Raw genomic sequence first — 115,343 nt, forward strand, 5'->3', positions numbered from 1 at the left:
TCATAAAGAAATTAAGCCTTATCTACGCACCACGCCACAACCGAATAAATAACTGTTTATGTTAAGACTGTTTATGTTAAGTTTAAAATCAAAAACCTAGTCGCTTGACTGGGTTTTTTTATGCCAACTCTCCCATTAAATATACTCAACTAAACTTAAAGGTACTGAACTAAATTTACAGAACGGATGCTGAGTAACCATAAATATTTGGCTAAACTTCAATTAATGGCGTAATAATGGATATAAAGAATGATAAACAATCAAGTTAAAGGTAGCTTTAAAACCAGCGCATTGCTCATGCTTGCCCTGACGGGTTGCCAAACGGTGAATACTAACCCATCAGCCCCTAGTGAAAGAGTGCCATACGTGCAGTTGCCCATCTTTATCGGCTCTACCCCCACCACTAATTCTTTACAGAGTTATGATTGGCAGCTTAACAATATCAATAGCACAGACCCGATTACGTGGAATGGTTCATACTTGCAAACACAGAATGGCAAAGTCACGCTAAACTTTAACCAAAATCACATAACCTATAATGTAGGCTGTAACCAACTATCAAATCAATATAGCCTAAGCAAAAATACCATGCAACCCATTGGGACAGGTATTAGTACTTTAATGGGTTGTGGTGAATTGCAAGCACGGGAACAATGGCTTGCTAAACAGATGCAAAGCCCAAGTGAGCTACAAATAATGGAAACTCAAGTAGATGCAGTATTGTCGCAAACCACGGCTGATGGTAGCTGGCTTCAGTGGGTAGGTAAATTAAAGCCTGAAGTAAAATACGGCAAAGGGGAAACCGTATTTTTGGAGGTCAAACCCAAATGGCAGTATTGCGACAACGTCACCGATAAAAAGTGCCTAGAAGTGCGCGACATCAATTATGACAATCAGGGACTAAAAACAGCGGTGGGTCAATGGTATCTTCTCGATGCGCCCATCATGGGTTATCGTCATGATGAAAGCGCACAGCGGGTTTTACGCTTGACTCGCTATCGCACCCCACCGACCGATACCAAAGGCTATGGCAACTTGTATGTATTAGATAGGATTATCGAAAGCAAAGCACTAGATAAATAATAAAGGTTTATCAACATAAAAAAGCGATGGCTAAACTTAATTAACCATCGCTTTTTATTACTAGTCATCTTTTTTATCGTAAATTATCAATTACTTATGACGAATTGCCCACGACTGGTGAATAGGGCGTTTACTATCAAAATCAAAGCCGATGGTTTGGCTGGTCATTTCTTCAACGTGATAACGGTTGTTGATTTCGTCATCGAGCACAAACTTGGTAAAATTGTTAGAAAAATACAGCACGCCTTCAGCGGATAAGCGATTCATGGCACGGTTGATGAGTGGTACATGGTCGCGCTGCACATCAAAGGTACCTTGAAATTTCTTGGAATTAGAAAAAGTCGGCGGATCGATAAAAATCACATCGTACTGCTCAGTATTGCTTTTAATCCATTCAAAAATATCTTGGGCAATAAACTGGTAGCTTGGCAAATCTGGCAAGCCGTTTAGGGCAAAATTTTTGCGTCCCCAATCCAGATAGTTTTGTGATAAATCCACCGATGTCACCGCTTTTGCCCCGCCCAATGCCGCATGAACGCTGGCAGTACAAGTATAAGCAAACAGATTAAGCACCGTTTTACCGCGTGAGTTTTCTGCAATAATTTTTCGGATGCTGCGATGGTCAAGGAATAACCCTGTATCCAAATAATCGCTAAAGTTCACCAAAAAATACGCCCGTTGGTTGTTGGCGGTTGGCTCGCTGACCACATGGAATTTACCCGAATTGGCTTTTTTCTCATACTGCTCATTGCCGGATTGGCGGGCGCGGGTTTTGATAAACACTTGCTCACGGTTTACTTGCAAGGCTTCACGCACGCCATGCAGCGCTAGATTAAAGCGCTTTTTGGCGGTCTCTAACGGGATTGATTTAGGGGCGGCATATTCTTGCACATGCACAAATTCGCCATATACATCCACTGCTACTTTAAAGTCGGGCAAATCGGCATCGTATACACGCAGATTGGTCACGGCTTGTTTATGAGCCAGCTTGCGCAGATTGGCAAGATTTTTTTGTAGTCGATTGATAAAATCTTGACCTTCTTCTACGGCGATTTCACGTTTTTCAAAGCGCGTAATCAGCGGTGTGTCTTTACTCTTTAACAGCTCACCATAACGAAAATAAACGGTGATAGCACCATTGTGACAGCGTAGGGTTTTTGGCTCGGCAAGGGGTAGTACGTCGGCTTGTTCAACTTTGGCAGCGAGGACACCCAAAGTCACTTTGGCAGGGCTATCTGCAAACAGGGCTTGTAGTTTTTTACCCAGACCTTGATACAAGGGTTTAATCAATTCTTGTTCACCCAGACGCTCACCATACGGTGGGTTGGTGATAAACAGGGGATTGACCCAGCCATTGACTTGTTTTTCTAGTGCCAAATTAAGGGTCGCCAGTGAGCGCTGCTGCAAGGTAATACGGTTGATGATAGGCGTCAAACCTGCGGCGATTAAATTTTTATGCGTGGCTCGAACCGCGCCTGCGTCCATATCAAAAGCAAATACCGCGGGCATCTCGCCATTTGCCATGGCATTTAGGCGATGATGAAAACGGGTTTGCGCGTCTTGCACCATACGCTCCCAAAGGTCAGTATCATGATGTTGCCATGCATAAAACCCAAATTGGCTATCGGCTTTATCCAGTCCTACAGCATAATCCGCGCTCATCAGCAAGGCTTCAATAATCAGCGTGCCTGAGCCACACATCGGGTCGACGATACTGTCAAATTGGGTGGTGTGAAAATTCACGCTATAGAGCAGGGCAGCCGCCAAGTTTTCTTTGAGTGGTGCTTCAGTCATCGCAGCACGATAACCACGGCGGTGCAAACTGGTACCTGATAAGTCTAAATACAATTCAGCTTGTTTGTCACCCACCGTAGCGACAATGCCAAAATCGGGGTTTTTATCGACATTGGGGCGACGACCGAACTGCTCGTTAAATTGGTCGGCAATCGCATCTTTAACGCGCAGCATGGTGAATTGCTGGTTGGCTTGTACGCGCTTATCTAGGGTCAAACGAATCGCAAAGGTTTGTTCCAAATCAAATAACTGGGTCCATTTGACCGTTTTGGCAAAGGTATAGAGCTGTTCTGCAATATCGTACTCGGGATTGATGTTCTTTTTGCCCAGTGGTAACAATACCCGCGATGCCACACGAGACCATAGACAAACTTGATAAATCTGCGCTAGCGTCAATGTCGCCATCAGCCGACCCGTGCGCTCAATTTGTGTATCTATACCAAAGCTTGCCAGCTCAGTTTGCAGGGGAATCTCTAGCCCATCGGCACAAGTGATGACAATGTGAAAAGTTTGCCCAACGGGCGTTGTATTGCTGTCTGTCATAAATACTGCCAAAAAAAGTCAAAGTTGATTAATGGCGTATTTTAGCATGATTAGCAAAGGACAAATGACAGAATGTCTGAAATTATGGAGAAGTTTTTACCGATGGGGCTGCTTCGCTTGGCATTGCGCTTGGCATTAAAAGCTGCATATGAGGGTAAGGTGTGGCAATGCCGGCATCATCGAGTGCTACTTTGATTTGTTCGCGTAGATTTTCTTTGATAAATGGCATTCGAGACACGTGTGGCGGATTGACCCAAAACCGCACGATAAAAAACACCCCAAAATCGCCAATTTTATCCACTGTCGCTGTGGGCGCAGGACGCTCTAATACCTCTTTGGTGTTGGCTAAAATATCAAGAATAATAGCGCGAGCGCTTTCAATATTAGCTTCCAACGCGATACGCACTTCAATATCAAAACGAATCAGATTTTTGGCAGTCAAATTAATGACTTCGGCTGAGGCAACGGTTGAATTGGGGAAAATCACGGTGATATTGTCACGGGTCAAAATTTGGGTAGTGCGCAAGGCGATTTGCACCACTTTGCCTTCTTTTTCATTAATGCTGACCCAATCACCGACTTGAAATGACTGCTCAATCAAAATGGTGATACCGGCAATAAAGTTGGCAAGTGTGGCTTGTGCCGCAAAACCCACTGCGATACCTGCAATTCCAAGACCTGCGACCACAGACACAATATCAAAACCAAACTGCGACATCACCGAGGCAATCCATAATACGATGATGAGCATGGACAACAAATTATGCAGTAATTGTTCAATCGACGCGTTTAGCCCATAATTTTTGAGCATTTTTTGCATCAAATAGCCGAGGTTGTACCACGCCATATAAAAAATCACTGACCAAATACCGGCTTTGGCAGTGGCTTTGACTGTTTCAGGTTCAAAATTAAGCTGACTCATCACCGCAAGCAAACTTGAAAATAACCACATCAACCGTGCGATGAGCCTTAACGATTGGCTGTATTTACTGTCTTTGGCGATAAAACGGGCAGAATTGATGAGCAACAAACTTAACCGATAGACCACGCCCAAAATAGCCAACAGTACCATAATTTTGATGCCTGTACTGGCAAGTTTGGAGAGATACAGCGGCCAATTAACCGCTTCATCTTCGAGCGAACCACCGACTGCTTTATAGACGTCATAATACAAGTCGTGATAGATATTTTTAAAAAATTGGTTCACGGACATACAATGAGTGATCTCGAGTCAAAAAATCAAAATAAAATAAGGTGTTTGGCTTAATTTGAGTTAAAGGGTGGGTAATATCGCAAGTAATTTATCAATATGCCCCTTGGCGCGGACATTACGCATCTCATAAACCAGTTTGCCGGCGTTGTCGAAAATTAAGGTTGAACGTACCACGCCAAGGCTGACTTTGCCGTACAGTTTTTTTTCGGCAATGATGCCAAAATATTGGCAAAGTTGTTCATCGGTATCACTCACCAGTGCAAAATTAATCTGTTGGTTGCTGATAAATTTTTCATGGCTTTTGACACTATCTCTTGATACGCCAATGACTTGATAGCCAAGCTGCTGCAGTTGAGTCAAATGCTGGCTAAAATCTTGCGCTTGTACACTACAGCCTGAGGTGTTGTCTTTTGGATAAAAGTACAGAATCAAGCCTTTGTCTGCTTGTTTGGCATATGCTGGCAGGTTGATTTGACGCTGGATAAATTGCGGCTGCGCTGTAGCATGACGGCTGGTATCCGCTTCCACAATGGTGACCAAAAAATTGGGTAGTTGAGTCATGGGCATTTCCCAAGCAAAAATTGAATTAACAATATCAGAAAGCCAGATTGAGTACAAACTTCTTCATGCGACAAAACAAAAAAAGACCAGTAAACAACTGGTCTGGTGGCGCGGCTCTATCGATTATGGACTTGATTGTAGCCGATTAGGGACGGGCTTTATTAAATTTAACGCCGTTGCCACACGCTTTCATACGCGCACTGATGGTTTGGAAGGTTTTGTTTTGGCGAACATCTTTGCCACTTTTTACCCAGGTATCAAGCTCATTTTTTTGCGCTTGGGTGATTTTCGATTGTTCATCTACCACACAAGTACATACTTTTTTTGCAGAAGCGGCATCAGTGATGTGTTTATCGGTCATTTGGGTAGCGCAAGCATTGACGTATTGTGGGTTGGCGGCATGTGCGGCAAACGGCAAAACCATGCTAGCAAATAGGGTTGCGATGGCTGAATGTTTCATAGTTTATCCTCATAAAAGACAGCAGTATAGAACAGCAGGTGTTCAATCGTACAATGGCTAGCTTTACCGTTGACGCAATAAAGCTGGCAGGATTTGATGATGATAGATTACTGATAAATAGTTGGGTCATCTATTTCAGCTTGTAAAAAACCTTGCTGTCGTAAATAACAGCTATCGCAGTGCCCACAGGCTCGCCCTTCGCTATCTGCGCGGTAGCATGACACAGTCAATGCATAATCCACCCCCAGCGATACCCCCAACTTAATGATTTCTGCTTTACTTAAATGCAACAATGGCGTTGCAATGTGGAGATGATTGCCCATCACACCTGCTTTGGTAGCGAGATTTGCCATCTTTTCAAAGGCTTCAATATATTCAGGACGACAATCAGGATAGCCTGAGTAATCGACTGCATTGACGCCAATCACAATGGCATTGGACTGTGTCACCTCTGCCAATGCCAGCGCATACGACAAAAAGATGGTATTACGCGCGGGTACATAGGTGATTGGAATGCTGTCATTATGCTGATTATCGCTAAAATCTGTTTGTTTGGCATCGGGTACCACCAGCGAAGCATCGGTCAACGCCGAGCCACCTAACTGTGCCAAATCAATATGAATAATACGGTGGTTGACTTGGGCAGTCGCGGCAATTTTTTTGGCGGCATTAAGTTCGCTATTGTGGCGCTGACCGTAGTTAAAGCTTACCGCTGTGACGTTGGCATAATTGGCTTTTGCCCAGTAAAGGCAAGTCACGGAATCTAGCCCGCCCGAGAGTAAGACGACGGCGTTTTGTGGTGTGGTTGATGTACTCATAAAAATTTACTAACGACAAAAGGTGTATTTTATCAGAACTGAAGCAATTGTTGATGGGAAAATATGGGGATAAAAATAGTCAACGCAATATTAGCCAAAAAACATTTCAAAAAACTGCTATCACTACCAGTAAATATTTGCGTATTCCACTAAAAAAACTTATAAAATAACCAAGAAGTTTTAAACCGAGCTTTAAACTACGTTATCTGACACTTTAGCCCAAACCATACCATTGTCGTCATTGCATCATTTTTTATTTTTTCTTTGTTTAAGGTCACTCATGATAGTTCAAACCCATTTTGTTAGCCATACTGCCATCTTATCAGCCATAAGCGTTGGCTTGCTGTATTTGACAGGTTGTAGTGTTGCGCCCTCAACCGCCAAGCCCGATAGCAATACTATTAATACCCCTGCCACTATTCCTAACACCCAAGCGAACCCAGATACCCAAGCACTCACCACGCGTTCGCTAGACAAGGCGCTACAAAAATGCGCCAGCGAGTTTTTGGAGAAAACCCAGCCGACAATTACTGCTAAGCTATCGCAAAAAACCTACCCCCTGTGCTTTAATGGCTTCGCGGTGATGTATTCGGGTGTCACCAAAACCCCGATTTGGGTCGCTGAGCATTTGACGCGACAACGAATAACGGCTGCCAAAACCTTGGTCAGAGAGGATAACTTTCATGAAGAAACTCGCCTGCCAACCGAGGTGCGTAGCTTATTGAGCGATTATACCCGTACCGGATTTGACAGAGGGCATTTAGCGCCCAATGCTGATATGGCAAACCCGGACTCACAATTTGATAGCTTTAGTTTGGCCAATATTGCCCCACAAACACCTGACAACAACCGTAAAACTTGGGTAAAAATTGAAACACAAACTCGCAACCTGACCAACCAATACGGCTCAGCTTATGTGGTGACAGGGGTGGCATTTCTAACACCGGAAGTCAAACGGCTAAAAAATCGTGTGCTGGTGCCATCGCATTTTTTTAAAGCGGTATATTTGCCATCACAACATCAAGCGATGGCATTTTTTAGCCCGAATGATGATAGCGGAACCGTTGAAAAAATTAGCCTAAGCACCCTTAAAAAACGCACCGGGGTCAATGCATTTCCCAGTTTGCCGAGTAATGTAGCAACTATTTCACCATAACCATAAGTAGTAATTAGCAAGTCAAAAACTAGCAAATTAGCAACTAAACAAGGGAAAAAGATGAGTGCTTTTAAACCATTTCAAAATGATAGCCAAAGCGTTGGCTTAGGCGAATTTACCCTTGAGAATCAAGGAGAGCAAGTCAATCTCTATGGTAGTGCGACGTTTACGTTGGATAAACAAAGTTTAGCCACGGCAAAACAATTACAAGATGTATTGAGTCAAATCATTGCGTATTTAGAAGCCCATCAAGCGCAAACGGTGGAAAAATCTGCCACGCAACAACAGCAAGCGTCGCACGTGGACGAAGTAAATAATCCTTTCTTATAAATAAAAAAAGCGCAAATCAAACAATTTGCGCTTTTTATGGGCAAGCTATTTATGGGCAGGCTAGGCATCAAACTAGGCATTAAAACTGATAGTTAAAGCCAATTTTAGTTTTGCTGTCGACACGGTTATCAACCAGTGGGCTGTCTTTTTGCTCATCGCTCAAATACTCTAAATGCTGACTGATAAATGCACTCCAGCGTGGTGAAATGGCGTAACTGGCACTGACATTCACATAGGGGGTAACGCTACTATCAGCGTTATAAGCTTTTATCCCGGTGCGTAGCGATTCTTGCTCAGAAACACCAAAGTAGTAGTTGTTGTACTTGTCATTGTACCACTGCAGTCCTAACTCAGGATAAATGGTGATTTTATCATCCATTGCTTTAAATCTGCTCAAATGCGCCACTTTTGCGCTAGTACCATCACTGCGACCTAACGCATCAGTTTCCACTTGCGCTTTAAAGCCGCCATACGGGGTGATGCGCATATAGCTTGTACCTACCATAGCAGACCATTTACGCTCATCGAGTCCTTTTAACGCCGCTGTGCTCGCATCGTCTGGATCAAATGAACGGCTATCATAGCTTGCGGTCAATCGCCATTCGTTTTGTGCATCTTTGTAGGGATAATAGCCCGCTTCACTGCCTTCAATGTAGAGTCGATTGTTGTCATAAAATGCCTGTGGCATGACCGTAACATCATTGTCCTTGTCGTACGCATAATGATTGATTGACGCGTTTAACCCTAGTTTAAAGCGGGCATTGGTATCCACTGGCATAGAGGCTGCGTGGGCAAATGTTGTGCCCAACATACTGGCAAGTACCAGACAAGGCGCGAAAAATTGTTTCATAAAAACATCCTGTGAGAGTGGGTCATACAAAAAAGTGCTGACAGGCGTAAAGCGTAGAAAATAACAACCAATTTGCCTGTGAACCATACAGCAAGATGATAAATTTATTATGGCTTGACTTCCTCCCCTCCCTAAAGTGAGGGGATTCCTTCTACAAGACGGTTAAGCCCAACCGCAAGAATGTTCTTACTGGTGTTAATATCTCTATCATGCCGTGTGCCACACGTTGCACAAGTCCATTCTCTTATTCGCAAACCTGCTCTACCTTTCGGACTACTGGACATATCGCCACAGCACGAGCAAGTTTGGGTAGTGTATTTCTCATTCACGATTTCAAAACGGCAACCTGCGTTCTCGCATTTGTAGGTCAGTTGTCGCTTGAGTTCAAACCAACCTGCATCGTAAACCGATTTGGCTAGTTTGCCTTTTTTACTGTTAAATTGGGTAGTTCTAACGTCACCTACCACGATTAGGGCATTGTCTTTGACTAATTGGGTGGTGAATTTATGGATGAGGTCTTGGCGTGTGTTTTTGATTTTGGCATGGATCGCTTTGACACGTTGTTTGTTTTTAGCTCGTTGAGCAATGGCTAAATCTTTGGCATATTTGAGCGTTTGCTTGATGGTGAGTTTGTCACCGCTTGAGGTAGTGGCACTGTCTTTAAGCCCTAAGTCAATGCCTACGCTACCTGTTCCACAAGTAGTTTTAGGGTATTGTTTGACGGTAATACACGCATACCAACGGTTACGGCTGTCTTGGACAATTTCCAGCGTGTTGATTTGATATAGGCTAAGGTTGTAGCTGTCCCATAGATCAATGACTAGCTTTTGCCCTTTGGCTAAAGATAGTTGTAAGGTAGATTTTAAGCCCTTTTTACCAGTTTGGTGTGTGGCAATGTGCTTAATGGCGGATTGTTTGAATGGTAGCCAACCTAAGTTTTTACGCTTTGAATTTGGGTTGTTGGTTCGCCATGACAATTTAGCTTTTTTGAATTGTTTTCTAGCTTTGGCGTGGGTTTCATTGATGGCTTGAATGGTTTGCGAGTGTAAGCCAAGTAGTTCACCGCTACCTTTGGTGTAGTCGTTTAGGTCGTAAGCACTAAAGAATTTGCCAGTTTTTTGTAGGTGTCTATAACTCAAATCATTGACATAATTCCACACGAAATTAACCGAACCGCTTAGGCGGTTAAGCTTTGCTGTGTGTTTATCTCGTATGCGTAGCTTGAGTGTTTTCATGGGTTCAAGTATAATTAGATTTTTATATTTTACATTTGGTCTAATTATATGTCAAACGATTTAAGACTTGGTAGGCACGTTGTTTACAATCTTCATGTGCATTTGGTCTTTGTGGCTAAATACCGCAAAAAAGTATTCACTAAAGAGATTTTAGACGATATGCAGGTTATCTTTGAGAAAGTTTGTTCAAAGTTTGAGGCTCAACTAGTTGAGTTTGACGGTGAAAGTGACCATGTGCATTTATTGGTGGTTTATCCGCCCAAAGTGGCTATTTCTAGTTTGGTGAATAGCTTGAAAGGCGTGTCTAGTCGGTTATTGCGTAAAAAAGAATATCCGTCTCTTAAAGAGCAGTTATGGGGAGAAGCGTTGTGGTCGCCTAGTTATTTTGCAGGTAGTTGTGGTGGTCCTCCAGTTGAGATTATCCGCCAGTACATTGAACAGCAGAATACACCGCACTAAATACCATCTGTGTGTAAGCATGATTGCGGAGTTGCCTTATATCCACCGCCTGAAGTCGGTGGTTTTACGGCAACAGAGGATAAAAAGGTCAGCGCAAATAGTTGAATTTAAAGGTGCGATAGATGAAATCCAAGCCAGCATAAATTATTGAGCTACCTTGAGAACACTATTAAAATGTTATAATATAACATTTTTAATATTCTCGATACTTAATTGGGCAACCCAGCATGATAAACGCATTGATTAACAAATATGCTTTTTTTAGCCGACCTTTTTTGCTACTAATGCCACTAAAAATCCCCACAATTGCAGGGCTAACATTAACGATGAGCCTATTGGGGGGATTAACAGGCTGCCAAAAGCAAACTGACAATCCATCCACTTCAACGCAATCAGCCTCAAATCAATCCGCATCAAATAGCTCAGCTACAAACAATACCTCAGCAAAAAATAACGTCTCATCAAACATCGTTATTGATACCCAATTACCCACCGTATATGCGACCACCAATGTGTGGGGCTCGGTGGCTAAAGCGGTCGGGGGGGATAAAGTTAATGTGATTGTGGGGGTTGATGATTTATCACAAGATCCGCATGATTATCAAGCCACAGCGACCGACAAGCTTAATATCACTAAGTCCGCTATCATGCTGGTCAACGGTGGCGGGTATGATAATTGGGGTATGAGCTTAGCTGAGTCGGTGAGTCATAAACCTGTAGTGATTAATGCCGTAGCACTTTCACGACTGTCGCCTAACATAGACAATGCGGCAGATGAGCCTGCCAGTGAACAACACCAACACGAAATAAAGACCGCTGATCCGCAACCATCTGATCATCCTCACGTGCCCAGTGCAGGGCATAGCGAAGTACATAGTCACTCGCACGGTGACTTCAATGAGCACGTGTTTTTCTCCCTTGATACAGCAAAAAAAGTGGCTGAAGCGGTCAACAAGCAATTGGCTGCAACATCACCTGCCAATCAAGCAATTTATGCGAAAAATACCCAGCAATTCATCCAGCAAATTGATGCGCTTAAAGTCAAAGCCCAACAAATCGGACAGCGAAAAGCCATCACTGCCTTTGCTACTGAGCCCGTCATCGGGTATTTGCTAGCAGATATGGGCATCAAGGATGTGACGCCAAAAGCCTATGCTGTGCAATCAGAGACGGATGCGGGGGTATCGGTCAAAGTGCTCAATGACAGCAAAAGCCTGCTGAGCAATAAACAAGTGGGTTTGTTGGTTGTCAATGCCCAGACCGAGGATGCTACCTCAAAGCAACTAATCACATTGGCGAAGGCATCAACAGTACCGGTTGTGGCGGTCTATGAAACTCTGCCCGATGGCGTGACAAGCTATACGCAATTTATTGAAAAAACCCTGGATGATTTTGCGGCCGCGACGCGCTAATTTTAATTAGCCTAAAAATTTTAGATTACCCATTAGCGCATTTGGGGAAAAATTTGCGTTAATTGGTATAGTATTGGCTGGTTATCGCTTATAATGCTTAAATTTTTTAGCCCAGATTTTTTGCAATGTGATATTGCCAATCAACCATCCTCGCCTTTAGGATCTTGTCGTTAATCTTGCTGTTAGGATGAAGAAGTAGCCACCATGCCCATGTCAACCACCAAAATAGCCAATAGCGAGCGGCAGTTTGAGCAGGCTATTCATTGCCAATCGTTTGTCAAACCGCCCCATTCACAGCAAGTCGTTCTGCAAGTCAAAGATGGCAGTATGCACTTTGGACAACGTCTGCTCTGGCAGGATGTCAATTTTTCGATTTTATCGGGTGAATTTGTGGCACTGCTCGGCGCCAACGGTACAGGCAAGACCACACTGCTGCGAAGTTTACTCAAACTTGTGCCACTATCAAGTGGTTCAATCACGCTTGGCAAAGATATTCGAGTGGGCTATGTGCCTCAGCTCAAAGACTTTGCGCCAAAACTACCGATTCGGGGTAGGGACTTGGTGCAGCTAGGGCTGGATGGGGAAAATTATCTGTTTGGTGTATTTAGCCCGAAAAAAACCTTGGGCGGTTTTTGGCAGACAGCAAAACAAAAAAAATATTTGGTGGATAAAGCCATTGCGGAAGTCGGTGGTGAGTCATTTTGTGATGCGCCACTTACCATGCTGTCGGGTGGTGAGCAGCAGCGCATGCGTATCGCCCAAGCCTTGGTCGCTGAGCCTGATGTTTTGTTGATGGATGAGCCGCTGCTGAGCCTTGATGTGGCAAGCCAGTATGTGGTCAGTGATATTTTAGCCCATCGCAAACAAGCACATCATACCGCGATTTTGATGATTAGCCATGAACTCGAGCCGATTATACCTTTGGTAGATAAAGTGCTGTGCCTTGAAAATGCGACTGCCAAGCTCGGTGGTGTCGACTTAATCAATCGATTTCGCTAATTTATTTGCTTCAATCAAAAACAAGCCATCACATTCGATGGTTTTTTAACTTTTGGAATTTACATGCTGCTCACAACTTGGCTACATACCATCATCAATTTTGATAACTTTGCTGAGCTGTTGCCCTTGGTGTCGACGTCCATCGTGGCCGCGGTATTGTTGGGTGTGATGGCGGGATTCATGGGACCGATGGTTCAGGCACGGGACATGGCGTTTGCCGTGCATGGGACAGCCGAGCTGTCGTTTGCAGGGGCGGCGTGTGCCTTATGGTTAGGGTCTTCAGTGACGCTAGGTGCCGTCATTGGGGCGGTGACGGCTGGCATGGTGCTAGGGGTCATGGGGATTGATGGCAAAAACCGCAACTCAGTGGTGGGTATTTTGTTGCCATTCGGGCTTGGGCTGGGGGTGTTGTTTTTATCCTTGTATCAAGGGCGCTCCTCCAATAAATTTGGCTTATTAACCGGGCAAATTGTTGCAATCACGCCCGCTGAATTGCAGTCGATGTTAGTGGTTGCGGTGATTGTACTGTCAATCATCGCCATATTTGGTCAGCGCATGTTATTTGCCGCAGTCGATCCGCAAGTTGCCCAAGCGCAGCATTTGAATTTAACATTTTTATCTTTGCTGTTTATGTTTGCACTGAGTCTTGTGGTGGCGGTGAGTGTGCAGTTTGTCGGTGCATTGCTGCTATTATCGTTACTCATCACGCCTGCGGCAGCGGCGAGTCAAGTGACGGCTAGACCTATCTATGTCTATTTGTTGTCTATGCTGTTTGCCATTATCGCTGGAGTTGGCGGCATATTATTATCGTTAGGACCTGGACTGCCGATTTCACCTTATATCACCACCATTTCATTTGTGATTTATTTAAGCTGCTGGGGAATTGGCTACTTACGAAAAAAAGCGGGGTGGAACAAACGCTTAGCTGCAAACTTTTCTTAATCAACAGGGTATAAAAAAAGCGCAAATGGTATCAATTTGCGCTGTTTGTATATGGATGTGTATTTAAACTTTAAACTTCAGCCAGGCTAGTGGGGGCATCGATGGTTTGAATAACGCCACCGCCTAAACAGATGTCATCTCGATAAAACACACAAGACTGACCGGGTGTCACCGCGCGCTGTGGCTCGTCAAACACCACTTTTATGGTGTCACCCGTTTCATCAAGGGCAAAAACTGTACAGGCTTGATCGGGCTGACGATAGCGCGTTTTGGCGGTACAGCGATAACCTTGGGCAGTAAACAGTTGGGCGGGTGCATCAACCACCCAGTCAAGCTTATAGGCAGTCAATTCGGTGGATTGTAACATCGGATGGTCATGCCCTTGACCAACAATCAGGCGATTATTATCCAAGTCTTTGTGCAATACAAACCAAGGCGCCTCATCTCTATCTTTGACCCCACCAATACCAATACCCCCACGTTGACCGAGTGTGTAATACATTAAGCCATCGTGGGTGCCGATTTTTTTGCCATCATCGGTATAGATATCGCCTTTTTGAGCGGGCAAATACTGCTGTAAAAAGTCTTTAAAGCGTCGCTCGCCGATAAAGCAAATACCCGTAGAGTCTTTTTTCTTCGCAGTCGCTAAATCATACTGCTCAGCAATACGGCGTACTTCAGATTTTTCTAACTCACCCACAGGGAACAAGGTTTTGGCGATTTTATCGCCTGCCACCGCGTGCAGAAAATAGCTTTGGTCTTTATTGTTATCAAGTCCGCGCAGTAGTGGCGCTTTGCCATTTTCATCGCCAAAACCGCGGCGCGCATAGTGACCGGTGGCAATATAATCCGCCCCCAAAGTTAGCGCATAATCCAAAAAGGCTTTAAACTTGACTTCTTTGTTGCATAAAATATCAGGATTTGGGGTGCGACCGGCGCTATATTCTGCCAAAAAATGCTCAAATACGCGATCCCAATATTCCATGGCAAAGTTGGCGGTATGCAGTTTAATGCCGATTTTATCGGCGACCGCTTGCGCATCGGCAAGGTCAGTCATGGCGGTACAATACTCGGTACCGTCATCTTCTTCCCAGTTTTTCATAAACAAGCCTTCAACATCAAAGCCTGCTTGTTTGAGCAAAACGGCGGTGACAGAAGAATCAACTCCCCCTGACATCCCCACAATGACGCGGGTTTTGGCAGGGCTCGCAATATCAGATAAATTAACAGCAGTTGAATAAGTCATAATTTTTAAAAGTGCCAAAAGCGTTATTATAGCAAATTTATTGCTTGTTAAAAATTAATAAACCTGCCACAATACCGTTATCGGATGAGCCGATATCGAAAAAACCCAACTTATTCTCGTAAGTTGGGTTTTTTAATGCGCAAATTATATTAATTGATTTTTTCAAATTCACTGATTGGCTTTAATAGATAAAGCGACATTGTAAATTCACAAACATTCTTTATATAACCTTTACTTATGATAAAAAATTTGGGGCTGGTATGCGTTGGATATTTCTGACCGTCATTGTATTGTTGTTTGAATTGTTTACTTATGGCGCGGGGCGGGGGCTGCAGTGGTGGGCAGGGTCTTGGTTATCCGATCGCTCTTCTCGCTATTTGATGATTAGTCTATTTGTGATAAGTAATGCGTTATTGGTATTTGGCATCGCACGATTGACGAGCTTTGGGCTTAAGCTGTCTATGACTTGGCTGACTATTTTGTGGTTTGTCATCATGTCGATGGTGGCGGTGGGCATTATCAATTTGGTGTTGATGAAAGTTGCCCCGCAATTTTTTAATGCCGTGAGTTATCAAATTTACGGGGAACGCATTTTGTTGCCGCTGGTGTTTTTTGGCATGGTGTTGATGGGTATTTATAATGCTTATACACCCACCATTCGTCATATCACCTTGACTGCCAATCAGCCACTTGCTAAACCGATTCGGATTGGGATGGTTTCAGACCTGCATTTGGGTCTAATGGTCGGTGAGCGGCAAATTAACCGATTAACCGATATGGTAAAAGCACAGAACGTGCAACTGCTGCTCATGCCTGGCGATATCATGGATGATAATGTTGATTATTATACCTCGCAAAATATGCAGCCCGCGCTGCAACAACTAGCAAGAGCAGTGCCAATGGGCGCGTATGCCACACTAGGTAATCATGACATGTATGGGCATGAAGGCGAGATTCGCGATGCGATCCAAAAAGCCAATATTACCTTATTGGCAGATGACAAAGTGTTGGTTGATAATCAGTTTTGGTTGGTAGGACGACTGGATAATCATGCCAGTTATCGTAAAGCGACCAAGGACTTAATACCGTCAAATACGGATAAGCCGATAATTTTACTTGACCATGAGCCCAATGAGATTGAACAAAACGTACAATTACCGATTGATTTGCAAGTGTCTGGACATACCCATAATGGGCAAATATTTCCTGCCAATTTCATTGTCAAATTCTTAAATCGTTTGGGTTACGGCTATGAACGTATCAACAATACCGATGTGATTGTAAGCTCGGGTTATGGTTTTTGGGGTGTGCCATTTCGGCTGGGCTCGCAAGCGGAGCTTTGGGTGATTGATTTAGTCGGTAAAAAATCCTAAATAGGACTTTAGCGCTTAAAACTGGCTGTTAGTGAGCGTATCGAAGTTATTGTAAATTATGGCGATGACAGGTTATTGCCATGAAAGACTATTGTATAGACACTGTCTGCATCATCAGTTGTATGTTGCTACGAATATCCTCGAGTGATATGTGGTGGTCTTGCTGCAGACAGTAACTTAAATTATTTAATATAATCCCTGCATACGTATGCCCTTGAAACTCCAAGTCGCCTGGGCGTCCATGACGCTTAGCATGCTCAATATAATTTTGTTTGATTAACGCATACATATCATCATATAAATGGATATTTGGGGTTTTGATTTGCCAAAAAGCCAGTATGCGTTGTTTTTGCGCGTGAATAAACGCCCAAAATTGTTCCAAACACATCAGTAAATTTTCTTGACTGGCGACACTAAAGCGTTCAGTTAAAAACTTCTCATACACTTGGCGAAAATTACTCACCATTTTCTCCGCCAGCGCCTCTTTACTGGCATAATGACGATAAAAGGTTGAGCGATTAATCGCTGCAGTATCTAAAATATCTTGGACAGTGATGGCGCGGTAACGTTTCTGCTGCAGTAATGCCAGAAAAGCTTGCTCGATATGTTGTTCAGTCTTAATGACCCGTAAATCATTTTCGTTCATCGCTTTTTGGTACCCTTACGCGCTTTATCTTACGCTTTATGTCTTATGCTTTATGTCTTAGGCTTTAAATTTTAGCAATCGCATGAATTGCGCAAAATTTTTGCAATAAACAACATTATCTACCTAACTGTACCCTTATGCAACATTTATGTTTTATTTGATGCTTAAAAGCTGTTGAGGATGGTTTTATATTGCCACCCATTAAACGTATCAAATGACATAATCAAGCTATTTTCTATGATAAATCCGTCTGCCTGCCGTCGGATTTTTTAGATTTTGCCAATCAAGGTTTGCGATAAGCACAAAAAAATCGTTGAAACCACGCTGACAGTCGTTAAAAATATTCTGCTAATAGACGTAATATCTAGGCAAAGCAAACGCAGTTTAAATTCAACCTGCTAAAATGTTACTATCGTCAAGTACATAGATAACTTTGGTTACAAAATATAATTTAACCGCAATTTTATAATTCGACTTATAATAATCCATCTTATCAAATTGCGTCGTTAATTTATGAGTAAAGCACATGCTAAAACCTCGGTTCCTGCACTCACGTTAGGGGCAATCGGGGTCGTTTATGGCGATATCGGTACCAGTGTACTGTATTCAGTCAAAGAAGTTTTTAATTCTGGTCATGTCGCCTTTAACGTTGCCAATATCTATGGGGTGCTGTCATTATTTGTATGGACGATTACCATCATCGTCAGTCTCAAGTACATCTCGTTGGTGCTACGTGCCGACAATAAAGGGGAAGGCGGTCTGATTGCGATGCTCGCTTTGGCATCAAGCGCGGTGAAACATCGCCCAAAATTGCACGCAGTCATCATGACCATGGGGATATTTGGTACCTGCTTGTTTTATGGCGATGGGGTGATTACCCCATCCATCTCGGTGCTATCGGCAGTAGAAGGTTTGACGGTGGTATCGCCGCGGCTGCATAGTGTGGTAATTCCTGCCACGCTGACCATTTTGTTCCTGTTATTTTTTGTGCAAAAATTTGGTACCAAAGGTATTGGTAAACTGTTTGGACCTGTGATGGTGCTGTGGTTTTTGTTGATTGCTGGCATTGGGGTTTATCATATTCAGCACAATGTCGAAATCTTGCAAGCCATCAATCCTATTTATGCTTATCAGTTTGTGATGAACAATCCGACACTCGCCTTTATCATTTTGGGGGCAGTTGTGTTGTGCGTGACAGGCGGTGAAGCCTTGTATGCCGATATGGGGCATTTTGGCAAAAAACCGATTCGTATCGCTTGGTTTTCCATTGTCATGCCCGCCTTGTTGCTCAATTATTTTGGTCAAGGCGCATTTTTACTCGCCAACCCTGATGGCAAATCCAATCCCTTCTTTTTGATGATTCCAGATGCCATGCGTATTCCGATGGTGGTAATGGCAACTCTAGCGACGGTGATTGCGTCACAAGCGCTGATTTCTGGGGCGTTTAGTATCACCAAACAAGCGGTGCAACTTGGCTTTTTACCGCGTATGCGTATTGTGTATACCAATGTCAAAGAAGTGGGTCAGATTTATATTCCAGCGATTAACTGGGGCTTATTTATCGCAATTGCGTTTGCTGTGGTGATGTTCAAATCATCGGGTGCGTTAGCGGCCGCTTATGGTATTGCGGTTTGTACGGATATGCTGATTACCACGATATTGACCTTCTTTGTGATTCGCTATGCGTGGAAATATCCTTTGCTACTGTGTATTGCTGCGACCTCATTGTTCTTTGTGGTGGATTTCTTGTTTTGGGCGTCAAATCTGCTTAAGCTCCTCAAAGGCGGCTGGTTCCCATTGTTGTTAGGGGGCGTCATGTTTGTGCTCATGATGACTTGGCGAGATGGGCGTAACTTGGTGAGAATTGCCCATACCACAAGACAAATTAACTTAAAAAATTTCTTGGATGACTTGTTTGGTAGTTTTACCAATAAACGCTTACAAATAGCTTTGGAGTCGACGCAAGGCAAATTAGAAAAGCTGACCCAAGATATTGAAAACGCGCCACTTGAGAATATCCAAGAGCTGCAAAATCAGCAAGCGGTACTGCAAGAGAAAATCTTAATCAACCAGCGCTGCCAAGTGCTGTTTGAAAATATCAAAAAAATCAAAGGCATTGCTGTATTTATGGTCTCTGAAGTCGATATCGTACCCGTGGCGTTGAAACAAAACTTAAAGCACAATAAATGCTTGCATGAGTACAATATCTTTGTCACTGTGAATACCCTAGAAACCCCTTGGGTGGGTCTTAGCAAACGTAGTGAAGTGACCTATTTGGGACACAATTGCTGGAAGGTGGTGCTCAATTTTGGCTTTAAAAATGACCCTGATGTGCCAGACTCACTCAAACACATTCAGCAATTTAACTTTGATTTCGATCCTGCCAAGGTGAGTTATTTCTTATCCCATGAGGCGGTGGTGGCATCTGAGAGCATCAAAGGTATGGCGTTATGGCGTGAAAAATTGTTTGCCCATATGCACCGTAATGCCGGCACCGCGGCTGAGTTTCTAAAACTTCCTAGCAACAATGTGGTAGAAATGGGTGCCAAAGTAGAAATTTAAATGTCTAACATAAAAAAGCCATTCCTTCGATAGTGGCTTTTTTTTCTGCTTTTCTGCTTGATTGTGACTTAGTCTGTTTCAAATGCTTGATTCAGCGAGGCTTCGACGGCATCAATTCGCGCTTGGCATACTTTATAGGCGTCAATGGACTCCGCTACAATGGTCATCAGTGCGTCGATGTTGGGCTCTTGGCTATTTTGCAAGCGCTGTGCATTTGTTTTTAGCACCTCATAGGCGCTTTTAAAATCGGTTGGCTCGGTCATGGTTATTCCTGTTGATTGATAGGTCAGTTTTTTGGGTGTTTAGCATTGACGGTGGCTTGTAGATAGCCATCTTGTAGCTCAATGGTTATGGTTGTATTGGGTTCAACTTGGGCAATCGAAGTCATCACCGTATTTGATGTAGGATGCGAGGTTCTGATAATCGCATAGCCACGAGTTAATACAGTTGACGGATGCTGTAACAATGTCATCTCACGCAGTCGATCGGTCGATTGACGAGCCGTGGTGATTTGCTGATAGGCAAGTTGGCGAATCTGTACAAATTGGTTGTCCATGGCAAGTTTAGCGGCAGATAATTGTCGCTGCGCTGCCGATTGTATCTTGGTAAGTTGTTGTTCGCTATCACGCCGTGCCTGCAAGATGCTGGATTTAGCAATTTGCTCGATGGTTAAAAAATGTTGTTTGGCACCCTGGGTAATAGTGAGCAAATGATTGCGAATACCTGCGATAACTTTGGATGGGGTATCAAAACTTTGATGTGCGACTTCATCTAGCATGACGCGGTCGCGCTCATGACCAATGCCGACCCATACCGGTATCGGCTGCTCCGCTACCAGCGCGGCAAGTTCGTAATCATTGAGATACGCCAAATCGCCCACCGCGCCGCCACCCCGAATAATCACTATCAAATCTGCGGTAATATGCTGCTTGCTCAGATTTTTCATGCCTTTAATGATGGCTTGGCGGATGTCTTCAGGGGCGTGATTGCCTTGAAAAGTGGCGTGCTCATAATGAAAAATACAAGCCCCTGTGCTGGCGAGCCTATCGGCATCCGCGCGAAAATCGCCCAACCCTGCGGCTTTTTCAGGGGCGATGACGAGCACATGCTCAATATCAAACGGCATCGGGAGCGATTGATTGAGATCGAGCAGCCCTTCTTCATGCAGTCTGGTTAAAATCATTTGGTATTGCTTTGCCAAATCGCCCAGTGTGTAAGTGGGGTCGATATCGACGATGTTTAAAGAAAAGCCATATTGGGCATGGAACGTGGCTGAGACTTTGAGCAATACATTCAAGCCTCGCTCAAGGCTCATGCCAGTGTTTTTTTCAAACTTTGACAGTACTTTGGCTGCTTGACCGCGCCATAGCGTGCCGCGGCAGCTGGCGGTGACTTTGCCCTCCATATCTTTATCCGCCAATTCAAAATAATAGTGACCGCCTTTGGCTGACAGACTACGGATTTCAGCTTTCACCCAAACGGTATGGGCAAACGTTTCACTAATCACCAACTGCACAGCGGATAGATAATCACTTAGTGACAATATAGTATCGCTTAATGCCTGTTGCAGTTGGCTATCGCGGTCTTGAATGGCTAATTGTTCGCTAAAGTCATCATCGTTTAAGTTATCAACGCTTAAGTTATCAACACTGCCACGCTTTGCAGTTGCTTTATGATCAGGCTCACTATCGTCAAGCAGCGCCAAAAATACGTCATCAGCCTGGTTTAATGAGGTGGTTTGCAAATCCAGTCGTGCGAGCTGATCTTCAATTGATTTGATAACGGTTTTGGAAGCTTTTGCCATGGAGAATTCTTGTTAACTAAAAATAAAATTGTAGGGGAAAATGATAACGCTGACAACGTGACATTTGTGATTCAGGTTTGATAGAGCCTGTTAAGCTGTTAATTTTAAATATTACATTATATTTTATGATGTAATATTCAGAAGTGGAATATGAATAAAGAATAATATTGTTTTTTTTGTCGACGCTTTTTTTGTAAAATAGTATGAATTTAACATTATATATTGATTTTTATACATTGAGATGAGGGGTGACCATGATGACTGTTAATTTTCAAAAAAAAACTAAGGTCCAACACAAAACCGTAGCTGTGCTATCAAGTCTGGCGTTATTAGGCGTGAGCCTAGCGGGCTGTTCACGTGCGCCCACCCAGCAAGACCAACAAGCCGCTTCAGGTCAAGCCGCCACGCAATCAAATGCAGGTGCAAGCGATAAAGGTGGTATTAAACTGCTCAATGTCTCTTATGACGTCGCGCGTGACTTTTATAAAAGCTACAATCCCCTGTTTATCAAAGACTACGAAGCCAAAAATAGCGGCAAAACCGTTGATATCCAGCAATCGCATGGCGGCTCTAGTAAACAAGCGCTCGCAGTTGCCAATGGTCTGCAAGCAGACGTGGTCAGTATGAATCAAGGCTCAGATGTAGAGCTGTTAGTGAAAAAAGGCTTGGTGGCACAAGATTGGCAAAGCCAATTCCCAAACAAAGCAGTACCCTATACCAGTGCCATCGTGTTTTTGGTGCGTAAAGACAACCCAAAACAAATCAAAGACTGGTCTGATTTGGCAAAACCAGGCGTACAAATCGTACTTGCCAATCCAAAAACCACGGGTAATGGGCGTTATGCTTTCTTAGGTGCGTATGGCTACGGCTTACATAGTTTTAATAAAGATGAAAACAAAACCAAAAACTTTGTCAAAGAGTTGCTCAAAAACGTACCTGTGTATGAAAATGGTGGGCGTGCGGCGACTACCACGTTCTTACAACGTCAAATTGGCGATGTGTTAGTCACCTTTGAAAATGAAGCCAATCTCGCGGTTAAACAGTTTGGTAAAGGCGATGTGCAAATTGTTTATCCAAGCTACACCATATCAGCAGAAAACCCCGTGGCGATTGTCAAATCAGTGACCGATAAAAAAGGCACCAACGACGCAGCGAAAGCGTATCTTGATTATTTATGGAGCGAGCCTGCCCAGCAATTGGCGGCAGATTTATACCTGCGCCCAAGCGACACTGCGGTACTGGCTAAAAATCAAGATAAATTACCCGCGCTTACCACCTTTAGTCCTAATGCCGAATTTGGCAGCTGGACGGATATCATGACCAAATACTTCAAAGATGGGGGTGTCTTTGATCAGCTAGCCAGCCCAACGAGCACCATAGCATCGGCACCTGCTGCAAAATAGTTCGCTGTGTTAAGCTCACAAAACCAGAGTTCGGCTCTGGTTTTTTATTCTAGCTAAGAATATTTAAAGCGCATAAATATAGTTTGGAAAATCAAAGTGAGATGGTACTATAGCCGTGCTTAAGATTTTGGGTACAGAGCTTTTTGTATCTTTATTTTTGAATTTTTATTTTTGTATGTTTATTAGTTTAAATTCTGACGTTGCCTACCGATTATTAGTAAAGGAAGCCCTGCATGGCAAGCATCAATGCTAACCATCAAGCCGATTTAACATCAAACAATCAGCCTAAAACACCCAATTCACCCTTAAAACGCAATAAAAAGCGCCATATCATGCCGTTTTTTAATTTGAGTTTGGGCATCAGTGTGTTGGCGTTGTCGATTATTGTGCTATTGCCATTTGTGGCAATGGTAATGACGGCCGCCGATATTGGCGTGGCAGGATTTATCAAAACCATTGCCGAACCGCGCGTCAAGGCAGCGATTGAACTGTCGCTAAAAATGTCATTACTAGCGACATTGACCAATTTGGTGTTTGGTACGCTGATTGCATGGGTATTGGTGCGCTATGAGTTTTGGGGAAAGTCGATTTTAAATGCACTGGTCGATTTGCCCTTTGCTTTGCCAACGGCGGTAATGGGGATTTCGCTAGCAACCTTATATGCACCCAATGGTTTAATCGGGCAGTTTTTTGCGCCATTTGGCATTAAAATTGCTTTTACCCCCATTGGTATTTGGTTGGCGTTGATTGTGGTGAGTTTGCCGTTTATTGTGCGTGCGGTGCAACCTGTGCTAGCTGAGCTGTCGCCAGAATATGAAGAGGCGGCATCGGTGCTGGGCGCTGGTAGATTGACAACTTTTAGACGGGTCATATTACCAGAATTGTATCCTGCGTTGCTAATGGGCTCAGGCATGATGTTTGCGCGGGCGACGGGGGAGTATGGTTCGGTGATTTTTATTGCGGGTAATTTGCCGATGAAATCTGAGATTTTACCGTTAATCATTATTGGTAAGCTTGAAAGTTTTGATGTACAAGGGGCTGCTGCGGTTGCTTTATTTATGTTGATGATTTCGTTTGTGATTTTATTCGCCATTAATGCCTTGCAGTGGCTATTAACCAAACGTATGGGCGGGGCAAGTGTATGATAGATAGCAGCCAATATCCTTACCAAACCCAAGCCGCAACCCGTGAGCCAACATGGCTACGTTATACCTTAATTGGTATTGCGGTGGCGTTTATGACGCTCATGCTAGTGATTCCGCTGATATCGGTGTTTTACGAAGCCTTAAAATCTGGCTGGCAGTTGTATGTGGCTGCCTTGACCGATCACGAGGCGTTATCGGCTATCAAGCTTACCTTGATTACGGCGCTGATTGTGGTACCGATTAATACGGTGATTGGGATTGCATTAGCCTGGCTATTGACCCGATTTGATTTTAAAGGTAAGCAATTTCTCACCACGCTGCTTGATTTGCCATTTTCGGTGTCGCCGGTGGTCGCAGGCTTGATGTTTGTAGCGCTACTGGGCGCCAATACTTGGCTTGGCGGCTGGCTAGAATACTTTGGTTTTCAAGTGATTTTTGCCATTCCCGGTATCGTACTTGCCACCATGTTTGTGACTTTTCCATTCGTGGCGCGTGAAGTGATTCCGCTGATGCAGTCGCAGGGCAGCAGTGAAGAGCAAGCAGCGTTAACACTCGGTGCGTCAGGCTGGCAAATGTTTTGGCGGGTGACACTGCCCAATATCAAATGGGCATTGCTATACGGTATTATTTTGACCAATGCCCGTGCGATGGGTGAGTTTGGCGCGGTGAGTGTGGTCTCAGGTCATATCCGCGGTGAAACCAATACCATGCCGCTATTGGTTGAGATTGCCTACAATGAATACAACATGACGGCGGCGTTTGCGTTGTCGAGTTTGTTGGCGTTGTTGGCGCTCGTTACCTTAATCGTACAGCAGGCGTTGACTAAACGTCAGTCTGCCAATGATGAATAACATTGATGCAATTTAAAAAATAAAAAAGTTAAGAGAATACCATGAGTATTGAAATCCGTGATATCACCAAACAGTTTGGTCGCTTTACTGCACTACAACCGATTAATTTAACCGTACCGACGGGCAAATTAACTTCACTCTTGGGACCTTCAGGCTGTGGTAAGACTACCTTACTGCGCATCATCGCAGGGCTTGAGCTTGCCGATACGGGGCGTATTTTGTTTGATGGTGAAGATGTGACCGATGTGCCTGTGCAGCAGCGCCATATCGGCTTTATGTTCCAGCATTACGCGTTATTTCGCCATATGACCGTGTTTGATAACGTGGCGTTTGGCTTGACCGTCATGCCAAAAAACAAACGCTTAAGCAACGCGGAAATCAGCAAAAAGGTCAATTATCTGCTGGAGCTCGTGCAACTATCCCAAACCGCAAAAAAATACCCGCATCAACTCTCAGGCGGTCAGCGTCAGCGTATCGCATTGGCGCGTGCGTTAGCGGTAGAGCCGAAGCTGTTGTTACTCGATGAGCCATTTGGCGCACTCGATGCCAAGGTGCGTAAAGAATTACGTGCTTGGCTGCGCTCAATTCATCATGAGCTCGGTGTCACCAGTATTTTAGTGACCCATGACCAAGAAGAAGCGGCAGAATTATCCGATGAAATTGTGGTGATGAACCAAGGTCAAATCGTGCAAATTGGTGATTATGAGACGCTAGTCAATCATCCCTCGAGTCATTTTGTTGCCAATTTTCTGCAAGATTCGCATGTCGAATATGTGATTTAGCCTAGTTAAATTTAGCTTAGTTAAGCAATAAAAAAAGAAGCCGCGTGCTTCTTTTTTTTGCTAATTTTTTTGCTAAATATTGGATAAAAAAAAGGGTATTATCACATACCCTTTTTATCGATTGATAGATGAAACCCCACAATAATTATTTTGCAGAGTGACCTGTTAGCTCCACTTTATGTTTTTGATGATCTTCTAAGCCTTCATAGTAGTTACGAAGTACCGCTAACACTTCTGGACGGCTGAAGTTATCAGGCACGTCTTCGCCTTCAGATAAGGCTTTACGCAATTTGGTACCTGAGACTTTGACGTGATGGCTGGCATCGTGTGGGCAAGTTTTGGTCGATGCCATCGAGTCACAAGCGTCACACCAGAATGTCCAGTCAATTTTTAACGGTTGGGTGATTAAATCATTCGGTTTGAGCGTATCAAAAATATGCTGCGCATCAAACGCGCCATAGTAATCACCCACGCCTGCATGGTCACGCCCGACAATCAAATGGCTACAACCATAGTTTTGACGGAATAAGGCATGTAATAATGCTTCACGCGGACCTGCATAGCGCATATCCAGTGGATAGCCTGCTTGGATGACGGTGTCTTTACGGAAGTAATGGTCGATTAATGTAGCAATGGCTTCTTGGCGTACATCTGCAGGAATATCCCCAGGTTTTAATGCGCCAAGCAATGAATGAATGAGTACGCCATCACAGATTTCAATGGCGATTTTGGCAAGGTATTCATGTGAGCGGTGCATCGGGTTACGGGTTTGGAAAGCAGCGACGGTTTTCCAGCCATTTTGAGTAAAGATGTCACGGGTTTGTGCCGGAGTGAGGTAGATATCACCATATTTGCTCGGGAATTCGCCTTCGCTTAATACCACCACATCGCCGGCTAGATTAACATCACCTTGTGCCATTACCATGGCAACGCCGGGATGCTCAAGCTCTGTGGTGCCAAAGACGGTTTGGCATTCGTGCGCTTTATCAATGCGGTATTTTTCGCTTAAGGTCAAAATCCCCATGATTTCACCTTGGTATTCCAGCGCAATGTCATCACCTGGGTTTAGCGTATCGGCAGTGGCAGTATCGGTTGATAGGGTAATAGGAATGGGCCAAAACACGCCCGCATTGTCACCGCTGGTTAAATGCATGTTGTCACATACGCTTTGCCAGTCTGCTTGGTTCATAAAACCATCTAGCGGGGTAAAGCCACCAATACCGAGCATAATCAAATCACCGGCTTCACGGGAGCTGATTTGGATTTTTGGGAGATTTTTGGCTTTTTGCTGGGCGGCGGTTAGCGCATCGCCTTTAAGTAATTTTTCTTTTAATGTGTCACTGCCGTGCGGTGGTACTAGTTGGCTTAGAGAATGGAGAGTTGAAGTGGCGCTTTGGCTCATCGGATTTCCTATATTAGCGGGTCAAAATTAACGTGTCAAAAAAACAGACGGTTCAAAAAAATTAAGGTAGCGTATAATAGAATATTGCAGTTCGCAATAATAAATGCAGTAATTCGATATATTTATGTAAAAATGGAATTTACTAAAAACCCCTTGGGCATTTATGATAGGCAGGTTAAAATTTCACCCAGTTGAAATAGCTGCAAAAGCTAAAAGTTTTAAATTCACTTTGTAATTAGAATTTGTCTTAGTGACATAGGAATCCGCATGTATAAATACAACGCAATTGACCAACAATTGGTAGATGATCGGGTCGAGCAGTTTCGCGACCAAACCCGACGTTTTTTGGCTGGCGAGCTCAGTGAAGAAGCGTACTTGCCATTACGCCTGATGAACGGTCTATATATTCAGCGTCATGCGCCGATGCTTCGCGTGGCGATTCCTTATGGTCTGCTTGCGACGTATCAACTGCGTAAACTTGCCGACATCAGCGAAAAATACGACCGTGGCTATGGTCATATCACCACCCGTACCAATATGCAATTTAACTGGCCAAAATTAGAAGAAGTGCCCGATATTTTGGCAGAATTGGCATCGGTACAAATGCATGCGATTCAAACTTCAGGTAACTGTATCCGCAATACCACTACCGACCAGTTTGCCGGTGTGACGGCTGATGAAATTGCCGATCCGCGCCCGTATTGTGAAATCATTCGCCAATGGTCAACGTTTCACCCAGAATTTACCTATTTACCGCGTAAATTTAAAATTGCGGTCATCGGTACTCGCTCAGACCGTGCGGCGACCCAGCTGCATGACATTGGCCTGCATGTGGTCAAAAATGACGCAGGTGACATTGGCTTTGAAGTGATTGTGGGCGGTGGTCTAGGGCGCACCCCTGTGATTGGTAAAGTGATTCGTCCGTTTTTACCTGAACGCCATTTACTCTCTTATTTAGATGCCATCTTACGTATCTACAACCAATATGGTCGCCGTGACAACAAATACAAAGCCCGCATCAAGATTTTGGTAGAAAGTATGGGCGCCGAAGCGTTTTCACGAATCGTGGAAGAAGATTGGCAAAAACACAATAAAGACGGTGCGTTAACACTGACAGCTGAACAAATTGAACACGCCAAAACCTTCTTTCCACAGCCGGCGTATCAAACATTCAGCCAACAACAATTACAAGCTAGCCAAGACAAACTGGCTACCCAGTTTGAAGATAGCGAGTTTGTGCGTTGGTTTAATCAAAATACCCGCGAGCATAAAGTCAAAGGCTATCATGTGGTGATTATCTCACTCAAACATTTTATGCAAGACACGGGTGATATCACCGCCACCCAAATGCGCGTGGTGGCTGATTTGGCGGATAAATACAGCTTTGGTGAAGTGCGCGGCACCCATCATCAAAACTTGGTGCTCACAGACGTCAAACTTGAAGAAGTATATGACGTCTATCAGGTGCTCAAACAATACCACCTTGCCCGCCCAAATATTGGCTTATTGACGGATATTATCTCATGTCCAGGCTTTGACTATTGCTCATTGGCCAATGCCAGTACCTTAAATATCGTCAACCAAGTCAACCAATATTTCCAAGATGCAGACTTTGTCCATGATATTGGTGAGATTCGTCTAAATATGTCAGGCTGTATGAATGCCTGTGCGCATCACCATGTTGCAGATATCGGTATTTTGGGCGTAGATAAAAAAGGCGAGCATTGGTACCAAATCTCGCTCGGTGGTAGCTCGGGTCAAAACGCCAAATTAGGCGATATTTTGGGTAAATCCGTGCCTGTCGATGCGGTTGCGGCGACAGTGGATGATATCCTGCAAGTCTATCTTAAATACCGTCAAGCGGCGGATACCGACTTTGGTAGTGAAACGTTTGCCGAAGTTGTTGATCGTATCGGTATTGAGCCATTTAAAGAGTATGTATATCGTGACAAATCAGAACAGCCGGTGGAGGGATAAGCCATGGCACTCATTAACCAAAGCCAAGTGATTGATAATGTCAAGTCAGTGAGCGTGAGTATTCATGAGCAAAAAATCGAGCACATTGACCCATCCCAGTATGCCACAGATATCACCGAAATTTTGGTGGACTATCGCCCTGTCGAATTTAGCGAGAAAAATCCGCCAAAACCGCAGTTAGAAGCGGATGATTTGGTAGCATTGTCCCATCGGTTGGGCGATAAAAAACTGGGTATTATTTTATCGGGTGCTAGTGATTATCAGTTTTTGCACCAGGACTTTGTCAAAGTGATGCCGCTACTGTCGGTGATTGTGATTGATTTTCATGGTTTTCGTGATGGACGCGGTTATAGTTTGGCGCAAAAGATTCAGCAACACCCTAGTTATAACTCCGCTATTGTGTTGCGCGCTAGCGGTGATATCTTGCCAGATACGTTGCAGCTGCTCACCGAAGTAGGGTTTAGTGAGTTTGATATTGATGACAGCGATTTTAACCCCAGTTGGTTTGATTATTTTGTCGATATCAAACACCGTTATACAGGTCGCAGTGTGACGCAATTGCCGATTTTTGCTAATTAATTGTTGAATCATGCTAAGATTGAGCGAATCTAAGGGTTCGCTTTTTTAATGTTAGAAAGTTGTTACCTTATCCTTTTTAACTTCTGGTTTCTGCATTTCAAGTTAATTTGTTAATTCTAAATTTTCATAATAATATCATTAAAAATCATTTTTTAAACATCGCATAATTGATTAGCATAGCGTATCCCAATTTTTCACCATAAAACATTAGGAAATCCAATGAGCAATAAACTAAATATCGACCTAGACAAAGCCAACGCAGAATTAAATGGCAAAACTCCCGAGGAAATCATTGCTTGGGCACTGGCACAAGGTAGTAATCCTATCGTCACTACCAACTTTCGCCCTTATGAAGTGGTACTACTAGAGATGGTTGCCAAACAACGTCCTGATATCAAAGTATTGTTCGTGGATTCTGGCTATAACACTGAAGCGACTTACCGCCATGCCCAAGATTTGATTAAACGTCTAAACTTAAACGTGATTACCTATTTGCCACAACAAACCGCAGCTTGGCGTGATGTCGAGTTCAACGGCGTACCTAGCGTCAACAACCCAGCGCACGAAAAATTCACTGAGCAAGTGAAACTTGAGCCATTTGGACGTGCGTTAAAAGAAATTGCCCCTGACGTGTGGATTAATGCGATTCGTAAAGACCAAACGGAATTTCGCCAATCGCTTGACGTGTTGTCAGAAAGTAAAGACGGCGTGTTAAAAGTAGCGCCATTGTTCCATTGGTCAGAAGATGACCTAGAAGCTTACTTAAAAGAGCATGATTTGCCAAATGAACATGACTACTTTGACCCTACCAAAGTCGAAGAAAACCGTGAATGTGGTCTACACACACAATTATAATTTTTGATCGGCAGTATGTATGAAAATGTTAAGCTGAACTTCGGTTCGGCTTAATTGTTCTTGTCACTATCTAATGTTGAGAATGTCTATGAATACCTTACCGCTATTTTTTAAATTAGAAAATCGCCCCGTACTCGTGGTTGGCGGTGGGGAAGTGGCACTGCGTAAAGCAGATTTGCTTGACAAAGCGGGTGCTACTATCACCTTTGTCGCACCCAGCTATGAGGCGAGACTCATCGCGCAATTTAGCGATTCTCGTCATCAATTGATTAACGATGTTTATCAGCAAAAATATTTGGATAAACAAACCATTGTCATTGCTTGTACCGATGATGAAACGGTGAATGCACAGATTTTTCATGACTGTGAAGCCCGTTTTATCCCAGTCAATGTTGTCGATAATCCACCGCTATGTACCTTTATCTTTCCTGCCATCGTTGACCGCAATCCGATTACCATTGCGGTATCCAGTGCAGGCAAAGCCCCTGTGCTGGCAAGACTGCTGCGAGCCAAAATCGAAACAGTCGTGCCACCGCAATATGGTGAATTGGCAGGGTTGGCCGGTAGATTTCGCGATAAAGTGAAAGCTGCATTGCCCAATGTGACGGCTAGACGTAAGTTTTGGGAACAAGCCTTTGAAGGGCAAGTGGCGGAATCGGTATTTGAAGGCAATGAAAATAGCCTAAGCAAAGCTGAAAGCCAACTTGAAACTTTGCTACAGCAGCACGCTAACAACCAACCCACGGATAAAGCACAGCTTGGCAAAGTGTATATTGTGGGTGCAGGGGCAGGCGATCCTGATTTGCTAACCTTTAAAGCGCTACGATTGATGCAACAAGCGGATGTGGTGTTTTATGATAATTTGGTTTCAGCGCAGATTCTCGATCTATGCAGGCGTGATGCCACCAAAATCTACGTCGGCAAAAAAGCCAGTGATCATGCGATAAGGCAAGAAAAAATCAATGAGCTACTCGTGGAACAGGCGCAGCAAGGACAGCGCGTGTTACGTCTCAAAGGTGGTGACCCGTATGTATTTGGGCGGGGCGGCGAAGAAGCCGAGCAATTGGTTGCAGCTGGGATTGAGTTTGAAGTCGTGCCCGGCATTACCGCAGCCACTGCGGCGGCAAGCTGTGCCGGTATTCCATTGACTCACCGTGCGTATGCGCACTCTGTCAAGTTCGTCACTGCCTCTCTTAAGACGGATACCATCAATGAAGACTTTGCTAGCTGGCTTGATGATAACCAAACCGTGGTTTTTTATATGGGATTAAAGCAGCTGGATAAACTGACGAGTGGCTTGATTAATGCAGGAAAAAATCCTAGTACGCCGATTGCGATTGTGTCAAATGCCAGCTTGCCGCATCAGCAAGTTTTGACAGGCACGCTTGAGACCATCGTGGCAAAACAACGTGAGGCGAACTTGCCCGCCCCAGCGATTTTGATTATGGGCAATGTGGTTAAGCTACATCACAGACTTAATAAACTATCTTAATAAACTATAGCAATCTTTAATTGAAGGGCTATGGCAGTTAAAAAAGCTTACAGATTGTGGTAAATACTTATAACTTAAATATCCGTTAGAAAAATTAACGAATTGGTCAGATAACAAAAATGTTTTTGTCACAATTTAATATAACGTTTTTTGTGAAAGGATTTATGTATATTGTAGCAATACATATTATTTGTATCTGCTACAACATCAACTAGTACTTTAGAAGGATAGGGACATGCGACTAAAACCTAAATTGATTTTAACCAATCTGTCATTGGCTTTAATGTTGGTAATATCACCCATTGCCCAAAGCAAACTATTACCAAAACCCGCCACCAATGCTAGCCAGTTAGCGGCAAATCGCTACGATAGCAGTAATGCTATCTTTCATCCTGTCTATGGTAAAAATGGTATGGTGGCTTCCGAGCAAGGGTTAGCCACGCAAGTTGGTTTGGATATATTAAAACAAGGCGGGAATGCTATCGATGCGGCGGTCGCGGTTGGATTTGCCTTAGCAGTCGTCTTGCCAAATGCAGGCAACATTGGTGGTGGTGGTTTTATGGTGTTGCATGATGATAAAACTGGCAAAGATGTTGCCATTGATTTTCGCGAAATTGCGCCAGCCAAAGCCAGCCGTGATATGTACCTTGATAATCAAGGTAATGTTATTGATGGAAAATCATTGTTCACGCATGACGCTTCAGGTGTGCCTGGTACAGTAGCTGGGATGGAATACGCGCTAAAAAAATGGGGTACAATGCCATTATCTAAAGTGCTTGAGCCTGCAATTAAGCTTGCAGACAAAGGGTTTATTGTCAGTGATGTATTGGCACAGACGTTAAAAGAAGAAAAATCAACACTGGGTAAATGGGCAGCTAGCAAAGCGATTTTTTTCAAAAACGGTGAACCGCTGAAATCTGGTGATTTGTTGGTACAAAAAGACTTGGCGAAATCATTGCGTTTGATTGCCAAACAAGGGGCGAAAGCATTTTATCAAGGTGAAATCGCCACAAAAATTGCGAAAGAAATGCAATCACATGGCGGCACAATGGCACTTGAAGATTTAAAAGCCTATAAAGTTGTTGAGCGCCAGCCAATTATTGGTGATTATCGAGGCTATAAAGTTGTTACCATGCCACCCCCAAGTTCGGGTGGTGTACACTTGATTGAGATATTAAATATGCTTGAGCATTACCCTATTAAAGAAGATGGGGTAAATAGTGCCAAAAATATTCACCACATGGCTGAGAGTATGAAATTAGCCTATGCTGACCGCTCAGAATATTTGGGTGACCCGGATTTTGTCAAAATCCCTGTCACAGGTTTAACATCGAAAGCCTATGCGAATGAACGGGTCAAAACGATTGATGATAATAAAGCAAGACTTTCATCAACCATTAAACCTGGTAAACCACAACCTTATGAAAGTGACCAGACTACGCATTTTTCAGTCATGGATAAAGCGGGCAATGCCGCTGCTGTCACCTATACATTAAATCTTAACTTTGGTAGTGGCATTGTTGTAGAAGGCACAGGGATTTTACTCAATAATGAAATGGATGACTTCTCAGTGAAACCCGGTGTGCCAAATGCGTTTGGTCTAGTGGGTGGTACTGCCAATGCGATTGAAGCAAAAAAACGTCCACTGTCTTCAATGACACCAACGATTGTCATGAAGAATAATAAACCTTGGCTGGTGACAGGTAGTCCAGGTGGGGCTCGTATCATCACGACTGTATTGCAAAGTGTGGTTAATACGATTGACCATGAAATGAATCCCGCAGAAGCGATAATTACACCACGCGTTCATCACCAATGGTTACCCGATGAGCTTAGAGTTGAAGAAGGCATTAGTCCTGATACGATAAAATTGTTGCAAGACAAAGGTCATAAAGTGGTTACTAAAGCACCCATGGGACGTATTCAAATTATTCAAGCTGATGATTCTGGGTTTTATGGCTATTCTGACCCAAGAAATCCTGATGGCAAAACATTAGGTTTCTAAACTGTGCAGTAAACAAGACGTGAGTGATGCTACTCACGTTTTTTTTGCTAACAAAATATATCAAGATTATTTTTGCAATTAGTAGCCCAGTAAATCTTGAATAATTTTATCTACTGTACCACTTTTCGCCAATCTTGCATTTTGCCCTGCCCACAGTGAGCTAAACTCATCACTTCCCATACTTTCGGCTTTGGCTTTAATGGGGTTACTGACAAACGATGCATGGGGAAATGGCGGTGCAGACTTGCTAATATACCCCGTTTCTTGCATAAAGCGATTGACAATCCCGCGTGCTAAGCCGCCACTAAATAGATTGGTTAAAGCCGTGTGTTCGGCTCGCTCACTTTGCAGTGCCTTGCGGTGAAAGTCTTTGGTATCACACTCATCTGCCAGCAAAAATGCAGTACCCACCTGTACCGCGCTAGCGCCCATGGCAAAAGCTGCTTGTGCGGTAGCGTTGTCGCTGATGCCGCCTGCCGCAATCACCGGCAAACTGACAGAGCGGATGATATTGGGCAGTAGGCTAAAAGTGCCCGCTTGCAGCGTGACATCTTGGCTTAAAAACATACCCCGATGCCCGCCTGCTTCCAATCCCTGCGCGATAATCATATCCGCCCCATTGGCTTGCAACCAGCGCGCTTCCGCAGGCGTGGTGGCGGACGATATCACAATCGCCCCGGATTTTTTGACGATATTTAACAAAGCTTTGTCCGGTAGCCCAAAATGAAAACTCACCACAGGGACTTTTAAATCCGCCAATAGCGCTGCTTGTTCATGGGTAAATGGCTGACGTCCACCGGTCGTAGCTATCTCATCTTGGGTCAAACCCAATTGTTGATAATAAGTTTGTAGGGTATTCAACCATTTTTCTTGCATCGCTTGGGTATAGTCAGGTTGTTGATGGGCAAAAAAATTGACATTAAAGGGGGCGTCAGTCGCTTGACGGATACTCGCAATTTCACTTTCGATTTTTTGTAGGCTGAGCAGGGCGCCGGGGAGTGAGCCAAGTCCGCCTGCTTGGCAGACAGCGATAGCAAGTTTGCTGTCTTGGACACCTGCCATAGGCGCTTGGATGATCGGTAATTGAACTTTAACGTAGTCAAGAAAGCTGTTAATTGCCTTGGTATGATGGGTCATTTTATGTTCCTTGTTATTGTTTTAATGTGTTTGTCTTTATGTTATGGGCTCACAGGGCAAAAATCGAAAACCATGTTAGTGTATCGCCAATAGCTGATATTGAAAAGTACTATATGCCCGTTATAAATCGGCTGAATACAAAAGCCCCAGTAATGTTACTGGGGCTTATTTGACTAGTTATTTAGGTATTATTTAGACACTAGGCGCTTGGGATCGCCATTAACAGCGCTTGTCTTGCCTCGGTATTGTGTTTGAATTCTCCCAGGAGTGACATACTGCGGGTATCGGATTTTTGTTTCATCACCCCACGCATCATCATGCACATATGCGCGGCATCCATCACCACCGCTGCGCCTTTTGCCCCTGTCATATCCATCACCGCTTGCGCGATTTGGCGGGTTAGGTTTTCTTGAATTTGCAAACGTCGGGCGTACATATCCACGATGCGTGCCATCTTTGACAGTCCAATCACTTTGCCATCGGGCAGATACGCCACATGGGCCACGCCATAAAAAGGCAACATGTGATGCTCACACATCGAATAAAACTCGATATTTTTTACCATGACCAATTCATTATTGTCAGTTGGAAAAATCGCGTTGTTGGTAATTTCGACCAAATCTTGATGGTAGCCTTGGGTCAAAAAACTAAAGGCTTTAGCGGCACGTTCAGGGGTATTAAGCAGTCCCTCACGTGTTAAGTCTTCCCCTGTTGATGCAATGAGGGTGCGGTAGGCATCACTGTTTTGTTGGATAATCTCGTCAAAATTTGCAGGCATAGTCATGATAACATTTAAGTTTAAAAAAATAGGCATAGCTTAACGCTTTACCACTATTTGTAAAGTGATTTTTGTCACAAACGCTATGAAAATCACTAAATTTGCTTTGTTTGGGTTTTTTGCTAGAATTAATCCCTAATTTTGAGCTATTATAGTGCATATTCGTTCACTGAAAAATAAGGAAAAACCATGCTATTAACAGGGAAGCGTTTCGTTGTTACCGGTATCGCCAGTAAATTATCGATTGCTTGGGGTATCGCAGAAGCGTTACATCGTGAAGGCGCGAGTTTAATTTTGACCTATCCGAATGAAAAAATGAAAAAACGCGTGGATATGGCAGCCGAAACTTTTGGTGCAGAGAAGGTATTGGCGTGTGATGTGGCGTTAGATAGCGAAATCGAAGCGTGTTTTGCCCAAGTTGCTGCACACTGGCCAGAGGGCATTGATGGGGTCGTACATGCCATTGGTTTTGCCCCTGCCGATCAGCTAGATGGTGATTTTACTCAAGTGACCACCCGTGAGGGCTTTGCTATTGCCCATGATATTAGTAGCTACAGTTTTGTGGCGCTTGCTAAAGCCAGCCGTGAGTTACTGGCAAAACGCCAAGGCTCGCTGTTAACCTTGACGTATGAAGGCAGTATCCATGTGTTGCCAAACTACAATGTCATGGGTCTAGCCAAGGCCAGTCTGGAAGCGAGCATTCGCTACCTTGCCAGCTCAATGGGTAGCGATGGTATCCGTGTCAATGGGATTTCTGCAGGTCCAATTCGTACCTTGGCGGCAAGCGGTATCAAATCATTTCGTAAAATGCTCGACACCAACGCCAAAATTTCACCGCTACAGCGCAATGTCAATATTGAAGAAGTCGGCAATGCCGCGATGTTCTTGTTATCGCCTTGGGCGTCTGGTATCACCGGCGAGATTTTATTTGTCGATGCTGGGTTTAATACCGTGGCACTCTCTGAACAAGTGATGATGCAGGTAGAAGACTAATTTTTAGGCGAGTAGTGGATAAGAGAGCGACTATGGTTGCTCTTTTTTTGCTTGCTTTTTTTGATTGATGTTTGGATGGGGATTGCAAAGCCGTCTGGTTAAGCTTACCATTTTTTGTCAGGCTTAACATGTTGGGCAAATCAGCTAAAGACTGATAAATGGCGGTATATAATGATTAATAAATTACCCAAGTGGATTTTATGGGGTGGCTGCGTGCTGGCGTTTAATGCAGGCTGTATCAATAGCACCGCATTAGTCGGCTTCACGCACTTATCTGCTTCGCATGTAACGGGCAATGTGACGCTATTTGCTACAGCATTGGCCAAACAGCATTACCAGCAGATGGCAATGGTTTGTATCGTGCTGTTATCGTTTTTATCTGGGGCAGTTATCAGTGGCTTTGTGGTGGGTAGTACGGCATTAAAAGAAGGTAAGCGCTATGGCAACGCTTTGTTAATTGAAGCAAGTTTATTAATCATCAGTTTGATTTTATTTAGCTACCAGTCATTTTGGGGGCAGGTGTTTGCCGCCATGGCTTGCGGCTTGCAAAATTCGATGGTCGCGACCTATAGCGGTGCCGTGATTCGCACCACCCATTTGACAGGATTGACCTCAGATATGGGCTCAGCCTTGGGTAATTGGCTGGCTGGCAGACCGATTGATAAGAAAATGTTCGTGTTTCAAGCGATGATATGGTATAGCTTTTGCGGGGGCGGGGTATTAGGTGCTTTGGGCTATATCCACTACAAATACATGACGCTGATGTTACCCATTGTGATTGTGTTATCGTCAGCGTTGGCTTATCAAACATATTTATTAACCCGTAAAAAAACGGCTAAGTAGCGACCTTAACCGTTTGATTGTATCTTATTCTTCATCTTCGAATTTTTTCGCCTCATGTAACATATCAAGTAGCGATTCATCAGAACCCTTAGAGGTAGAAGTACTCGCATTATCTTGGTTGATGTCGGTACGATTGATGCCTTCCATCGCTTCATTGGCAACATCAGATTGGGCGTTGTCTAATTGAGATTTGTCGGTAGGGTTAGCGTTAGTATTGTCAGTCACGGTCGTCTCCTTATTGTTTTCTCTTATACAGTTGTTTTCTTTTATATGTGTTTTCTTTTATACGTTAGACCTAATAAGCTTTATATTATAAGTAAACCAAATGGCTTACAACACCTAAAGATGAAACGTAACCAAAAATATACTCATGAGTGACGTAGGGATAAGTTTATCACTTTGTTGCGGTGTATTGCATGCTTTGGATTGTATAACTGTTAAGTAAGTTAGGGGGATTGACAAAATGCTAGCGACACTGGCTGTCGCGACTGTGGTAATTCGGGCGTTTTTTTCATTGAGCGGTGAGGGTGGTGTATCTTTTTTGCTGTATAATTTTTTGGGCGACTCACTTACTATCTATAAAAATTCTTGAGTATTTACTGCATGCTAACGATTATACAAAGCAATAAAGTCGATAAGCTATTTGACCATTTGTTAAAGGCCTACAAAAATCCCAGTTATCAAAGCTCAATTTTTGAGCCATTTCAGGTGATTGTGCCATCTAAAGTCATGGGGGAGTGGTTAAAAAAACAAGTCGCAGATAAGGCAGGCATCAGCACCTTGGTAACCACCGAATTTTGGGGTCGCTATTTTTTGGGACTGATGCAGCGGGTGTTAAGAACGTATGCGCGCATCTCGGAGGACGACGATATATTAGACGTGCCAGAAGTGGCAATGCTATCCAAAAACGTCATGCAGTGGCAAATATTTGGCTATTTAACCCACTATCGACAAGCCATTGTGGAGCAGCCGCAACATCCGCTTTATCCATTTTTATCGCCGTTGGTTGAAGATAAAGAAGCAGATAGCGCAAATGCGACTGGTTTTGCATTTGATACACCAACCACCATTGACAGTTTGAGCTGGGCGAATAACCAATCGCTACTGTCTAATGACGTGATTAGCCAATCTGCTGAATTACAAACCCAAGATCAACGCATCTGGCAGCTAGCCAGTGATATGGCAAATATGCTCAATCGCTACATGACTTATCGCCCGCAGTGGCTCAGTAATTGGGGGCAAGACAAGCCTGTGGCGGTGAGTGACATGATTGCCAAAAAAGATGCGCTGCATAACCGCTTAAACGGGCGGGATGCGTCCAACGCCATTGACACACCAGACTGGCTTGTTGAACACTACGAACAGTTAGAAGCCGCGCAGCGATTTTTATGGCGACAGCTGTTTGATGATGACTACCAGTTTCGCGAGCAGTTGCATCAGCAGTTTTGGCAGGCATTAAACCATTCAGAGACCCGTATCCGCAACATCAGTCGTAGCAAGTTACCAAAACACGTGTTTTTATTTACTTTGCAGCAGTTACCGCCGACAGAGTTACTGGACTTACAACGCTTAGGGGTATTAACCGACGTCACGATTTTACACTTTAACCCGTCAGAGCAATTTTGGGCAGATATCGTCGATAAAAACTGGCTCATGCAGATGCAAATGGAAGACGATGCCAGCAAGCATGACGCTTGGTATCTAAAAGATTATGGTCATACCTTGTTGTCACGGTTTGGCAAACAATCGCGTGAAGTGTTTGCCATGCTCGCAAGCTTATCGGGTAATGAATATGAGCATGTGCTATGGCAAGATGATTTTGATAACACACCGCCCAATACGTTACTCGAATTTATCCAACATGACATCTTGATGCTAGAAGAAGTCGCGACGACCGCCAAAATCAATGACATGCTTAAACTGGTGAAAGGCGATGAAACAAAAGCAGCAAAGGCAGCAAAAGCAGCGAATGAAGATAGCCGCCAAAACCTCGCGCAGCAAACCCAGCTTTTGCAGCAGCAGCTTGCCAATATTCAAAGTAATGGGCTGAAAGATATTGAATCCACGCTTGGTCTATACAAAGCCATTAAAGACAAACTCAAGCAAGAATCCAATAAGCAACTTGAAAACGTGGAAAAATGGCGACCCAAATCACTTGATACCAGTATCGCCATTCATGTCTGTCATAGCATGGTGCGCCAGCTTGAAGTGCTACGCAGTATGATTATCGGGTGGCTAAATTATAGCGACATGCAAGCCACGCCAGCGCAGATTCCCACCGATCCTTGGGATAGACGGGCGTTATCAGATATTTTGGTATTATTGCCCGATATCGAAACGCACCAAAACATCATCGAAGCCACGTTCCCCAAACATGTGGGCGGTGATGGCTATCAGTTGCCCGCCAAAGTGACAGGCGTGGTGGCAAAAGATATCAACCTGCTTTGGCAAGCGATTACAGGGTACTACACGCTGCTCAATCGTGCGGGCGCTCGGTTTCAGCGTAGCGAAGTATTTGATTGGTTGATGCTAGCGCCGCTATATGAAAGCTTTGGGCTTAATTTGGAGCAGATGACCCGTGCTTGTGATTTGCTGACTCAGGCAGGATTTATTCGCGGGTTTGACGAGCTGCATTTGCAGCAAACCTTAAGTGCCGCCGATGATGACTATCGATACACCTTTGCTTATGCGCTTGAGCGCTTGGTCGCTGGCGTGATGATGCCCAAAGCCACGGTGGTCAGTTTTGGCGAGTATACCAATAGCTTTGGCGTGGTAGAGAAGTTTGTACCACTGACAAACTTGACCATGGCAGATGCCGACATCGTCGCTGTGCTGTGTGATATTTATCAAACGTTGGATGACAATCGTCACCTAGGTACTGACGTTAAAACCTTGCCTGACTGGCTAAGCCAAATAGAAAAGCTCATTCAACAAAAATTTAGCCTATTTAATCAAACCAATGCGTGGCGCGCGATTTTTGCCGCACAAAATGACCTAAAAGAAAATATCGAAGCCAATAGCAAATACCTCGCTACGGTAACAAGCAAAACCGCAAAAAACTCCAACCCACCTACCGAGTCCGTGCAACAAATTGACACCGAGAATTTGCCACTTAAACTCACTTTTGTACTTGAAAACATCGCCCAATCGATTATCAATCAGCAAGTGAGTGCCGAGCCGTCTGGCGTGATTACTTTTGCCCGTATCGGTTCAGTGCGTAGCCTGCCGTATAAATTAGTGGTGATGCTCAATTTAAATTTATCTGAGTTTCCAAAGCAAGAGCAGCAAAACCGTTATAACTTGATGCAGGCAGGATTGCCCATTCGCGGTGACAGATTTCGTGAAGATGACGATTTAGGCGCGTTTTTGGACGCGTTGCTGTGCGCCAAGCAAGCGTGCTGGATATTTTATAATGGTAAAAGTACCACAGATACCCACGAGCATTTACCTGCCAGTCCCGTACAGGAATTACTCGACTTTTTGCAAAACCGAATGGCGAGTGATGACGTAATCATTGACCCCAATAACGACCAAAATAGCCTAAGCAACAATTCTCAAAATCCCCCAAATCCCCAGTCAACCAACTTTGAACAATGGGTAAAAGCGTATTTGGTCACCCATCATGCCGCCTTGCCATTTGATAAAAGTTATTTTGAATTGGCGCAAGCTGAGCAAAAAAACGAGCAAAAAAGCGAGCATAAAGGTAAAAGCATTCAAAGTCCCGAGCAAATTAATGACGATAGGGTATCCGCTGATTTACAACAAACCACAGCCAGCTTAGACCAGCAAATCAAGCTGTCAAAAACCGCCCTGTACCCACCTGCCAAAATTTGGCACAATCTTTATACAGCGCTGCAAGATAAAGACGCTACGTCCACTCAGCCAATCGTGCAAGTCTGGGATACAAAGCAACTAACTGACTGGCTATCGCAGTGGCAACAACTAAAACAGCAGCTGTCCGACATGCCTGAACAGTCGCAGCAGCATTATGTCAATTTAAGCAAAATCGTTGGCAACCTAGCCGATCCTGCCAAAGCCTTTGTCAAAGCACAAAACATTGCTATTTCTGTCCAAGGTGACAACGATAGTGGTGGCAATGATAGAAATGACAATGATAACGAGTTTGAATCGTTAACCTTGGATGCGTTAGATGGTTGGTTGTTGCGTAAATCTTTGTTAGATGCTTTTTTTGCCCAAGCCTTGTCCGATAAGGGCGATAATAACCATAATATTCATAAAAATGAGATGAAACTGGCAGTAAACGCTCAACAATCAATCAACGTTGCTATTAATGAGTTATTACCAGCCGGGGTGAACCGTTACCAATCGTTGCAGCAAAATCAGCAACAACTCAAAAAAGATTTACAGGATTTTGTTCATCACTTAAAAACCATCAGTCAACAGCTTGATGCTACTGAGGCAAAGTTGTTAGGAAATTTTTATTCAGAAAAATTTGGGGCGTTAGATATACAAAACACCGATGAAGTCATCCAATGGGTGGCAACGGCGTTAACCCCCTGTGAAGAGCAGCGAATCGCCATCAGTGCCTTGGCGCTGGATAAACAAGCAGGACTGATGGACAGTAAAGAAAGCTGGGTCATCACTGCCAACTTGCCATTATATAAACCGTATCAATCAATTGAAGATAAGGTTGCCGCAGCTGACAATCCCAGCTATTGGTTAAATTACTTGCCAACCTCTGGCAAAGAAAAATACCTGTTGCAATTTTGGTTGCATCATTTATGTTGGCAAGTGCTTCGCCGCACCACGGCTCAACAAGCACAGCTGAATGATGGCTTTTCACTGTGGCAGTTTAGCAATAAAAAAACCGTGTATCTACCTGCCATCCCTTGTGAGCAAGCCTGTGGTTATTTGCAGGATATTGTGATGGTGTATCAACTCATTGATAGCGTTGTAACTATTGTACCGCCCGCTTTTTGCCTGTCATTTTTACAAAAACAACAAAAGCAGCCAGAGGCACCAGCCAGCCAGCATCTAGGTGATTGGTTAAAAGACAGTAATTTTAATTTTGTGGATGTGAACCAGTTTGACTACCCGATTTGGCAGCATTTAATCGGCGATTATAAACCATCGGTGGTTATTGGGTTTGCACAGACGTTGGGCGCGCTGATTTATGAGCCTATGTTATCTATGGTCAAAGAATTGCACCAACTCATTGAAGCATGACACGCATTTTTATCAAAGAAATCTTATGAAACACGATATTCATTCCCCAAACATTAACGCAAGCACCGAAACAAATATCGAGGCAAACATCGAAACAAACACTCAAACAAACATCGACGAAGCACGCATTAAAGAAGACGCTGAGTCTTTACTACCTCCTGCAGTCACTTTGCCATTGACCGGGCGTCATTTGATTGAAGCGTCAGCAGGCACAGGCAAAACATGGACGCTGACGGGCGTGATGTTGCGACTAATCGTGCAAGCGGGGCAGCCGTGTGAAAAAATTATCGCCACGACCTTTACGCGAAGTGCCGCTGCCGAAATGCGCCAGCGGATTCGTGAGCGTTTGCAAGATTTTTATCAATTGCTGCAAATGATTAATCATTCTACATTTACACCGTTAAATGACAGTGAGTTGGATAGCAACAAAGCTATCGCCGTGCAAAAATATGCACATTTTATTGCGCAGGTACAAGCGCTTGCGGCACAAAAAAATTTACTGGGTAAGTACCAAGACCCTATCAATAAACACTTAATCGAGTGGGTCGCCAAACAAATCTTTGGTTTGCCGGCAGATATAACCGCTGCAGCAAGTCCGAAAGAAAGCCTAAGCACCTCAAAGCCAACCGCCGAGGATAGTGAAAACAGCACCCATAAACCTGCCAAAAACACCGTCAATTTTCGTATAGCACTGCAGCGCGCCACATTGGCACTCAACCAGCTTGATCGCCTATTTGTTAGTACCCTTGATAGTTTGTGTCAAAAGTGGCTAAGAGAATACAGTAGCGAAACGGGGTTTTCTGCAGAGGTACAAATCAGTAATGATGTCAGTGGCATCATCAAGGGTATGATTCACGACCAACTTAGGGCATTTATGGCGCAGGTCAATGCCAATATGCCTGAATTGTACCCGATGATGTTTGACAATAACGTGTTTTTACCGGTTGATGATTACTATGAGGCGGTCAATCGCGCGCTGAATTTTTATACCGCTGATATCGATACGGTAACATTGACAACGTTTGATACTACTGCTATCAAGGCGCTGATACAGTCGATTGCAGATGATAATGATAGTGGGTTTGAGGCATATTTTGATAGTGACTTTCGTAAAGCGCAAGGGTTTAGTGCTGGCAATAAACTTCATAAACACTTTAATGAAATTAAAAATCTGCAAAATTTACTCAGCACGGGTGACATTACCAATGTTTTTGCTATGTACAAAGTTGGCAATATAGCTAAGGTACTAGATGGCATTGAAGATTTATACGCCAACGATAAAGGCTTTAATAGCAAAAAAGAACAGCAAAGCGCTACATTCAAATCCTTTGATATCGTGGACAACATTTGGCAGCTTATCCAACAAACGCAAGCCTTGCAAGACTACTTTAAACAAGTAAATTTTTACTTTATCCAGTTTATCAGCCGTTATGTGCGTACCCACCTACCAAAACGCCTTGAATCACAGCGGCTAACTACCTTTGCCTTACAATTGGCGCGCTTAAACGATGCGTTATCCGGCAAAAAAGGTCAGTCGTTAGCGCGTTATATTCGCCATCAGTATCCCATCGCCTTAATTGATGAATCGCAGGATATCAACACCGAACAAGCGTTACTGATTCAAAGGGTTTATTTACAAGACTTTGAGTCAGATACAGCAGATAAAGCAGAAAAATCAAATGCTAAAAGATATCACACTCCTTCGCAGTTTTTGCTGTTGGTAGGGGATCCTAAACAGGCAATCTATGGATTTCGCGGCGGGGACGTACAAAACTATACCACGCTAAAAAAATTATTTCCGGAACAGCCCAAGTCACTCAACCAAAACCATCGTTCATCAGCCGCGCTGATTGATAGCCTCAATCACTGGTATGGCGTTGGCGAGCAAGATATTGATCCAAACGAAGCCGATCAGCTGCCCAATATCAGCCAACAGCCGTATTTTATGGGGCGTGAAATTTATTATCGCAAAATCTCTGCGACGCGCCAAACCGCTGAGCTAGTTATCGGCAATGCGCTAGACAATGAAGCGGCCAGTTTACCTGCGTTCAATCATATTACTATCGAATATAAAGCGCCCTATAGTCAGCAAGTGGTGGCAGTAGCCGAGAGTGACGGCATATCAAGTGATACTAATGAAAACACTTTATCAAGTGATGAAAGAACGGTGGATTATGCCGATGCGATTGCCGCGCAAATTTTTGATTTATTTGATGATGGCAAGCCATTAAGCTACCAAACTCGTGGCTTGACGCTGAGTGATATTTGTGTGTTGGCAGTCAAAAACAGTGAACTTCATACCATCGAGAAACGCTTACATCATCATGGGATTGCGACGGTCAGAGGTGGTAGTCAAAGTGTCTTTGGCGACAGTATGAGTGTTGATTTTATGACTTTGCAAAGCGTGCTATTAACGCCATTTAGCGAATCAAAATTAAAATCCTTGATGTTGTCTAGTTTTTTTCAGCTGACCCTTGAACAAATCAACCAGTTATATGATGCGCTTAATCAAACTAACACCCAAGAGGCGCAAGGACAAGCTCATCCTCATCAAGCATCAATACACACCAGTTTGGCTGAGATTCAGCAGTTGGTATTGACCGCCAGCGAGTTGTGGCAAAAACACAGTTTTTTGGTCGCTATACAGTGGCTGCTCAATCAACCCCTTACTTTACCCAACCAAATCACACTCAATTTTTGGCAGCGCCTCGCCAAACATCCAAATGGCGAGCGATTGCTCATCGATTTGCGCCAGTTGTTAGATATTATCAGCGACCAGTTCAATGGACAGGTAGGTGAGCATCAACTGTTTGAGTGGTTCTGTGCCCAAGTGCAACAGCAGCCTAAAGAAGATTGGTCAACGCAGCAGCGCTTGCCATCTGATGAAGGGGTGCAACTGATGACGGTTCACGCGTCTAAAGGCTTGGAGTTTCCTATAGTGTTTGTGGTTGGATTTACAGGGGAGAGTAAAGCCAAGTTTTATGGTGCGCCGTTATATCTGTATGGTATACAAGCCACCCATCAAGTAACGCCCCAATTCACTCAAAAATTAACTCAAAACAATGATAACCCGCTATTAAGCCGCCGATTAACCGCGTTGCCCAGCCAAATAGCCGATAACAATCCAATCAATTCAATCAATTATGTCGCCATTGAAGACCAATCTGCCTACGAGGAACGATTGCGATTATTGTACGTTGCCCTTACCCGTGCAAAAGAACAAGTGTATCTTGTGACTGTCGCCAAAAAATCTGCAGTGAAAAATTCTGCTTTGGCGCCTTTTATGGACGATTTGGCAAAATTTGCTGTCAAAGAAAGCTTGACTGAAACAACCCATACCATAGATTCAAATAGCCTAAGCAAATACTATGACTCAAAACTAAAATTCACAGCCAAAACAAATGAGCAAAACGCTACGGTCGCTAAGATTGATTACGATGAAATCATCAAAGTCATCACCATCGATACCTTTAAGGGATGGGCGAATACCAGTTTTACCGCATTGTCTCGTTATATTGACCATGCCAGCGTTGACACAGTGGTCAATGCCGAAGACAGGCAAGATGATGATATTTTGTCAGCGGCGCAAACTAACGTATTGACTATCGCCAATAACAGGCTATCGGGGGAGCCAAGTAACGAGGTCAACTCAATTAGATTTAACTTTGAAAAAGGCACAAACCCAGGGACTTTTTTACATAGTATCTTAGAAGACATCGCCAATAACTACAATGAAACCCCTGAGTTGGCGGTGCCACAGCAAGATGCCAGAGCAGACAAGTTAAAACGCTGGTCAGTCATGGTGGATCGCACATTAAGACGCTACCAAATGCCGAGCAATTATTTTTCTACAAAAGCCAGTAGTGCAGGGCAGTATGGCAACTGGCATGATATCAACATTGATGCTTTGCAGCCTGATTATATCGCGTTGGTGGATTGGCTAGATGACATCATCCATACGCCGTTAGCCGCTTCAACAGTGCCGCTGGTAAATATCAAATACAACCAAAAAGTTGCTGAATTAGGGTTTAATTTACGCTTAAACCAGCATTTGTCATTTAGCGACTTAAACGCGTTGTTTCATCAATTTGATATCCCACTGCAATTGCAGAGCCAAGAAGTCAACACCATGGTTTGGCAGTATCTTAAAGGGGAGATTGACTTGGTGTATCAGCACGGCACACAGTTTTTTATCGTCGATTATAAAAGCAATTATCTTGGCAGTGATTTCGACAATTATAACCCAGCGGCATTATATGACGCGATGACCACGCATAGTTATTGGCTGCAAGCAAGCATCTACCAAGTGGCGCTGCATCGCTATCTCAAGCTGCGACTACCCAATTATGACATTAATACCCATTTGGGTGCGGTCGAGTATGCTTTTTTACGCGGTATGTCACCCGAGCATGATACCTGTGGGAAACTAATAAAACAGTTTGATAGTGCCTTTATCTTGGCACTCGATGATATGTTCGGCTATCCCAATGGCAATTAAAATTAACCATCACGCATAAAGAATTTATTATGAAAACAAACACGACTGAGCCAACCGCTACAATTGAAGAAACTGCTAAATTAACCCAATTAGCCAGTTTTATTCAATACCGCAAGCAGCAAAAATCACAGCTAATCAATACAGAGATCAATAAAAATAGCCTAAGCAAAGAAAATGAAAATAACGACCAAAAAACAAAAGAAAAACCGAAAATCCTACAAATTTTTGATGAGCTCAATAACCAACTATCAGAAGGTCATACTGTATATGAAATGACGGTCAACAATGAAGATGAAAAACCACTCATTGCAGAGTTGACGGACGATAACTGGGCAAGCGTAATAGGGGCGGATGATGAATTACGCAACCATGATACCAATGCGCCTATCATTCTTCAAAAGCTCGCCCAAGCAGTTGATGAAGTTGTTGAAACGCAAGTTAGCTACATTGTTTGGCTACATCGGCAATGGTATGCAGAACAATCGTTAGCCAAGCAGTTGATGAAAATCGCCCATAGAAAAGTGGCGGCGTTTAATGGTATATCTTCATCAAGAGAAGTCGATAACGGTTTGGCGCCCAAACCCAATACGATGCAGCAGCTCGCCATAGAAAAATCAAGCCAACACGCATTGAGTATCATTATCGGTGGCCCTGGTACAGGCAAAACTTTTACTGTGGCGAAGCTGGTAACCACTCTGCAAAAGGGGCACGAGCATAAAAGAAAACAGGACCCTAACTTACCACCTTTATCTATCACCTTGACTGCACCGACAGGGAAAGCGGCGCAGCGCATGCAAGAGTCATTACGTATAAGCTTGCAAAAAAGCTTGCAAGATGAAGAAATCACTTTGGACAATGCAAAAACATTACATCGGCTGTTGGGTATTGGTAGTGATGGCGTACCACGCTATCATGCCAAAAATCCATTACCCGATGATTTGATTATCGTCGATGAAGCGTCCATGCTAGGGCTTGAGCTTGCCAGTCAGTTGGTTGATGCTATCAAACCCACGGGTCGGCTGATTTTGTTGGGTGATGCAAACCAGCTGGCTGCGGTAGACGCGGGGTCGGTTCTATCAGATTTGTGCGCGGTAACGCGTTTGCAGCCTTATATTACGGAATTGACCGAGTCAAAACGCTTTGATTCAAATTCAGTTGTCGGTCAGTTTGCTCTCGCTATTCAGCAAAATTTGCCTGCCGCTAAAAAAGTAAAGCTCATCCATCAATTATTGCAACCCATTGATTTACAATCACTTAAGCCATCTCAAAGTGATAACCCACCAGAGTTGGCTAGTGAAACACAGCAAACAGCCAATATTCCTTTTTACCCAATTGATGCGTCTTCGAGTTTGCCTGCTGTTTTCAGCCAATTAGCGAAACCTTACCATCCATTTTTTGCGCTTATGCAGCAATGGTACAGCCAGCCCGTTAATATTTTTGAAGCGAATAATCGAAAAAGGTTATTTGAGGTATTTGATAGGTATCGCATTCTGTGTGCAGGTCATCAAGGACAATTGGGCACCCAATCAATCAACCAAAAGATGAGCCTAGCTTTTACCGAATTTTCCAAAATCACTCGAACCAAAGCTTACTTTTATCACGGTTTACCGATTATCATCCAAAACAATGACTATCAGTTGGGGTTATTTAATGGCGATATTGCGATTTGTCTGTTGTATCAAGGGCAGCTATACGCGTGTTTTGCAGAAAAAGTGATACCTATTCAGCGGTTAAGCCGTGAAAGTTGCGACTATGCCTATGCGATGACCATTCATAAGTCACAAGGCTCAGAGTTTCATACGGTCGCCATTTGTATTGATAAAGCGCATACAAGGCTACTAAGCCAAGCGCTGATTTATACAGCGGTGACGCGCAGTAAATCCGCTTTATCCATATATAGCGCTAAAGAGAATTTTGAGTTAGCTGTGACACAAAAAGCCGTGCGACAAACTGGTTTGCAATTACAATTTGATCATCTCAACAACACGCCATAAAAGATAGGTCATAGAAAGAGACATCATAAAAAGATATATTCTAAAAAAATACGCCATAAAAAAAGGTATCCAACGATACCTTTTTATTTATGACAAGCAGTTTTACACATTTTTTAACGCATAAATTCCTGGCATATGGCGTAGATACCCGTGATAGTCCATACCGCAGCCATATACATAGCGATCTGCCACATCGAGACCCACAAAATCGACTTTAAACTCTTGCACTTTTCGGTCATGGAGTTTATTGAGTAGCACACAGGTGCGGATAGATTTTGGATTTTCTTTTGCCAGCTCGTCCACCACCGCTTTTAGGGTAATGCCTTCATCAAAAATATCATCAATCAATAAAATATCTTCACCCGCCAAATCAATATCAGGTTTGAATTTCCATTCAAGTTCATTGGTGCCTTGGTTGTTGCGATAGCGGGTAGCATGGAGATAGTACATACGATGGTAGAAGGTAAACTGGGTAAGCAGTTGACCTGCTGGAATCAACCCGCCATTCATCACCACCATCACAATGGGATTTTGACCTGCATAGTGCAGGTTGACACTGGCTGCCAAACGCTCATAAGCACTACTCACTTCAAAGCTACTGATAAGACATTCAGAATTGCGTAGCGCTTCTTCGATTTGCTGATTGCTAAGTTGATTCATGGTGGACCTATTAATTTAAAAAAATAAGTGGGCTATTGTAACGCAGTCTTAGCTAATTGAATAATAACGGTTAGCAATAACTAATCGTTAAATATTAACGCTTGGTAATGTTTGGTAAAACGCTCAAGCGATTCTTGTGGCATTTGGGGGATTAAACGGCGTAGCGCGATATCAATTACTTTGACGATGATGCCATCGGTCACTGGAATCGCCGCGCGTTTGAGCATATTTAAATTGAGCGTTTTGGTAAAGTCGACCAAAAAATGCTGCAAACAGGCTTTGGTCAGCTCGCTAAATAACCGAATTAAATTTTGCTGCTCTTCAAGCCCGTTACCTGCTTGGACGTTTTGTATGGTAGTCAGTAAACTCTTTGCCAGCTCGTCAGTGAGCGGCACTGAGATACGACGTTCACCCGATTGGGTATTTTTTAACACTTTTTGGTCAAAAAAATCAAAGCTAGGTAACACATCTTCATTTTTTGTAGGGCTTAATAGTGTGTTAATCAGTTTGTCGCTAGTCGCTTCAATGGTTTCTGCGGTTTTAATCAAATGCGCTTTTCGTTCTGAATCATCGGGTAGCGATTCGATTAATTTAAGCAGTAGCGCATCCATCAGCTCTTTACTGGTCAACTGGGTGATTTTATCGCGATAAACGTCATAACGTTCGCTACTTTTGCTAGCAATCAGCTCATACGCCTTATCAATGGTAGCGCTCAATTCTACGGAAGGGGTAAACCCAAAATAATAGCTCATAATATTTTTTCGTTATCCAATGATTTCTTCAGGGTAATCAATCACTACCCAGCCATTTTCTATCCAATCACAAATTATATCAGTTTCGACATTATCTGCTTGCAAAATTTGCTCATCGACGGATTCACCATTGGCAAGCCGAATGAGGAGTGATTGCGCGTTAGCGGGTATATCGTCCGCGTCAATAGCACAGCCATTGACATAAATTTTTGCTTGAGTTTTTGAATCCGCTTGGGTTTGGGTAAAGATAATACGGCTAGACATATCTTGCATGATGACTGCACCCGCTGCCAAGGCGCTTTGTATCTCATCAATATCGGCATACGCGTCAGGGAGCATCAGCTCATATTGACGTTTGCTTACCGTTTCGCTAATCGCTTGAGTGATTATTTCATCGCCAAGTTCAGAGTTTAGCAGCGCAATCAGCTGCGCTTTGATATCTTCAATGCTGGCTATTGACAGCTCGCCTGCAACTGCGGGAGGTTGGTTGATTTTGAGGGGAATGGCTAAATCATCAAAATGGGTAGCCACATCTGCCAAACTATCGAGCAGCTGTAATGGGGTAGGTCGCCTAAATCCAAACGAAAAAGTTAAACAATCCTCAACAGCCACCCCGTAGTGGGATAGATTGGTCGGTACATACAGCACATCGCCTGGCTCAAGCACCTCATCAAATATCAGCTCACCCATCTCATTCATCAAACGAATCGGTTGACCTGCTTCAAATTGGGTTGTTTGGTCGCAATACTTGCCCAATTGCCAATGGCGTTTGCCATAACCTTGCGCCAAAAATACATCGTAATTGTCATAATGCTTGCCAACGCTGCCACCTGATGGCGCATACGACACCATGATGTCATCACGTTGCCACTGTGGAATAAAATCAAACGCATGCCATAGGTTGCCAAGCGCTGGCGACCATTGTTCCATATTTTGCACCAGCACCGTCCAATGTTTTGGCAGTTTTTGAAAGTCTTTGGCGGTAAAAGGGCTGGTTTTAAGTGACCATTGCTGGTTATTTTCGCTGATAAGTCGGGCAGTGGCGTCTTCATCTTGGGCAAGCCCGATGATATCGTCTGGCTCAAACATACCAACCAATTGCGGCAAGCCCTGTTTGATTAGCAGTGGTTTTTTTTGCCAGTAATCGCTCAAAAATTGTTCGGGGCTGATATCGCTAGGCAAACAAAAGTGCTGGGTCATATTTTTTCGTTCAGTGGGGATATGTAACGCGCATTATAGCAAAGGCAGTATACCAAAATCCTATAATAAAATTTTTTTCACCAAAGTGTAAAAAAAGCGTAAAAATATGAAACATATTGAACTGGAAAGTTTCATATTTTTTGTTGTATTGGTTATAACGCTCGTATATAGTCAATATTCACAAGGAAGTAATCACAGCAAAGTTAGACGAGCAATATTTGATTGACTCGTTGTTTATACAACAACAGTTATACCACAACAAAGGAATGTTCTATGACAGCTATTTTAAATCAACACGAAAACTACCTACAAGCCGACCAAGCTTATGGTTTTCCCTTGCTTATCAAAAATTTATTGTCTCGCGCCAAAGTGGTTTCTGGTGACAAAAAAATCCATTACGCTGACAAAACCAGTTACACGTATCATGAGTTTTTCAAACGTGTCAATCGCTTAGCCAATGTCTTAAAAGGCTTAAATCTACAAAAAGGCGATGTGGTTGCGGTCATGGATTGGGATACACACCGTTATTTGGAATGTTATTTTGCCATCCCGATGTGTGGCTATATCTTGCAAACCGTCAATGTGCGTTTGTCAGAAGACAAAGTGCTATATACCATCAATCACGCCAAACCAAAAGCGCTACTGTTAAATTCAGAATTTTCACCGATGATCAAAAGCCACACCCAAGATGCGCCATCGGTCGAGCATGTGATTTGGTTGGATGATAACAACACGCCAATGGCTCCATATGCCCAAGGCGAATATGAAGCCATGCTAGCACAAGCCAGCGATGAGTACGAGTTTGAAGATTTTGATGAAAACACCATTGCCACAACCTTCTATACCAGCGGTACAACAGGCAATCCCAAAGGCGTATTTTTTAGCCATCGTCAAATCGTCATGCATACTCTCATCGTTGCAATTGCCAATGCACTTAATATTGAAGGTCAAGGGCTGCGCTACTCAGATGTCTATATGCCAATGACGCCTATGTTCCATGTTCATGCTTGGGGTTTCCCTTTTGTCGCAACCATGCTAGGACTGGAGCAAATCTATCCAGGTCGCTATGTGCCTTCCACCATGGTTGACTTGGTAAAAAAACACAATGTCACCACCACGCATGGCGTACCAACGATTTTGCAAATGCTACTGGGTGAAATCAACAGACGCCAAGAAAAATTCAACGGCTTAAAAATGGTCGTCGGCGGCTCTAAGCTTAATCAAGGACTTGCCAAAATGGCTGTAGCCAGCGGCATCGAAGTTTGCACGGGCTATGGCATGTCAGAGACTTGTCCTATTATCAGCATTGTCAGCTTTGATGAAACCTTCCAACACATGAGCGAAGAACAACAAATTGAGCATCGCTGCTTGTCTGGCTCGCCGGTGCCATTGGTCGATTTGCAAATCTGGCACAACGGCAAACGTATGCCAAACGATGGCACATCCACAGGCGAAATCGTGGTGCGTTCACCTTGGTTGACGCAGAGTTACTACAAAAATCAGGACGCAGGCAACGAGCTGTGGGAAGGTGGTTATCTGCACACCCAAGACATCGGTTGGATGGACGCAAAAGGCAATGTCAAAATCACCGACCGGCTAAAAGATGTCATCAAATCGGGGGGCGAATGGATATCTTCGCTTGAAATAGAAACCATCATGTCATTACATCCAAGCGTTGCCGATATTGCTGTGATTGCGATTCCTGATGCGCGCTGGGGTGAACGTCCGATGGCATTAATTGTGCTCAAACCCGATTATCAAGACACCAAAGCCGAAGACATCATCGCGATTGCTCAGCAAGCGTATGAGCGCGGCCATTTGCCAAAATATGGTATTCCGCAGGATGTGAAATTCATCGCTGAATTGCCAAAAACTAGCGTGGGTAAAATTGACAAAAAAGTCATCCGCGATCAATATGCCCAAGGGCTATTTGCTTAAACTGTTACTTAATCACAATAAATTAAAAAGCAAAGTAAAAAAGGTAGAATTGTTTCTACCTTTTTTATCAAGCCCGCAATCCATCAAACCAGTAAGCGCTGATTGACCTTTGCCATCGGTAACGGGTAATGTCGGGCTTTGGCAATATCGCGTGCGACTATATTGACCTCATTGACATCAATTTTGTGCCAGTTGGGACGCTTGCAAGCAGATTTTTCTATTAAATTAGCGTCAACTAGCGCATCCATGACTTTATCCGCCACATCTAGGGTAGAATTGGCTTTCACATTTTCTGCCACCGCATAACGCAGCTTGGCAAACACCTGCAAATCTGCGACGCGCACGGTAATATCATCACTCGGTACTTGCTGCCCACCATATAACGCATTATTTCCCGCTTGTGCAGTTCGAAAACTTGGCACAAATTCACTGACATAATCTATGGCGTTTTGGGTGCGCTGTTTTAGGGCGTTTGGCTCCCAGCCGTTTTCAATATAACTTAGGTATTGTGGATTAATGGGCGGTTGGCTGCTTTCTTGTGTGGCTTTGGTCAACCCATCATTAAATAAAGTGATGTTTTCGGTCATGCCATGTAACTGAAAAAACCCATCAGGATAAGGGGTGAACTGCGCCATGCCATTGGGCGTGCCACGCTCACCATGAAAAATAATCTCAGGCAAACGCCCCTTATAATCACGCCATTCACTGATATAAGAAGCTTTAAATTCAACCATGCGCTTGATATGCACGCCTGCTTTGTCATCAATGATACCGGTTCTAAACCCGCAAGCATTGACCACAAAATCAGCATAGATACGCTGTAGCTCACCATGTTCATCGGTAAATGACACTTGCCAGCCATCCATATGACGTTTTAAATCATCAACTTGGGCATTTAGATGTACTTGAGCGCTTTGTAGGCGCTGCAATTGTAAAAAAGCACTGGCAGAGAGTCTAAAAATATTCCAGCCAAATTCTTGCACCGCAATGATTGGGTATTGCAGTTTTTCTAAATCCATTACTCTAAGAGCTGCCACAACCCACTCATCCGTGGTGGTCGGAATGTCTTTAGCTTCTAAGTGAATTAGCTGTTGAATTCGCTGCTTGTCATACACTCGGTAATAATCTTGAACTTTGCCCAACACTTGGTTGCTAGGGTCAGCATCAACCAAGGATTGATAGTAAGCCGTTAACATATCAAGACGTGGCAGTAAGTCAGTGGCGGTATTGTTATCGCGTTTTGGCACTGTGATGAGGGTGGGGCGCACATCAATACTCTCTGGATATAACTTGGCAATATCAATACATTGGCGCATCAACATGCGGCAATCTTCATCACTGATTTCGCGGTACAAATTGCCACCTGCATGCAGATGACACATGGGCGGGGCGTTGATAAGGCTGGCATTTTTTTCAATCAAATGCACATGGATGCCCGCCATCGCCAGCCGTATAGCAATCGTAGAACCTGCTGAACCACCGCCAATCACTGCTACAGTCGGTGATTGCGTACTTGAATTAACGTACATAATTTTGCCCTTATGCGTTGCCCAAAGTTAAGAAATAAATTGTAGCGGAAAATAATCTAGTTACTGTGACATTTATGCAGTAATTGTCGCTTTTGTTGTTAATGAATTTTACCCAATAGTATATATTAAAATAAGTAGTATTTTTTATACTTTTTAGTATAAAAATATATTGAAAATTCTAATGTTATCAGTTAAAGTTAATTTAGCTTAAAAAGCTAACCTGTATTTTATCCAACAATCATAATTAAATAAGGAAAATAAGTATGTTAAAACAAGCCTTCCTAGCAGCGGCGATTTCTACCACATTATTAACCGGTTGTGCAACAACGCCAACCCATACCGCTCATGCACCGATGCACACGGCTAATATTGTTGATGTGGCAAAATCAAATCCAGATTTTTCAATATTGGTTGAAGCGGTGGTAGCCGCAGGTTTAGCCGACACCGTCGCGACCACTAAAAACATCACCGTATTTGCGCCGACCAATGCTGCCTTTGCCAATCTACTGGCTGAGCTCGGTATGACCAAAGCGCAATTGTTTGCAAACAAACCGTTACTGCAATCTGTGTTAACTTATCATGTGCTGCCAGCCACAGTGATGGCAAAAGATGTCAAGCCAGGTATGGTTAAAACCTTACAAGGTCAAAACGTCATGGTGACTTCAAATGGTAAATTACAAGACGCCAATGGACGTGTTGCCAACATTGTCACCACAGATATCAAAGCGAGCAATGGTGTGGTACATGTGATTGACCGTGTCATTTTGCCAAAAAGATAAGTTATCATAGATAAAGTTATCGGCCATAAATTGTTGTCTTTAAGCATAATTATCTTTAGCTATACTAGCCAACAATTTATTGGTCTGATGGCATAGCGGTGATACGAGTCATCGCTATTTTTTTAACTTTCAAAAATCGTATAGAGCGGGTAAAACTATGAAACGGATTGCCATTATCGGTGCAGGATTGGCAGGGTTAACTTGTGGTAAAGCGTTGCAACAAGCAGGGCACGACGTAGTGATTTTTGAAAAATCCCGTGGCATTGGTGGGCGACTGGCAACGCGTCGTGCTGAACCATTTTATTTTGATCATGGTGTTGCGGCATTTACTGCCAGTGACGAAGATTTTCAAGGTTTTGTCAATCAATTACTCGCTGAAGGGGTGGTTGCAGTATGGGCAGTTGACCAAGCTACCCCCGATAATTCCTTTGTATCTACCAAACCACATTCCATGCCCAGAGTGTCTGGCTGTTATTCTAAGTACTATGTCGGCATACCCGCCATGAATGCCATTGGTAAACGTCTCGCCAGTGGCTTAACTGTGCAGCGCAATACTAGAGTAGCCTCTATCATTGACCATCATCCGATTTTTAATAGTTGGGAGTTGTTAAGTGACAAGGGTGAAACATTGGGTCAGTTTGATTGGATTATTTCGGCAATGCCTGTAGAACAAGCAAAAAGCTTTGCTCAAACATCGCTACATACCAAAGTGTTGAATAAATATGCGCTCATGCCCTCTAGTGTGCTGATGCTGGGATTTGATACACCGCTGGCTTTAGACTATGAATATGCCAAAATCGAGGGTGAGGATATCGATAAAATCATCGTCAATAGTGCAAAACCCCATCGCGAAGGCGGTTATAGCCTTGTGATTCATAGTACCCCAGCATGGACCAATACACATATTGAGGAGGATAAAACTGCCTGTATCAACCATTTGACACAAGCGGCGAGTCAAGTATTGGGTATCGATTTATCGAATGCAGCACACAAAGACATACACCACTGGCGCTATGCCACAGGCGAAGCGGTTAACCTTCAATCAGGTAACCACCAGTTAGGCTATCTACTAGATAGCGACCAAAACATCGGTGTTTGTGGGGACTGGCTACTTAAGGGTGATGTCGAGTCTGCCTACTTAAGCGGTCAAAAACTGGCAAAAGCGATGATTGAATTACTAAAAAGCGAGTAGCGTATGCAACATATCGCCATATTTGGTGCTTCTGGCGCGATTGGAAAGGCATTTTGTGATTGTTTGGCTATCGCCTATCCAAATGCCACCATTCATGCCATTGCCAGAAAACCCCCGGCATTTAGCCACCCCCATATCGTCCCTCATCAGCTTGATTTTGATGATGAACTGGCTGTCGCCGCGCTTATCAAAGAGATAAGCAGCACTCAAGCGTTGGACAGTGTCATTGTGACGATTGGGTTATTACATGAGTCTAAAATCGACGCTCAACACATCGCGCCTGAAAAATCGCTGCGTGATATCACAGCCGATCAGCTGCATCAATATTTCCATGTCAATGCGGTATTACCAATGATGATTGCCAAATACGCCTTGCCCGCCTTAAACAAATCCTCACAGTCGCTATTTGCCGTATTGTCGGCACGGGTAGGGAGTATTTCAGATAATCGCTTGGGCGGGTGGTATGGTTATCGGATGGCAAAAGCAAGTTTACATATGGGCATTAAAAATTTAAGCATCGAACTGCAACGAAAAAACCCCAACGCGATTATTGTTGCTTTGCACCCTGGCACGGTAGACAGTGAGTTATCCAAACCATTTCAAAAAAATGTAGCAGAAGGCAAGTTATTTACCGCAGCGTTTTCCGCGCAAAGTTTACTTAAGGTTTTGCATCAGCTCACACCCAAAGATTCGGGGAAAATTTGGGCTTGGGACGGCAAAGAAATTTTGCCTTAAATCTGCCTTAAATCAGTCTTAAAATTGTGCCTTAGCCTTGTATTAGGGTGGTAGCTTCGTACCTAGCGTAAGCCTAATCCACCAACCAGTTTTTGTAGATGACGCCCACAATCACGCAAGTTAATCCTGTGACCAAGCCGCCCCAAATAAAATCAACCAGTGCCGCAGTTTTATCATAACCTTTAAGTAATGCTAAGCTTGTAAAATCATACGTTCCATATGCCATCAGCCCGATGACCACACCATATCCTGCCAATACTGCCAATGATGCGTGAGCTTTTAGCTGCGGGTAGATGACCACCACACAAAGGGCAAAAATATAAAATAGATAAAACACGCCTGCTGCGGTCATATTGGGTGATTCACTGAGTAAATGTCCAATGCGCGGTGCATAAAAGCGTTGGGTCATGGTTTTAAGCCATACGGCATCAATACCCAAAAATACCATGACGGCGATCAGATATACCCACAGATAGTTTAATGGTGCCATTGCTAAATCCTTGTGTCCTGTTATTAATTGTCCTGAACCCATTGTCCTGAACCCTTTGCCGCGCAAATTGGGTTAACGGTACTGGGCTTTTTCAAGGCGTACTTGCACCACGCCAATGGTTTTTTCCAAAAATCCTGCTTCACAGTACGCAAAATAAAAATGCCACAAACGCATAAACGCATCGTCATAGCCAAGTGCCTTGAGCTGCGGTAGCGCCTGCATAAAATTATAACGCCAATCAATCAAGGTACGCGCATAATCATAGCCATAATCAACCAATGACGTTACTTGCATATCGGTATGGTCACGCGCTTGGCTGAGAATTTCACTGTTAGGCAATAAACACCCGCCTGGGAAAACATGGGTTTGGATAAAATCCACAGCGTGCAAATATTTTTGATACCCCCGATCATTAAAGGTAATCGCTTGTAATACCATCAGCCCATTATCTTTGAGCAATCGATTACACTGGGCAAAAAAATCTGGCAGATATTCATGACCGACCGCTTCAATCATCTCAATACTGACCAGCTTGTCATACTTGCCGGTAAGCTCACGATAGTCTTGCTTTAGCAGGGTGATTTTGTCGGTTAGATTGGCAGCGGCAATGCGCCGTTTGGCTTCTTCATACTGCGCGTCTGAGATAGTTGTGGTGGTGACGCGGCAGCCATATTTGGTCGCGGCATAAATAGCAAACCCACCCCAGCCCGTGCCGATTTCAATGACATGGTCGTCAGCTGTTAACTCAGCCAATTCACAAATTTTTGCCAACTTGTGGGTTTGTGCTGCCGCCAAGCTTGATGAGGGTGTCGGATAAATTGCCGATGAATACATCATGCGCTCATCCAAAAATAATGCATACATCGCATTGCCAATATCATAATGGGCTAAAATATTGGATTTTGCGTTGCGTTTATCATTATGCCGATTGCGGTGTTGACGGTGCTCCCAGCGTTTGGTCAAATTGGCAAATTTGGCTTCTATGGTATTGATGAGGGTCAAATTGCGGGCAATCAAGCGTAAAAATGCTGTTAAATCATCGGCTTTCCACAAACCATCAATATAATCATCAGCAAAAGCAATCGAGCCGCCTGTTAATAGGTGTTGATACACCTGCGGTGAATGGATGGTGATTGTCACTGCCAAAGGATGATTGCCAATTTGTTCCCCTAGTGTTCGTTGTGTATCGGTCACTGGTGACTGTGTTAGAGGCTCAGTATCCATCACCCTAACACCAAAGGTTTTATGAGTCGCTGCCTTAGTCGCTACATTGTTAGACTGATGAAAGGTTTCAATCACGGTTAGATGACCCTGTTTAAGCTTTGATAGCAATAAAAATATTATTTGCCGTGCCGCTTTTGCCGCACTTTGTTGAACAGGCGTGAGCAGATGGTCAACAATTGGGTAGGGTAGATAATCCGTAAACGAGCGCCGCTTGGCTAAATCGGATTGACGGCGTTTCACCAAAGTCTCCTTACCTTTTGATAGGTGATTTGACGGGTGAGAGGTTGCAGTGTTTTTAGCCTCTAAAGAAGATGGTGTCATAGTCAATTCCCATAAAAAATTTCAGTTAACTATTGGGGTAAACGTTGGTTATAAGCTTGATAAGGTACACGTTTTAGCACGTATAATTTAAAAGCCTGCCAGTAAATTTGCAGTAATGATGTGGCACTCATCCAGGGTCGGCGCTTAATTGCCGTTATCACCGAAGCCTCGTCCAATTGAACGCCTTTTAGACTCACGCCTGCATTAAACACTTTGCCGCGGCTATCTGTCAGTCCAATATCAATCACAACATCAAAGCCATTTTGCTCGGGATTGTCATTTGCCGATGCATAGCGTTTAGGGTGAATCTCAACACGCCAATGATATTGCTGATTGATGGGATTAAAAGGCGATACATGAAAACCTTTGTCATGTTGGTACAAGGTCTTTTCACCTGTGAGTAAAAAACCATAGTAATGGCGTTTGTTCCAAGGGGTATTAGAGACTTCTGCCAAAAAATGGCTTGGCTGGTGGTTCTCATCAAAGCCAATATAAAAATTAACTGGGCTAAAATACCAACCCATATTACGTAACACGACCAAAGCCACCACCTCGCCAGTCGGCTGACTGCCAGTCAATTGCTGCCAAGTTTGTTGGGCTTTGACCAATAAACTAGCCGATGGCGCAGGTTGTCCTACTGAAGCGGTTAGACAGTTGTCCAAAGAGGGGTCTAATCGATTGATAGCAAAATAATCTTCTTGATGGAATTGATAAAGCGCCCAATGGTGCTGCGATAGCAGAGGGAGAGTCAATGATTGTTGCAGCGATTTTTTCAGCCATTTTTTTTTCAGCCATTGGGGCAACCATGTTGGCACATGACTGGCGCCTATATTGACCTTAGGTAATGGATTGTCCGCTAGCTGGGTTAAATTGACTGCCCAAAACCGATAGGGGTAATGAAATTCATGAGGGGTAGGGAGTTGTCTGGCATGCCAAGTCATACCTTGCAGGATTTGATGGGCAAATGTCATGATGATTTACCTTTGAGGGGTGTTGCACAAACCATCATGCGCTAGATTTTGGCAAAACGCATGGTTGGTCGTGGCGGTTACTTGCCGTCGCTGCAGCACCGAGCGTTTTTTGTTAGCGTCGCTCGGTAACTTTGATACGGTAAATTTTGCCGACGGTTTGCTGGGCTTATTGCTTAGCTTAGACAGCCGTTTGATTTGTGCAGCGGTTGAGGCAGCTGTGGTATTGGTAGTGACCAAAATGTCGATATCCACCCCCAAACTTTGGCATACCCGCAAGCCACTTTTTACCCCATCTTCATGAAACCCATTAAACCAATAAGCACCACAAAAATGGGTATGCCGCTTTGCTGAAATTTCATGCCAGCGTTTTTGGGCATCGGTCATTTTGTTGTCATACACAGGGTGGCGATAATCCACATGTTTGATGACATGCGCCTCATTAATCGGCGTATTAAGCGTCACCAAATAGTTATGTTTTGCCGTCAATCGTTCAAGGATATTCATGTGATACGTCAATATAGGTTTTTGGTCAGCCACGCGCGCGGTGGGTTTATCTATCGCGTAATTCCAACTTGCCCAAGCCAGCGGTTTTTTGGGTAGAACTTGGGTGTCAGTATGCAAAACCGCTTCGTTATCTGTATACTCAAAAGCCCCTAAAATAGCCGATTCAGTCTCAGTGATATCAGCTAGTAGACGTCTTGCTACATCGGCATGGCAAGCAAATACAACATCATCAAACACTTGGGTTTGACGCTTACCTTGATGAATAAATTCAATGCTAACGCCATCCTTGCCACGCGTCACCGATTGCACTGGGGTATTGATATACAGGGTTGTACCTGCTGCAGCGAGCCGAGTGATTAAGGCATTGACGTATTGCTTTGAGCCGCCCACTAGGGTAAACCACTGTGGGCGATTGACCACATCTAGCAGCCCATGATTATCAAAAAACTGGGCAAAAAAGAGTAGGGGAAAACGCTTGGCGTCGTCCATTCCCATCGACCAAATCGCAGATACCATCGGCACCAAGTAGTTGGTTTTAAACAACTCGCCATAGTCATGACTGTCTAAATAATCCCCGAGTGTTTGCTGGCTTAAAGTCGCTTGCTGCATTTTATCGGCTTGGCGAAAATTTGCTAATAGTGATTTGGTCTCGCGATTAAAGCGTAAAATCTGCTGAACAAATTGCCAAAATCGAGGGCTTAGCACATGGCGACGCTGAGAAAAAAGACTGTTTAAAGTGTGGCCATTGTATTCAAAATTAATATAAGTATTTTTAACCGAAAAACTCATTTCAGCTTTTTGAAATGGCACGTTGAGTTCATCAAGCAGGCGAATAAAATTGGGGTAAGTACGCTCATTAAATACAATAAAGCCTGTATCGATGGCGACTTTTTCCGTTGATGGTCTAAACGGGTTGTTAAAAAAAGGATTGTCAAAAAGTGAGCGCTCGGTAACAGTGACATCCAGCGTATTGACATGCCCGCCCAGATAATCATTGCTTTCAAACATCGTCACTGCATGACTGTCTTTGAGATAATACGCACACGTTAGCCCTGATACCCCACTGCCAATAATGGCAATCTTTGGTGTGCTACTATTTGGCTTAGTAGGCTTGGCTACTATAGAATTAGCCACTAAAGTCTTGGGGACTTTGTGATTAGAGTGCGGAGATTTTTTTGTAAACACTGCCATGTGCGGATATACCTTTAAAGCCAAGTCAAATGATTAAGTTGTATGAGAAAGTTTTGAACCCACAAAATGCCATACTGCATCAGGTAACTGCGCCAATAGCTTTAAGGGCTGTACCAATATCTGCGGAAATTCTATGACATTATCATCATTGGCAATCCCTTGTTGAATGGCTTGGCTGGCTTGCTGTACGGTTTGCAAAAAAGGCATTGGAAAGTCGTTCTGCAGCGTCATCGGTGTTTTGACAAAGCCCGGTACTACCAAAGCCACTTTCACCCCATACGGTTGCAGGCTCATTTGCAAGGTTTTGCTCAGATAATGGATTGCCGCTTTTGAGCTACCATACCCCTCTGCACGCACAAAGGGCACCAAAGCAGAAGCTGAGCCGACGGTGACAATTTTACCTTTAGTTGCCTTGAGGCTGGGTAACAGCGCTTCGATGGCATGCACTAACGAGCCGTAATTTGCGTTCATCACCCTCATGATAGACCGCGAATCAAAGTTTGGCATGTCAATGTATTCGCAAATACCCGCCGCAGCAATGAATAAATCCAGCGTTTTAATGTCGTTAAATGCTTGCATCACGGCATCATACTTGGTTAAGTCAAGCTGAATCGTTTTTGCTCCCATCGTTGCCAGTGTGTGCAAAACATCGCTGTTTCGCCCCACCGTATACACATCGTGCCCTTGGCTTAGATAATCCATCGCCAACTGTAAACCGATGCCTGAGGTTGCACCTGTAATGACGATGGATAAAGGCTTTGAGGAATTGGGGGTTGGCATCATAGCGACTCAATATAACAACTCAATACAAAATTTTGAAAACGACTTACCGCATACTATAAAAGAGTAGCGGATGGTTGGCAATAGGTTTTATACTATTTAGTATAAAAATATAATTATTAGTATATAATCAAATAATAAGTATCATAAAAACATTTGTAGTATAATATTAGCTAATTTTTAACCTCATAAATATTAGAAACCTGAACATTAGAAAATTGTGATGAAAAAGTTAACGTTTAAACAGCGAATGATGCTAGAGCGTGAGTCGCTGATTATTGAAACGGTCAATCATTTGTTAGCCACCAAAGGCTATGACGCGATGACCGTCGATGAGATTGCTGATACGGTAGGGATTGCCAAGGCGTCATTGTATCGACATTTTCCCAGTAAAGAAGCGTTAGGCATGGCAGCACTGGTTGATATCATGCACAAAGCGCTTGGGGTCATCAATCAGCTAAATGCGACCGACCAAACCGCCATCGATAAGCTCAAAGCGCTGACACAGTGGGCGATGCGACTAAAACTTGCGCAAAAAATGCCAAATCTGCCGAGTGAGAACTCCCAGCTGCGCGAGCTGCTAATCGCCAATGACGATTACACCAACAACTTGGTCATGTTGTCAGATAGCATCGGTGAATGGATTGAGCAAGCGCAAGCAGAGGGCAAGTTGCAAAGCAATATACCAGGACTGGCAATTTTATACACCTTGTATGCCAGAGCTTGTGACCCTGTACTGGGGTTTTTACGCTCATCTCAGCTGTATGACGATGATGAGATTATCACTATCGTGACCCGCACGTGTTTTGAAGGGTTAACCTAGATTAAGCTAATGCAGACCATTAAAAATAGACAGCTAAAAACCCAAGACAGCGTAGAAAAAAAGTAGAAAAGTATGAGTAATTTTGTGATTCATCGTGAGCATGGCATCAGTAAAGCGCAAGCCTTTGAGATAACCGAAGACTGGATTGTCTCAGCAGAAAAAGACTATAAAATGCATTGCGATGTAGTGCGCAGTGATGAGCAAATACGCGTCAACTTTTCTCGTGCCGGTGTGACAGGTACGTTAACAGTGGATGATAAAGTATTTGAGATGCAAGCAAAGCTTGGTTTTTTATTCAAAAGTTTTTTGCCGCTGATAGAAAAGACAGTGAACCAAAATCTTGATAACGCATTGCAAGCTGTAAAAGACCGTTAGCAGATACAGTGAGGTTTGAGTGGCAGTTAGCGTTTAGCTTGAATTATTTTATTTAACATAATATACATTATGCGAAATAAAAGCTATCGGCGTCAAAAATGGTATATATGGCACTGTGATTAATTTAATGATGAAATGACAATTAGCAGCAAAACCATTTGCATTTATCAATCAATAATGAGTAGTATGCTCACTCAATTATTTATTTATTTATTTATTTATTTATGGTTTGTTTGTTTATCATTAAAATCGCCAAGGATTTATCATGATTGGATTTATTGCCCGTCACAGTACGATTTTTATGCCATTGTTTGGTGTGATTGGATTTATATTTCCTGACTTGTCGCATTTTGTCCTTGGGCTTCTGCCGCAGATTTTATTTTTCTTGATGTTTTTTACCTTGTTGGGCATTGACCAAACCCAGCTGATTAGACGCATGACGACGCAATATGTTTGGGGGTTTGCTCTATTCCAAAGTGCGCTGATGAGCTTGGCGATTACCTTGATTGCTTATTTACTGGGTGTCCGTGGTGATTTGTTGTTGGCTATCGCGGGTCTGTCAGCCACCGCACCGCTATTTGGTACGGGCGCTATTGTGAATGCAGTTGGTTTTGATGCACTGCTAGCAATGGCAAAAACCATCACAGCCACGTTGGTCATGCCTGTTAGCTTACTGGTGATATTGTGGTTACTTGGCAGCAAGGACGCCCATTTAGACTTTGTCCTGTATATTAAGCGGTTGTTGATTTACATTATCGCCCCCATGATTTTGGCGGTTGCGGCACGGCAATATATTCCCCGTGATACGCTCAATACTTATTATCCAAAAATTGCCAAGTTTAACATTATTCTACTGATGATGTTTCCGCTTGGATTGATGTCGGGATTTAGACATACCTTTGACACCAATCCCATCCAGGCGTTAAGCTTGTTTGGTTTGGGCACTGCCTTGTCGTTAGTATTTTACTTTTCTGCCTATTTTTTATACCGCCGCTTTGGCTATGAAAACGCCATTATCTCTGCGCTGGCTTGCGGTGGTCGCAATGTGTTATTGGCGTACACCATCACCACGCCGTTTATGGGTGCGATGTTTTTACCGCTGATTGGCGCGTATCAGTTGCCTTCGTTTTGCTTGCCGTTATTGGGTAAAAAGATGGTCAAATGGCATACTATCGACAGCCAAACCAGCCTAAAATAATGCTGATGTTCAATGCGTTTGATTTATTCGTATGCTAACGTTTCAACTCAATCTACTGCCACAATTATCATCACAAGCCTTGTATGACATTTTTAGGGCGCGCTGTGAGGTGTTTGTTGTAGAGCAACATTGCGCTTATCCAGACATTGATGACACAGATTTGCTGTGTTGGCATTTACAGGGTTTTATTGATAATAGTCTGGCGTGTTATGCGCGGATTATCCCACCCGATTATCATTATTTGGGTTATGTCGCGATTGGTCGCGTGTTAACGGTTGGCGATTTTCGTGGTCATCATTATGGGCGTGATTTGATGCAAAAAGCCATTGAAATTTGCCAGCAATACTACCCTAGCCAGCCGATTTTTATCGCCGCTCAAACTTATCTGATCCACTTTTATCAAGCGCTCGGCTTTTGTATACAAGGTGACTGTTACCTTGAAGATGGCATTGAGCATGTCAATATGATATTGGAAGTCAAACATGATGCTTAACCGTGCTGATTATCAGCTGTATTTGGTCACAGATAGCAATTGCCTGCAACAGCAGACGCTTGAACAAGCCGTTGAACAAGCGATATTGGGCGGCGTGACATTGGTGCAGCTTCGAGAAAAATCGATTGCTAGCAAAGCGTTCTATGAGTGCGCACTGCGTATCAAAGCGATTTGCCACCACTATAACGTGCCATTACTGATTAATGACCGTGTCGATATCGCCCTCGCAGTTGAGGCAGATGGGGTGCATATCGGTCAAAGTGATTTGCCGTGTGGCGTGGTTCGGCAACTTTTAGGCAAAGATAAAATCATTGGGGTTTCCACGCGCACCGCCCAGCAAGCCATCCAAGCGCAAGCAGACGGCGCAGATTATTTGGGCGTTGGCGCGATGTTTGCCACATCCACCAAAGCCGATGCCCAAACAGTCAGCGTTGAGACCTTAAATGATATTCGACAATCGGTAACCCTTCCGATTGTCGCCATTGGTGGTATCAATCACACCACCCTGCCCGCCTTACAACAAGCGCTGCAATCTGCCGAAATGTCCACTGGTGGTGTGATTGACGGCGTGGCAGTCGTTTCTGCAATTTTGGGGCAAAAAGATGTCAAACTTGCCAGTGAACAGCTTAAAGAAATAATAAAAATTAAATAAATCAATCAGTTAGATTTTTTTATCAGTCGTAGCTGGCTATCAAAACGCCTTGCTTGCTGGGTGATAGGGTCAATAAACGCGATGGATTTTGCCAACAGTTGCAAAGGCTTTGTAAAATCGCTACTGCCTTGGGGCTTGACAGTATTAACAGTGGGATAAAAATTGTCATGTAACAGCGGCATACCTAAACTTGCCATATGCACTCGCAATTGGTGTTTTTTGCCTGTCACCGGGGTTAATCGGTATAAGCTAAACGCCCCGTTATTTTCAATCAATTCAATCATAGTGTGCGCATTGGGCTCACCTTGGGCCGTCTTGGTCAAAAAAAACGGCTCACCACGCTCAAGTCTGGAATGGATGTGAAAGGGATAACATAAATCGCTACGAGTCGGTGCTATGGCGTGGTAAGTTTTGTGTATGTGTCTATCGGCAAACAGCGCATGATAGTAAGCGCGGCTACTTGGATTGACCGATAATAACATCACGCCTGCCGTGTCCTTATCCAACCGATGCAAGGGTGAAATATCATTCACGGCTAACTGCTGTAAGTCTGGATGATTTCTTAATTTGGCTAGTAGGGTTTGGCTGACATAGTGACCTGACGGTGTGACGGGTAAAAAATGCGGTTTATCGACCACCAGCAGATGTTCATCCAAATGAAGAATATTGGGCTCAAATGGAATGATAGGCTCATTTTCAACCTGCCTATAGTACAAGATGGTTTGCCCTGCCAAATAGGGCGAATCGTGTTTGAGCGGCTCACCACGCTCAAGGCTAATTAAACCGCTGTCAAACCGTCGTTGCCAGTTTGCCAAACTAATATGAGAAAAATGCGCTGCCAAATAATCGATAAGCCGCCCACCCATAAACGACTTATCATGGGGTAAATATAACTTACTGGGTTTCATGCCACGCTGTATCATGTTAAATCTATCATGTTAAAAAACCACTTTATCACTTTTTTTATTTTACGCCCATTTATTGGGCTAACAATAACTGCACAGTTATCGCTTGATTAATGCTTAACACATCATTGGGCAGCAAAACATCATGTCGGTTGATGGGTTGACCGTTTCGGGTAATGTTGATATTGGGGTCAATCTCATCAATCAGCAGCTGTCCTTGAGATTCGACAATCGCAAAATACACGCCGCTGGCAAGCTTTAAGTCATTGGCTGCAAATAGACGTAAGGCATGCGCGATTTGCGCCTCGCGACTGGCAAACACAATCGGAAACTCGCGTACTTTTTGTTGGCGCTCCCCTAGCCCATCCACAGATTTTATGGTCAAAACAATCTGCTGTAGATTTTGGTTCAACTGTGGCAGTTTGCTTTGCGCTTGGCGTGGCGCAGTACTAGCAGTACTAAAGGGCGGGCTTGTTACGATATGATGATTTGAGTTTGGCTGATTCTGTGCCTGAGCCATGAATTTAACACCCAGTTTAATCTCATTGCTAAATACCTCACCTTTTTGCAAACGTGCGATATCAGTTGGCTTGGCTTGCACTTTGGCTTTTAACCCAAATTGCGCTTCGTCGGACAAAGTCACCCCAATTGTGGCAAGCTTGGGTTTTAATACTTCATAACCGTAAGATACCAAATCAATGGCATCATGCGGGGTATGGGTGGGTTCATGGGCATGATTAAAACTGCTAAATAACTGCTCCACCATCGCGGTTGTCAGCCCATCATTGGATTTTAAGGTGATTTGAGTAATCACTTGGGATTTATCCACCCATTGTTTCGCCGCTGTCATAATCGCATCGGTCAATAAATCTTGATACGGCTTGGCGGATTTTTGGATGTTTGGCAATACAGTTACCATCGGTTTGGGCGCAGCTGTTGGCGTTTGAATTGGCGCTTGCACCCTCGTAGGTTGTGGCTTATGTGGTGCAGGCTCAGTATTCACCATCGGCGGCTGCATCGGCGCAACTGCAGGCACCAGATTGGGGTTTGAAGGCGGTATGGCTGATTGCTGGTTCGGCATGGTAACCTGTTGCACAGGCGTTTGATACGCTTGAGCAGGCTGCGGTTGTGGCGAAACAGGTTGGGTTGGATGCTGCGGCGCTACCGGTATCGGGGCTGAAGGCGCTGGTTGCCCGATAGGCTCAGGCAAGGTGATTGGTGCGCGTTCAGGGTAGAATCCCACCTCGGATTTTTCTTCAGCAAAACGTGGAATCAGTCGCCCTAACACACTTCTATATAGACTGGGGTTTTCGTCTTCGTCATCTAGCGCATAGCCGTCAAGCCGTTGAATCAGCAAAATGACCGAATTATCTGCTTGGCTGGCTATGTCGTCGTCATCCGCTGTTTGGGCGGCATGGCTTTTAATCGGCAAGATATGAATATCAGGCATGGTGTATTTGAGCGATTGGGTAAATTGTCGGTAGCTTTCTGCCATTTTCTTATTGGCAGTGATATCAAAACTCGTCGGCACCGAGAGCTGAACGCTCACTCGCTGTAAGTCATCAATGGCGGTGGTGTATAGGCTAAAGAAATTTTCCATTTCATCAAACACATCGCTTGGGTGTTTGTCGTCAATGATAAACCGGTGATTGGTGGTGATGTAAGCCATAATTTACTCTTAATGGTGAAATTTTTTATTGATGGGTTTGTGTTTTTTTAACAGCTTGCGTAGTATCAGTCACTGGACTAGCCACTGAATCAGCCAGTGGGTTGGCGCTGGCAGGATGGCTAATCGCTGAGCTTTGATACATCTGTTTGGCTAATATCATGCCTGCCTGTACCGCTCGATTAATGCCATCACGGGGGTCATCGACCAAGCCATTTTTAGTCCAGTTACGCTCAACCAATACCGCTACCGCTTTATCCCATTTGCCATTTTTGTCTTTTAGCCCATAGACAAACCATTTATACGGACGAGCATAACACGCCACCGATGGCTGAGTTTTGCCTGCGCGAATGTCCGCATTGTTACACAGATTTGCCACCATACTGGCGGTGACATTGGGGGTATAAAAGCTGCGACCGTTTTGGCGGGTTGGATAGTTAAAGCCGGGCGTGCCTGTTTTGCCCACTATCACGCCCTGTGTCCATGCACAGCTACCAATCGCTTGGTTACAGGCAGCAAAAGCTGTGCCGTTGCCGCCGCCCAAACCTGTGCCTGCTAGCAGCGTACCTGATAATAAATTGAGCGCACCACGGGCGTCCGATTGGTTGATACCCAGTGGCATGGCGCCGAGTTGGCTGGTAGCTGTGGTCAATGTTTCTTGACTTTGGGCATCGCCTCGCCAGGCTTTAGGACGCAGCGGAATTTGATTGACGCCCCACAAATCCTCAATCAAATGCACGCCGCGACGCTGGGTCGCGCCATTATCGGCAATCAGCAGATTGGCAAACATATCCGACACACCCAGTACCGAGGTTTTGGCATTACCTGCGCCAAACACTTGGTTCATGCTGGCATTGAGCATATCGCCCCCTTGACGACACGCCCCGTTCATACGTCCACCATTGGCTTTGACACAGCTTGCCACTTGGCTTTCGGTAAATTGCAATTGTTTGGTGGTGTAATCTTGCTTGCCATCGGTTAGCAGTACACCTGAAAAATAGCGGCTTTGTAGCATCGGTTCGCTATTATAGGCTTTACCAAACAATAAATCTTTAAATCCGCAATTCACTCCCCCTTTATCCGCGCAATTCACACTCCAGCCCATGTCATCACTGGCTTTTTTAAAGGCGGGCATACCTTGGCAAACGCCTTGTCGGTCACGTTGCAATGACATCTCACTGGTCGTGCGTTGACAATATAAAAAATTCGCCACTTTTTCGGTAGATGAGCTTGCCATCACTTGTTTGAGATATTGCGCTTCAGGGGTTTGCATATTTTTAAACCGTGGATTGGCGCGTACCAGTGCCAATGCTTGTACGGTTTTAACGGTCGAACCTGGGTACACGGTTTGGTATAACGCATGGTTCATCAGGTTTTGCTTGCTCCAGTCTTTTTTCCACAGTATCGGGCAACCTGTGGGCTTAATCGTGGTATCGCCATTATCGGCACGGTAGCAGTTAGAGTCAGCGCTAGCAAGGGCAAGCACGCCTTGGGTTTTGACATCAATCACCGCGATACCGATACTGCGTACCAAGGCGTTCTCATACATGCCATCCGCGACGTTTTGCAACGCAGGCGACAGCACGCTATTACAGTCCGCGGCATTGGGGTTATTGGTGACACAATCCGCTACTTGCTGGGCGGTGGTCTGTACGGCGGGATCTAGGGTTAACGCCATGTTATAGCCGATTTTGATATCCGAGCCATCGACATTGATACTATTGATTGGCGGTGCCGTGAGTTTTTGCCACCAGCTGCGTTGATCATTTTTTTGTTGGTAGCTTTGATAAGCGTCCAATAACTGACGGTCAAAATGGCTGGCGTGAATGTTGGACAATTCGCTATACATCAACCCTAGATTGGTCGGTAAAGCAACCTCAGTTTTGCTGGTGGAGGCAATCCGTTTTTTCGGGTCTTGCGTGGGTTTGTCTTGGAGGGTTTGCAGCACGCCATTGGCTTGGTTTTGAATATCGTTTTTGGTTTTAGTAAACGCATTATTTGGGTCAGCCGCTTGGGCATTGGGTAAAGCCACCGCTCCTGTCAATGATTTAGCCAACAAGGATTTGACCGACACCGGAATCAATCTAGGGTTATTACAAAGCTGGGTTAATGGGTCAACGTCACCTGTGTCAGTCATGGTATTGCCACGATTATCGACATACAGGTAGCCTGTTTGATTGTCCGCCGTTTTGGCGGTTTTGATATACACACAGCCCGGTAGCCCATACCAAGGGTTGGTTTGGGTGAGCCAATTGATTGGCATATGGGCGACATTGGGGTCGTTTTGGTTGCGGCGATTGGGCTGTTGTTCTCGCCATTGTAGCTGCAACAATCGCTCAGGGCTGGCAAGCGTTCTTAGCGCAAAGGCTAACGCGTCTTCGTTGATATGTTGCTCACAGGCTTGTTGCCAAAGGCTGGCAGTTTGCAGTTGGTATTGGTTGGCTAGACGTTTTTGCTGATACAAGCTGAGCAGACTTTGATTGACTCGGTTGATACTGTCGGTAAAACGGGCTTGGTTTTTGGGCTGAGTTAAATCGCACGTTTTGGCAGGTGTGGCGTTGACCGAACTTGATAGATTAGCGTTTGCACTTTGGGTATTAGCAGTTTGGCTATTGGCTTGGCTGACCACGTCTGCCATACCCAGATTATCGACGACAAGTGACACGGCGTTTTCATTCGCCTCTGCATTGTACGTGGTATTTGAGGCGGTTAAGGGCGAGAGATACCACGCCAGCCAACCGATGAGACCGACAACAAATACCACCAAAATCACTTGTAAGTTGGTCAAAATGGTTTTGTAAAGCGCTTGAGAAACCCGAAAACTGGCAACTTTGCCATCGTTTTTGATTTTTTTGTTAGTATTTTTTGTTTCACTTGCTTGCGTATTGTCGGAGGCATTGGCAGGCGTGGTTATTTGTTCAACATCTACTGAATCAGCGACATTTTCGTCCTGTGACAGCGTGTCAGAACCTGTGTTGTTGACAGTTTCTAACTTGCCACTGTTCATAGTTTCTTGACTGTTTTCGTCTTTCGGGGTTTGGTTTTCGGTCATTTTGAACCTTTAATTTTTGCAAGCCTTACTAAAATTTGACGTTTCTACGTTTGATGTTTCTACGATTGGATAAGTTATTGAGCATACGGTTTATTGCCGTCCAACATCAACTTTGGCTGAAACAGCGCCAAACTGAGCATAATACTATTGAGCCATAAATTACTGGTGCCATAACTTAAAAAAGGCAACGTCACCCCCGTGAGCGGTAAAATTCCTAAATTCCCCGAAATGGTGACAAGTGCCTGAAACACTGTAATCACCACCCACAGCAAAATCACCCACGCCAGCAAAAAATAACCGCCCGACAACAGCCGTGATTTCATCTGCTCACTGGCAAACGCCATCTGCTGACGGGCAATGAGCGCAAGCCACGCAAAATACACCATCATCAGCACCACACTGGCCCCGATACCCACCACTGCCATCACGGAAGTAATGGTATAGTCACTTTGCATCTGTAGCGGCACGCCCTGACAGCCCGATAAATGGCTGTTTGTTAAGTGATAACCACACCACGGAATATCGCCAAACCCATAGCCAATCATCGGCACACTATCGCGAAACCAATGCAAAATCGCCATCTGATCGTTGCTCGCCACAAACGGATTGACCCACGCATTGACCCGCTCGGCAGTACGCGCATCAAACCCGCTTAAATTCACCAATACCATCATCAGCAAAAGCAAAATCGCGGTACTCGACAACACGCCCAAAATATAACCCCGACCGCCCATTTGGAAAATTTTGTTGGATAGCGCCACGCCCACCAAAAAGGTAAACAAAAACAAAAATACCAACATGGTGCCTTTTTCATTGGCAATACCCAGTGCAATAAACGGCAACACCACCGCGAAAGCAAGCAGCAGGGTCATTTTTTTGGAGCGAAAGAACAGATGATTAATCAAACCGCGTTGGTTAATCGCCAAAAACACGCCCAAAAACACCATCAGCCAAATTTTTGACAGTTCAGCGACTTTCGCACTGTCACTGTGAATCAACACTGCCAAGCCCAGATAGCCCACCGCAAAGGCAAGCAGCCAGACACGGGCTTTAGTCATTGCCGATTTAACATTGCCCCAACTGCTGTGTAGTAAGTTATTGGCGACCATCGTTTTAAGCCCCCAACTGAGCAAACTACTAATCGGGCGAGCCAGGCTAATAAACACAAAACACCAAAACAAATCTTTGAAATGATTGAGAAAAATATAACGCAGTGACAAATAACTACGGGTGCTTAAGTCAAATAAAATCATCAAGCCAAAGGTGGTAAAACCCACAAATAATGGATAAATCCATACTGATGACTGTATTTCCCGATTATCAGGGAATTTTTCCATCATCCGACGCATGGGTGAAAAAATCGTTAACACACTCAGTAGCACGCCGACGCAAAACAGTACGCCCCCCACCATCATCGGCAATATCACCGTATGGCTAACACCCGCAATGACCAATCCCCACACAGTGATGGCTATTGGCAGCACTTCCAGCCAATGCTTACGCCGCGACAGCCATAGCAAGCCCCATGTCACCCATGACCAAATAAACACTTGAGCGAGCATTCCCCAATGGGTGGGCGTGCCAATTAACGGCAGTAAATTGTTCGCTTGCAGGGCTTTTTGTTGGTTGTTATTGGCGTCATAGATACTGGCAACATCATTTGCTGATTGATTTAACAGTTTGGCAATAGCAGGCTGATTGCTAAACAAGCGATTGTAGGCAAAACGTCGATTGCCATCGGCGACTGCAAGCAATGACACCGCAAAATTGGCTTGGTCGGCAGGGGATAATTTATCGGTTTTTACCGCCATTAGGTTGTCTAAACTATCGAGTTGCCCACTAGCGTTAAGGTGTAGCCAATCTTGGCGATTGCTGAGTTTATCGCCACCCAAATTCACTTCGGTTTCATTCTCAACCAGCTCGGTTTGGCGTTGCTGTTTGCCTTGGACTTGCCATGCGGCCGCTAAGGCTTGTTGGGTTTTGGCAAAATGTTGCTTCGCCTCACTCATTAATTGTGTGGGCTGACTGGCTTGGGCACAGGCTTGAGTCATGCCATAATTGGGGTCATTACGGTTGTCATACAGATTAGTAATAACGTTGTCGCCACAATATTTGCTGAGCAGTTGCGGTTTGGCGATGCCTTCAGTATAGCTGGTGAGTTCAAGTTGATAACGCTGCAGTTTGGGCGAATGGGCGTAATCTGCCAGTAAAAACGCCCCAATTAACAGGAGCCATACCACCGCTAAAATCATGATTTCGCTCAACGTTTGCGCTTTGGCGTTGGGTTTTTTGCTGGCTTTTGTACGACTCACTATGTTTAGCATGGGGTTTTCCAAATTGATTAACTTTTTTTATTGCTATCCATGTTTAAAAATTAATTGGGGTCATACAACACCACCGTGCGTGCGATTAAATCATGCAGCGTTTGTTTACGGGCGGTAAACCACATCAAAAAACCAAATGGCAATAAGATAAGCTTTAAGGTTTCGCGGATTAACGCATGGAAAAAATTAACCCGTTGACCCTGCATACCAAACACCCACATACCCATAATCACCTTGCCCACCGTTGCTTGTCGTCCCAAACAGGTCAATAACGTCATATAAAACAAATAAAATCCATACGCTATCAAGGCAAGCGTTTGATCGGTAAACCCACGAATGCCAAGCTGCGGTAAAATCTGCGGCAACAATAATTGATAAGCCAATCCCAATAATAAACTGACTAACGCTAAATCAAACAGATAAGCCAATGCGCGGCGCACAAAACCTGCATACAGCATGGTATAAGCCGGCTTACGAGTCTGCAGCGCGGTCGAAGGCAGCTGATTGACTGCTGGCGTTGGGTATTGGCTAGGTTGCTGTGGCTGTACTGCGGGAGCGACATAAGGATTTGCATAGTCAGTGGGTTGTGCGGGTGGATTTGACAGCTGAGCAATATCAGGCTGTTCATAGTTAGGCTGTTCATAGTTAGGCTGTGCATAAATTGGTTGAGCAGGTTGCTGCATGGGTTGACTCGGCTGAGCAGCTGGCATATCGGTCGGTTGATAATTGCCTGCAGATGGATTTGGCGTATAACTTTGCCAAGTAGAATGTTCTGGCTGCGGCTGAGTATGATTATCAGATTGTTGCACAAACTCACGACTGCCACAATTTGGGCACATAACCGCAGTTTTTGGTAATTTTTGACCACATTGTTGGCAGACAATAATCATAGATGTTTACTACCCCATTTTCATATTTTCAATTTGATAAACTAATTTGACGATCCAACGACCCAGTTATATGGCGGCAAACACTCAGCGGGCACAGGATTGGCGCCGCTGCTGTTTTGCTGGTCGATAATGGCTAACACTTTCTCGGCGATGGGTACTAGTTCTGGATAGGTTTGCGGATAATTTAACATGTTTTGGCAACGTTTTTGTTGATCGTCCGTGGTATAAAACTGTGCCAATAACGACCCCACCGCGCCTTTGTCATCACTCGCTTGCAGTGCCATTGCCGCTGCCAATTCAATCATATAAGTATTGGGGTATTTGCTGCTATCACGCGGCGTTTGTAGCGCATAAAGCAAAAAAGATTTGCTATAAGGATAGTTATTTTTAAATAAATAATAAGCGAAATTGGCGGCATATTCGCCTTGGTTGGGATTGTATTTGACTGCTTGCGCTTGAAGATAAACGGCGGCTTTTGGGTCTTTTTTGCGCCAGTAATAGCTTTTTGCCGCTTCATTGAGTTGTTTGGCGAGCGTTTTATTCGTGGGCTGCTGTTTAAAATAGCCCATATCCGCGTTGCGAAAGGCTTCAAGCGAGTATTGCTTTGTCGCATTGATATCTTGGCTGTAACCAAGCTCTTGCAGCTGTTTGAGCGATGGCTCGGCAAACTCACCCACCTTGACTACGTTATCAAAAAACTCAGGGCTAATACCGAGCGTGTCTTGATACAGCTTGGCTACGCTAGTTTGCGACGAGGAAGAAAAAAACCCATTTTGCGCTTTAAGCGCTTGCGTCATAGTGGCTTTTGCTGTTGGCAGCGATTTGATGATGGTGCTGTAGCTATTTTGGCTTTTTGGTTTTTTTTGTGGATTATCATCGGTGCTTGCCGCTTGGGCATTATTGGACTGATTGTTAGTGGCTGATTGAGATGTTGTGGGTGTTGAGGCGGATTTTAACCTTGATACGCCATAGCCACCGATTGCCACTAGGGCAGCAATCATCGCTATCAGCCACCCTTTAGAGGGCTTTTTGACAGATACCTCACCGGTGGCAGTGGTATGCGGTGGCGAAGTGGGTGCTGTCATCGTATCTGCCATTGTGTCTGGCATCGCCATTGAATGAGTCGCCGTTGTTTGGGTCGCGTCATCGACTGCATTGACTACATTGATGGGCTGGATCGGTGTGCCCCTGTGACTGTTAGCCTGAGTATTGAGCGATTGCTCAAGCCGACGATTATTTGCCAATGTCTCATCATCCATCAAACCGGTCAAAGCCGCGCTTGGCCGATGATTTGGGGGATTTTCGGCAGTGGACGCTACAGAAGCACGGGTGGGCGTGGTCTGCCAGACGCTGGTAGTCGCTGCGGCGCTGATTGCGGATGCAGGCGTGACGGGCGTGGTTAACGGGTTATTGGGTACGGTTAAAAACAGACAGCGATGACAGGGTTTACCGACAAAATGAATGTGGCTGGCGTCATTGGGATAATTTTCACACACTTTAAACTGGCGGTGGTGAACCAATCCGCGTAGATGGTTTTCCCACTCGGCAGCGCTTGGGCGATCAGTTGGATGGATGGATAAAAACGCTTTATCAAACATCGCACGGGTTTGGTCATCCCAACACACATGAATGCTGTTTTTTAGCGGTGCAATCTCTGGCTGTGGCTGCAAGCCGTAAGCATATAGCCGCTCTTTGATAAATTGGTCGGTGTTGCGATGAGCAGCATTTTTTAATCGGTCTGACACAGGGATAAAATAAAATGGATGAATACCATTGTTTAAAATTTTAAACAGCTCAATCGCCAGTACAAAACGGTCGTGTTTTTCATCCAACAAACCAATATCTTTGTGTTCATGATATTCAGGACTGGTCATTTCAGGTGAGATTACAGGGCTTGGATAAACGCTGCCATCACTGGCAGTAATACGATAGCTATCACAGTCGATAAACCCAACGATAAAGCCTTTATAATCATCATCCATGCCCGTGCTTGGCTCTGGCATCAGGCGCATATTGGCTTCTTTAAAATCAATAAAGGCATGCCCATGACCATGTAAGTCCGCCATCAGGGCGCTAATATTGGCACACAGCTGTACACGATAATTGAGACTCTGCTGATACGCGGTCAGTTTTGCCGCCTCTCGTGGGTACATAAAAGGATTGAGCGATAACGACCTATCAAAATCCAGCTCTGGCATGGCATAGCCAATGAGCTCATCATGCTCGCCGACAATCAGATGTCTCACCCAAGCAAACTGGGTATACCCTACCCCATTAATCACTTCATAAATATGCTCAGGCGGGCGCGCCATCATGGCTTGTAGTTTGGCAAGGCTGGGGTTTTTGGGATCGGTGGGATTTTTAAAGATTTTTGCCACCAAATTGCCCGTGCCAAACAGATTACCAAGACGGTAGACAATGCCCATACCGCCCGAGCCGATCTCATGAGAGATAGGCAAATCAATGGTGATACGCTGATTGTTTGCAATTAAATACGGCATGGACTATCTCTTCAGATGGGCAGATGAGGTGGGTAAAGCGGCTAACTCAGTGCTAGCAGTAGCACTCATATGATTTACTGGCTCAGTAATACCCAAATAGTATAGCTGTATTTGCTGATTGCCGCTAGAATCGCTGACCGTGCTAGCAGGCAAACCCGTACCCGTAACCGATGAGGCGGTAGCTGCTGTATGGCTGGTAGAGCTAGTTAAAATTTCTGCTAACCCTTTATCGAGCGTCAGACTATCCAAGATTTCCGTATTTTTGCTTAACCCAGCTATTTGGCTTATCATCGATTTGATAGGCAAGCTAATTTGGCAGTTGTAGTAATTCATGGTGGGCTGGATGGTGACACCCAAACTTGTCAAATCATGGGTATCGGTAACTGGCAAGCAGCTTGCTTTAGCGGCAAGTTTGACAGCATGATTGTTAAATTGTGAGTCGCTCAAAGTAGCCGCCAAAGCAGCATCGGTATGTTGGTTTTGCAACGCTGTACTCGCTGCGCCACTGGCAACCGTTGCAGCCGATGGGTTTTTATTAGCGACCACCGTGGTAATAGTGGCGGATAACAATGGCTGATTCACACCATTTTTGTTTTCGTTTTTAGTGTCGTTTTTAGTTTTAGCGCTGCTTGTTCGTTTGGAGTTTTGCTCGATGACATCGATAGACTGACCTTGCGGGCTGGCTACTATCACCTTTAGGATGGGATCATCAATGGGATTGCCACTATCGGTAACCGCTGCGGCTTTGCTCAAGTCAATGGCATAGGAATCACCCAGTGCGTGCGCGGTCAGTGGGGGCGTTATAGCCGAGGTGGGCGTTGTGCTCGCCACCGATGCCGCAGTATTGGCATTGTTGACAGTTTGCGTGGGCAGCAATCGATCTTTATTTACCCAGCCCAATACACCGGTGCCAATGAGCATCGCTGCGCCAGCCATCATAGCGGTATTACGCCGCTGTCTGGTTGAGTCACTGACGGACTGTGAAGGGGGCAACACCTGCGACGTTGTAGCCGCTGGCGTTGCAGGAGCAGTATGTACACCACTGGCTTGCGGATTTGGGTTAGGCGCTATGTTATTGATGTTACTGGAGCTTATGTTATTAAAGGCTATATCATCTGGCGTGCTAGTGGCGCGGGTGTTTTTATGATTGACAGCATCGGTATGCCAAACCGTGGGGTTGTTTGGTGCAGTCGCTATAGTGTCATTTTCTAGGGATTCATTCGCTAGGGTTTCATTTTGCCCCTCAACCATCGGTTCAAGGTTTTGATAATGCTGTTGATTTTTTAATAACACCACCAAGGATTTATCATCACCGGTTAATCGATAGGTCGCAGGGTTGCCAAGCGCCTGTTCAATAATCGCGCTGCCCTGCTGTGAGCTTTGACTTTGGGTTAAATTAAACAGCAAGTTGCCAAAAAAAGGGCGGTAAATTTTGGGCGTAACACTTGCGCCTTCAAATACCAAGTCCGCACAGCCATCCGACATCAGTGCAAGGCAATCCACTTGCGATAAATCAATGGGCTCAACCCGTAAGAAGGATTGCCAATTGTCTTGGGTGATAAAATGCGTCTCATTGACGTATTCATTCTTGCTATCGTCCCCGTACACTTGCAAGTTGGTAAAATAATCAATGTGAGGATGGCGGACAACAAATTGGCTGGTGATGAGGGGACTATCGCCGATTTGCACCAATAGTGCTTGATGATTGGAATGGATGAGTAGCCCAGTAAAGGTAGTGTGATAATCTCTTAGGCTTGATTCAGCGGGCAGCTGCGACTGCAGGTCGAGGCGTATTTGTGATAATTGCTCGATAATTTGCTGTGTAAGTTGTCCTAAATCAAGCGCAATACCGCTGTGACTGACACTGCGACTAACATTGAGACTGAGCAGCATTTTTCCAATCGATTGACTAAAAAACGCTGCCCCCGCTTGGCTAAATTTTGCCGAGCCTGCCCCATCACATACCACAGCCGCTATACCGTCTTGGGTTTTTTGCAAATAGATACTGTCTTGATTGGGCAGGTTGCTGTCGATATGGGATTTACCAATACTGGATGCGCCATACACTTGCCAAGATGGTTGGACTGATGATTGCGCGAACAAATCCGTGGTTTGGTTCATCATTATCCCCAATTTTTTTTAGGTTTTTTATTATTATGAGCGTTGAAGGTGATTATCTTTGCCATCAACTTTGAATGGTCGCCCACGGTGAGATGCTCCCTAATTGCACGGTTTCCCCAGGCGCAGATTGTGACACGGTCTTAAGACTCGCGGACAACCACACAAAAAATTCGACAAATTTAACGGAGTTGAGATGCACGGGCGGGGTTAAAATCGACAGTTGCTTGAGCATCTTAACTTCTTGCACGCCTGCATCAATGGCAATCGGATAAATAATACATTGATTATTTTGCTCGGCTTGGTGACATTGATTGATAGCCGCCTGCCACACATCTTGGCTATCGGTGGGCAGACCATCCGTCATGGCAATAACCCAAGGACGGGTATAATTGATACCGTTGTCGCGTAGATTGATACGCTCTTGCTCAATCAAATTGAGCGCAAGTAACATACCTTGCCCGAGCGGCGTCATGCCATTTTCACGAAATTTAATCGGAAAAAAATCAATCGCATCCGTCCAGTCCATCATCAGCTCTGCGGTATCATTGACCCCGCCCACAATGACAATGGCTAAACGCACACGGTTGCGGGCTGTTTCATCTTTCATCAAATCATGATAAAACGCCTCAATCCCTTCATTAAGCATATCGATACGGCGTTTGTCGCCATTGCCTGAGCGTATCGCCATTGAGCCTGACAAATCCAACACCAAAACGCACAAGGTACGCTGGGCAACGTTATTGCCGTAATCGATTTCTCGAAACTGGGGGGTGAGGGCTTGCGGGATGGATGGCGGCGTAGAATCAGTTGCGGTTTGAAAATTGGGCATGGGATTGTGTGCGACCATAAAAGATATCCTATTTTTATTAAAATTATTGTAATCGGTATCTCAGCAAAAGCCGATACGAAAAGCAAGGTTTTTTGTGGGGATTTAATTAATAACAGTCAAAAATATTTCTACAATCTTACCAAAACGGGCTTAAATACTCCCCGCCCGGTTAATCATAAGTCATAAACCATCACTTATAAATCGTAAGCCATACGTCATAAAAAACCCCTAACACGCGGTTAAGGGTTTTGATTGTTTAATTATCTTAGTTTTTTAACAGGCTTATCTAATAAGCTTAGTCTTTTAACACTTCTGCCATGGCATTGGCTACATAGTCGATATTGCTAGCGTTTAGACCGGCAACCGAGATACGGCCATTAGCGACCATATAGATACCAAAATCTTTGATAATGCGCGCTACTTGCTCAGGAGTGAGACCGGTATAGCTAAACATACCGTTTTGCTTGGTGATATATTCAAAACTGCGACCGGGTAATTTGGCCTCTAAGCTGTCACGCAGTTTTTGGCGCATTTCTTTGATGCGATCGCGCATCACATACACTTCTTGTACCCATTCATTGAATAACGCTTCGTCATTCATCACGATATCAACCACGTGACCGCCATGCGAAGGTGGGCTTGAGTAAATGCGGCGGATATTGAACTGCAATTGACCTTGTACCGCTTTGGCTTGTGCTTCGTCTTTACACACCACAGATAAACCGCCAACGCGTTCACCATACAGTGATAGATTTTTTGAGAATGAGTTACTGACAAAGAACAACAAGCCCATGTCCACTGCTTTGCGAATCGCATAGACATCTGCATCCATGTCTTCACCAAAGCCTTGATAGGCAATATCCATAAAGGCAAGCAAGTTTTTCGCTTTTACCACTTCAAGCACTTTATCCCATTGCGCTTGGGTCAAGTCAACGCCCGTTGGGTTATGACAACAGGGATGCAGCAACACCACATCATGGGCTTGCAAGGTGTTTAAAAAGGCAATCAGTTCATCAAATTTGATGCCATTGGTCGCTGCATCATAGTAGGGATATTTGCCCACCGCAAAACCAGAACCTTCAAAGATACCAATATGGTTCGCCCACGTTGGGTCAGACACATAGCATTTGGCTTGTGGAAACCAAGCATGAATAAAATCAGCCCCGACTTTGAGCGCGCCTGAACCACCGATGGTTGCTGTGGTTGCCGCACGTTTGTCTTTTAATACTTGTGCGTCTTTACCAAACAATAGGTTTTGGCAAGCGGCGCGATAACCTGGCAGACCGTCCATTGGCAGATAGGGACGTGGTTTTGGTGGATTAGCGATTTGTGCTTCAGCTTTTTGCACACAGTTGAGGACGGGTAATTTACCGTCATTATCAAAATATACACCCACACCCAAATTAACTTTGTCGGCACGTGGGTCTTGTTTATGCTTGTCCATCAACCCCAAAATCGGGTCACCCGCATACGGTTCTACATGTGAAAACATGAATAGCTCCTACATTTAATTGATAAGTTTGACTGCTAAAAAATTTACGCTAACGTGGCATTGCCCAAATATTCAATGTCAACGGATAAGGATAAACCTTGTAACCCAATAAAACAACCGTCACGCCTATTTTTTTGCTTGTCTAAGCGCTTTACTTGACAAAGTTTTAAGCCTATCAAAGTATCCCATTTGATGAGTTAACCTACCCATGCAGTTACATTTTTTCACAGCAGCTATCGAATAAATTGCAAATTTTGCGTGTTATTTACATTTATAACTTATATTTCTATCAACAATATGCGCATAATAATTTTAACAATTCCGTGTGTATTTTTGAGGAAACACAACATGATGATGACTGCTATAAAAAAATCCCAAATCGTTGCCGCGACAGTTGCGTTGATTGCCATGAGTGCCGTGTCAACCCCCAGTAATGCGCGTACCGTTAAAGCCGCCGCTAAGAAAACGACAACGGTAACGACGACACGCATCGCACCAAAAACCACAACAATTGTCAATCAACATAGCGATGGCACTAGCGATACGGTGATGGTTCGCCCCAATGGATTTACCATCGTTGACGGTATGCCATTTTATCCAACACAAATTGTCACCACGCCGACTTATCGCACTGTCTCTACATCTACCTCTACGCCTGTCGTCACTACCACAGCCCCTGTATTAACAACAGCGCCTATTACCACACTGCCTAGCACGACTGTAGTGTCGACATCGAATGTCAATACTGCCACCCCAGTGACGGTACAAACTGGCTCAGGCGCGACAGTAACCGTGTCAAAACCTGCCACTGTTGTGTCTACTACCACGACAACCCCCGTATTGCTACCGGCATCATCGCCTGCGGTATCGACAATAACCACCGTGCCTGTGACGACCGCACCGGCTATTATCGTTAATCCGTAATTCGTAATTCGTAATTTGTAATTTGTAGTCACTAATTAGTTAATCTACCAAAAGCAAGACGTCACATGTTGTCGTCTTGCTTTTTTTTAACCGTATTTTTAGCCGCTGATAAGGTAAAATACTCATCTTAAGTTTAATTTTGCAACCTATTTTTTATGTTTTTATCCGCTGATATATGAGATATGCAAGGTTTACGCGATGAATTATGAAAGATTGCAAGACAAATTATCCATCTTAGCCGATGCTGCCAAATATGATGTTTCCTGTTCATCGAGTGGCAGTAAACGTGACAATCATAACAAAGGACTCGGCACGGCTAACTCAGGTATTTGTCATAGCTATACCGAAGATGGCCGCTGTGTTTCCCTTTTAAAAATATTGTTTACCAATCATTGTATCTACGATTGCGCGTATTGCACCTCAAGGCGCAGTCACGATACGCCGCGCGCAGCTTTTACTGTCGAAGAAGTGGTTGATTTGACCATGCAGTTTTATCGGCGCAACTATATTGAAGGCTTGTTTTTAAGCTCAGGGATTTTTAAATCGCCCGACTACACCATGGAGCGATTGGTTCGTGTCGCCAAAACCTTGCGCCTTGCGCACAAATTCAATGGCTATATTCATCTAAAAACCATTCCGGGTGCGTCTGCTGAGCTGATGCAGGAAGCAGGATTGTATGCCGATCGCTTAAGCGTCAATATGGAAATCCCCACCAAATCAGGCTTGGCATTGCTCGCACCTGAAAAAAACCATGACGATATGAAAGCCCCAATGAAAGTGGTGCAAGAACAAATCGTGGTGTTTAAAGACAGTAAAAAACAACACAAACATACCCCAAAATTTACCCCAGCAGGTCAAAGTACCCAGTTGATTGTGGGCGCAGCGCAAGAGACCGACTTACAAATCATCCGTTTATCGAGCCATTTTTATCAAGAATACGACCTAAAACGGGTGTACTATTCAGGGTATGTGCCTATGCTCAGTGACAATCGCTTGCCCGCTATGGGTACCCCTGTGCCGATGGTGCGAGAAAATCGCTTGTACCAAGCGGATTGGTTAATGCGTTTTTATGGATTTGAAGCAGAAGAAATTCTGCCCGATGACCATCCATTTTTGGATTTGGACTGTGACCCCAAATTGGCTTGGGCGATTCGTAATAAGTCACATTTCCCCGTCAATATCCAGACCGCGCCCTATAAAATGATTGTGCGTATTCCTGGTATTGGCACCCGAACCGCCAAAAAAATTGTTCAAGCACGAAAATTTTCGACTTTGACACTCGAACATCTCAAGCAAATGGGCGCTGCCGTGAACCGTGCCAAATACTTTATCGCACTCAAAGGTCGCAATGAGCATTTAAGTCATTTAACCCAGGATAACTTTCGCGATTATGTACTGGCGCAGACCCAAACCAAATTCAAAGCCGAACGGCATGGTCAATTGGCGTTGTTTTAGCATTATTATTTTAGAATTAATTTTTTAAAATCAATCTTTTAAAATTAAGGTTTTAAAGTCCACTGTGCAAAAGGTCAATCTTTTATGGATTTAGTGACGGCTGAGACCCCCATTTTAATCTTTGATGGCAGCTTTGAAGGCTGGCTCACGTGTGTGTTCACCATTTATGAGAACGGTTGGCAGCACACCCCGATTGTGACCATTCAAGCCGAGCATGAAGTGGTGCCCAATTTTTGGCAAGACACTGTCACCGTCGCGACCGATGAAGCCAAAACTTTACGGGTGAGTGATAAATTAGCGCGCGTCTTTGGCAAAAACGGTATGCGGCAACTGCTGTGGGGCTTTTTATCAGAATCGCCTACCGTGTATAGTCATCTGTTTGGGGTGGTACGGTTTCAACTGTCCAATCCCAACCTTGATGTGTGGGAGAATTATACCCATGCGGATGTGATGGCAGTGAGCAAGCTTATCAAAATGGTCGGGCGTGAGCGCCACCGTATGCAGGCGTTTGTGCGATTTGAACAAATGCAAATGCCAGACGCCGACAAATCGGTATACTTTGCGCGTGTTGAGCCTGATTTTAATGTATTACCCATTTTGCATCAGCATTTTAAAGAACGCTATGCCGATCAGACTTGGGCGATATATGATGTCAAACGCGGGTTTGGTATTTATTATGCTCACGATGATCCCAGCGAACAAGTCCATATCATCTGTGAGGTAGATGATGAAGCGCTACTGCATCCGCAGCAGTTTTATAGCGAGGCAGAACAACAATATCAAACGCTTTGGCAAAAATATTTTACCCACGTGACCATCAAGGAGCGGTTGAATCGCAAGCTGCATATTCAGTATTTGCCAAAACGCTATTGGAAATATTTAACGGAAAAAATGGTCTAATTTTGGCTTTTCTACAATAATTGAATACCAAAGTTGCTTAGTATTCTGGCCAATAACCAAAAGATCATAACCGTCACTACGATACAAATGCCCAAATCCGCCCAAAAACCAACTTTTGGCAGCAAATATGGAAAAATTAAAAACATCGGCAAGGTGGGTATCACATACCAAAATGTGTAATAGGCGTGATTGGCGATTTTTTCGGTGGATTGATGTTCAAGATACAGCCAAACCAAGGTCAAAATCGTCACCAATGGCAACGCGGCTATAAATCCTCCTAGCTTGTCACTGCGTTTTGCAAACTCTGAAACCAATACCACCATTAATGCAGTGATGGCATATTTAAACCAGATATTCATGTGATATATCTACCGTGTCTTTGTCTTTATATTGACTGTAAATGTTCAAGTAGCTGTTGCATATCATCGGGTAATGGCGCTTGCACTTTAATAGGCTCGCCTGTTTTTGGATGGATAAAGCCAAGCTCATACGCATGTAGCGCTTGGCGCTGGAACTGTTGTACGACATGTTTTTGGTCGTCATCCAAGGTTTTTAACAATATTGCATTTTTACGAGCAGCGCCATATAGCGGATCTCCGAGCAACGGAAAACCCAAATTTGATAAGTGCACACGGATTTGGTGGGTACGCCCTGTTTCCAGTCGCACGCTGACCAATGAGACAGCGTCGCTTATCGCCGTGATTTTCTCAAGATGGGTGACAGCGGGTTTGCCACTACCCACCACCGCCATTTTGGTGCGCTGGGTGGGATGTCGACCAATGGGGGCATCAATGGTGCGATGGCGGGCAAGCTCAGACGCGGACGCTAACACAATCGCTTGGTAAAGCCGGTACACGGATTTGTCTTTAAGCTGATTAATTAGATGCAGCTGGCTTTGACTGTCTTTTGCAATCACCATTAAGCCCGATGTTTCTTTATCGATGCGATGTACCAATCCTGCTCTAGGTAGCGTGCGGCTGTCAGGATAATGAAAAAGCAGCGCGTTGACTAGCGTACCCGACCCATTGCCTGCGCCAGGATGGACGACCAAACCTACGGGCTTATTGATGACTAGCACCGCCTCATCTTCATACAAGATATCAAGTGGGATATTCTCGGGCAAATCTTGCTGTTGAGCGGTCAAACTCGCTTTAAGCATCAGCACATCGTTGGGCTTAAGGCGATATTTGGGTTTTTGCGCTGCGCCGTTTACGGTTAGTTCGCCTGACTCAAGCCAGTTTTTGATTTGCTCACGCGAATAATCGCTAAACACCAAGGCAGCAATTTTATCAATGCGCTCCCCTATTTGCTCAGAGTTGACTGTATAATTTTGGACAATGTGATGACTGCCAGCGTCGTGGGTCTGCAGGTTTTGAGTACTTGGGTGTGGTTGTGACAGGCTTTCCCATTCTTCTTCGAGTTGATTGGTATTGTTTTGATTCATAGATTCAGTCATAGATTCAATGTTTGCGTCGATTGGATTTAAGTTGCTCGGATGTGAGGCGATTGGCGTGGTCATAAACAGTTCAGACTTAGGGTATAGGGGGTTTGCAAAATTAATATGCGCGGATAGGTCACAAAGTATAACGTTTCGTGATAGACTTAGTGAAATTTTTAATACAATATTTTGCATTCAGTTTTGAACAATAAGTATTATGATGGGCAAATATTTTTGCAATAGATTTGAGGTTCGTATGCATCATCTTTCCAAAGTTGTGGGTGTCACCGCAATTACTCTGGCTTTGACCACTTTATCTGGCTGTCAAACGCTGAAAAATTCAAAATTGTTTGGTGGCAAAGACGAAGTCGTCGCGACTAAAGCTGAAAAAAGCGAGCAAGGCTACTACCAAGCAGCGTCTGACAACATCAAAAAAGGCAACCTTGCTAAAGCGATTAGCCAGTTGAACGATTTGCGGACTTTCTATCCTGTGGGTGATTACAGCGAGCAAGCGTTACTTGACTTGATGTATGCGCAGTACCAACATGGTGACTATTTGGATGCGATTGCCAGTGCTGATCGTTTTATCCAGTCTTACCCATCCAACCCGCAAGTTGACTATGCTTACTATGTTCGCGGCATCTCAAATATGCAGGCAGCCTCAGGCGGCGTGATGAAGTACACCAAGCTTAATCCTGCACACCGTGATATGGGCTATTCGCGCATTGCGTTTAATAACTTTCAGCAACTGATTAATCGCTTCCCCAATAGTGCCTATGCCCCAGACGCTGCGCTACGTATGCGTTATATTTATAACCAATTGTCAGAAAGTGAGATGGATGTAGCGCGCTGGTATATTAAACGCAAAGCCTATGTGGCAGCCGCCAACCGTGCTAAATGGGTGTTTCAGTACTACCCACAAAGCGAAGCGATTCCAGAGTCTATTGCTACCATCGCCTATAGCTATGACAAACTGGGAATGACCGATACCGCCAATCAATATAAACAACTACTTCGTATCAACTATCCTGGTCTGATTGATGCGCGTGGCAACGTCAAACTTGATAATACCCGTACCGGTTCAAACTGGTTAAATAAAGCCACATTGGGCGTGCTCGGTCAAAGTTCACAAAATGCTGCTGTTCAAGGGCTAGCCCAGCAGTCGGGGCAATACTCAGGCAACACCAAGCCGCAAGTGATTCAGACCTCAATTCAGCAAGCTGCGGCAATGCGCCTGCCAAGTCCGGCTACCACGGCAAATGATGAAACACCGACAAGACCACGTGAGACTACAATTGGTTTGGGTCTGCCACCTGACAATACCAGTCAAGTCAAATAATCTATAAACCCTGTTAACATTAGCTAGGTTTATCCTAGCTATTTTTTTTCAATCAGCTAATTTTTAACTGGAAATGCGCTTTTTACCATGAGTAACAATGCCATCATTGATCAAATCATTGCTAATGCCGATATCGTCAAGATTATTGGCAAGCATGTGGAGCTCAAACGTTCGGGCAATGAATTCAAAGGCTGTTGCCCTTTTCATGGAGAAAAAACGCCCTCATTTTTTGTCAATCCGCAAAAGGGGCTATATAACTGTTTTGGCTGTGGTGTCGCCGGCAATGCGCTCACCTTTTTAAAAGAGTACGAAAACCTCACCGCGGGTGAAGCGCTCAAAGAATTGTCCCGTCAAACGGGGATTGAACTGCCCAAAGAACCTGTCAACAAATCACATACTTATAAAAAAACACCCGTTGCACCCAAACCTGCTGTATCGCAAGCAAGGGCATCCTCTCATCAAAATCTAGCTCAAAGTCCCGCTCAAGCCCTCTCTGACTCAGATGTTGCCGAGCGTCCGTCTATTGACGATGCAGAGGCTTTATGGATAGACGCTTTTGATGATTTTCAAACGTCTGATAACTTAGATACGAGCTTTATCCCTTTTGGCGAGTATGATGACGCAAGCGTTGGCGGATTTTCACCCTTTGATGACATGGGAAATAACAGCCCGCAGGATAGTTCATCAAGTTTATACGACTTACTCACCCAAATCTGCCAGTTTTATCAAAATCAATTACAGCAAAATAGCTTTGCCCAACATTATTTGCTCAAACGTGGACTGACGCCGCACACTATCGAAGAATTTGCCTTGGGTTTTGCCCCAAACGGTTGGCAACATCTTGAAGAAGCCTTCCCCCAAGACATCGAAGGTTTAAAAATCTTGGGATTGGTGCGCACTTCGCAAAATGGCCGTGATTTTGATTTGCTGCGCAATCGGGTGATTTTCCCCATCCGCGACCAACAAGGCCGGGTGATCGGCTTTGCCGGTCGCACCCTATCTGATGATGAGCAGCCCAAGTATATCAACTCTTCAGATTCACCTGTATTTCATAAACAAGCCGTGTTGTATGGTCTTTTTGAAGGGCGCAAGGCCAAAGCCAAAGACTGGCTGGTGGTTGAAGGTTATATGGATGTCATAAGCCTTCATCAAGCGGGCGTGTATGGTGCAGTTGCCTCTATGGGAACAGCATTGGCGCAATCACAAATCGAAAGATTACTGCAATTTAATCCCATACTTACTTTAAGTTTTGATGGTGATAGTGCAGGACAAAAAGCCGCTTGGCGTGCCATGGAAGTGGGATTGCCTGCGCTTACTGATGGCAAGGAATTACACTTTTTGACACTGCCAGATAATCATGATCCTGATAGTTATATCAAAGCGCATGGTTTGTTAGCGATGCAGCAACAAATCGCCCAAGCCGTTCCCCTATCAGCCTATTTGTACTCAAGTCTGACGCGTCAATATCCTACCAATACCCCTGAAAACCGCAGCAAGATTTTGCAGCAACTCTCTGCGCTGACCCAAAAACTGCCAAAAGGCAGTTATGGCTGGTTGCTGCGTGAAGACATCAAAAACAAAATGGGATTGGGGCGAAAAAACCAAGCACGGCAAGCGCAAGATGCCCTGCTCAATTTTGATAGCGAATTGACGGTACAACTGCATCTGCAGCTGTGTTTTTTGTTTCAACCAGAGCTGTTAGGCAGTCTGGAAGACAACCGCATTAGCCAATCTGTCATCCGCGATATTTATCAGCGCAGCGAAGCGGCTAATGTTTTTAAACCGAAACACCCATCTACCAAACCAACCGCCCCGATTCGATTGGACGAAAATTCAACTGGTGACACTGATGTTATCAATGGTGTTATCACGGATGTCCTCACGGATGTCCTCACGGATGCGATGAATGCGCCCTGCAAAAACTATGATGAAAGCTGCTGTCTAACTTGGCAAGCCATTGCTGATGAAGAATTATTGAAGTTGATTACTTGGATTCAAACCATTCAATCAAGATTGCAGGATTTTGATAACCCAAACTGGTCACCTTACGATCGAATCAATGCCAAAGCACATTTTATTCTGGCGGGCTTGACCTCAGAGCAGCAAAACAAACTTATCAAACATTGGGCACGGTTTTTTAAGGAACTTAGTCAGCGCAATATTGATGATATCTCGGACCTGGTGACAGAGTTGGTGGTTCAACTGATGTTAGAAAGCCTACAGCGCCAACAAAAAACCCTAAAAGCAGACTTAAAGGCGCTGAGCCTATGTATCAAACACCACCAAGCGATTTTAACTTGGCTTAGGACATGGCTACAGCGCAAAGAGGATTAATTCATCGCGTGTTTATGCCATTTTAATCCGCGCATCATGAAACATATCCATTTCAGGGGCAAGTACTTTCATAAAACGGTCAAAATATAACAGTTGCTTGGTCAGTAGCGCAAAATCTCTTGGGAAGTGAATACCATGGCGTTTACCGACTTCCACCATTTCAAGCAACATTTGATTGATTTCATCAGTATGATCTTTTAAGCGGTTTGGCATGGTTTGGTCAATGGTTTTTCCCATAAACAAACTATCTTCCGCCAAGATTTTTTTCATCACTGATTCAAGATCTTGGGCAAGGACATCGACATTGACTTGCTCTCGCGCATGGGTCATATCCATTTCAACCATATAATGCGCCATGCCCCGATAGTCTTCTTTAGCAAAACTATCCATCATGCCCATACTGGCTTGCCAGGCTTTGGGTTCAAGTTTGCCTACAATCCCAAAATCAATAAAGCCAATACGACCATCAGTCAACAACATCAAATTACCTGCGTGCAAATCAGCATGAAAACTATTGCACAGCATCAAGCTAGAAAACCACGTGTTTAAAGTATCTGTCATCACCTGTGCTGGGTACTTGCAATATTGACGCATGGCGGCATCGTCAATCATCGACACCCCAAAAAACCGGGTCATGACAAGTACTTTTTTGGTACTGATATCATGATAAACATCGGGCGCGACTACTTTATGATTGTCAGTTTTTTTCAAAAAATCTTGGAAATCATCAATGTTTTTGGCTTCTTGTAAGAAGTCCGTTTCTGCTGCCATGCGCAAACGGATTTCATCAATAATGGGTGAAATACTGGCAAATTTTAGTGACGGTGCAATACTGTCAATCAATTTAGTCACCCCAACCATCATGCCTAAATCGGTTTGAATAATGGTATCTACTTCAGGTTTTTGCACTTTTAACACCACATTATCGCCATTTTTTAAAATAGCACTGTGGACTTGGGCGATGGATGCAGAGGCTAGCGGTTTGACCTCAATACTTTGAAAAATATCTTCCAATGTCTGTCCATCTTTTTCCAGTTCCTCTCTTAAGACGCCTTCAATATAGCTATAAGGCATGGGCGTGGTTTGATCCAGACAGCCTTGAAATACTGTCACATATTCGCGGGGAAAGATGGACGGGGTACTGGCAATAAACTGACCGATTTTGATATAGGTAGTACCCAACTCTTCAAAGCTTTGGCGCAGCAGCGTTGGGGTCATTTTTTCGCCTTGGGCGATGCGCAGCCCTGCTTTGCCAGCCACAGTTGCCGTCTTCCCAACCCGCTGAATGACATTTAAGGATTTTTTCAAAAAGTGATTTTTTTGCATGATTAACTCTAGTTTACATTACGTCTGTGATAGCCGATGGTTGGCTACAAATCTCGCAGTTCGCGTCTTTACGATAGTGAAGTTTTTTAAGATTCATGGTTTTGCCGTTCCATAGCAATAACGTTTGCGCTATAGGATTGATACCGAGTCCCAAAAAACTTAAAGCCGCTTGGGCTTGAAGGTTGCCGATAATTTGGGTAGTACTGGCAAGCACGCCGCTAGTGGCACACGTTTGCTCATCATCTCCTGCCCCTTGAAATAAGCAATGATAGCAACCCTGCTGTGGCGTAAATAATGCCAGTTGCCCGGTTTGCGTAATGGCAGAGGCTGATAATAGTGACAAATTTGACTTGACAGCGATGGTATTAATGAGGTCTCGTGCTTTGAAGTTATCTGTGCAATCACAGATTAATTTGCTTAGGCTATTTATTTTCGCTTGTTCAACCATTTGTTGATAATTATCTGCTGTTAAACGTGCTTGTATGGCGATAACATCACAAAATGCATTGATTTCATGTAATTTAGCTTTGGCTACCAGCGCTTTAGATTGACTGATATCGTTAGGGGTAAACAACGACTGCCGCTGCAGATTGCTCTCATCAATCGTATCATCGTCAATAATAAGCATTTTGCCAATGCCAGCACGGCACAAGGTCTCTGCAAGTGGGCAGCCTAGCCCGCCCATGCCAATAATAATCGCACAGCTATTTTTTAGCCGCGTTTGTGCTTCTATATCCCACCCTTCTAGCAATATTTGGCGGGCATAGCGTAGCATTTCTGCATCGGTTAATTCTGTTTGTTCTGACATAGTTGTTAAATTTCACATATTTACTTAGGCTATTTTAGCCCATTAATTTAGTACACTAATTTAGTACACCCAGCGTTACTCGGTCATTGTGCCCATAGTCTTTGACGGTGATTACATCGCCAAAGCCATTTGACAAAAACACGCCCCTAACCTGTTCGCCCTGATCATACCCATGTTCAATTGCTAATAACCCATGAGGCTGTAAAAATTGTGGCGCAGTTTTGACAATATGACAGATATCCGCCATACCCTTATTATCCGCGATTAGCGCGCTAATAGGCTCATCGGTTAAGCCTGCCAAGTGGGGATCGTTGGGATCGATATAAGGTGGATTAGATACGATGATATCAAATTTATTGCTTTCATCTGCATTAACTGTCATAAAGGGTTCATACCAACTGCCTTCAAAAAACGCGATATTATTAACCCCTAGTCTTTTAGCATTTTGTGCTGCTACCTTTAGCGCCTCAGGCGACTTATCCACTGCGCTAACGGATGAATTTTCAAATTCGTCCGCCAGCGTGATGGCAATACAACCTGACCCCGTGCCTAAATCCAAAATATTCATTGGTTTGCTTAGGCTATTTTTATGATGATTAAGCACTGCTTCTATCAACCTTTCGGTATCAGGACGCGGTATTAAAGTATGCTGGTTGACTAAAAACTCATGCTGCCAAAAACTTTGTTTACCTAGCACATAAGCGAATGGTTTACCGGCTATCAACTCATCTAGCGCTGCAAAATATTGAGTAGCTATTGCTGCAGTTACCATTTCGCTATCATGAGTAATCAGATAAGTCTGCCCTACATGAAGATACTCACCCAGTAACTGTTTGCGGAGGTGTTTTTCAACCGTGCTTGGTACAGCCAACAATGATTGAATAGTGTAAGATGATACTGGATTATTCATGGGTGATGTTATCGCTTATTGTCGCATCTTGGCTCATCACATGCTTATCTACCATATAAATCAACAACAGCACAGGAATGCCAATCAGTGCAGTAAAGGTGAAGAAAGCAGGATACCCCATGGTTTCTACCATCGCACCTGAGTAGCCACCTAAAATCTTTGGTGTTAACGTCATCAATGAACTAAGCAGTGCATACTGTACCATGCTAAAGCGAATATTGGTCAATACCGATAAAAAGGCGACGAAGATAGCACTTGCTAGACCTGATGCGAGATTATCAAACATCACCGCTGAGTACATATAAAAAAAATCATGTCCCTTGCCCGCTAAAATCACAAACAATAAATTACTGGCTGAAGCTAAAATAGCACCAATCAACATAGCGTTCATGATTTTAAAACGCTCGGCAAGCAAACCGCCTAGAATACCGCCTACAATTGACATTCCCATACCAAAGGTTTTGACCGCCAAGGCGATATCGGTTTTGCTAAAGCCTAAATTGACATAAAACAAGTTTGACGTCGTACCTGCCACAATATCTGAAATACGATACAAGCCTATCAATAAAATCAGCCACACGGCTTTTTTACCATAACGAATGAAAAAGTCTTGAATCGGCGCGACCCACATGTCAACCGCGACTTGCTTTTTAATGATTTTGGCTTTTAATAACACTAAAGCGGTGCCAATGGCGATAACCACAGCGCCAATAAATTTAATACTCTCATAAATAAAGCCCAAAAACTTTGACTCAGTCGCTGGAAGCACATGACCGATGCCAATAAAACTGGCAATCAGCGCAATCACTGAAATTAAAAATAGTAAAAACAGTTGAAAATAATCCGACATCGGGCGTTCATGCTGCACACGGGTGACGGTGGGTTCTTTAATCAAAAGGGTGGTGACAACCCCTATGAGCATCAAAGAGGCCATAATATAATAGGTTTGTTGCCAAGCAGCGTAGTTGTAAGTGGCTTTGGTCGAGCCAAAATATTCTGCCAAAAACAGCGCCCCTGCCCCTGCAACAATCAGACCAATGCGATAGCCTGCCATAAACATACCAGAGAGTACGGGCTGCATAGATTTTTCAGCAATTTCAATGCGATAGGCATCAATCACGATGTCTTGTGTCGCCGCTGAAAAACCTAATAACACGGCAAAAAATGCCATATAATCGAGTACAACATCACTGGTGGGATTAAAACTACCAAGCATGAAAATTGCAAAGGCGACCACAATTTGTGCCACAACCAGCCAACTACGGCGTTGTCCTAGCATTTTAGTTAACAACGGAATCGGCACGGCATTGACGAGGGGCGACCAAACAAACTTAAACGAGTATCCCAGCATCGCCCAACTAAACATGGTGATAATTTTGATATCAAATCCTGCTTCTTTGAGCCAAATTGATAAACTAGAAAATATCAATAGATAAGGTAAACCTGAAGAAAAACCCAATAGCAACATCACCCAAGCGCGCTTGTCCATATAGGCTTTGATGGCTTCGCCCCAAGACTTTTTTGTGCCTGTTGAGCTTTCGCTTGGTAGCGCTGCTTGGTCGTTTGACACAGGTTGTTTTGATATTTCCATGTTACCTCTCACTCGTCACGCACGATTTACCACAAAACTTCATTAAAATCTTGCTATTGTAGCGGTTTTCTAGGTGTAGACAAACTAAAATTATTATGGCTGTCTGAAACGTCGATATCTGAAACAAGGCGGCAATACAACTGAATCAATGACTCAGTCAATGTTTGCAGACTTGTCACATTAATCAATTTTTTAAATTTTAAGCCTATTAAATATGCCTGACGTAAGCAGCTAGGTTTTGAACCTGCTATTTTATGGTAATATGCTATACTTAGCAGCCTGCAGTGACTTTCAACTTTTTTGTTAGCGGCTTTGAGGCAAATTATGCAATAGCCGATTGCTATCTATCAGCAAAATAATGCCTATCATGTCACGGTACCTGATATTAAAAGCATATCTGTAGTCGATAGTAGCATGGCAGGCGCGGTGTCTAACACAGATATGGCGGTAATGCCTAGTTTTGTTAATATTTAAGTTCAACCAAGCTCATATAACGAGCATTTTATTTCGTTTTTTTATTCGTTTTTTTATTAAGGTCATTTTATGGCAATCAATGTTGTCATCAATCAACGTTATTTACAAATCCAACTCAAACAACTTGAAACCGTTTGGCAGACTGTGATTAATAATTACAATTTGAGCCAAGCCGCCAAAGTATTACATACCAGTCAATCCAGTCTGAGTAAGCATATTGCCGCGCTCGAAAGTCAGCTTCGAGCAGAAGTTTTTGTGCGGCAGGGTAAGCGATTGGTGGGTCTCTCTCCTATCGGGGAGCTGCTACTGCCGCATATTGAGAAAATCTTTGTGGAAGTAAGGTCGATTGAAAATTTAACTTTAGATTTTCAAAATCCCCATCAGGGTGAGTTGTCAATTGCCACGACCCATACCCAAGCACGTTATGTGTTGCCTTGGGTGGTACAGCGCTTTAAACAACAATTTCCCAATGTCCATCTGATTTTACATCAAGCTGACCCCGAGTCGATTGCCAATATGGTGGCACAAGGTCAAGCTGACATTGGCATCGCAACTGAATCGCTGCTTGCGCACGATAATCTACACTGTATTCGCTATTATGATTGGTATCATCATGTTATTGTGCCAGTGGGACATGAGCTTGAGAGTCGCACTGAGATTGATATCCAAACCTTAGCGAAATATCCGATTATCACTTATCACGGCGGTTTTACGGGCCGTGGTGCGATTGATAGAGCCTTTAGCGCGGCACAGCTGACGCCTAATATTGTACTTACTGCTTTGGATGCCGATGTGATTAGTACCTATGTCGGTATTGGTATGGGCGTGGGCACGATTGCTGAAATGGCATTTGAAGGTCAGCATTATCGCAATCTTGTCAAAATTCCAACGAAGATTTTTGGAAAACATGTGACGTGGATAGCCACCCGTGTCGATGGCGATATCCGTAATTTTGGCAAAGCTTTCATTGATATTTGTCAGCAACAATTTGGGTGATTGATTTTTTTGGATTCGCCATTATAAAGGGACTACTATTCTTTTTATGATGACTATAATGATGACCAAACAAATCCCTATTTCATTTTTAGACCTTGTTCCTGTACCTGAAGGGAGTGACGCTAAAAACGCGCTTAAGCAAGCGGTGACTGTTGCCCAAACTGCCGAACAAGTAGGTTTTAACCGCTATTGGCTGGCTGAGCACCACAACATGCGCGGCATTGCCAGTACTGCAACCAGTGTGTTGCTAGCTCACATTGGCGCTCACACCTCAACGATTCGAATTGGCTCGGGTGGTATCATGTTGCCTAACCATGCGCCGTTAGTGGTCGCAGAACAGTTTGGTACGTTAGCCACTTTGTATGGCGAACGTATCGATCTTGGCGTCGGCCGTGCCCCTGGTACGGATGGGGCAACCTTCCGTGCCTTGCGCCGCACCATGAATGATGCCGAAAACTTCCCGCAAGATGTGCAAGAGCTGATGCATTATTTTGACCCACTCGATGGTCAGACAGTGACTGCCATGCCGGCTAATGGCTTAAATGTTCCTGTGTGGATTTTAGGGTCGTCCTTATTTGGCGCCAGTCTTGCCGCTGCATTAGGGTTGCCTTATGTATTTGCGTCTCATTTTGCGCCGCAGATGTTATCGCAAGCGGTGACATTGTACCGTGAGAATTTCAAGCCCTCTAGCCATTTGCAACAACCTTATGTGATGGTAGCAAGTAACTTGCTATTGGCCGATACCGATGAGGAAGCCGCTTACCAATTCACCTCAGCCCAGCAAAGTTTCGTCAATTTGCGCCGTGGTAAACCCTCACAAATGCCAAAACCGATTGAGAATATTGATGCTTTTTGGACATCTGCAGAGAAATACATGGTTGAATCGTCATTAGCAATTTCGTTTGTCGGTACACCTGATAGTGTCAAACCAAAACTTGACCATTTTCTTGAGACTATCCGCCCTGATGAATTGATTGTCACTTGTAATATTTATGACCAACAAGCCCGCCTCAACTCCTTATCTTTGGTGAAATCGCTTGATTTATTTAGCTTAAACAGCTAATCAAAACCATAAAAACGCAAACCATAAAAAAGCCCAAGATTAACTTGGGCTTTTTTATTATTTCAATAATTCTGATAAAGCCAACTCATTGAGCCGATCCAAATCCTCTTGCGTGTCTACACCGGGCGGCAACAATTCTGAAGCGATATCAATGGCGATACGCATGCCTTGCTCCAAAATACGCAATTGCTCCAATGATTCAAGCTGCTCTAGCTCGCCTTGCTGCCAAACACTAAATTGCTGTAACAAACTGACCCGATAAGCATAAATGCCTAGGTGTCGGTAAGCGTTTTTTGGCGCGCTATTTTCATCACTGATTGGCTGGTCAGTCAACAATGCTGTATGGCGATCGCAAGGAATCGGCGCTCGGCTAAAATACAAGGCTTCCTTGTGGGCATTTTTGACAACTTTGACCACCGATGGCCGTAAAAACTCTTCAACGCTTTGGATGGGTTCAGCCAAAGTCGCCATCACGCAATCTTTTTTTTGTAGCAGAAGCTCAGTCACTTGTTTGATGAGTCCTGCAGGCACGAGTGGTTCATCGCCTTGCATATTAATCACGATATCTTCAGTTGACCACTGCTTAAGTCTAGCTACTTCAGCAAGCCTATCAGTGCCAGACGCATGATTGGGGTCAGTCATGATGACATTTGCCCCATAGTCTTGACACAGTTTAGCGATGCTATCATCATCGGTTGCCACAAAAATATCATCGGCAATTCCCGCCGATTTCACCGCATTGGCACGATCAATCACCCATAGAATCATCGGCTTACCATGAATTTCTAATAGCGGTTTGTTGGGCAGTCGGGTACTTTTTAGACGGGCTGGTATGACCAAATGTTTTAACATATTGTATTTCCTACAAGTTTTTTAATTGTCAGCATTGTCAGCTAGGGCAACCAATTTACCGATTTGTCGGTCGATTAACGCATAAAAGGCGGCTGATAATTCGGCTTCTACCGGTAACACCCAGATGTTTGTTACAATATCATTTTTCTCATGACCTTGGGCGAACAAAACACGCAATTTGACCGCATCCTTATCGGTGACGATAATCGGTAACTTTGGCAAGTTGGCAAAATCTTGAAAACTATAAGTGTGATGGTCATTCAATGGCATCGGTATGATGTCAAACCCTATTTGGCTTAGGCTATTAAAAAAACGCTGCGGCAATCCAATCCCTGTCATGGCAATCACTTGTTGGGCAGGTAAGCTATTTTGCAAAGGTGTTTTAAATAAAGGTGTTTTAAATAAAGGTTCTAATGGTTTTTGTAGCAAACGCATACGAACATCGGGTGATATGCTATGATTATTTTTGCTTAGGCTATTTGAGAAATGGGTTAAAGCCTGCGCATCCTGCCAATCACTTTGGTGAAATATGACAGTGGTATTGGGCTGATACAGGCGTTTAATCGGTTCGCGCAGAAAGCCTGTGGGCAATAGCTGGCGGTTACCAAAGCCGCGATCGGCATCGACGACAATCCAGTTTTCATCTCTATCCAAGGCAAAATGTTGCAGTCCATCATCCGCCAAAATAAGTTGAATGCTTGGGAATTGCTCAAGCAATAACTCAATTGCCTGACCACGGTTGGGACAGACTGCCATTGGCACACCTGTACGCTGTACAATCAGACACGGCTCATCACCAACGTCACTGGGCTTTGAATTCGCTGTCACGATACAAGGCATCAGCTTGGCTTGTCCGCCATAGCCACGACTGATGACGCCGACCGTCAGCCCTTTTTGCTGCAGGTAAGTTACCACCGCAATGATTAGCGGTGTCTTACCGCTACCGCCAACCGTGATATTGCCCATTACAATGACGGGCACGTTGGGATAATAAACGGGTTTTAGCCCTAATCGATAAATAGTTTTATTGAGCCAAAAAACCAATCCATACAACCAAGACACGGGCAATAACACCCATAGCCAGAGGGATTTGTTGCGCCACGCCTGTAGTAGAGTTTGTTGCATTAGCTTGACAATATGTCCTCTTCAAAATGACGCTCATACAACTTGGCATACGTACCTTGCGCGGCTAGCAAACTGTCGTGAGTACCGACTTCAATAATTTCACCTTTATCCATGACCACGATTTTATCGGCATTTTGGATGGTCGTTAATCGGTGCGCGATAACGATGGTAGTTCTGCCATGCATGACGCGCTCCAGCGCTTTTTGGATATAAAATTCTGATTCATTATCTAGCGCGCTGGTGGCTTCATCTAAAATCAAGATAGGCGCATCTTTTAGCAGGGCGCGTGCAATGGATAAGCGTTGGCGTTGTCCGCCAGATAACTGCAGACCCTGTGAGCCAATCTTTGATTGGTAACCCTGCGGCAACTGCATGATAAAATCGTGCGCAAAGGCTGATTTTGCAGCATCAATCACTTGCTCCGAGGTTCGGTTAGATAATTCTCCATAGGCGATATTGTTATAGATAGAGGTATCAAACAGTACCACTTGTTGGTTGACACTGGCAATCTGACTACGCAGTGAATGTAATGTCAAATCTTCGATAGCGACATCGTCAAGATAAATATTGCCCTTTGTGGGTTCTAGCGCGCGCATCAGACAGTTGACTAGCGTGGTTTTACCTGCGCCACTTCTACCGATTAACGCCACGGTTTCGCCGGGATTGACCACCAAATTTACGTTGTTGAGCGCTTGTTTGCCATCCTCAAAAGTGACGCTTAGGTCGTTAAGTACTATTTTACCACTCAGAGTTTTTTCAACCTTGCCTGTGTCTTTTTCTTCGGCTTCATCGAGCATCTCAAATATAGAATCCGCCGCCGCCAAACCCTTTTGCAAGCCTTGGTTGATATCGGTCAACGAGCGCACGGGTTTGCTCAGTAGCCCTGCCGCACTGATATAAGCGATAAACTCGCCTGCGGTGGTATCACCTAATACGTTCGGTCTTAATGCAATCCATACCACCACCGCCATCGCACACGCCATCAATAATTGAATTAATGGGGTATTGATGCTATTGGTCACCACCACCTTTAGGCCTTGTTTAAGATTGGTTAAAGAAGCGTTGTTAAACCGCGTCAGCTCATTTTGCTGACCGCCATAATTTTTGACCACTTGGTAGCCTGTGATGACTTCATTGGTAATATGACTGACCTCGCCCATGGATTTTTGAATACCGCGCGACAGCTTGCGAAAGCGTTTACTGGCTTTACCGACTAACAATAAAATCGGCGGCAATACCACAAACAACGACAGGCTTAATTTCCAATTACTGTAAAGCAAAAACGCCAACAACCCAATCACGGTCAGACCATCGCGTAACAAGGTTTTGAGCGTATCAGTACCCGCCGCAGTCACTTGCTCGACATCAAAGATTAATTTTGCAGAAATCTGACCGGCATTGTGGTTAAGATAAAATTGGCTAGGTAATCTGAGCAATTTTGAAAACACTTGCATACGCAGCTGATAGACGACATTGCGTGAAATCACTGCGCTAAAGTAATTACCCAAAAATGAGCTAAGTCCTCGCAGTACAAACAACAATACGATTAAGGCTGGAAAAAGATTGATATGCGCTTGATCACGTTCATTAATCGCATCAATAATGAATTTGACTAGCTTGGCAATGCCTACTTCGGTGCCTGCATTTAAGGTAAAGCCAATGACGACTAGCGTCATCGCCCACCAATACGGCTTGAGATAACCTAGCAATCTTCGATAGGTCTGCCAACGTGGGTGAGCATTGGAAGGTTTTGAAACGGTCATGGCATCTCAATATATAAAAGAACGACTTAACAGCTATTGTATCAGTAAATTGAACCATAAAAATTATTTGACATCTGGCGCTGGGGCAATATTACTATCGAGCGAAGTGACAGGTATCACAGTACTGATATTTAAATTCATAAAGCCCATTTTACCCGCTATATCCATCACTTTAACCACCGATTGGTGACTGGTATCGGCATCGGCGGAGATAACAAATAGCTGCTTTCGGTCTTCACCCGCTTCTTGACGGATCATTGCCGTCAACTCAGCTTCGCCATTGCCAGATAAAGCAATGCCATTGACCAAATAGCTACCATCTTTTTGCACCGCGATTTCAATGCGTTTGCTTTTCTCAGTAATCGGCACGCCCTCTGCTTGCGGCAAAATGATATTGAGTTTGCTAAAATGGTTAAAGGTGGTCGACAGCAGTAGAAAAACAATCAAAAACAGCAAGCAATCAATCATTGGGGTAAGATTGATTTCTAAAGGTTCGACCGTGGGTTTACGAAATCGCATGGGTTGACTCTTTTACGCAGCTATACGCCCTTAACGAGGCGTGATTAGACCATTGTCCAGTAGTTCTTGCATCATCAAACCCGCTTCTTGTTCAAACGCGGCATTGATATCAATGATACGGCGCTGAAAAATACGGTACGCCATCACCGCAGGTATCGCGACCAGCATACCCCCTGCTGTGGTAATCAGCGCTTGTGATACGCCAGCTGCCAGCATGGTCGGATCTTACATTGCGCCTTCGGTAATCGCTAAGAAGGATGAAATAATCCCCAGTACAGTACCTAGAAGACCCAACAATGGGGCGATAGCACCGATGGTACCCAGCATATTGATATGTTTTTCTAATTGGTGGATGGTGATACTGGCTCGGTTTTCCATATGCATGGTCATTGAATCAATCCCATGCTGGCGATTCATGAGTCCAGAAGCGAGGATATCACCCAAAGGCGAATTGAGTTTGACATTCTCAAGCGATTCACGATCAATGTCGCCCTGCTCAATCAAATGCTGCATCAATTGTTCACGCAGATGAGCGGGTGTCACTGTACTGGCTTTAAGTTTTATCGCGCGCTCAATGATGATAATTAACATCAAAATCGAACATAGGACAATGGGCCACATCAACCAACCGCCTGCTTTAACTAATTCCCACATCGGTTATACTGCCTTTGCATGTCAATGACTAATAAATTGAGAAAACTAATCTAATGCGCAAGATTAATGCTCAAGTTGCGACTGAAACTGCACAATCAAAGCTTGTAATTCCTCTTCATTGTGAAAAAATATCTCAATACTCCCCTTTCCTTTTGAAGAGCCTTTGATTTTTACCACGGCACCGAGTTGTTCAGAGAGGTGTTGGTTCAGTCGCAGCCTATCATAATCAATTTCTTGGCTTTGTGTCGGCGCTTTTGGATTTAAAATGTCTTTGACTAAGGCTTCAGTCTGACGGACGGTCAGTTGACCTTGTATAATTTTTTTGGCAATAACAGGCTGCTGTTTGGGCGACAGCGCCAATAATGCCCTGGCATGCCCCATATCCATTTGCCCTTCATTTAACGCTTGTTTGACATCGTCATGTAATTGGTTCAAACGCAACAAATTAGAAACCGTTGTTCTTGCCTTACCGACCACATCCGCAATTTGCGAATGACTCATGCCAAATTCATCATGAAAACGCTGCAATGCGGCAGCCTGTTCCATGACGCTCAAATCTTCCCGTTGTATATTTTCAATCAATGCCAAAGCGATGGCCAAGTCATCTGACATTGGGCGCATGATGGCGGGTATATGGGTTAAACCTGCAATTTGCGCCGCACGCCAGCGACGTTCACCCGCGATAATTTCATGGGTAATCGGGGAATTGGGCAATACTTTGGCTAAGGGTCGAATCACAATAGGCTGCATCACGCCATGTTGCTTGATAGACGTTGCCAGCTCTTGCAAGGCATCTTCGTCCAAATCAAGGCGCGGCTGATACTTGCCACGCTGCAAATACGCGACGTTGATATGCATCAAATTTAACCCAGCCACATTACTACTATCATTACTATTATTATTGGCATCGTTATTTATGGGTGTGTTATCGGTATTTGACGTTACTGTTTTGGCGGGTTTTGGGGTGAGTGGTTTGGGGGTTACCGCAGCTGTAGGCGATTTTTTGGCTACAGCTATAGTGTCGCTAGCTTCGGCTGATTCATCATCCGCGACATTTTGCCCATCATCGCTCGATTTGGCATTTAGTTTTTCAGCGCTTTTCGCGTCATCGACAGCGGCTCGAACACTCGCATCGATTAGATTACCGGTAATCAATTTTTCTGTTTTGATTGAGCCGAGTAACGCATCAAGTCCTCGATTTGATGCCAATCCACGCTTTTTAACCATGTCGAAATTCCCAATGCCATTAAATAGTTAAAAATGACTGATAAAAAATTAAACCAATGCCGCCATTTTTGAACTGGCTATTTTAGCAGATTCGCCATAGCTTGAAAAATAGTTTCATTGCTTTTGTCGGTGCGCACTTGCCAACAAATTAACAAAGAAAGTGCCTAAACAGTTTAATTTAGGTAAGTTGGAATTGGCGACTTTGCTTGATAATTTCATTGGCAAGGCGAATATACGCTTGTGAGCCTTTTGAATTCATCTCATAATCAAGCGCAGGGATGCCGTGCGCCGGTGCTTCTGCTAGACGAATATTACGGGGAATAATGGTATTAAATAAAATCGGACCAAAATGCTCAATCAATTCCATAGAGACATCATTTGCCAAGGTATTGCGCGGATCAAACATGGTTCTTAGCACACCGCGGATATGCAAGTTTGGGTTTAGCGACTTCAAACGCTCAATGGTTTGCGATAAATCCGCCAATCCTTCCAATGCAAAATATTCACATTGCATCGGGATAATCACCCCTGATGTGGCACACATTGCATTGATGGTAAGTAAACTTAAACTCGGGGCGCAGTCAATCACGATAAAATCATACGGCTTAGTCGCGCGGCCGTTTTTGGCAGGCATATCAGCGAGCTGCTGCATGGCTTTTGACAAAATTGCATGGTTTTCAGGCTTTTGACTTAAATGCAAATCACTGCCTGACAATTCATTGTTGGCACCGACAATATCAAACCCATTTGCGGTTTTGACAATCGCCTCATGGATTGGCAAATCATCTAACAGCACATCAGCAATACTGTACTCTAACTCGCGTTTATCCAGTCCTGATGCCGTGGTCGCATTGCCTTGGGCATCCAAATCAATCAGTAAAACTTTTTTGCGGCGATGTGCCAGTGCACTTGCCAAATTAACCGCGGTGGTGGTTTTGCCCACCCCACCTTTTTGATTAGCAATGGCTAAAATATCCATGAACTGTCTCGCAATGTGTTGATAAAAAGGTTGAAAATTGTAGTCAAAAACAGCCAGTTTTTCAAACCCTAATACCGGTAAAACTAGCTGAAATGGGATGTTTATCTTTGCAAATAAATCAAATGACGTGATTCATGCAACTGTGGTACGGTTAACACTTGGGTGTTAATTTGCCACTCATTTTGAAGGGCTTGAATCTCGTCAACAGGTTCAACCCCCTTCATGGCACAAATGATACCATTGTCTGCCAATTTGCTTTGACTATGGGTGACAAAATCTACTAGTGATGCAAACGCCCTTGAGGTAATTACTTGATAAGTACCTGCGTGCGTTTCGATACGACTGGCAACCGGTGTTAGATTTTTTAACCCCAATTCACTGCCGACCTGTTTGATAAAGCGAATTTTCTTTTGGTTACTATCAAGCGCTGTCACCGCACGTTGTGGCTGACAAATGGCCACCATCACTGCTGGCAAACCTGCACCCGTCCCAATATCTAGCAAATCACCGGCTGGCAAAAATGGCACAATCGATAAACTATCAAAGATATGTTTGATTAACGCTTGTTGGTCATCTTTGATAGCGGTCAAATTATAGGCTTTATTCCAAAATAACAGCTGCTGTAGATAGTACAGGAGCTGTAATTGCTGCTCATCCGATAGTGGCAACTTTAACTCAGATAGCGCTTTTTGCAACTGCGGTTGTAATTTTAGGTACTGGGGTTGTAGCTTTACATTTATCTGCGCCATTAAAACACCCGATTAAGACCATTGAGTGCAGCAACGCGATAGGCTTCTGCCATCGTTGGGTAGTTAAAGGTAGTATTGACAAAGTATTCTAGCGTATTGCTACCCTTACTTTCCATCACTGCTTGTCCGATATGAATAATCTCAGAGGCGTGATTGCCATAGCAATGGATACCCAAAACCTCTAAGGTTTCACGGTGGAACAGTATTTTTAACACCCCACTACGCTCACCGATGATTTGTGCGCGGGCAAGGTGTTTGAAGAAAGCTTGACCGACTTCATACGGCACTTTTTCGGCGGTTAATTCTTGTTCGTTTTTACCAATACTTGAAATTTCAGGAATGGTATAAATACCCGTTGGCACACTGCGAACAGGTTGTGCGTTTTCATCGCCCACCATATAGGCAGCGGCGCAGCGTCCTTGGTCATAAGCTGCCGATGCAAGCGATGGCCAGCCAATCACATCCCCTGCTGCGTAAATATTTGGGATATCGGTTTGGTAATGTTCATTGACTTTAAGTTGACCACGGCTGTTTGCGGTGAGTCCGATGGCGGCAAGGTTGAGACTGTCGGTATTACCTGAGCGACCGTTTGACCATAAAATAGCATCTGATTTGATGCGTTTACCACTTTTTAGATATAAAATCACGCAGTCATCATAAGTTTCTAGCCGTTCAATTTCTTCTTTGTTACGAATCAACACGCCAAATTGTCTAAAGTCATGCGATAATGCGTCAGAAATCTCATCATCTAGATAGCTAAGCAACTGCTCTTGGGTATTAATCAAATCTACTTTATAGCCAAGACCAGTAAAAATAGACGCATACTCACAGCCAATCACGCCTGCACCATAAATAATAATGCGCTGTACCACATAATCCATTTGTAGGATTTTATCAGAATCAAACACGCGAGGATGGCTAAAATCTAACAAATCTGGGCGATAAGGACGGCTACCCACAGTAATAATGGCTTGTTCAAAGGTAATGTCCTGCTCGGTACCATCACTCATATCAATATGAATGGTATGGGTATCTTTAAAACTTGCCCAACCATTGATTAAGTCAATTTGATTGCGCTCATAAAAACGGGTATGCGTTTCTACCTGATTACGCACCACTTCGCGCGCTTTGGTTAATACTTTATTGAGTGGAATTTGGTGATAGTCAATGCCTTGGTTTAAGATAGGATCGCGGCGATTACCGATAATATTAAACACTGACTGACGCAATGCTTTACTTGGAATCGTGCCTACGTGCGTACAGTTGCCCCCCACTTGTTTGCGTGGATCAATCACGGCAACTTTTTGCCCAGATTTGGCGATTTTCATCGCTGCTGCTTCACCCGCGGGTCCTGCGCCAATCACGACAGCATCATAATCATAGGCATGGCTAACGGCATCTTGACGTTTATAACGCTTTAAATTGATGCGGGTGTTATCTAGCGGGCTAATTAAATCAAAATGCACCGATGCATCATCAAAATGTTTTACCTTATCATCGTCTTCACTGATGCTGACGGTATTGGCTTTTTTATCAGAATCCGAAATTTCAGTTTTGGTTGGTTTTGCCAAAATTTCGGTAATATTTTCTTGGAGTTCAATAATTGACTGCGTATTGGCATCACAGATGTTTTCATTGTCATTGTTTGTAGGGGGAATTTGAGTGACTTTGTCATTAATCCGTTTTTTTGGCATATTAGCTCCCATATTTTAAGCCTTGATAATGAATAAAAAAGATAATGAATAAAAAATTTTTAAATTGAATATAAAATACAATAAATCAACCGTATATTAAGAGATTACATTAACCAATTCGACGTTTTAACCCCGTCATTTGTAAAATACGCGTCGCGATTTCTTCAATCGACATCGTGGATACATCAATATTTGGAATCCCTTGAGAAATATAAATACCTTGAATGGCGCGCAATTCCTGCTGGCATTGCTGGTAACTTGCATAGCGGCTACCTGCACGGCGCTCGTTACGAATTTTTACCAGTCGATCGGTGTCAATCACCAAACCAAACAGTTTGTCACGGTAGGGCTTCAACGCTTTGGGCAACGAATTTTCATATAAATCATCTTCAGTCAACGGATAATTCGCCGCACGAATACCGAATTGCAACGCTAGGTATAAAGAGGTGGGCGTTTTGCCCGAACGCGACACCCCAATCAAAATAATATCTGCCGCATCATAATGGGTGGTACGCGCGCCATCATCATTATCTAAAGCAAAATGCACCGCATCAATACGTGATTTATAGTTCTCAGAATCGACATCCCCATGCGCATGACCGGTATGCGGTGCAGGTTGTACTTTGATTTCATCGGCAATTTTACTAATTAAGCCTTCATAAATATCCAAGTTAAAGGCATCTGCACCGTTGATTCGCTCACGAATCACAGGGTCAACGATTGTATCAAAGACTAGCGGCTTTACCCCATCACGTTGGTGGGCAAGATTGATTTGATTGACCGCTTCATCGGCGCGATCAAGGGTATCAACATAAGGAATAACCCGAGTCTCAAATGGTACCGTGGGAAATTGGCTTAAAATAGAACGACCTAGGGTTTCAGACGTAATCGCGGTACCATCGGAGATAAAAAACACACTTCGCAACGACTGCGAATTTGCAAAATTTAAGGCGTCTTTATTTTGAATCGTGGCTTTGATTTGCTCAATGGTCATGAAAAATTATCCAAAAAAATGACAAGCAGCGTCCATACTAATTTAAATTAATACTGGTTTAAACTCATACTGATGGTCAACCTCACACATTAACTGCGTTTTTGGCAGTGAATGTCCTCTATTAATGTCGTTATCAGTGCCGACACTATCGTTTGTCTTACAGGTCGAGAGTTTGTTATTATACGTGACTTGTAGGCTTTAATCTAACAAATCGATGCTTAATTTGCCTTAATTAGCCATCAGTTATTGTCATTGAAGGCTTATCTACGTTTTTTCTCCCCTTAAACTCAAAGATATCCCAGCAAAATTTTAGTTGAATTGTTGATCGCTGACAGTTTTTTTAAAATTATAAATTTTTTGCTAGAAAATCATTTTTTAAGATGAATTTTCTACGAAATACCGTTATAATCTTTTCAAAATAATCTTTATTTCACGGAGTTATCACCTTGAACGCACAAGTTATCTCACTCGACAAGTTAGGCAAAAACGACATTGACAAAGTAGGCGGTAAAAACGCTTCATTAGGTGAAATGATTAGTCACCTAACAGATTTAGGGGTAAGCGTACCAGGTGGTTTTGCAACAACGTCTGAAGCTTTTAACAAATTCTTAATCGGTACAGGTCTTCAAGACAAAATCAAAGACGCGCTTCAAGGTCTGGATGTGGATGATGTGGCGGCTTTAACTGCCACGGGCAAAAAAATCCGCGACATGATTATTGAGCAAGAGTTGCCTAAAGATTTGGAACAAGAAATCCGTGATGCTTTTGCCGAGATGAGCCAAGGCGAGGACATCGCTGTTGCGGTTCGTTCATCAGCGACTGCTGAGGATTTACCAGACGCCTCATTTGCTGGTCAACAAGAAACTTTCCTCAATATCCGTGGTATTGACAATATCTTGATTGCTATTAAAGAAGTCTTTGCTTCTTTATACAATGACCGCGCCATCGCTTACCGCGTTCACAAAGGTTTTGAGCACGCAGGTGTTGCCTTATCAGCTGGCGTACAACGCATGGTACGTTCAGAGACAGGCACTTCAGGTGTGATGTTCACCATTGATACCGAAAGTGGTTTTAATGACGTGGTATTTATCACCGCAAGCTATGGCTTGGGTGAAATGGTCGTGCAAGGTGCGGTGAACCCTGACGAATTCTACATTTCAAAAGCCTTGTTAAATGCCGGCAAACCTGCGGTAATTCGTCGTAACCTCGGCAGCAAACAACAAAAAATGGTTTATGCGGACGAGCACTCAGCGGGCAAATCAGTCAAAATAGTCCCAGTAGACAAAGCAGAACGCAACCAATTTTCACTGAGCAATGAAGAATTGGTTGAACTTGCCAAACAAGCGTTAATCATCGAAAAACATTATGGTCATGCGATGGATATCGAATGGGCAAAAGATGGTGACAGTGGCAAATTATTCATTGTGCAAGCACGCCCAGAGACAGTAAAAAGCCGTGAAAGCCAAAATGTCATGGAGCGTTACATCCTTAAAGAAAAAGGCGATGTCATCTGTGAAGGTCGTTCAATTGGTCAACGTATCGGCGCAGGTACTGTACGCGTGGTCAACTCAATCCATGAAATGGATAAAGTACAAGAAGGTGACGTCCTTGTGTCTGATATGACTGACCCAGACTGGGAACCCGTCATGAAACGTGCCGCTGCTATCATCACTAACCGTGGTGGTCGTACCTGCCACGCGGCAATTATCGCGCGTGAATTGGGCGTCCCTGCCATCGTGGGTTGTGGTAACGCCACTGACCTATTGACCGATGGTCAAGCAGTCACTGTATCTTGTGCAGAAGGTGATACCGGTTATATCTACGAAGGTCAATTGGACTTTGAAATCCAAAACAACTCAATTGAGTCAATGCCAGACTTGGCATTTAAAATTATGATGAACGTCGGTAACCCTGACCGCGCCTTTGGATTTGCCCAAATCCCTAATGAAGGGGTGGGTCTAGCACGGTTAGAATTCATCATCAACCGTATGATTGGCGTGCATCCAAAGGCACTGCTTAACATGAACACCCTACCACGCGAAATCGTACAAGCGATTCAAGAGCGTATGGCAGGTTATGCTTCACCGGTTGACTTCTACGTTGATAAATTGGTTGAAGGTATTTCAACCCTAGCGGTCGCATTTAAAGATAAGAAAGTTATCGTACGTATGTCTGACTTTAAATCGAATGAATATGCAAACTTAATCGGCGGTAAACTATACGAACCATCTGAAGAAAACCCAATGCTCGGTTTCCGTGGTGCCAGCCGTTATGTGTCAGAAAATTTCCGTGACTGCTTTGAATTAGAATGTCGTGCATTAAAACGTGTTCGTGATGAAATGGGCTTAACCAACGTTGAGATTATGATTCCATTCGTACGTACCACAGAAGAAGCACGTAAAGTACTAGAACTGCTTGAGAAAAATGGTCTTAAACGTGGTGAAAACGGTTTACGCGTCATCATGATGTGTGAGTTGCCAACCAATGCCTTGTTAGCAGAAGAGTTTTTACAATACTTCGATGGTTTCTCAATCGGCTCAAACGATTTAACCCAGTTAACGCTTGGTCTTGACCGTGATTCGGGTATCGTATCTCAATCATTTGATGAACGTGACCCAGCGGTTAAAAAACTACTGAAAATGGCTATCGATGCCTGTAACGCACAAGGCAAGTATATCGGTATCTGTGGACAAGGCCCTTCTGACCATCCAGACCTAGCGATGTGGTTAATGGAACAAGGTATTACTTCTGTTTCATTGAATCCGGATTCGGTGTTAGACACTTGGTTCTTCTTAGCAAAAACCGAAAAATAAGCTTGTTGGCATTCATAAAGCCCTTAGTTTTGACTAAGGGCTTTTTTTGGGCATTAAAAAACCCAGCATGCACATGACACGCTAGGTTTTTTTGCGCTGCAATTTATAACAACACGCGGCGTGGATCTGCTAGTAATTTTGCAATATATCGGGTAAATACCGCAGCGTCCGCACCATTAATCACACGGTGGTCATACGATAATGACAACGGTAGCATTAAACGTGGCTCAAACTCGCCTTTAGTCTCATTCCAACGTGGCTGAATGCTAGATTCACTCACGCCTAAAATCGCAACTTGTGGCCAATTGACCAGCGGCGTAAAGTAAGTACCGCCAAGATTGCCTTGACTTGAAATCGTAAATGACGCGCCGGTTAACTCTTTGGCAGATAGTTTTTTATCACGTGCTTTTTTGGCAAGTTCACCAATTTCAATCGCCAGTTGCTTGATGCCTTTTTGCTCTACACGTTGAATGACAGGGACCGTCAAACCATCCTCGGTTGCGACGGCAAAGCCTAAATTCACAGATTTACGGATGATAATTTGGGTATTGTCATCGCTTAAATGGCTGTTAAATTTTGGATGTTGCATCAGCGCGTAAGCAGTTACTTTCATGATGAAAGCCAGAATAGTTAGACTCACCCCTTCTTTTTTCATCTCATCTTTTAGGTCACCACGCAATTTTTCAACATCGGTAATATCTGCCAAATCAAACTGGGTCACTTGTGGCAAATAGGTATTGTAATTAAGCTGCGGAATTGAGACTTTTTGTAGACGGGTCAAATCTTGGCGCTCAATTTCTCCCCAAATTTCCGTTTTACTCATATCGGGTAAATTAGGTAATCCTGAGCGAGCCGCTGTTGGCGCAGAGATATTATTTGCTGCTGCGGGCGTACTAACCGCTTTTATTGTATTTTTGACATAAGCAAACACGTCTTCTTTGACAATACGCCCATTAGCGCCCGTGCCAGTCACCTCACTGACATCAACACCCAATTGGCGCGTAAGTTTGCGCACCGCAGGACCTGCATAAACCGCGGCGTTTTTGGCATTGATTTGCGCTTCAGACAGTTTTGACTGCGAACTTGACTGACTAGATGATGTACTGGCGCTATTAGTTGAAGTCGGCGCGGTATTTTGCGTTTTAGCGACTGCTTGCTGAGCAGTATTGGTGGTCGCTTGCGGCTGTGAAGCTGAACTTGACGCTGATTGCACTGACCCCACCAATTCAATCACAACAAAGTCTTGACCATTGGTGACGGTATCGCCAGCGTTAACCAGTAATTCAGCCACTTTACCGGCGACTGGTGAGGGGACTTCCACCGAGGCTTTATCAGATTCTACCAACAACAATGGTTGTTCGGCTGTGACTTCATCGCCTACTTTGACCATCCATTCACTAATCTGTGCCGACTCTACCCCAAGATCGGGCAAACCAAAGGTTTGCTTACCAGCGGGTGTGGGTGATTGCGCGACTGATACCGTTTGAGCAGGTGGTTCATTTTGGTTTGCGGCTGAATTGGCTTGACTGGCAGCTTGTTCTGATGAGTCACTGGCTAATGATGACTGTTGCGTAGCTGATTGGGAGGCCATCACGATAAAATCCTGACCATTAGCGACCGTATCACCTGTGTTGACTAAGAATTTGACAACCTTTCCACTGACAGGTGCCGGCACTTCGACCGATGCTTTATCCGACTCAACCAATACCAGCGGTTGTTCAGCAGTGACAGTATCGCCCTCTTTGACCAACCACTCACTAATTTCTGCGCTATCGACACCCAAATCTGGCAATGTATAGGTTGCTTCAGCTGATGTGGGCTGTGATTGATTTGGCGCAGCCATAGACGGCGCTTGCGATGAAGTCGCGTTAGCCTCTTTAGTTTCTTTAATTTCTTTAGCTTCGTTAGATTGGGCTGCTTGTTGGTCTGTCTGTTGCGCCGGCTGCTCTACAGGTGCAGTGTTGGATTGGCTATTGCCTGCAGTATCGATGGTGAGAATCACATCACCTTCTTTGACCTTATCGCCGATTTGAAGACTAATCGCTGTGATAGTCCCTGCTGATGTTGCAGGTACTTCCACAGAGGCTTTGTCAGACTCTAATAAGACAATGTTATCGTCCACATTGATGACATCGCCGACTTTGACCATAATTTCGCTGACTTCAGCGCTATCAACGCCTAAGTCGGGAACTTTGATTTCCATGGGTTTATCCTTAAATTTTTATTTTTACTAAGTGAGCAATCAGCCGCTAATACGTGGCTGATTACCTACTATTAATTTCTCTTATTCAGGTTTGTCGTTAAGAATTGGCGCATCGGCTTTATCTTCTGCTTTGCCGTCTGCTGAAATGGCTTCATCATCCTCTTCAACCAAGGTTGGTACAGGTTTTGGATGCGCGCCTAAAATTGCTGGGGCATCTGGGGAATGGTCGATTTGTACTTGAGGATACCAAGCAGGTGAAGCATCGGCATCAATACCTAAGCTACTAATCGCATCTTTGACCAAACGCGCATCAACTTCACCTTCATCTGCCAATAGTTTGAGCGTTGCCACCACAATATGGGCGGCATCCACTTTAAAGTAACTACGTAATTGGCGGCGACTATCCGAACGACCAAAACCATCGGTACCTAAGGTGGCATACGGTCGACTGTCTGGTAGGTAGGCGCGGATTTGTTCAGAGAAAATGCGCATATAGTCGGTGGCGGCGACTACAATGCCTTCATGCTGCGCAAGTTGTTCAGTAACCCAAGGCGTACGCTGTTCATCTAGTGGGTGCAAACGATTGTACTCATCACATGCCATGCCTTCACGGGTGAGTTCATTAAAGCTTGTGACACTCCACACGTTGGCATTGATGTTGAATTCTTCAGCGAGAATTTGTGCGGCTTTTTCAACCTCACGTAAAATCACGCCCGAACCCAGCAATTGCACTTGTTTTGAACCATTATCTTTGAGCAAGTACATGCCTTTTTTGATGCCTTCTTCGACCCCTGTTGGCATGGCTGGTTGCTCATAGTTTTCATTCATTAAGGTGATATAATAGAAAACTCGTTCGCCTTCACCATACATACGGCGCAGACCATCTTGTACAATCACCGCTAGCTCATAACCATAACATGGGTCATAAGTGACACAGTTTGGCACCGTATTAAATAAAATCAACTGATGACCATCTTGGTGCTGTAAGCCTTCGCCATTGAGTGTGGTACGACCTGCAGTACCGCCAAGCAAGAACCCTTGCGCCTGCATATCGCCTGCGGCCCAAACTAAATCACCGACGCGTTGGAAACCAAACATGGAGTAATAGATATAAAAAGGAATCATCGGTAACGCATTGGTTGAATAACTGGTCGCTAACGCAATCCAAGTACTCATCGCACCCGCTTCATTAATGCCTTCTTCCAGCATGTGACCGTCT

The 115,343-nt window shown here is 44.1% G+C and carries 90 protein-coding genes and 2 pseudogenes (2 of these 92 cut by a window edge); 41 read left to right on the forward strand and 51 right to left on the reverse strand.

The genetic code is table 11. The features are described from left to right. On the forward strand, window positions 1-52 hold the final stretch of the coding sequence (locus RTN07_RS04005) for a peroxiredoxin (RefSeq protein WP_007115366.1). 587 nt of this gene lie to the left of the window's left edge; only the last 52 of its 639 coding nucleotides appear in the window; its start codon lies off the left edge, out of view; the stop codon is at window positions 50-52. Between the two features lie 197 nt (window positions 53-249). After that, window positions 250-1,083: an META domain-containing protein gene (locus tag RTN07_RS04010; RefSeq protein WP_312175925.1), complete on the forward strand. Its 834-nt coding sequence runs from the start codon at window positions 250-252 to the stop codon at window positions 1,081-1,083. A gap of 90 nt (window positions 1,084-1,173) precedes the next feature. Here RTN07_RS04010 and rlmKL read toward each other — a convergent pair whose 3' ends face one another. From rlmKL to queC, 5 genes are all read right to left on the reverse strand, one after another. Further along, the gene (gene rlmKL / locus RTN07_RS04015; RefSeq protein WP_312175927.1) at window positions 1,174-3,420 is read right to left on the reverse strand and encodes a bifunctional 23S rRNA (guanine(2069)-N(7))-methyltransferase RlmK/23S rRNA (guanine(2445)-N(2))-methyltransferase RlmL; all 2,247 of its coding nucleotides are present in this window, start codon (window positions 3,418-3,420) and stop codon (window positions 1,174-1,176) included. An 82-nt stretch (window positions 3,421-3,502) separates the two neighbouring features. Further along, the gene (locus RTN07_RS04020) at window positions 3,503-4,633 is read right to left on the reverse strand and encodes a mechanosensitive ion channel family protein (RefSeq protein WP_312175929.1); all 1,131 of its coding nucleotides are present in this window, start codon (window positions 4,631-4,633) and stop codon (window positions 3,503-3,505) included. 60 nt (window positions 4,634-4,693) lie between these two features. Next, window positions 4,694-5,194 (reverse strand): peroxiredoxin, encoded by a 501-nt coding sequence (locus RTN07_RS04025; protein WP_312175932.1) that lies wholly within the window; start codon window positions 5,192-5,194, stop codon window positions 4,694-4,696. Between the two features lie 145 nt (window positions 5,195-5,339). Next, on the reverse strand, window positions 5,340-5,654 hold the full coding sequence (locus RTN07_RS04030) for a hypothetical protein (RefSeq protein WP_312175934.1): 315 nt from the start codon (window positions 5,652-5,654) through the stop codon (window positions 5,340-5,342). 107 nt (window positions 5,655-5,761) lie between these two features. Then, window positions 5,762-6,472 carry a 7-cyano-7-deazaguanine synthase QueC gene (gene queC / locus RTN07_RS04035; RefSeq protein WP_312175937.1) on the reverse strand — a complete coding sequence of 237 codons (711 nt, stop codon included), beginning with the start codon at window positions 6,470-6,472 and terminating at the stop codon, window positions 5,762-5,764. A 280-nt stretch (window positions 6,473-6,752) separates the two neighbouring features. Between queC and RTN07_RS04040 the strand changes: the two genes are divergently transcribed. Next, on the forward strand, window positions 6,753-7,628 hold the full coding sequence (locus RTN07_RS04040) for a DNA/RNA non-specific endonuclease (protein ID WP_239742435.1): 876 nt from the start codon (window positions 6,753-6,755) through the stop codon (window positions 7,626-7,628). A gap of 60 nt (window positions 7,629-7,688) precedes the next feature. Next, complete coding sequence (locus RTN07_RS04045; protein ID WP_138019347.1) at window positions 7,689-7,958, forward strand: hypothetical protein; 270 nt, start codon at window positions 7,689-7,691, stop codon at window positions 7,956-7,958. A 79-nt stretch (window positions 7,959-8,037) separates the two neighbouring features. Here the strand turns inward: RTN07_RS04045 and RTN07_RS04050 are convergent, their stop codons facing one another. Further along, window positions 8,038-8,808, reverse strand: coding sequence for a MipA/OmpV family protein (locus tag RTN07_RS04050; protein ID WP_312175942.1), 771 nt, complete (start codon window positions 8,806-8,808; stop codon window positions 8,038-8,040). A 131-nt stretch (window positions 8,809-8,939) separates the two neighbouring features. Next, a complete protein-coding gene (locus tag RTN07_RS04055; RefSeq protein ID WP_312175945.1) occupies window positions 8,940-10,043 on the reverse strand; it encodes an RNA-guided endonuclease InsQ/TnpB family protein in 1,104 nt (367 codons plus the stop codon). A 48-nt stretch (window positions 10,044-10,091) separates the two neighbouring features. Between RTN07_RS04055 and tnpA the strand changes: the two genes are divergently transcribed. The 4 genes from tnpA (at window position 10,092) to RTN07_RS04075 (ending at window position 13,855) form a co-directional block, all read left to right on the forward strand. Beyond that, window positions 10,092-10,502: an IS200/IS605 family transposase gene (gene tnpA, locus RTN07_RS04060; RefSeq protein WP_312175948.1), complete on the forward strand. Its 411-nt coding sequence runs from the start codon at window positions 10,092-10,094 to the stop codon at window positions 10,500-10,502. A gap of 227 nt (window positions 10,503-10,729) precedes the next feature. Further along, entirely contained in the window at window positions 10,730-11,914 is a 1,185-nt protein-coding gene (locus RTN07_RS04065) for a metal ABC transporter solute-binding protein, Zn/Mn family (protein WP_312175951.1), read from the forward strand. Between the two features lie 204 nt (window positions 11,915-12,118). After that, window positions 12,119-12,913, forward strand: coding sequence for a metal ABC transporter ATP-binding protein (locus tag RTN07_RS04070; RefSeq protein WP_050325403.1), 795 nt, complete (start codon window positions 12,119-12,121; stop codon window positions 12,911-12,913). Between the two features lie 63 nt (window positions 12,914-12,976). Beyond that, entirely contained in the window at window positions 12,977-13,855 is an 879-nt protein-coding gene (locus RTN07_RS04075; RefSeq protein ID WP_060995929.1) for a metal ABC transporter permease, read from the forward strand. Between the two features lie 70 nt (window positions 13,856-13,925). Here RTN07_RS04075 and mnmA read toward each other — a convergent pair whose 3' ends face one another. Continuing rightward, window positions 13,926-15,101: a tRNA 2-thiouridine(34) synthase MnmA gene (gene mnmA, locus RTN07_RS04080; RefSeq protein ID WP_312175954.1), complete on the reverse strand. Its 1,176-nt coding sequence runs from the start codon at window positions 15,099-15,101 to the stop codon at window positions 13,926-13,928. Window positions 15,102-15,361: 260 nt separating this feature from the next. On the opposite strand from mnmA, the gene RTN07_RS04085 reads away from it, so the two are divergent. Next, window positions 15,362-16,474 carry a metallophosphoesterase gene (locus RTN07_RS04085; protein WP_312175957.1) on the forward strand — a complete coding sequence of 371 codons (1,113 nt, stop codon included), beginning with the start codon at window positions 15,362-15,364 and terminating at the stop codon, window positions 16,472-16,474. 88 nt (window positions 16,475-16,562) lie between these two features. Here RTN07_RS04085 and RTN07_RS04090 read toward each other — a convergent pair whose 3' ends face one another. Continuing rightward, window positions 16,563-17,120 (reverse strand): TetR/AcrR family transcriptional regulator, encoded by a 558-nt coding sequence (locus RTN07_RS04090; RefSeq protein ID WP_096488966.1) that lies wholly within the window; start codon window positions 17,118-17,120, stop codon window positions 16,563-16,565. A 513-nt stretch (window positions 17,121-17,633) separates the two neighbouring features. On the opposite strand from RTN07_RS04090, the gene RTN07_RS04095 reads away from it, so the two are divergent. Further along, the gene (locus RTN07_RS04095) at window positions 17,634-19,682 is read left to right on the forward strand and encodes a potassium transporter Kup (protein WP_312175960.1); all 2,049 of its coding nucleotides are present in this window, start codon (window positions 17,634-17,636) and stop codon (window positions 19,680-19,682) included. Between the two features lie 68 nt (window positions 19,683-19,750). Here the strand turns inward: RTN07_RS04095 and xseB are convergent, their stop codons facing one another. Beyond that, window positions 19,751-19,945 (reverse strand): exodeoxyribonuclease VII small subunit, encoded by a 195-nt coding sequence (xseB, locus tag RTN07_RS04100; protein WP_076776608.1) that lies wholly within the window; start codon window positions 19,943-19,945, stop codon window positions 19,751-19,753. Window positions 19,946-19,968: 23 nt separating this feature from the next. Next, window positions 19,969-21,486, reverse strand: coding sequence for an exodeoxyribonuclease VII large subunit (gene xseA, locus RTN07_RS04105; RefSeq protein ID WP_312175965.1), 1,518 nt, complete (start codon window positions 21,484-21,486; stop codon window positions 19,969-19,971). Window positions 21,487-21,740: 254 nt separating this feature from the next. On the opposite strand from xseA, the gene RTN07_RS04110 reads away from it, so the two are divergent. The 4 genes and pseudogenes from RTN07_RS04110 to RTN07_RS04125 form a co-directional block, all read left to right on the forward strand. Then, entirely contained in the window at window positions 21,741-22,889 is a 1,149-nt protein-coding gene (locus tag RTN07_RS04110) for a sulfate ABC transporter substrate-binding protein (RefSeq protein ID WP_409455540.1), read from the forward strand. A 233-nt stretch (window positions 22,890-23,122) separates the two neighbouring features. Further along, on the forward strand, window positions 23,123-24,034 hold the full coding sequence (gene cysT / locus RTN07_RS04115) for a sulfate ABC transporter permease subunit CysT (RefSeq protein WP_198510400.1): 912 nt from the start codon (window positions 23,123-23,125) through the stop codon (window positions 24,032-24,034). Then, window positions 24,031-24,885, forward strand: coding sequence for a sulfate ABC transporter permease subunit CysW (gene cysW, locus RTN07_RS04120; RefSeq protein WP_050325393.1), 855 nt, complete (start codon window positions 24,031-24,033; stop codon window positions 24,883-24,885). The genes cysT and cysW overlap by 4 nt, the downstream gene beginning before the upstream one ends. A 41-nt stretch (window positions 24,886-24,926) precedes the next feature. Continuing rightward, window positions 24,927-25,637, forward strand: a pseudogene (locus RTN07_RS04125) (sulfate/molybdate ABC transporter ATP-binding protein); the annotation flags it as partial. 175 nt (window positions 25,638-25,812) lie between these two features. On the opposite strand, the gene sat reads toward RTN07_RS04125, so the two are convergent. After that, a complete protein-coding gene (gene sat, locus RTN07_RS04130) occupies window positions 25,813-27,069 on the reverse strand; it encodes a sulfate adenylyltransferase (protein WP_312175969.1) in 1,257 nt (418 codons plus the stop codon). Between the two features lie 267 nt (window positions 27,070-27,336). Between sat and RTN07_RS04135 the strand changes: the two genes are divergently transcribed. From RTN07_RS04135 to ggt, 5 genes are all read left to right on the forward strand, one after another. After that, window positions 27,337-29,046, forward strand: coding sequence for a nitrite/sulfite reductase (locus RTN07_RS04135; protein WP_312175970.1), 1,710 nt, complete (start codon window positions 27,337-27,339; stop codon window positions 29,044-29,046). A gap of 3 nt (window positions 29,047-29,049) precedes the next feature. Continuing rightward, window positions 29,050-29,625: a DUF934 domain-containing protein gene (locus RTN07_RS04140; protein ID WP_312175971.1), complete on the forward strand. Its 576-nt coding sequence runs from the start codon at window positions 29,050-29,052 to the stop codon at window positions 29,623-29,625. 219 nt (window positions 29,626-29,844) lie between these two features. Then, window positions 29,845-30,480 carry a phosphoadenosine phosphosulfate reductase domain-containing protein gene (locus RTN07_RS04145; RefSeq protein ID WP_312175973.1) on the forward strand — a complete coding sequence of 212 codons (636 nt, stop codon included), beginning with the start codon at window positions 29,845-29,847 and terminating at the stop codon, window positions 30,478-30,480. 88 nt (window positions 30,481-30,568) lie between these two features. Continuing rightward, window positions 30,569-31,972, forward strand: coding sequence for a siroheme synthase CysG (gene cysG / locus RTN07_RS04150; RefSeq protein ID WP_312175976.1), 1,404 nt, complete (start codon window positions 30,569-30,571; stop codon window positions 31,970-31,972). Between the two features lie 235 nt (window positions 31,973-32,207). Next, complete coding sequence (gene ggt / locus RTN07_RS04155) at window positions 32,208-33,977, forward strand: gamma-glutamyltransferase (protein ID WP_312175977.1); 1,770 nt, start codon at window positions 32,208-32,210, stop codon at window positions 33,975-33,977. Between the two features lie 78 nt (window positions 33,978-34,055). Here the strand turns inward: ggt and RTN07_RS04160 are convergent, their stop codons facing one another. Further along, the gene (locus RTN07_RS04160; protein WP_144917705.1) at window positions 34,056-35,114 is read right to left on the reverse strand and encodes an NAD(P)H-dependent flavin oxidoreductase; all 1,059 of its coding nucleotides are present in this window, start codon (window positions 35,112-35,114) and stop codon (window positions 34,056-34,058) included. A gap of 199 nt (window positions 35,115-35,313) precedes the next feature. Then, window positions 35,314-35,892 carry a GTP cyclohydrolase I FolE gene (gene folE / locus RTN07_RS04165; RefSeq protein ID WP_007115330.1) on the reverse strand — a complete coding sequence of 193 codons (579 nt, stop codon included), beginning with the start codon at window positions 35,890-35,892 and terminating at the stop codon, window positions 35,314-35,316. Window positions 35,893-36,081: 189 nt separating this feature from the next. On the opposite strand from folE, the gene RTN07_RS04170 reads away from it, so the two are divergent. Together RTN07_RS04170 and RTN07_RS04175 are read left to right on the forward strand one after the other, a co-directional pair. Then, the gene (locus RTN07_RS04170) at window positions 36,082-36,885 is read left to right on the forward strand and encodes an enoyl-ACP reductase FabI (protein WP_312175980.1); all 804 of its coding nucleotides are present in this window, start codon (window positions 36,082-36,084) and stop codon (window positions 36,883-36,885) included. Between the two features lie 171 nt (window positions 36,886-37,056). After that, complete coding sequence (locus RTN07_RS04175) at window positions 37,057-37,728, forward strand: YoaK family protein (protein ID WP_312175982.1); 672 nt, start codon at window positions 37,057-37,059, stop codon at window positions 37,726-37,728. 24 nt (window positions 37,729-37,752) lie between these two features. Here RTN07_RS04175 and RTN07_RS04180 read toward each other — a convergent pair whose 3' ends face one another. Further along, window positions 37,753-37,953 carry a hypothetical protein gene (locus RTN07_RS04180; protein ID WP_312175984.1) on the reverse strand — a complete coding sequence of 67 codons (201 nt, stop codon included), beginning with the start codon at window positions 37,951-37,953 and terminating at the stop codon, window positions 37,753-37,755. 378 nt (window positions 37,954-38,331) lie between these two features. On the opposite strand from RTN07_RS04180, the gene RTN07_RS04185 reads away from it, so the two are divergent. From RTN07_RS04185 to recD, 3 genes are read left to right on the forward strand one after another with little or no spacing between them, the layout of a single operon-like run. Then, complete coding sequence (locus RTN07_RS04185; protein WP_312175986.1) at window positions 38,332-42,915, forward strand: exodeoxyribonuclease V subunit gamma; 4,584 nt, start codon at window positions 38,332-38,334, stop codon at window positions 42,913-42,915. Between the two features lie 25 nt (window positions 42,916-42,940). Continuing rightward, window positions 42,941-47,413 (forward strand): UvrD-helicase domain-containing protein, encoded by a 4,473-nt coding sequence (locus RTN07_RS04190; RefSeq protein WP_312175989.1) that lies wholly within the window; start codon window positions 42,941-42,943, stop codon window positions 47,411-47,413. A gap of 29 nt (window positions 47,414-47,442) precedes the next feature. Beyond that, window positions 47,443-49,407 carry an exodeoxyribonuclease V subunit alpha gene (gene recD, locus RTN07_RS04195; RefSeq protein ID WP_312175991.1) on the forward strand — a complete coding sequence of 655 codons (1,965 nt, stop codon included), beginning with the start codon at window positions 47,443-47,445 and terminating at the stop codon, window positions 49,405-49,407. A gap of 102 nt (window positions 49,408-49,509) precedes the next feature. On the opposite strand, the gene RTN07_RS04200 is transcribed toward recD, so the two are convergent. The 3 genes from RTN07_RS04200 to RTN07_RS04210 form a co-directional block, all read right to left on the reverse strand. Further along, window positions 49,510-50,067, reverse strand: coding sequence for a hypoxanthine-guanine phosphoribosyltransferase (locus tag RTN07_RS04200; RefSeq protein WP_099808079.1), 558 nt, complete (start codon window positions 50,065-50,067; stop codon window positions 49,510-49,512). Between the two features lie 80 nt (window positions 50,068-50,147). Beyond that, window positions 50,148-50,819, reverse strand: coding sequence for a hypothetical protein (locus tag RTN07_RS04205; RefSeq protein WP_312175995.1), 672 nt, complete (start codon window positions 50,817-50,819; stop codon window positions 50,148-50,150). A gap of 12 nt (window positions 50,820-50,831) precedes the next feature. After that, window positions 50,832-52,019 (reverse strand): JmjC domain-containing protein, encoded by a 1,188-nt coding sequence (locus RTN07_RS04210; protein ID WP_312175998.1) that lies wholly within the window; start codon window positions 52,017-52,019, stop codon window positions 50,832-50,834. 273 nt (window positions 52,020-52,292) lie between these two features. Here RTN07_RS04210 and RTN07_RS04215 point away from each other — a divergent pair, with 273 nt between their 5' ends. Then, window positions 52,293-53,957, forward strand: coding sequence for a fatty acid--CoA ligase (locus RTN07_RS04215; protein WP_312176001.1), 1,665 nt, complete (start codon window positions 52,293-52,295; stop codon window positions 53,955-53,957). An 83-nt stretch (window positions 53,958-54,040) separates the two neighbouring features. Here the strand turns inward: RTN07_RS04215 and RTN07_RS04220 are convergent, their stop codons facing one another. Further along, the gene (locus RTN07_RS04220) at window positions 54,041-55,486 is read right to left on the reverse strand and encodes an FAD-dependent monooxygenase (protein ID WP_312176004.1); all 1,446 of its coding nucleotides are present in this window, start codon (window positions 55,484-55,486) and stop codon (window positions 54,041-54,043) included. A 263-nt stretch (window positions 55,487-55,749) separates the two neighbouring features. Between RTN07_RS04220 and RTN07_RS04225 the strand changes: the two genes are divergently transcribed. From RTN07_RS04225 to RTN07_RS04235, 3 genes are all read left to right on the forward strand, one after another. After that, window positions 55,750-56,265 (forward strand): fasciclin domain-containing protein, encoded by a 516-nt coding sequence (locus RTN07_RS04225; RefSeq protein ID WP_312176007.1) that lies wholly within the window; start codon window positions 55,750-55,752, stop codon window positions 56,263-56,265. A 157-nt stretch (window positions 56,266-56,422) separates the two neighbouring features. Continuing rightward, window positions 56,423-57,457, forward strand: a complete 1,035-nt coding sequence (locus tag RTN07_RS04230) for an NAD(P)/FAD-dependent oxidoreductase (protein ID WP_312176010.1) — start codon at window positions 56,423-56,425, stop codon at window positions 57,455-57,457. A gap of 3 nt (window positions 57,458-57,460) precedes the next feature. Beyond that, window positions 57,461-58,192: an SDR family NAD(P)-dependent oxidoreductase gene (locus RTN07_RS04235; RefSeq protein ID WP_312176013.1), complete on the forward strand. Its 732-nt coding sequence runs from the start codon at window positions 57,461-57,463 to the stop codon at window positions 58,190-58,192. A 73-nt stretch (window positions 58,193-58,265) separates the two neighbouring features. Here RTN07_RS04235 and RTN07_RS04240 read toward each other — a convergent pair whose 3' ends face one another. The 5 genes from RTN07_RS04240 to RTN07_RS04260 all read right to left on the reverse strand — a co-directional run bounded on the left by RTN07_RS04240 (window position 58,266) and on the right by RTN07_RS04260 (window position 63,676). Next, on the reverse strand, window positions 58,266-58,682 hold the full coding sequence (locus RTN07_RS04240) for a DUF2177 family protein (RefSeq protein ID WP_312176017.1): 417 nt from the start codon (window positions 58,680-58,682) through the stop codon (window positions 58,266-58,268). 72 nt (window positions 58,683-58,754) lie between these two features. Further along, complete coding sequence (locus tag RTN07_RS04245) at window positions 58,755-60,227, reverse strand: class I SAM-dependent methyltransferase (RefSeq protein ID WP_312176019.1); 1,473 nt, start codon at window positions 60,225-60,227, stop codon at window positions 58,755-58,757. A 29-nt stretch (window positions 60,228-60,256) separates the two neighbouring features. Continuing rightward, window positions 60,257-61,198: a DUF1365 domain-containing protein gene (locus tag RTN07_RS04250; RefSeq protein WP_312176022.1), complete on the reverse strand. Its 942-nt coding sequence runs from the start codon at window positions 61,196-61,198 to the stop codon at window positions 60,257-60,259. 6 nt (window positions 61,199-61,204) lie between these two features. Then, window positions 61,205-62,893 carry an NAD(P)/FAD-dependent oxidoreductase gene (locus RTN07_RS04255; RefSeq protein ID WP_312176025.1) on the reverse strand — a complete coding sequence of 563 codons (1,689 nt, stop codon included), beginning with the start codon at window positions 62,891-62,893 and terminating at the stop codon, window positions 61,205-61,207. 33 nt (window positions 62,894-62,926) lie between these two features. Then, the gene (locus RTN07_RS04260; RefSeq protein WP_312176027.1) at window positions 62,927-63,676 is read right to left on the reverse strand and encodes an SDR family NAD(P)-dependent oxidoreductase; all 750 of its coding nucleotides are present in this window, start codon (window positions 63,674-63,676) and stop codon (window positions 62,927-62,929) included. A 220-nt stretch (window positions 63,677-63,896) separates the two neighbouring features. On the opposite strand from RTN07_RS04260, the gene RTN07_RS04265 reads away from it, so the two are divergent. The 5 genes from RTN07_RS04265 to thiE all read left to right on the forward strand — a co-directional run bounded on the left by RTN07_RS04265 (window position 63,897) and on the right by thiE (window position 67,214). Next, window positions 63,897-64,496, forward strand: a complete 600-nt coding sequence (locus RTN07_RS04265) for a TetR/AcrR family transcriptional regulator (protein WP_282849521.1) — start codon at window positions 63,897-63,899, stop codon at window positions 64,494-64,496. 72 nt (window positions 64,497-64,568) lie between these two features. After that, complete coding sequence (locus tag RTN07_RS04270; RefSeq protein WP_076776268.1) at window positions 64,569-64,871, forward strand: polyhydroxyalkanoic acid system family protein; 303 nt, start codon at window positions 64,569-64,571, stop codon at window positions 64,869-64,871. 265 nt (window positions 64,872-65,136) lie between these two features. Further along, window positions 65,137-66,069 (forward strand): lantibiotic ABC transporter permease, encoded by a 933-nt coding sequence (locus RTN07_RS04275; protein ID WP_312176035.1) that lies wholly within the window; start codon window positions 65,137-65,139, stop codon window positions 66,067-66,069. A gap of 31 nt (window positions 66,070-66,100) precedes the next feature. After that, complete coding sequence (locus RTN07_RS04280; RefSeq protein ID WP_312176038.1) at window positions 66,101-66,562, forward strand: GNAT family N-acetyltransferase; 462 nt, start codon at window positions 66,101-66,103, stop codon at window positions 66,560-66,562. Continuing rightward, window positions 66,552-67,214, forward strand: a complete 663-nt coding sequence (gene thiE / locus RTN07_RS04285; RefSeq protein WP_312176040.1) for a thiamine phosphate synthase — start codon at window positions 66,552-66,554, stop codon at window positions 67,212-67,214. The genes RTN07_RS04280 and thiE overlap by 11 nt, the downstream gene beginning before the upstream one ends. 5 nt (window positions 67,215-67,219) lie before the next feature. On the opposite strand, the gene RTN07_RS04290 is transcribed toward thiE, so the two are convergent. The 9 genes from RTN07_RS04290 to RTN07_RS04330 form a co-directional block, all read right to left on the reverse strand. Continuing rightward, window positions 67,220-68,137, reverse strand: a complete 918-nt coding sequence (locus RTN07_RS04290; protein ID WP_312176043.1) for a pseudouridine synthase — start codon at window positions 68,135-68,137, stop codon at window positions 67,220-67,222. Between the two features lie 55 nt (window positions 68,138-68,192). Continuing rightward, entirely contained in the window at window positions 68,193-69,788 is a 1,596-nt protein-coding gene (locus RTN07_RS04295) for a hypothetical protein (protein WP_312176046.1), read from the reverse strand. A gap of 25 nt (window positions 69,789-69,813) precedes the next feature. Next, entirely contained in the window at window positions 69,814-72,837 is a 3,024-nt protein-coding gene (locus RTN07_RS04300; RefSeq protein ID WP_312176049.1) for a penicillin-binding transpeptidase domain-containing protein, read from the reverse strand. Window positions 72,838-72,911: 74 nt separating this feature from the next. After that, a complete protein-coding gene (locus RTN07_RS04305) occupies window positions 72,912-75,161 on the reverse strand; it encodes an FtsW/RodA/SpoVE family cell cycle protein (RefSeq protein WP_312176052.1) in 2,250 nt (749 codons plus the stop codon). Between the two features lie 50 nt (window positions 75,162-75,211). Continuing rightward, the gene (locus tag RTN07_RS04310) at window positions 75,212-76,051 is read right to left on the reverse strand and encodes an RDD family protein (protein WP_312176055.1); all 840 of its coding nucleotides are present in this window, start codon (window positions 76,049-76,051) and stop codon (window positions 75,212-75,214) included. 41 nt (window positions 76,052-76,092) lie between these two features. Further along, on the reverse strand, window positions 76,093-78,552 hold the full coding sequence (locus RTN07_RS04315) for a hypothetical protein (RefSeq protein ID WP_312176058.1): 2,460 nt from the start codon (window positions 78,550-78,552) through the stop codon (window positions 76,093-76,095). A 3-nt stretch (window positions 78,553-78,555) separates the two neighbouring features. Next, window positions 78,556-80,673: a PP2C family serine/threonine-protein phosphatase gene (locus RTN07_RS04320; protein WP_312176060.1), complete on the reverse strand. Its 2,118-nt coding sequence runs from the start codon at window positions 80,671-80,673 to the stop codon at window positions 78,556-78,558. A gap of 64 nt (window positions 80,674-80,737) precedes the next feature. Then, on the reverse strand, window positions 80,738-81,520 hold the full coding sequence (locus RTN07_RS04325) for a vWA domain-containing protein (protein ID WP_312176063.1): 783 nt from the start codon (window positions 81,518-81,520) through the stop codon (window positions 80,738-80,740). Window positions 81,521-81,797: 277 nt separating this feature from the next. Then, window positions 81,798-82,994 (reverse strand): amino acid aminotransferase, encoded by a 1,197-nt coding sequence (locus tag RTN07_RS04330; RefSeq protein ID WP_312176065.1) that lies wholly within the window; start codon window positions 82,992-82,994, stop codon window positions 81,798-81,800. A gap of 348 nt (window positions 82,995-83,342) precedes the next feature. Here RTN07_RS04330 and RTN07_RS04335 point away from each other — a divergent pair, with 348 nt between their 5' ends. The 3 genes from RTN07_RS04335 (at window position 83,343) to RTN07_RS04345 (ending at window position 86,273) form a co-directional block, all read left to right on the forward strand. Next, the gene (locus RTN07_RS04335; RefSeq protein WP_312176068.1) at window positions 83,343-83,918 is read left to right on the forward strand and encodes a hypothetical protein; all 576 of its coding nucleotides are present in this window, start codon (window positions 83,343-83,345) and stop codon (window positions 83,916-83,918) included. 198 nt (window positions 83,919-84,116) lie between these two features. Beyond that, entirely contained in the window at window positions 84,117-85,373 is a 1,257-nt protein-coding gene (locus RTN07_RS04340) for a putative DNA modification/repair radical SAM protein (RefSeq protein ID WP_060995727.1), read from the forward strand. 84 nt (window positions 85,374-85,457) lie between these two features. Beyond that, entirely contained in the window at window positions 85,458-86,273 is an 816-nt protein-coding gene (locus RTN07_RS04345) for a TIGR03915 family putative DNA repair protein (RefSeq protein WP_312176070.1), read from the forward strand. An 11-nt stretch (window positions 86,274-86,284) separates the two neighbouring features. Here the strand turns inward: RTN07_RS04345 and RTN07_RS04350 are convergent, their stop codons facing one another. After that, the gene (locus RTN07_RS04350; RefSeq protein ID WP_159770300.1) at window positions 86,285-86,632 is read right to left on the reverse strand and encodes a DUF3147 family protein; all 348 of its coding nucleotides are present in this window, start codon (window positions 86,630-86,632) and stop codon (window positions 86,285-86,287) included. Window positions 86,633-86,658: 26 nt separating this feature from the next. Further along, complete coding sequence (locus RTN07_RS04355; protein ID WP_312176076.1) at window positions 86,659-87,792, reverse strand: RluA family pseudouridine synthase; 1,134 nt, start codon at window positions 87,790-87,792, stop codon at window positions 86,659-86,661. A gap of 175 nt (window positions 87,793-87,967) precedes the next feature. Between RTN07_RS04355 and RTN07_RS04360 the strand changes: the two genes are divergently transcribed. Then, entirely contained in the window at window positions 87,968-89,050 is a 1,083-nt protein-coding gene (locus RTN07_RS04360; protein ID WP_060995778.1) for an outer membrane protein assembly factor BamD, read from the forward strand. Between the two features lie 87 nt (window positions 89,051-89,137). Then, entirely contained in the window at window positions 89,138-91,384 is a 2,247-nt protein-coding gene (locus RTN07_RS04365; protein ID WP_312176081.1) for a DNA primase, read from the forward strand. A gap of 12 nt (window positions 91,385-91,396) precedes the next feature. Here the strand turns inward: RTN07_RS04365 and RTN07_RS04370 are convergent, their stop codons facing one another. From RTN07_RS04370 to RTN07_RS04385, 4 genes are read right to left on the reverse strand one after another with little or no spacing between them, the layout of a single operon-like run. Continuing rightward, entirely contained in the window at window positions 91,397-92,710 is a 1,314-nt protein-coding gene (locus tag RTN07_RS04370) for an ABC1 kinase family protein (RefSeq protein WP_312176082.1), read from the reverse strand. A gap of 13 nt (window positions 92,711-92,723) precedes the next feature. After that, window positions 92,724-93,518 (reverse strand): HesA/MoeB/ThiF family protein, encoded by a 795-nt coding sequence (locus tag RTN07_RS04375; protein WP_312176086.1) that lies wholly within the window; start codon window positions 93,516-93,518, stop codon window positions 92,724-92,726. A 55-nt stretch (window positions 93,519-93,573) separates the two neighbouring features. Continuing rightward, a complete protein-coding gene (prmC, locus tag RTN07_RS04380; RefSeq protein WP_312176089.1) occupies window positions 93,574-94,428 on the reverse strand; it encodes a peptide chain release factor N(5)-glutamine methyltransferase in 855 nt (284 codons plus the stop codon). Then, window positions 94,421-96,019, reverse strand: coding sequence for an AmpG family muropeptide MFS transporter (locus tag RTN07_RS04385; RefSeq protein WP_312176092.1), 1,599 nt, complete (start codon window positions 96,017-96,019; stop codon window positions 94,421-94,423). Before RTN07_RS04385 ends, prmC begins: the two co-directional genes overlap by 8 nt. 543 nt (window positions 96,020-96,562) lie before the next feature. Between RTN07_RS04385 and RTN07_RS04390 the strand changes: the two genes are divergently transcribed. Together RTN07_RS04390 and RTN07_RS04395 are read left to right on the forward strand one after the other, a co-directional pair. After that, window positions 96,563-97,489, forward strand: coding sequence for a LysR substrate-binding domain-containing protein (locus tag RTN07_RS04390; protein WP_062330529.1), 927 nt, complete (start codon window positions 96,563-96,565; stop codon window positions 97,487-97,489). Between the two features lie 61 nt (window positions 97,490-97,550). Then, complete coding sequence (locus RTN07_RS04395) at window positions 97,551-98,552, forward strand: LLM class flavin-dependent oxidoreductase (RefSeq protein ID WP_409455541.1); 1,002 nt, start codon at window positions 97,551-97,553, stop codon at window positions 98,550-98,552. A 57-nt stretch (window positions 98,553-98,609) separates the two neighbouring features. Here the strand turns inward: RTN07_RS04395 and kdsB are convergent, their stop codons facing one another. The 10 genes and pseudogenes from kdsB to ppsR all read right to left on the reverse strand — a co-directional run bounded on the left by kdsB (window position 98,610) and on the right by ppsR (window position 109,108). Then, window positions 98,610-99,404, reverse strand: a complete 795-nt coding sequence (kdsB, locus tag RTN07_RS04400) for a 3-deoxy-manno-octulosonate cytidylyltransferase (RefSeq protein WP_159676297.1) — start codon at window positions 99,402-99,404, stop codon at window positions 98,610-98,612. 21 nt (window positions 99,405-99,425) lie between these two features. Then, on the reverse strand, window positions 99,426-100,529 hold the full coding sequence (gene lpxK, locus RTN07_RS04405; protein WP_312176098.1) for a tetraacyldisaccharide 4'-kinase: 1,104 nt from the start codon (window positions 100,527-100,529) through the stop codon (window positions 99,426-99,428). Beyond that, window positions 100,529-102,292 carry a lipid A export permease/ATP-binding protein MsbA gene (msbA, locus tag RTN07_RS04410; protein WP_312176100.1) on the reverse strand — a complete coding sequence of 588 codons (1,764 nt, stop codon included), beginning with the start codon at window positions 102,290-102,292 and terminating at the stop codon, window positions 100,529-100,531. Before msbA ends, lpxK begins: the two co-directional genes overlap by 1 nt. 63 nt (window positions 102,293-102,355) lie before the next feature. Next, window positions 102,356-102,811, reverse strand: a complete 456-nt coding sequence (locus tag RTN07_RS04415) for an ExbD/TolR family protein (RefSeq protein WP_007116636.1) — start codon at window positions 102,809-102,811, stop codon at window positions 102,356-102,358. A 30-nt stretch (window positions 102,812-102,841) separates the two neighbouring features. After that, window positions 102,842-103,465 (reverse strand): annotated as a pseudogene (locus tag RTN07_RS04420) (MotA/TolQ/ExbB proton channel family protein). Window positions 103,466-103,528: 63 nt separating this feature from the next. Then, window positions 103,529-104,692 (reverse strand): ParB/RepB/Spo0J family partition protein, encoded by a 1,164-nt coding sequence (locus RTN07_RS04425; protein WP_007116638.1) that lies wholly within the window; start codon window positions 104,690-104,692, stop codon window positions 103,529-103,531. Window positions 104,693-104,870: 178 nt separating this feature from the next. Beyond that, on the reverse strand, window positions 104,871-105,671 hold the full coding sequence (locus RTN07_RS04430; RefSeq protein WP_007116639.1) for a ParA family protein: 801 nt from the start codon (window positions 105,669-105,671) through the stop codon (window positions 104,871-104,873). A 101-nt stretch (window positions 105,672-105,772) separates the two neighbouring features. Continuing rightward, window positions 105,773-106,420 (reverse strand): 16S rRNA (guanine(527)-N(7))-methyltransferase RsmG, encoded by a 648-nt coding sequence (rsmG, locus tag RTN07_RS04435; RefSeq protein WP_312176104.1) that lies wholly within the window; start codon window positions 106,418-106,420, stop codon window positions 105,773-105,775. Then, the gene (sthA, locus tag RTN07_RS04440; protein WP_312176106.1) at window positions 106,420-108,114 is read right to left on the reverse strand and encodes a Si-specific NAD(P)(+) transhydrogenase; all 1,695 of its coding nucleotides are present in this window, start codon (window positions 108,112-108,114) and stop codon (window positions 106,420-106,422) included. The genes rsmG and sthA overlap by 1 nt, the downstream gene beginning before the upstream one ends. 109 nt (window positions 108,115-108,223) lie before the next feature. Further along, window positions 108,224-109,108: a posphoenolpyruvate synthetase regulatory kinase/phosphorylase PpsR gene (gene ppsR, locus RTN07_RS04445; protein ID WP_007116642.1), complete on the reverse strand. Its 885-nt coding sequence runs from the start codon at window positions 109,106-109,108 to the stop codon at window positions 108,224-108,226. 446 nt (window positions 109,109-109,554) lie between these two features. On the opposite strand from ppsR, the gene ppsA reads away from it, so the two are divergent. Continuing rightward, complete coding sequence (gene ppsA, locus RTN07_RS04450; protein WP_007116643.1) at window positions 109,555-111,921, forward strand: phosphoenolpyruvate synthase; 2,367 nt, start codon at window positions 109,555-109,557, stop codon at window positions 111,919-111,921. Window positions 111,922-112,024: 103 nt separating this feature from the next. On the opposite strand, the gene RTN07_RS04455 is transcribed toward ppsA, so the two are convergent. Both RTN07_RS04455 and aceE read right to left on the reverse strand, forming a co-directional pair. Continuing rightward, entirely contained in the window at window positions 112,025-114,124 is a 2,100-nt protein-coding gene (locus tag RTN07_RS04455; protein ID WP_312176108.1) for a 2-oxo acid dehydrogenase subunit E2, read from the reverse strand. Between the two features lie 81 nt (window positions 114,125-114,205). Next, on the reverse strand, window positions 114,206-115,343 hold the 3' end of the coding sequence (gene aceE / locus RTN07_RS04460; protein ID WP_312176111.1) for a pyruvate dehydrogenase (acetyl-transferring), homodimeric type. Its footprint extends 1,676 nt past the window's final position; only the last 1,138 of its 2,814 coding nucleotides appear in the window; its start codon lies beyond the right edge, outside the window — the gene reads right to left on this strand; it ends in the stop codon at window positions 114,206-114,208.

This window comes from Moraxella sp. CTOTU46934, assembly GCF_031979465.1.
Lineage (GTDB): Bacteria > Pseudomonadota > Gammaproteobacteria > Pseudomonadales > Moraxellaceae > Faucicola > Faucicola tetraodonis.

Coding starts and splice junctions, on each gene's coding strand:
- RTN07_RS04010 (WP_312175925.1), top strand. CDS start 250: ATGATAAACAATCAAGTTAAAGGTAGCTTTAAAACCAGCGCATTGCTC.
- rlmKL (WP_312175927.1), bottom strand. CDS start 3,420: ATGACAGACAGCAATACAACGCCCGTTGGGCAAACTTTTCACATTGTC.
- RTN07_RS04020 (WP_312175929.1), bottom strand. CDS start 4,633: ATGTCCGTGAACCAATTTTTTAAAAATATCTATCACGACTTGTATTAT.
- RTN07_RS04025 (WP_312175932.1), bottom strand. CDS start 5,194: ATGACTCAACTACCCAATTTTTTGGTCACCATTGTGGAAGCGGATACC.
- RTN07_RS04030 (WP_312175934.1), bottom strand. CDS start 5,654: ATGAAACATTCAGCCATCGCAACCCTATTTGCTAGCATGGTTTTGCCG.
- queC (WP_312175937.1), bottom strand. CDS start 6,472: ATGAGTACATCAACCACACCACAAAACGCCGTCGTCTTACTCTCGGGC.
- RTN07_RS04040 (WP_239742435.1), top strand. CDS start 6,753: ATGATAGTTCAAACCCATTTTGTTAGCCATACTGCCATCTTATCAGCC.
- RTN07_RS04045 (WP_138019347.1), top strand. CDS start 7,689: ATGAGTGCTTTTAAACCATTTCAAAATGATAGCCAAAGCGTTGGCTTA.
- RTN07_RS04050 (WP_312175942.1), bottom strand. CDS start 8,808: ATGAAACAATTTTTCGCGCCTTGTCTGGTACTTGCCAGTATGTTGGGC.
- RTN07_RS04055 (WP_312175945.1), bottom strand. CDS start 10,043: ATGAAAACACTCAAGCTACGCATACGAGATAAACACACAGCAAAGCTT.
- tnpA (WP_312175948.1), top strand. CDS start 10,092: ATGTCAAACGATTTAAGACTTGGTAGGCACGTTGTTTACAATCTTCAT.
- RTN07_RS04065 (WP_312175951.1), top strand. CDS start 10,730: ATGATAAACGCATTGATTAACAAATATGCTTTTTTTAGCCGACCTTTT.
- RTN07_RS04070 (WP_050325403.1), top strand. CDS start 12,119: ATGCCCATGTCAACCACCAAAATAGCCAATAGCGAGCGGCAGTTTGAG.
- RTN07_RS04075 (WP_060995929.1), top strand. CDS start 12,977: ATGCTGCTCACAACTTGGCTACATACCATCATCAATTTTGATAACTTT.
- mnmA (WP_312175954.1), bottom strand. CDS start 15,101: ATGACTTATTCAACTGCTGTTAATTTATCTGATATTGCGAGCCCTGCC.
- RTN07_RS04085 (WP_312175957.1), top strand. CDS start 15,362: ATGCGTTGGATATTTCTGACCGTCATTGTATTGTTGTTTGAATTGTTT.
- RTN07_RS04090 (WP_096488966.1), bottom strand. CDS start 17,120: ATGAACGAAAATGATTTACGGGTCATTAAGACTGAACAACATATCGAG.
- RTN07_RS04095 (WP_312175960.1), top strand. CDS start 17,634: ATGAGTAAAGCACATGCTAAAACCTCGGTTCCTGCACTCACGTTAGGG.
- xseB (WP_076776608.1), bottom strand. CDS start 19,945: ATGACCGAGCCAACCGATTTTAAAAGCGCCTATGAGGTGCTAAAAACA.
- xseA (WP_312175965.1), bottom strand. CDS start 21,486: ATGGCAAAAGCTTCCAAAACCGTTATCAAATCAATTGAAGATCAGCTC.
- RTN07_RS04110 (WP_409455540.1), top strand. CDS start 21,741: ATGATGACTGTTAATTTTCAAAAAAAAACTAAGGTCCAACACAAAACC.
- cysT (WP_198510400.1), top strand. CDS start 23,123: ATGGCAAGCATCAATGCTAACCATCAAGCCGATTTAACATCAAACAAT.
- cysW (WP_050325393.1), top strand. CDS start 24,031: ATGATAGATAGCAGCCAATATCCTTACCAAACCCAAGCCGCAACCCGT.
- sat (WP_312175969.1), bottom strand. CDS start 27,069: ATGAGCCAAAGCGCCACTTCAACTCTCCATTCTCTAAGCCAACTAGTA.
- RTN07_RS04135 (WP_312175970.1), top strand. CDS start 27,337: ATGTATAAATACAACGCAATTGACCAACAATTGGTAGATGATCGGGTC.
- RTN07_RS04140 (WP_312175971.1), top strand. CDS start 29,050: ATGGCACTCATTAACCAAAGCCAAGTGATTGATAATGTCAAGTCAGTG.
- RTN07_RS04145 (WP_312175973.1), top strand. CDS start 29,845: ATGAGCAATAAACTAAATATCGACCTAGACAAAGCCAACGCAGAATTA.
- cysG (WP_312175976.1), top strand. CDS start 30,569: ATGAATACCTTACCGCTATTTTTTAAATTAGAAAATCGCCCCGTACTC.
- ggt (WP_312175977.1), top strand. CDS start 32,208: ATGCGACTAAAACCTAAATTGATTTTAACCAATCTGTCATTGGCTTTA.
- RTN07_RS04160 (WP_144917705.1), bottom strand. CDS start 35,114: ATGACCCATCATACCAAGGCAATTAACAGCTTTCTTGACTACGTTAAA.
- folE (WP_007115330.1), bottom strand. CDS start 35,892: ATGCCTGCAAATTTTGACGAGATTATCCAACAAAACAGTGATGCCTAC.
- RTN07_RS04170 (WP_312175980.1), top strand. CDS start 36,082: ATGCTATTAACAGGGAAGCGTTTCGTTGTTACCGGTATCGCCAGTAAA.
- RTN07_RS04175 (WP_312175982.1), top strand. CDS start 37,057: ATGATTAATAAATTACCCAAGTGGATTTTATGGGGTGGCTGCGTGCTG.
- RTN07_RS04185 (WP_312175986.1), top strand. CDS start 38,332: ATGCTAACGATTATACAAAGCAATAAAGTCGATAAGCTATTTGACCAT.
- RTN07_RS04190 (WP_312175989.1), top strand. CDS start 42,941: ATGAAACACGATATTCATTCCCCAAACATTAACGCAAGCACCGAAACA.
- recD (WP_312175991.1), top strand. CDS start 47,443: ATGAAAACAAACACGACTGAGCCAACCGCTACAATTGAAGAAACTGCT.
- RTN07_RS04200 (WP_099808079.1), bottom strand. CDS start 50,067: ATGAATCAACTTAGCAATCAGCAAATCGAAGAAGCGCTACGCAATTCT.
- RTN07_RS04205 (WP_312175995.1), bottom strand. CDS start 50,819: ATGAGCTATTATTTTGGGTTTACCCCTTCCGTAGAATTGAGCGCTACC.
- RTN07_RS04210 (WP_312175998.1), bottom strand. CDS start 52,019: ATGACCCAGCACTTTTGTTTGCCTAGCGATATCAGCCCCGAACAATTT.
- RTN07_RS04215 (WP_312176001.1), top strand. CDS start 52,293: ATGACAGCTATTTTAAATCAACACGAAAACTACCTACAAGCCGACCAA.
- RTN07_RS04220 (WP_312176004.1), bottom strand. CDS start 55,486: ATGTACGTTAATTCAAGTACGCAATCACCGACTGTAGCAGTGATTGGC.
- RTN07_RS04225 (WP_312176007.1), top strand. CDS start 55,750: ATGTTAAAACAAGCCTTCCTAGCAGCGGCGATTTCTACCACATTATTA.
- RTN07_RS04230 (WP_312176010.1), top strand. CDS start 56,423: ATGAAACGGATTGCCATTATCGGTGCAGGATTGGCAGGGTTAACTTGT.
- RTN07_RS04235 (WP_312176013.1), top strand. CDS start 57,461: ATGCAACATATCGCCATATTTGGTGCTTCTGGCGCGATTGGAAAGGCA.
- RTN07_RS04240 (WP_312176017.1), bottom strand. CDS start 58,682: ATGGCACCATTAAACTATCTGTGGGTATATCTGATCGCCGTCATGGTA.
- RTN07_RS04245 (WP_312176019.1), bottom strand. CDS start 60,227: ATGACACCATCTTCTTTAGAGGCTAAAAACACTGCAACCTCTCACCCG.
- RTN07_RS04250 (WP_312176022.1), bottom strand. CDS start 61,198: ATGACATTTGCCCATCAAATCCTGCAAGGTATGACTTGGCATGCCAGA.
- RTN07_RS04255 (WP_312176025.1), bottom strand. CDS start 62,893: ATGGCAGTGTTTACAAAAAAATCTCCGCACTCTAATCACAAAGTCCCC.
- RTN07_RS04260 (WP_312176027.1), bottom strand. CDS start 63,676: ATGATGCCAACCCCCAATTCCTCAAAGCCTTTATCCATCGTCATTACA.
- RTN07_RS04265 (WP_282849521.1), top strand. CDS start 63,897: ATGAAAAAGTTAACGTTTAAACAGCGAATGATGCTAGAGCGTGAGTCG.
- RTN07_RS04270 (WP_076776268.1), top strand. CDS start 64,569: ATGAGTAATTTTGTGATTCATCGTGAGCATGGCATCAGTAAAGCGCAA.
- RTN07_RS04275 (WP_312176035.1), top strand. CDS start 65,137: ATGATTGGATTTATTGCCCGTCACAGTACGATTTTTATGCCATTGTTT.
- RTN07_RS04280 (WP_312176038.1), top strand. CDS start 66,101: ATGCTAACGTTTCAACTCAATCTACTGCCACAATTATCATCACAAGCC.
- thiE (WP_312176040.1), top strand. CDS start 66,552: ATGATGCTTAACCGTGCTGATTATCAGCTGTATTTGGTCACAGATAGC.
- RTN07_RS04290 (WP_312176043.1), bottom strand. CDS start 68,137: ATGATACAGCGTGGCATGAAACCCAGTAAGTTATATTTACCCCATGAT.
- RTN07_RS04295 (WP_312176046.1), bottom strand. CDS start 69,788: ATGGCTTACATCACCACCAATCACCGGTTTATCATTGACGACAAACAC.
- RTN07_RS04300 (WP_312176049.1), bottom strand. CDS start 72,837: ATGACCGAAAACCAAACCCCGAAAGACGAAAACAGTCAAGAAACTATG.
- RTN07_RS04305 (WP_312176052.1), bottom strand. CDS start 75,161: ATGCTAAACATAGTGAGTCGTACAAAAGCCAGCAAAAAACCCAACGCC.
- RTN07_RS04310 (WP_312176055.1), bottom strand. CDS start 76,051: ATGATTATTGTCTGCCAACAATGTGGTCAAAAATTACCAAAAACTGCG.
- RTN07_RS04315 (WP_312176058.1), bottom strand. CDS start 78,552: ATGCCGTATTTAATTGCAAACAATCAGCGTATCACCATTGATTTGCCT.
- RTN07_RS04320 (WP_312176060.1), bottom strand. CDS start 80,673: ATGAACCAAACCACGGATTTGTTCGCGCAATCATCAGTCCAACCATCT.
- RTN07_RS04325 (WP_312176063.1), bottom strand. CDS start 81,520: ATGGTCGCACACAATCCCATGCCCAATTTTCAAACCGCAACTGATTCT.
- RTN07_RS04330 (WP_312176065.1), bottom strand. CDS start 82,994: ATGTTTTCACATGTAGAACCGTATGCGGGTGACCCGATTTTGGGGTTG.
- RTN07_RS04335 (WP_312176068.1), top strand. CDS start 83,343: ATGATGATGACTGCTATAAAAAAATCCCAAATCGTTGCCGCGACAGTT.
- RTN07_RS04340 (WP_060995727.1), top strand. CDS start 84,117: ATGAATTATGAAAGATTGCAAGACAAATTATCCATCTTAGCCGATGCT.
- RTN07_RS04345 (WP_312176070.1), top strand. CDS start 85,458: ATGGATTTAGTGACGGCTGAGACCCCCATTTTAATCTTTGATGGCAGC.
- RTN07_RS04350 (WP_159770300.1), bottom strand. CDS start 86,632: ATGAATATCTGGTTTAAATATGCCATCACTGCATTAATGGTGGTATTG.
- RTN07_RS04355 (WP_312176076.1), bottom strand. CDS start 87,792: ATGACCACGCCAATCGCCTCACATCCGAGCAACTTAAATCCAATCGAC.
- RTN07_RS04360 (WP_060995778.1), top strand. CDS start 87,968: ATGCATCATCTTTCCAAAGTTGTGGGTGTCACCGCAATTACTCTGGCT.
- RTN07_RS04365 (WP_312176081.1), top strand. CDS start 89,138: ATGAGTAACAATGCCATCATTGATCAAATCATTGCTAATGCCGATATC.
- RTN07_RS04370 (WP_312176082.1), bottom strand. CDS start 92,710: ATGCAAAAAAATCACTTTTTGAAAAAATCCTTAAATGTCATTCAGCGG.
- RTN07_RS04375 (WP_312176086.1), bottom strand. CDS start 93,518: ATGTCAGAACAAACAGAATTAACCGATGCAGAAATGCTACGCTATGCC.
- prmC (WP_312176089.1), bottom strand. CDS start 94,428: ATGAATAATCCAGTATCATCTTACACTATTCAATCATTGTTGGCTGTA.
- RTN07_RS04385 (WP_312176092.1), bottom strand. CDS start 96,019: ATGGAAATATCAAAACAACCTGTGTCAAACGACCAAGCAGCGCTACCA.
- RTN07_RS04390 (WP_062330529.1), top strand. CDS start 96,563: ATGGCAATCAATGTTGTCATCAATCAACGTTATTTACAAATCCAACTC.
- RTN07_RS04395 (WP_409455541.1), top strand. CDS start 97,551: ATGACCAAACAAATCCCTATTTCATTTTTAGACCTTGTTCCTGTACCT.
- kdsB (WP_159676297.1), bottom strand. CDS start 99,404: ATGTTAAAACATTTGGTCATACCAGCCCGTCTAAAAAGTACCCGACTG.
- lpxK (WP_312176098.1), bottom strand. CDS start 100,529: ATGCAACAAACTCTACTACAGGCGTGGCGCAACAAATCCCTCTGGCTA.
- msbA (WP_312176100.1), bottom strand. CDS start 102,292: ATGACCGTTTCAAAACCTTCCAATGCTCACCCACGTTGGCAGACCTAT.
- RTN07_RS04415 (WP_007116636.1), bottom strand. CDS start 102,811: ATGCGATTTCGTAAACCCACGGTCGAACCTTTAGAAATCAATCTTACC.
- RTN07_RS04425 (WP_007116638.1), bottom strand. CDS start 104,692: ATGGTTAAAAAGCGTGGATTGGCATCAAATCGAGGACTTGATGCGTTA.
- RTN07_RS04430 (WP_007116639.1), bottom strand. CDS start 105,671: ATGGATATTTTAGCCATTGCTAATCAAAAAGGTGGGGTGGGCAAAACC.
- rsmG (WP_312176104.1), bottom strand. CDS start 106,420: ATGGCGCAGATAAATGTAAAGCTACAACCCCAGTACCTAAAATTACAA.
- sthA (WP_312176106.1), bottom strand. CDS start 108,114: ATGCCAAAAAAACGGATTAATGACAAAGTCACTCAAATTCCCCCTACA.
- ppsR (WP_007116642.1), bottom strand. CDS start 109,108: ATGACCATTGAGCAAATCAAAGCCACGATTCAAAATAAAGACGCCTTA.
- RTN07_RS04455 (WP_312176108.1), bottom strand. CDS start 114,124: ATGGAAATCAAAGTTCCCGACTTAGGCGTTGATAGCGCTGAAGTCAGC.